Genomic DNA, 114,861 nt, shown 5'->3' on the forward strand with positions numbered 1-114,861 from the left:
TGACGGTCGTACGGCAGGACATGGACGCCCGCCCCGGTGGACTTGAGTTTCTGGGCGGCCTTGTCGAGGTCGAGTCCTGAGTGCGGCACCTGCTCGGTGAGCACGACGACCGTGCCCGCGATCACATGTCGGGGCAGCTCCTGCATCCACTGGAGCACGGAGTACGTGCTGGTGACGCCTTCCAGTGTGGCGGGGGTGGTCAGGACGCGGGCCTGGGCGGCGGAGAGTGCGACCCGGGCGACCTCGGCGGGCAGCGTCTCGCAGTCGACCACGGTCACACCGAAGTAGCGGCGCAGAGCGACCATGGCCCGCTCGTACGCCCTGGTGTCCAGCATCGCGCCGATCTGGCCCTGACTGCCGGGCAGCAGCCAGGCGTTGCCGGGGAGCTGGACGAGATAGCCGGTGATGTCGAGCAGCGACATCTGCGGCTCGACGATGCCCGCGACATCGCCGGTGGTCCAGCGCAGCGTCTCGGCGCCGAGCCGCAGCGGCAGCGAGCCGAGCGCCGGGTCGGCCTCGACGAGTAGGACCGGGTCCTGCCGGTAGTGCGCGTACGCGGTGCCGAGCAGCGCGGCAACGGTCGACTTGCCGGCACCGCCCCGGATGGAGGTGACGGCGATCTGCCGGCCGGTCGTCACGGGCTGCTGGAGCACCTCGGCGGTGCGGGTGGTCTCGGCGACCTCGCGCGCGGCCGACGACGAAACGATACGGCGCAGGGCGCGTGCGGCGCGCGAGGCGAAGGGCTCGCCGTGCCGCGGCCCCCGTCCCACTCCGGCCAGGTCCTGGGCGACCACGGGCCGGGAGTCGGGGGTGCGGCGGTGGGGGGTGCCCGGGCCCGGGGCGTATGCAGCCGCAGCCGGGGTCTGGGCCTGGGCCTGCCGCACTTGGCCCTGGGAGCCGGTCTGTTGCGGCCGGTCGCCCTGACCCTGGTGGACTGCCTGCTGTTCGTGCTGCCGCTGGTGGTCGGCCTGCTGGGGCACACCGTGCCCAGGGGCGGCATCCGACGCCTGAGCGCTCTGCGCGGGGAGGCCCGGGCCCGGCGCGGGGGCGCCGTACGCCTGTCCGCCGGGGCCCTGAGCGCCCTGCTGCGCGCCGCCTCTCAGGTCACGCAGCACATCGCCCTGCCAGTTGTCTCCGTTCGGCATGTCCGCCCTTCTTTTCCGCCCTGCTTGCCCCGCCCGGAGCGCCTGCGCGTTGACTCAGAACTTGTTGAGCAGCTGTCCGTACACGCCGAACATCCCGATGGCGAGCGGGAAGAGCCCCACCATGCCGATGGATTCGACCAGATCGGCCGTGCGCCGCAGCCGGACCTGCACATGCTCGGGCGGCTGCACCGCCAGAACGACCAGCGGCAGCACCGCGGCGGCGCACAGCAGGGCGAGCGGCCCGGCGCCCCCGGCATGCTGCATCCACAGCATCACGAGGCGTACGACGAGGCACGCCGCGGCGGCAATGAGCGCCACGACCTCGGCGACCAACGGGAAGGCCCGCGCCCTCGACAGGAGCACCACGGCGACGAGTGACGGCAGCGCCACGGTCCATACGGTCGGCTTCTCGGCCAGGGTGAGCAGCCAGCCGGCGGAGGCCGCAGAGACCGCGGTGACCATCGTCGCGAGGGCGAGACCACGGTGCGTGGCCGCGAGCGCGTTGCCCACCTGGTGACGGCTGACGGAGACGCCGCCCGAACGGCGGTCGTCGAGTGCGGTGAGCCCCGACGCCATCAGGGCGAGCCGAGGCAGCAGGCCGAGCAGCACGACGGAAAAGACGGCCATGACGGCGCCGAGCCGGGCCGGATCGCTCTGGAGGGCGGCAACGGCCTCCCACACGACGGTGATCGCGGCGGTGGCCACGGCGCCGATGAGCCCGCCGCGGCCGAGCGGCGAGAAGTAGCCGAGCAGCACCAGCGTCAGGATCAGCGCGCCCGCGACGGCGGCGAGCCGCACGGTCCCCGACCAGTCGTACGCGTCGGCGGCGGTCCACGCGGTGAGGATGCCCAGCCCGCCGGAGGCGAACAAGAGGGCGGTCGCCAGGCCCCGGTTGCCCTGCCCGATCTTGGCGACGAGCGCACCGGCCGTCAGGAGGACGAGCGTGACGGCCACGAGGGCACTGGCCAGAGCGTCGAGCGCGAACTCACGACGGGCGAGCAGCGCGGCGATCAACGCGAAGGCGACGGTCGCCACGCCCGCGCTGGCCCGGCGCGCGGCGGGACGCCAGCGCCAGGCCTGCAGATCGAGATCGTCGGCCACCTGGTCGGTGACGTCGTGCACCACGGGGGCGGGCGGCGCGGAGTGGGTCCTGACGAGGCGGAGTATGGCGCCGTCGGCTATCTCGGCCGACGCAAGCGTGCTGTCGTGCGGCAGCGCGGAACCGTCGGACGTGATCAACTGCCGTGTCAGCGGGCGCGATGCGGCGCGGTCGTCCAGCAACTGCAGGATCTCCGGCAGCAGTTGCCCGATCGGAGTGTCGGAGGGCAGGACGATGTCGGCCCGGCGTCGCTCGCCGACCAGGGTCACCCGGCTCAGTTGCGCCCGGGAAGTCGTTGCTGTGCTCACCACTTACGGGAACCTATCATCGCGACGTTGAGAACTTCCGGGCCAAAATTGGACTTGCCTGCGCTGCCGGCTTAGCCCCTTCCCTTACGGGACTCTTCCTGCTTCGGGGAACTTTTCGCACATCTCCCGGAGTCGATGTGGACTCTCCCGGAGTTGATGTGAACTCACCTGGACCGGCGGGTTTCTACGGTTTCACCGACTTCGCCGGTTGCTCGTACTGCTGCTCCTGGCGCTGCTGCTGTTTCTGCTGCTCGGCCTTCTGCTTCGCCAGCGTGTGCTGGAGGAAGGACCACCCGACGCACCCCGCGCACAAGACGGCCGCGATGGCGATCCCGGCGAACACCTTCCCGAGCCGCTCGTCCGCCGTGCGCCGCGCCCGCTGCGCGCCGAACAGCAGCGCGTCCCTCATCCTGCGCCGGCGTACCGCCACCGACTCCAGCAGCTGGCTGTCGTAATCCCGTGCCATTCGTCGTCCGTCGCCTCAGTCATGGTCAGTGGAACCGCCGGTGATCGGCCGTCACACGTCGGCCGTCGGTCCGAGGGCTCCCGCGTCAGTCTCCGCGCAGTCGGCCCGTCGAGCACCAACAGCCGCTCCGGGACGACATTGTCTGCGAGATCTGCCGCTTTGACGAGACGGCTCCGGGCACGGCGAGATTACGCCGTGCGTACGGCTGCTGGTTCCATGCCCGCGCGCTTGGTCATGGCAGGTACGCCGTCCTTCGTCCGCTGCGGACACGCAGGCCAGGTCGGTCGGCAAACCGCGGTCAACGTGGCTTCGACCATGCGCAAGCTGTGGGCTCGGTGTGCTCCGCAGCCGGCCCCGCGGTTGCCGACTGGGCCCCGCCAGTCCCGGTCAACTCGCCACCGTCACCGTGGTTGCCACGGTGACCGCCACCATCGCCGCCTGCATGTTACGGATCGCGGTCCGGACGCTCTCGCCCGCCCATTGGCCGTCCGCGATCTCCTCCATCCGCGGCGAGACCTCCTTGCGCGACCGGTCGGGAAAGGCGAGGCGGTGCAACTTCGCGGCATGGATCAAGGCGATCAGGCCGGCCGAGCGCTCATCCGGGACGGCATTGTGCAGGACCAGTGCGGCAAGCCGGGCGCGTAGCTCGCGCTCGGTCGTCCCGTCCGCCTCGGGAAAGCGGCGCACCGGGAACACGCCCAGCACCTTGCGCTGTTCCTCGCCCACCAGGCCGCGTTCGCGCAGGCTGTCGATCGTGGCGCTCACAGCCTTGCCGTGGTCCCTCGTCAGCCAGTCCGTGACCTTGGGCGGCCTGCTCTTCTTGGATGCCCAGGCATCGATCAGCTTGAGCCGGTCGTCCAGCAGTCCGATGCCGGTGGGCGTCGTGTCAGTCACTGTCACCCGCCCGCGGTCCACCGAGACGCGACCGGCCATGACGAGTTCGAGCACGATCCCACCCGCGACGGCCCAACCGGCAGACTGCCGCTCTTTCGCCATTCCGGACTCGTCGTCCAGCGAGAGCAACATGATTTCCTCGCCCAGCGTGACCGTCATGCGCCTGTTCCCCCTTCACTCTTACCCGTGATCATTCGGACGTCTGAAACGTGCCGAGAGTTCCCGAGTTGAGCCGAAGAGCGTCGCTGCGATGCACGGGCACCCTCCGCGCGCCCCAACCAGACCACTGGCGCATCCGTAGCGCGAGCGGCATCTGTGCGAGGCGTACGAGGTGGTCGGGGACGACCAGTGGGCCGACAACACCGACTTCCTCGCGCAGGGCCTGGGGCCTTCGGTAAGCGGTGGAATGCGGTTGATTTGCCCGGTGCTCAAGCTCTTGTCGCAGCCCCCGTGACCTGGTTTTGTACCGCAGACGATCTCGAACAGGACAGCCGACGGGCTGCGCGTTCCGCTGTGGGTACGAGGGCGACGATGGGAGCCGTGGCGCCAGTGACAGGGCAGAGAGTACGAGGCACTCTGCCTCAGGGACTTGGTGACGCGATACGTGACACGGCCGAGGAGATCGCCGCGCTGCTGCGCGGCGTTGCCGACACGGGTGTTCCGGTGCCCGGGTGGGAGTGGGGCGTCGGGGCTGCGGCAGCGCATCCGGCGCAGGCCAATGAGCTGATGGCCGACATCGCGGCAGGGCATGAGCGCAGCCACGGGGACGGCACCCCGCAGAGCCTGGCCGCTGCCAACGAGCGCGCGCTCGCCGAGTTCGACGAGCGCGAGGCCGATCCGCTGGCCGGGATGATCGTGACGCAGGCCGTGTGGCGTCCATAGCTGCCACTGCAACGCCATCCGGTGCTGAGCCGGACCCTCTCTCCCTCCGGTGCGCGGCACGTCTTACGCCGCAACGACCGCCTGCGTGCGGTCGCGCGGCCCGAGCTTGCTGAGCACACGGCTGACATGAGTCCTGACCGTCTCCTCACTGACGCACAGCCGAGCGGCGCGGAAGGCGTGGTGGGCGGCTTGCGGCGCAGGCGGGCGAACTCGCCGATGAGGCGGCGGGTGACGGTGCGTGCGAGCAGCGCCTCGCCGGCGGATGGTCGCCGACGAGCAGTACGACACGTCAATGGCGGATTTGACCGAAGCGTCGTCACGGTGCTGGTCCGACGAGATATCGGACCAGCACCAGCACGCTCCCTGAGGGGTCTGCACTCCCCGTCACCACTCCGTGACGGAGCGGGGTGCCTGGCCTTACGACGCGGCGCCGCCGGCTCCTCAGGCGCGGCGCGGTGATCCCGTAGAGGTCCAGGGTGATGTGGCACATCCATCGCCCAGTGACATCGGCCACATGGACTTTTGGCACTTAGGTCGCCGAATAGTAGTTGGCACCTTGGCGACATAGTGACATTTGTCCGTCTTGGTGCAGACATGCCCGGCGCAAGGTTTGGCACCATTCGGCCCGCTCAGCCCTTTCGCCCGTTCATCGAGCGAGCAAGGACTTCTGACGGGGCAACAGAATTTTCCGGAACTCCAGAAGCCGGACCAGCACGCCTGTGCGCCCGTTTCAAGAGCCCTCCGTTACTACGAAGCTAGGTAGTAGTGGCGCTCATTGCCCTTCCCTGACTCCGCTTCTAAGAATGGCGGCCGCAAGGCGTCTCCGCAGCTCAGGCGCAGGATCTGCGCTGAGTCGGCGATACCGGAGGCGCTCCGCGATTTATCGAGCGAGGTCACATGAGGAAGCATCGCAGGAAGACGTACTACCGGCAGATAACCATCGCTGCCGTCGCCGTGGGAGCCGTGGCTGTGCCCTCTGCCGCCATGGCGTGCCTGGACACTCCGGAGAACGCGGGGCGTCAGTCCCACGGCCACTGGAAGAGTGCGAACTCCGAGCAGCGATGGACAGGTGGCCACTGGGGCCAGAAGCGGGCTGCGGGAGCGTCGCAGACGCCCGCTGCGTCTCCAACAGCCCCGAAAACCGCTACGCCCCCAAGCGCACCGAAGACCACCGCGTCTCCAAGCGCACCGAAAACCACTACGCCTCCAAGCGCACCGAAGACCACCGCCCCGGCATCCGGGGCTGCGGCCAGCGTGTTGAAGCTCGTCAACAGCGAGCGCAGCAAGGCCGGATGCTCTCCGCTGACCTTGAATGCGAAGCTGACAAAGGCCGCTCAGGACCACAGTAAGGACATGGCATCCCATCGGAACATGTCCCACACGGGCTCCGACGGATCGTCTCCGGGCGACCGGATCACGCGTGCCGGTTACAGCTGGAGCACCTACGGCGAGAACGTCGCCTACGGCTACGCCACACCCGAGAGCGTCATGGCCGGCTGGATGGGCAGCCCTGGCCACAAGCGCAACATCCTCAACTGTGCGTTCAAGGAGATCGGCATCGGCCTCGCGCAGCCCGGCAATTACTGGACGCAGGACTTCGGAACGGCCCGATAGAGGCACAAGGATCCGCCCACCACTTGCCCCGGCTCACTTCTGCGGGGATGGCGCGCATCCTCCACCGGATGAAAGGCCCCGACCGTCGCCAGTCGGGGCCTTCGTCATCGATGCGTCACAAAAGCGGCGTATGAATGCGAACTGGCCCCTTCGCCTCGCCGGCGCAGACCTCACGACGGCCGGAGGGAGCGGCCCCGGGGAGTCCCCTCAGAAGCCCAAGGGAGTGTCCGGAGCCATATGGTTGGCGATCGAGATCAAGACCGCGGTGCTGGAATTGTCGTCGGCGTTGTTGCCGGTGCCCTGTGTCGCGACCGTCGCGATCGCGATCTTCTTGGAAGGCAGATAGGCGACCGTTGCCTGATAGCCGGCGAATGACGGATTCTGCAGGAGCCAGGTCTTCTGTACGAACACCCCAAGGGCGACGGAGACCGTCGGCGACACCTTGGAGACGGGTGTGATCTGTTCCTTGTACGACTCGGGCGTCAGCAACTTCCCTTCGCCCAACGCCGTCACGGACTTCCCCAGATCCTCCAGTGTTCCCGTCATGATTGCTCCCGGTGCCAGCGTCCATGACGGATTCCAGTAGGTGGAGTCCTCGAATACGCCCCGTTCATTGTCGAAGGCATGGAGCACCGGGGCGGTGATCTCGGCTGTGGACGGGTTTTCGGTCTGGGTCAGGCCGAGGGGCTTCAAGATTTCATTCCGCATCACTTCCGCAAGGGGCTTCTTCTCCACCTTCGAGATGATGTCACCCAGGATCACCCAATTGGCGTGCGAATAGACAAAACCCGTTCCCGGGGGTTTCACGAGGGGCTTGGAGACGGAGATTTTCACCCGTTCTTCCGCCGACCATTGACGGAACGGATTCTTGTAGAGTTCGGCCAAGAACTCAGGATCCCGGACATAGTCCGAGTATCCGGAGGTGGTAGAGGCCAGCATCTTCAGAGTGATCTCGTCCGCGTGCGGAAGGTCGGGGCACCACCGAGAAATCTTGTCGTCGAGCTTGACCTTGCCCTCGTCGACGAGCTTGAGCAATTCGGTCGTCAAATAGGGAATCGCCACCGATCCGATCCGGAAATGCATGTCCGTCGAAACAGGGACGCCCGTCATCGACTCTCCTGAAGCCACGGTCGAAATTCTTTTGCCGTCGACCCATACCCCTGCCATAGCTGCATTGAGTTTGTACTTCTTCAGGGAGTCTTCGACCTGCTTCTTGGTGAAGTCGGCGGTGTCGGCCGGAATGCACGTGCCGCCTTGGGGGATCTGGCCGGACGGACATGACTTCACCGCGCTCTCGGCCTCCGTGAAGGCGCAGCCCGCCAGCGAAGCGCCCAAGAGCAGTTGCAGGCACATGAGGGTGGCCGTCTTGGGTCTACGCACGGTGGAGCCTCCATGCAGGTCGAAGACCGCGATCCCCTATATCGCAATTACGGGCTTTGTCCGCATGCTAACCGGCGACGTCAGACACCGCGCTTCAGACTGCGAGCGGCCCGAGCCCGCGTCCCCGTTGGGGGCGGCCAGGTCCGCAGCCGCGGCGACCGTTGTTCCGGCGGTCGGCCAGGAGTTCCACGGAGGCATCAAGTCCGGCCTTTTCCTGGCCGGTTATGTCGTCGCCGGGGACACGGAGGACGACGTGGCCGCCAATATGGACAAGGTGGCAGCCCGGTTCTCCGGGCAGGCCGGACGGCGTCCCACCGAGCCCATGGGCGGCACACAGTGAGCACACAGAACCCGCTCGTCCCGATCAGCCCGCTCTGCGGTCCGCTGGTCGGCACCGACTGGCTCGCGCCCCGGCTGGGCACGCCGGGGCTGGTGGTCCTCGACGCCTCCGTGGGCGCGCACCGCGGCGCGGCGCATGGGGTATCCCCTGCCCGAAGAGCTTGGGTAAGGATCCCGGGCGCACGGCCCTTCGACATCGACGGGGCACTGTCCGACCATTCCAGCCCGCTGCCCCACACCATGCCCGGAGCCGACCAGTTCACGAAGGAAATGCGCTCCCTCGGCGTCGACGACGCCGACACCGTCGTCGTCTACGACGCCGCGGGCATCTACTCCAGCGCCCGGGCGTGGTGGATGCTGCGGGCGATGGGCTTCGACCGTGCCGCGGTGCTCGACGGTGGCCTGCCCGTCTGGGCCGCGGCCGGGCAGCCGCTTGAGGGCGGCGATCTCGTGCCCGCGTGGCCGCGCGGTGACTTCACCGCACGGCCACGCGCGGGGCTGGTCGTCGGGCGCGGCGAGGTGGTGGCGGCCCTGGCCGACCCGGCCTCGGCCGTCTTCGACGCCCGCTCCCGGGAACGGTTCTCAGGCGCGGCCCCCGAACCCCGCCCGGGGCTGCGCGGCGGCCACATGCCCAACGCGTTGAACCTGCCCTTGGGGGAGATCCAGCACGAGGGCCGGATGCGCCCCGCGCCGGAGCTGCGCGCCGCCTTCTCCGACCTCTCCGGGGGCCGGGAGAAGATGCTCTTCAGCTGCGGGTCGGGCGTCACCGCCTGCATCCTGGCCCTGGGCGCCGAACTGGCCGGGTATCGCGAGCTGTCCGTGTACGACGGATCGTGGAGCGAATGGGGTCTGCCCTCGGACCTGCCCGTCGTGACCGGCGAAGCGGAGAGCGGGGGCCCTGTGCCGTGACGGCATCCCTCTCTGTACGTCGGTGCTGTTCGCCCTGATCACGGTGGCGCCCACCAGATCACCATGAAGCCCGTGCCACCAGGTTCAGGCCGCAGCCGCGAGCGCTGAGGGCCACATGAGTGCAACCACTGCGCCGTCCTGCGGAGCACCAGGCGAGCCTGTTTGGCCGGAGCCGCCCACGTCTATGGATCCTGTTGCTTGATTTCGGTCAATGGCCTTGCTGTCCGATGAGTCGTGGCCCGGGAGTCGTCCGAATCGGGCAGTCGGCGGTGGCACAAGGCCTGCGGCAGTGCCGATTGAGGCAAGGGAGTGATCAGCGCGATGTTGGTAGAGGTGGTGCAGACGGCGGAACTGTTCACCAAAAGGCGCCGAGGACCGGCGGGAGTTGCCGCCAGGCAATAGCCGGCCGCGGAGCCACGGCCTGAAACAGAAACATCCCATGGCCTCTCCGGCACCGGTCGCTCGACTCTGCCTACCCCGACAACAACGAATGATCACTCATCAAGCGCCTTCCGAAGGAGCCCCGAACCGATGCCCAGACGTTCTAGACGGCGTGTTGCCATGGCCATCGCCACCGCGAGCCTGATCGCAGCTGTTCCGCTGGTGGTCGCCGAGCCGGCGTTCGCACAGTACCCGCCGGCCCCAAGTATTCAGATCGACGACGTCACCGTGCCCCCCGGTGACGACATCAACCACACCGCGACCGGCTTCCAGCCTGGCGAAGACGTTCTCGCGCGCCTGTTCCCGGTGGGTGGCGCCGGCGCCGCCGGAGCCGCGGCTGCCCCCCTCACACAGTCCCGTGCCGTGGCCAGCCCCAAGCCCACAGCCACAGCCACAGCCACAGCGACGTACTGCCCCTCACCCGCACCGAGCAACGGGGGTCCCCGGCCCATCGTGGAGCTCGACATGTTCGAGGCCGACGCCTCCGGCAATGTGTCGGGCAGGGTCATCATCCCCGAGGGTGTCCTACCGGGCGCCTACGACTTCCAGCTCGTCGGCCAGGCGTCGGCAATGACTCTGTCCGCCCGGGTGACCGTGCCCCTTGGCGACGGTGACGGCGACGGTGACGGCGACTGCGACCACGGCCGCCCCGGTGACGGCGACGGTGACGACGACCACGGCCGCCCCGGCGACGGTGACGGTGACGGTGACGACGACCACGGCCGCCCCGGCGACGGTGACGACGACGGTGACCACGGCCGCCCCGGCGACGGTGACGGCGACGACGACCACGGCCGCCCCGGCAACGGCAACGGCAACGACGACCACGGCCGCCCCGGCAGCGGCAACGGATCCGGTCACGGCAACGGCTCCTCGGGGCTCGCGGACACCGGTTCCTCGGATGCCACGGTGGCGCTGCTCAGTGCGGCAGGTGGTCTGGTGCTTCTCGGTGGCGGATCGCTGTTGATCGCCAGGCGTCGGCGTACTGACGCTGACCGCGGCTGAGAGGCCAAGGATGGTGTGGTTCCGCCACAAACTCCCGGACAGTGCAGTTCTGTCCTCCTTCACCGGCCTGGTGCGACGGAATCACCGTCGCGCCAGGCCGCTGATGTGGGCGGCGGCATGCCTTCTCCTGGTCGGTTCGGGCTGGGTGCTTGTCACGGGTCTGTACGCCCGCGGCGAGTTGCTCGCGGCCCGGAGCGACCTGGAGACGCTGCGGAACGCGATGACAGCGCCCGCCGCGCAGAACGCGACGGTGAAAGGGGCCACGGACCGCAGGGCCCGCACCGAAGCAGCAGTCCGGTCCGCCGCGGCGCACGCGGCCCGGGCGCATCGGCTCACCACCGGCCCCGCGTGGTCCGTGGCCGCGTATCTGCCCGCCCTAGGAGGCCCGTTCGAGACCGTCCGGGGTACCGCCAAGGCAGTGGACGGTCTGACCGGCGAGGTTCTGCCCGCTGTCGTACGCACCGCCGGCAGCCTCGCCGACGCGGGCGCCGACGGCGGGCATCTGAACCTCTCCGAACTGCGCAGGGCCGCCCCGGCTCTGGGGCAGGCCTCGCACCGGATGGCCGCCAGCCGTACGGAGGTGCGCAGGCTGCCCCGCCGCACCTGGCTGCCCGCCGTGGACCGGGTGCGCGGTCAACTTCTCGGCGGGCTGGACCGGATGGCGCCCGCCGTGGAGGACGCTGCCACCGGCGCCCGGCTCCTGCCGCCGATGCTGGGGGCGGACGGTCCGCGGCGTTACCTCCTGGTGTTCCAGAACCCCGCAGAGTCGCGTGGAACCGGTGGGATGCCCGGTGCCCATGCCGTACTGACGGCCGACCGGGGGGCGCTGGAGCTGACGCATTTCGGAAGCGACGCCGAGATGGTGGGCGCTCGCCCCGAGGTGGACCTCGGTTCCGAATTCGCCGCCATGTACGGACGTGGCGACGCGGTGAACACCTGGGCCAACTCCAACATGAGCCCGCACTTCCCCTACGCCGCGCGGATCTGGTCGGCCACCTGGCTCTACCAGAGCGGCGAGCGAGTCGACGGCGTACTCGCACTGGATCCGGCCGCGCTGGCCCGGCTGCTCGCAGCCTCCGGCCCGGCGCTCACAGCCGACGGAACGGTCGTCACCGCGGACAACGTGGTGGATCTCAGCGAACGAACCAACTACGTGACGCACACGGACCAAGTCAAGCGCAAGGCTTATCTGCTGGACGTGGCCCGAGCCGCCGCCGGGCGGTTGCTGACCGCCGCCGAGGATCCCCAGCGGCGGCCCTCGCTGCTCCTCGGCCTGTACGAGTTGCTGGGCAACGGGCAGGTGACCGCCTGGAGCGCCCACGCGAAGGAGCAGCAGGAGCTGGAATCACGCCCGGTCGGCGGCTCCTTGCCGCGGCGTCCGGAGCCCTACGCCGGGCTGGTGGTCAACAACGCCGCCGGCACCAAGCTCGACTACTACCTCGATCGCACCCTGGACTGGTACCCCGGCCGCTGCACCGCCGACGGCCGCGAGGTCACCGTCAAGGCGGTCTTCTCCAACGGTGCACCGTCCGCAGGACTTCCCGCCTACGTCACCGATCGTCTCGACAAGCCGCCCTATCCGACGCGTCAGGGGGACAACCGCCTGCTGGTCTCCTACTTCGCGACCGGCGGGGCCCATCTGGTCAAGGCTGCCCTCGACGGGCGGCCCGCCCGCCTGACACCGGGTGCAGAGCGCGGCCATCCTGTGTACACGTTCGACGTCGAAGTGCCCGCGGGCAGCAGCCGGACGTTGACGCTGCATCTGCTGGAGCCCCCGGCCGACCACGGACCCGTCGTCTTCCACCAGCGACTGCCACGCCCGCTGCGGGCCAGGGTGCACCCGTCCCCGGGCGGCTGCCCCGGAGCCTGAGCGAGGGCTCTGCCGGTCAGCCCAGCACTGCGGCCGCGATCCGTTCCACGGCTTCGGTGATACGGGCGGCGCATGCCCTTGCCTCTTGCTCGGACGCACCGTACGGATCGGCCAGGTCGTCGTCCCACGATCCCCCTCCGCCCACTCCTCTCCGTGCGGCGGCCCCTTTGGTCAGGGCCTCGGCCCGCTCTGCCGGGTCGGTCAGACCCGCCGCGTCGTCCTCATGCAGCAGCCGTGCGAACTCCCGCAGTGTGAAGGCGCGTCCGAGCCCATGCACCGGGCAGAGCCGTACCGCGGCCTCACGGTGCTCTGTCGCGGCACCCAGAACCAGTGCCGCGCCGCTCACGAGGCCTGCGGTGAGCCTTCGAGCGGCCGCTCCGGTGGGTTCCCCGCCCATCTCGGTGAGCAGGGAGGCGGCGACCGGGTCCATCGGTGTGCCGTTCACCGCGACGGTCCCCGCGCTCGACACCCGGAACTTGCCTGCAGCCGTCGCCAGTCGGAAGGTCAGCAGGCGTTCCGCCAGTGGCGAGCGATGCACGTTTCCGGTGCAGACGACGAGCACGCGGAACGGTTCACGCACGGTTGAGCAGCGGATCACGCCATCACCCACGACGACGGAGCACCGCGAACATGGTGTGTCCGTACTCGCCCCGGGAAGGGAAGCGGCCTTCGGCGGCCAAACGCGCATGACGGCGTTCCGGCATGCGCACCCGGGCAGTGGCGCGGCCCGCCAACTGCGCCACCCATGCACCGGTCACGGGGCGCAGCGCCGTCCGGACGGATCGCTGACGTGCTGCCCTGACCTGAGACAGGGAAGGCGGCTGGTACTCGACCAGGACAAGGTCCATGCCGAGGGCCTCGGCCACGGCGCTGAACTGCCGAGGGCCCCACCTGGAGAGGTGGTGCGGTGGGCAGTCGTTCGGTTCCAGACCCTGGCGGAACCGCTCACGGTTGGGTACGGAGAGGAGGATCTCACCGCCCGGCACCACGATCGCCGCCAGCGCGGTGAGAAAGCCCCGTACGTCCGCCACATGTTCGAGAACCTGGAAAGCGCAGACGACGTCCGCCCGGCCCGGACGGACCTGCGCGTCGGCGCGGACATCGTCCTCACTCACCTTGATGCCGGCCGTACGCAGCAGGTCCGCGGCGTGAGGGTTCTTCTCGAGCGCCTCGACGGAACTGCACCGTGGGAGTACGGAGCGGAGGAAGGCTCCCTCGCCGGAGCCCACTTCGACCACCCGCGCCCCGTTCGCGATCCTTCGCGCGGCTCGATCGAACTCCCAGCGCCACTTCTCGTACCTGATCAAGCCGGTGAAGAGCTGGGAGTAGAAGCCGGAATCGCCTTCAAGCGCGGGGTCGAACCATTCAAGCGCGCAACGACCGCAACGGCGGAGAGCGACCGGTCCGTTCCCGTACTGCGCCATGACATCGTCGGAAAACGACGTGGCCCACTGCTCCGCGTATGCCCGCCATACATCGGAGAGGTGGATGTGAGAAAGCGTATCCGCAGAGGTCGAACCGCAGAGCGGGCAGGGATTCGGGGAAGAATCCAGCACCGGGCAATCCTTTCGGGAGCGTGTCTACGTACGGCGTTCACGAAATCGACGTGCCGCGCCCTGCCGGAGGCCGTACACGAATGCCAGAGGAACAACCAGACCTATGACGCACACAGCCAGCCACTTGCTCCCGATCGTGGGAGTGAGGTGCGGGCTGTGTACAACGGCCACGGCGGCGATGCCGGCGAGCCACACTTGGATTCGCATCATGGCCCTGGCCGGAGAGAGTGGGAAATAGAGCACGACGAGAATGATCAGCATGCATTCAAGCAGGGAACGCTGCCGGTAAAAGGCTCCGCCGAAGGTCGCGATATATGCGGCGGCGTAGGCGGACATCCCCAGGACGGCGGCACGGCCGACCCCCGAGGTGTCCGCCCATGCCCTGCGCAACGCGGTGGGAGCAAGGAAAAGGGAGGCGATCCAGATGATGGTGCCCAGATAGAGCCAACGTTCCGGGACAGCGGTCTCAGGCCCGAACTCCCAGGGGAACGGCCCGAGCAGCAAGGTCACCAGGTACTGAGGATGATTCAGCAGGTTCTCCGAGCCGTATCCCCCGGTGAAGCCGAGACGGGTCCCGCCCACGACCTCCAGACTGTCCACAAGACCGAAGAGCGTCATCAGGCGAGGAAGAATGAAGAGGGCGGCGGCCCCTACGACGATCAGGGAACCCGCCAGGTACTCGCGGCGGAATCTCACCCGGGCCAGCAGAGCAACCCCGAGAAAGAGCGCTGCCGCAGGTCTCAGGTACAGACATGCGTGGATGCTCAGCAGCGTGCCGACACAGGCAATCGAGAAGCGGGCACGCGTCTGTACGAGCAAGGACCACAGGACGAGGCTGGTGATCAGCCCGTCCTTCAGGCCCCAGGCATCCCACAGCAAGAGGGACGGACTCGCGCCCACCATCAGTCCGACGGCGGCGGCGCGCTTACGCCCCCGCCCGGACGTGAGAGCCAGTCCGTACGCGGCGACCGCGCCGGTGGCCGCGAAAAGAGCCAGAACCGTCTTGGCGGCCAGCCACCCACCACCGGTCAGAAATCTGCACAGCGCCATGATCGCCGGATAGCCCCACACCGCAGAACCGACCAGTCCTGAGAGACTGCGCGTATCCAGGGGGCTCCCGTTGCGCCAGGCCACGGCAATCATGTCGCTGGCCGATTTATAGCCTTGGGCATCCGGAAAGAGCGCGTCACCGTTGGTCTGCGAGTGAACGACCAGGACAACACCGACGTGGAGAACCGCCGCTGCCGCGAATACCGCGAGAGCGCCCCAGAACGAACTGCGCCGCGGGCTCTCAGACTTGGAGGGATGAGTGCCGGTGCCGGCTGGTGTCCTGAGCACGGTCGATGCGCGCATGGTCAACCGGCCTCTTTCGATCTGTGCGCTTTGCGCATACCGGCCCTGTGGACTGCGGCCCACTCTTGACTTGTAAGCACGGCCCGAGTACGAAAGCCCCGGTAATGCGAGTCGACCATGGGCCATGAGATTACAGGAGTGAGAAGTTCCTGGGCCCGGCTGACGTTCTGTGTCGCGATATGAGATAACGCTCGATGAACTCGAACGGCGAGAAGTGCGACCGAAGGCCTGTGAAATCTCCGGCTTTGTCGCGCAGTTGACAGCGCTCGCCCTCTATTCAGAATTCCAGGGCCCGGCGGCACGGAGGCAGCGCTGGAAGGCCGGGCACCGGGCCTGCGCCGGTGAACTCGCGGACATGCCGGTATGAGCCGTCTCCCCGGTGCGACATTGAGCGGGGGTCAATGCGCTGCTGCTGGGGAGAGGCGCGTCCAGGGGCCGCTGTCGATGGGACGCAAGGCTGATGCCCTGTCCGGCATTCTACTTCGTTCCACGGACGACATAGAGCCCGCGAATGCGTTCGATCTCGAATTCGCTCAGCCGAAGGTCCCTGCACCAGCGCTCGAGTCGGCGCCGCGGCTGGGGCCGCTCGAATTGAGGCGAGAGCCAGTCGAAGGTGTCCAGGATCGACCAGGTCCGCAAGGTTTCGGTGTCGGTCAACCCGAGGTGGCGGTGATTAGCCACGGGAACCAGTCGGGTCAGATAGTCGCCCACCCGTGGGACTGTGCTGAGGCGCATGGAAACTGGCAGTAGTCGCGGCGTGATGGATTGGACAACGCTATAGAGCTTACATGGAGGAATTCGTTTGGTGACGGGCCGCAGCAGTTGCCGTAGATGCGGATAGGCGACGATCGCCGCGTACACGTCGATGCAGAACTTTCCACCGGGACGCAGGTAACGGAGGATCGTCTTAAAAGTCCGCTCGACGTCAGGCGTGTGCTGGATGACCCCGAGGCAGACGAGGTAGTCGAACGACTCATCCACCAGAGGGAGCTCGTAAATGCTGGCCTGAAGCAGCCGCAGGTTGGCGAATCGGCCATTGGAAGTGGCGTTGGCCTCCACCGCGTTGGAGATGTCGAAAGAGGTTACGGCAGCCCCGGTCTCGCAGAGCACCTCGGTGAAGCGTCCGGCGCCGCTTCCGCACTCAAGAACTTCGCGGCCCTGAAGTTCATCAGCGGTCCAGCCGCTCTCCCGCAGTAGACGATCTCTGGACACGGGGAGCCCCACATACGAGTCAAGCTGGGTAAGCCGATGCACATTCCATTGATACCCGAACGATTTCCCGTAGTTGTCCTCGGGAACGAACCGCGGGATCCCGTCACGCACCGGATAGGTCCGTCCACACCGTTCGCAGGTCAGTGTGGTCTCTCCGTGAAGCCGCGCACGGCAGTTCGGACACTGAAGCGTTTCGAACCAGCAACCGTCCCGGTTCTTCTCCGCGAGGCCGTCGGCCAGTCTCCTGTGCATGCAGGACAAGCTAACTGATCGTTCGCTTTGGGCGGGCAAGGACTCGCGTGTCGTGTTTCTTGCCGCATATTATGCGACGAGTTAGGCATGCAGCCGACTCATGAGATCCGCCAATAGGCATTTTCAGCGGTGCTTCTCCAGGATGAGCACGGCGGCTGTGGCTGACGCGAGCCAGTTTGGCCCGCAGGACCAACCCGCCATCCAGGCCTGACCGCCATGCCGACGGTGCCCTTCAGAAGAGGTCACCGGTTCAGAGCACACCGCGATGTTTCCCGAAAGCAGGGGCGGGCGTTGCGCAGGCAGGCAGGGCTAAATGCCCGCATATGTGTGGTATGTATCTCGGGGCTTTGCGGTCAGCCCGCGAGGCAGTGCACCGGCGAGTGGGAGCCGGCGATGTCGGCGGACGGTCATCCGACGGTGCAACACATGGGGAGCGTTTATGTGCGGTGTAGCTGGAATCGTGTCCACCAGCCCTCCCGATCCCGAACAGGTGCGCGTGATGTGCCGCCGCATCACCCATCGCGGGCCCGACGGAGAGGGCTACCACAGCGACGCCCACGCGGCGCTGGGGATGCGGCGACTCGCCGTCATCGATGTGGCCGGCGGAGGCCAGCCCGTCTACAACGAGGACCGCACCGTCGCGGCAGTCTTCAACGGAGAGATCTACAACTTCGTGGAGCTGCGCGAGCAACTGGTCGCGCGCGGGCACCGATTCGCCACCGACGGCGACACCGAGGTACTCGTCCACCTGTACGAGGAACACGGCGAGGACCTGGTCGCGCACTTGCGGGGCATGTTCGCCTTCGCGATCTGGGACATGGCACGGCGTCGGCTGCTGCTCGCACGGGACCGGGTGGGCAAGAAGCCGCTGTACTACCGGCAGTCCGGGGCCTCACTGGCGTTCGCGTCGGAGCTGAAGGCTCTGATGGCCGACCCGGCGGTGTCCCGTGAGGTGGACCCGGTTGCTCTGCATCACTACCTGACCTACCAATACGTGCCGGCCCCATGGTCGATCTACCGCGGAGTCAGCAAGCTGCCTCCCGGCCACCTGCTGGTCTGGCAGGACGGGGAGGTGAGCCTGCGGCGCTACTGGAGGCTGGATTTCACGCCTCGACCGGTGGGCTGCGAGCGGGAGGCGGCAGAGCAGGCAAGGGAGTTGCTGCTGGATGCAACGCGGGTCCGGATGGTCAGCGAGCGTCCGCTGGGGGCATTTCTGTCCGGCGGCATCGACTCCTCCGCGGTAGTGGCCGCCATGGCCCGGCTCAGCGATCGGCCGGTGAAGACGTTCTGCATCGGATTCGACGACCAGCGCTACGACGAGCGGCCCTACGCGGCGGCCGTGGCCCGCCGCTATGGAACCGACCACCATGACTTCGTGGTGGCCGGTTCGTCCGCGCTGGACGTTCTGCCCACGGTGACCCGGCACTTCGACGAACCGTTCGCCGACTCCTCGGCCCTCCCCTCCTTCTTCGTGGCCGAACTGAGCCGTCGGCACGTGACGGTGGTACTCAACGGCGACGGTGGGGACGAATGCTTCGGGGGCTACCGGCGTTATGCGTACATGAAGAGTGCGGGGCGGATCCGGACCCCGTACCGGCTGAACGGCGTGCTGAACCGACTCGGTTCGGCACTGGCTGAGGGCAATACCCCGCTCGGGCTGCGCAGGTTCGGACGGGGATTGCAACTACTGGCCGAAACACCGCAGCACCGCTACGCCAGCCTGATGTCCTACTTCACCCGGGAGGGCAAGCATGCTCTGTACACCGGGGCGATGCACGAGCAGGTGGCCCACGTCGACAGCTATGAGCTGATCACGGAGGTGTTTGACACCTCCCGTGCCGACGAGGACGTCAACCGGTTGATGGACGTCGACGTCAACACCTATTTGCCGGGCGACCTGCTCGTGAAGGTGGACATCACCACGATGGCGCACTCACTCGAGGCCCGCTCTCCGTTCCTGGACCACCATCTGCTGGAGTGGGCGGCTGGACTGCCCGGCCGGTGGAAGGTCGACGGACAGGTGACCAAGGCACTGCTGAAGAGCGCGATGACTCCGTGGCTGCCATCCGAGGTGCTCAACCGGCCCAAGGCCGGCTTCGCGGTGCCACTGGCGGACTGGCTGCGCTGCGAGTTGCGGCCTCTGGCCTACGATCTGCTGACTGACCACACCGCCCGCGCTCGCGGCCTGTTCCGGCCCGAGGTCGTGCGACGCCTGCTGCAGGACCATGTCGAGGGGCGCGATCGCTCCAGTCGGCTGTGGGCACTGCTGCAGTTCGAGCTCTGGCACCGCACATGCGCCGAGCAGGGGTGGGGGGACACCGCTACCGCCGCCGCCCAACCCGCCCAGGGGTCCTGTGGCTGACACCGCGCGGCAAGTGCTCGGCATGCTGGGCAGCCGGGCCGCGTGCGTGGTGCTGTCCGTGGTCACCAGCGCTGTCATCGCCCGGTCGCTGGAGCCGGAGGGCCGCGGGATCTACTACATGGCGGTCACGGTCGCCACGACCGCCACCATGCTGGGACACCTGTCCGGGGAGCAGGCGCAGAGCGCGTTGTGGACGGACGCCGAGCGCCGGGAGGCGCTCGTCGGCAACAGTGTGCCGCTCGCCCTCGTGCTCGGAACTCTCAGCGGTCTGGCCGCAACCGCCCTGGTGGCCGTGATCGGCCCCGAAACTCTGGACCTGCCGGGGCAGTACCTGGTGATGGTCGCCTGCCTGAGTGTTCCGCTCGGCATCGCGTCGAACTACACCGGCAACATCGCGCTGTTGCGGGGGCGAGTGCGTGTGGCGAACTGGTCGATGCTGGCCGGTGCGCTCGCCCAGTGCGCCGCTGTGGCCGCACTGTCGGCAAGCGAGCGGTTGAGCGTCGTGGCGGCGCTGATCGTCTGGGTCGCCGCCGGGAGTGTCCCGCTGCTGGTGTTCACCGCCGTGGGGGCGGCCTCGGGGCGCCGCCGGGACCTGAAGCTGGCACGCACCACGGTGGCGACTGGCGCTCGTTACCACCTTGGTCCCGCCTCGGTTTTCCTTCTGCTGAACGCCGACATCTACATGCTCAGTGCGTTCGCCGGCGCGCGGGAGGTGGGCATCTACTCGCTGGCGGTCGGCCTGGCCGGGTACAGCCGCATGCTGGCGGATGTCGTCTCCCAGGTGATGCTCAAACGCCAGTTCAACGCAAGCGACACCGAATCCGCCGACGTCACCGTACGGATCACCCGTTACACGATCCTCCTGGCACTTGCCTCGGCGCTGGCCCTTACGCTGGCCGCCCCGGTGCTGGTTTCCGCCGTGTACGGCGCGGCGTACACCGATGCGGTGCCGCTCGTGATGCTGCTCGCTCCCGGCGTGATGGCTCTGGGGGCGAGCCGACTGCCGAGCGCCTACTTGCTGCGGTTGCGTCGCGCACGGCTGGTCGTCCTGCCGTCAGTGATCGCCCTGGCCGTCAACATCGCACTGAACGTGCTGCTGATTCCCGTGTGGGGCGCTGCCGGTTGTGCGCTTGCCTCCTCGCTGGCCTACGTACTGCTGGCCGCCTTTCAGACACGACTGTTCGCCAGGATGACGGGTATCCAGGCCCGGAGGCTTGTCCCCTCCGCCGCAGATCTGCTCGCGCTGCTCACCTCCGCGCGTCACTGCGTTCCCGGCAAGCGCGCCGCGGCGTCTCCGACGCCGGATAGCCGCCACCTGTCAGCCGGACCGCCACCGCTGTGACCATTCACCCGGACGACCGCGCGTCGCGGTTGATATCGGCACAAAAGGTGCTGAGAGCCTGGACAGCAAGAAGAGGCACGCTGTGCCGTGCCTGAACTGCTGGCTGGACGGAGCTGACATCAGTGACTGGATGCCACGACAGCATGGCCGTACCGATCCCCGGGAATGCCACCCGCGATGTCAAGCTGTCCCGAGTGAGTCTGATGATTGGTCAACTGGGGCTGGGCGGTGCCGAGAAGCAGGTGGTGATGCTGGCGCGTGGCCTGGCGGCTCGAGGCATCGAGACCACGTTGCTCCTGCTGTACGAAGGAGGACCACGTGAGGCAGAGCTGTCCGGTTCCGGGGTGACGCCGGTCAGCCTGGGATACCGGGGAATCAACCGGCCATGGGTCCATCCTGTAGCCGCAGCCAAGGACGGCGCAGTCGGAGTGAGGGCGTTCACTCAGCTCGTGACGCATCTGCGCCGCACCCGGCCGCAGGTCTTCCATGCCTTTTTGTTCGACTGCTACATCGCGGCGCCTCCCGCGGCCCGCCTGGCACGTGTTCCGGTGTGCGTGGCCGGGCGGCGCAGCCTGGGCACGTTCAAGGAGGGACGCCGGGGGCTGCTGGCCGTGGAGCGGGCCGCGACTGGCATGACCGACTTCATTGTGGCCAATGCACATGCCGTCGCCGAGCAGGCCCGGCGCCAGGAAGGGCTGCCGCAGGACAAGATCGCCGTCATTCACAACGGAATGGAGGAGCAGGATTTCCGGACGGCCGCTCCCGCCGACCTGTCCACGGATCTGCCGGTGGTGCTGTGCGTGGCCAACCTGCGGACCTACAAGGGCCACCAGTACCTGCTCGACGCCGTCGCCCGGATGAAGCAGCGGGGGCAGCGCTGCACCCTCGTGCTGATCGGGGAGGGTCCCCAGCGACACCCTCTGCAGCAACAGGCCGAGCGGTTGGGCATCGACGTACGCTTTCTGGGCCATCGCACTGATGTGCCCTCTTATCTCGCTCGGGCGGACGTCGTCGTGCTGCCCTCCCTGGAGGAGGGCCTGAGCAACGCGGTCATGGAGGCCATGGCGGTTGGCCGGCCCGTGGTTGCCACCGCGGTGGGCGGAACGCCGGAGTTGCTGCGCGACCGAGGTGTGCTGGTACCCCCAGCGGACACCGAAGCTCTGGCGCAGGGCCTGCAATGGATGCTTACCGACCACGCCGCCGCCGCACGACTGGGGAAGACCGCCCGGGAGTGGGCACTTGAGCACTTGAGTGCGGACACAATGGTGGAGCGGCACATCAGCCTGTACGGGAAACTGCTGGAGCGCAGATCCGTCAGGTGAGCGCGGGAAACAGCCGGGCCGGAGCACCACTGCGGCGGTACACCCGGCGAGGCCGGCCGCCGCCCGTCTGCTGACGTCGGCGGCGCCGGCCAGGCCCGGCAGCACGGATCGAGCGCGGGCACCTCAGCCCGTAACGCTGGTCCCCAGCGCCGCCGCGCTCCGAGCCGCGGGTGACCTCTGTGCGGTGTCCTGATCGGCGATCGAGGCGAAGACGTACTCGTTGCAGCCCAGGCCCCCTCCGCAGGTCTTGAGATGGCGCAGTTCCAGCCCATGGCGCCGGCCCACGCGGAACACCTCTTCCGGAGCGGCGACTTCGAAGGGATAACCTCCGACCCAGTCGATGAGGTCGTACCGGGCGGACATACCGCGAGCACGTCGAGCCTGGCCGCCGACGGGAGGTCGCCCCGTCATGGCCGACTTCAGCAGGGTGACCGCTCGTCGGGGAGCGTTCAGGTACATCCCACTCCCGGCGACCAGCAATCGCCGCGTCACTGGGCCGGAGGAGTTGTAGGTGCGCTTGACATGCCTCCACGCGCGGCTGCTCAGGCCCTGATCGTTGTAGATCGACACATACAACAGCCCTCCGGGGGCGACCAGTCGGCAGACGGTGTCCAACGCTTCCCACAGGGCGCCTGTGTGGTGCAGCACTCCCCAGGAGTAGACGATGTCGAACTGTCCGAGGCGGGAGATCAGGGAGGAATCCAGCACCGAACCGTGCTCCACCCGCCAGTCGCTGTCGGGCGCGTACCGTTCACGCAGCTGCCTGGTCGTCTCCACCGCGTCGGGGTCGAAGTCGAAGGAGTGGACCTTCGCACCGAGTTGGAGTGCGGCCAGCGAGAACAGGCCGCTGCCGCAGCCGATGTCCAAGAACGTGCGCCCGGCGAGATCGCCGGTTCCCAAGGCCGCCACGAGGGACTCGCGAGCCGCAGCGATACGGTCCTCGTCGACCAGCCTGCTGAACCTCTGCCAGTTGCGGCCGAAGGCGAAGCGCTTGCCTTGCTCTACCTCGCTGGAGCAGTCGATCACCTCATGGTCTCCTTCCTCCTGGGAGCGCATGTACCGCGGTTTCCGGCGAACGTGCGTACTGACGCGGTATATCAGACGCCGGCCGGGAAGAGCGTCGACGCTGCGGTGGTGGAGGAAAGAATCGACCGAATACCGGGCTCTCGGCGATCCTTCCACGGCCCTCGAAATATTTCCGAGAGGGTTGTCCAAAGCAGCGGACACATACTTCGCGCCCTTGACGGATACCAGAGTGTGTTCGGCTTAATATCTGGCACATGTCGACCGCCACGTACCGAACCACTGGTTTCGGCATCCCACGCCTGCGCGTGATGAGAGTCATCACGCGAATGAATATCGGCGGTCCGGCAGTCCAGGTATCCGCTCTCCTGCGAGGGCTGGATCCCGAGCGATTCGACCATCACCTGATCTCCGGATTTGTGGGTTCGGGTGAGGCGGACTATCTGGATCAGCGGGCACCCGACCTGCCGGTCCATCGGCTCGAAGGGCTGGGACGGGCTGTGCGGCCCACGGATGATGTGCGCTGCCTGTTCGAACTGGCGGCAGCCATGCGCCGATTCCGGCCCCATATCGTCCACACGCACACAGCGAAAGCGGGCGCACTGGGGCGGGCGGCTGCCGTGCTGGCGCGGGTCCCCTCACGGGTGCACACTTTTCACGGCCATCTCCTGCATGGCTATTTCTCCCCGGCGAAGACTCGCGTCGTGGTGCAGACCGAACGCAGGCTTGCAGCCCTCTCCGATCGGTTGGTTGCCGTGGGCAGCCGAGTGCGGGACGACCTCGTCGCCGCCGGCATCGGAAAGGCGGGCCAATACACGGTCGTGCCGCCCGGCACCACGCTTGCAATCGCACCGGAGCCCGCCGCCGCCCGGCGACAGCTCGGACTCCCGCAGGGCTGTCCCGTGGTTGCCTATGTGGGACGAATTACCGGAATCAAACGCCCCGACCGCTTTCTCGCCGTGGCCCGCGAAGTGCGCCGTACCGTGCCCGCGGCGCATTTCGTGGTGTGTGGATCGGGCGACTTCCAACCGGATCCGGAGGCGGTCACCGATCTCGGCGACTCGCTCCACCTGCTGGGCTGGCGCGCAGACGTGGAGACCGTTTACGCGGCGGCCGACCTGGTGTTGCTGACCTCGGACAACGAAGGCATGCCCGTCAGTCTGATCGAGGCCGGCCTGGCGGGGCTGCCGGCGGTGGCCACGGACGTCGGCAGCGTCGCGGAGGTCGTACAAGACGGAACGACGGGGCTCCTGGCAGGCCTGTCGTCCGGTGAACTCGCTCGCCACACGGTGACTCTTCTGCGCGACGGGGAACTGCGCCAGGAGATGGGTGCACGAGCACGTACGTTCACCACCCAGCGCTTCGGCGAGGAACGTCTGGTGGCCGACACGCAGGCTCTCTACACCTCCATCGCCGTCGCCCGCGGATGGTGGACCGCATCCCGTTCGAAAGGTGAGCACTCTTGAACGTCCTTGTTACCGGAGGCGCCGGCTTCATCGGCGCCAACCTTTGCCAAGAGCTTGCGTCGCGTCCGAATGTGGGCAAGGTCATCGCTCTCGACGACCTGAGCACAGGTTCCGCAGCCAACCTGGCGGGAGTCGACGCGGAGCTGATCGAGGGCAGCATTCTCGACCCCGACCTCCTCGAAAGCGTCGTCGCCAGAGTGGACGCTGTCGTCCACCTCGCAGCCCGCCCGTCTGTGCCGCGCTCTCTGGCCGACCCGGTCGCCAGTCATAACGTCAACGCGACCGGGACGGTGTACGTCCTCGAGGCATGCCGACGCAGAAGCGTCTCGGTGGTGGCCGCCTCGTCCTCCTCGGTCTACGGTGCCGTTCCCGTACTGCCGAAACACGAGGACCTGCCGACTCAGCCCCTGAGCCCCTACGCCGCGAGCAAGCTCGCCACCGAGTCCTACGTCCTTGCCTACGGCGCCTCGTTCGACCTGCGGGTTCTGGCGTTCCGGTTCTTCAACGTCTACGGGCCGTTGCAGTCAGCCGGCCATGCCTACGCCGCCGTGATCCCGGCCTTCATCGACGCCCTGCTGCGCGGCACGCCCATGAGGATTTTCGGCGACGGACTGCAGACGCGGGACTTCACCTATGTCGGAACCGTCGTCAGGGTGCTGGCCGATGCGGTCCTGCGCAAGGTCACGTACCCCGGTCCGGTGAACCTGGCCTTTGGTACGCGGGTGCCTCTCATCGACCTCGCCCAGCAGCTCGCGGAAGTCGTGGGGGCTCCGGCCGACATCCGGCACGAGGCGGCGAGGGCGGGAGACGTCCGCCACTCCCAGGCCGAGGACGGTCTGCTGCGCGGGCTCTTCCCCGACGTGGCCCAAGTCCCGCTGGCGCGTGGACTGGCCGAGACGGTGCGCTGGTTCCGTACCCTGCCCGAGTATGCGGCGCTGCCACCTGCCGAGCCGCTCTCGGTGGAAGTCGGCTGACGACAGAGCTGAGGGGAGCCACGGCGCGTCGCCGTGGCTCCCCTCAGCTCTGTCCGTCCCCGCTTACGGCGTACACAGGGACTCTCAGCAGCAGGCCCCAGGCCACGACGGTCACCGTGACAACCGTGATCAGCACGGCGTTCTGCGGGACGACCTTGAACATGACGAGCACTGCTGTCAGGCACGTCATGGCCGCGAAGCCTCCGATGACAACGGCCACCTGGCGGACAGTCAGTCCGAGGCGCCGCAGTCGGTGGGCGATGTGATCCCTGCCGCCCTGCAGCACAGGTCTGCCCTCCCTGCGTCGCGCGACCATGACCAGGACGGTGTCCGCCGTGACGACCAAGGTGATGAGGAACAGACTGGTGTACCCGGAAAGGGCGGCGTTGTCCCTGTGCAGAACCACAGTGGCGGACGACACCAGAAAGCCCACGAAAAGTGAGCCCGCGTCACCGAGAAAGATCCGCGCCGGATGCCAGTTGTGGAAAAGGAAGCCTGCGCAGGCCCCGGCCAGGGCAGCCATGACCGAGGCGGTGCCGACCAGACCGACGGAGAGAGCGGCGCAGCAGAGGAATCCCGCGGTGACCGCGGTCACGGTGGATACCACCCCGTCCATGTTGTCCAGCAAGTTGAACGCGTTGGTGGTGAAGAGGATCCACGCGACCGCGAGTACCACGTCGAGCCATGTACCGAAGAGCACGGGATGGCCGCACCACAGAACCACCACCAGGGCTGCCGCCGCCTCGATACAGAGACGGACACGGATGCTGAGCGGACGCAGGTCGTCGGTGAGGCCAAGCACGGCGATGAGCGCAGCGCATGCGAGTACGACGCCAACCGTGGCGTCGTACTCCGTCGCGGCGAATGTCGCCACACTCGCGGAGCCCAGGGTGGCAATCGCGACCGCGATGCCGCCCAGATAAGGCGTGGGGCGGACATGGACTCTGCGTGCGTTCGGCAGGTCGGTGTATCCGCGCCGCAGGGCCAGGCGCCGCAGTGGCTCGGTCAGCAGGGCAGCGACCAGGAGAGCCCCCAGCCCTGCGATCGCCGACATCAGCCACGGACTCAGACCGGACATGGACCCGCCAGCACGGTCTGACCGGTGGAATTGCCGGCTTCCCCGTTGGCCGGGCCGTCAGCGACAAGCTCGACCACCGGCTGCGTCACCTCACTTCGGGCATCGGCGACGGCGTCCGCCAGCACGTCGTCGAGGTTCCGCCTCGGCTGCCAGCCGGTGAAGGCCCTCAGTTTCGTGGTGTCGGGGACGCGACGCTCCATGTCTTCGAACCCCGGTCCGTAGGCCTCACCGTAGGAGAGACGGCGCACGGACGAAGTGCTCTCGGCGCACGCGATGATCCGCTCCGCCAGATCCAGAATGCTGATCTCCTCGTCGCTTCCGATGTTGAAGGTCTCACCTACGGCATCCGGAAGGTCGATCAGCGACAGGAGCGCTTCGACCACATCTGCGACATGGAGGAAACAGCGGCTCTGCTGCCCGGTGCCGTAGACGGTGAGGGGTTCTCCTCGGACTGACTGACGGGCGAATCTCGGGATGACCATGCCATAGGCGGGGCTCTGCCGAGGGCCGACGGTGTTGAAGAACCGCACGACGGTGGAACGCAGTCCGTACTCCCGGCGGTACAGCTCGGCGAGGATCTCGTCGACCGCCTTGGCAGTGCTGTAGGACCACCGTGGGACAGAGGGACTGCCCAGGACGCGGTCGGAGTTCTCGTTCAGCGGCCCGGAGGAGTTCTTGCCGTAGATCTCCGATGTGCTGGCGAGGATTACTCTGCGGCCATGGCGGTGAGCGGACCCGATGACCGTCTCTGTGCCTTTGGTGTTGATGGTGAAGGAATTCAGCGGTTGTTCGACGATGAGTTTCACGCCTACGGCCGCCGCCAGGTGCACTACACAATCACAGTCACTCACCAACTCGTCGACGAGCGCCGCATCCAGCACGGATCCGTGGACGAACTTGAAGTTATCCAGCCCGCGCGCACTTGCCAGGTTCTCCAGGCGCCCGGTGCTGAGGTCATCGAGTGCAACGACCGGCTCACCACGTGCCAGCAGTGCATCGACGAGATGGGAGCCGATGAAGCCAGCTCCTCCGGTGACCAGGTATTTCGGACGTTCCATCACGTCGTCACTCCATGTTTGCCGGTGGGGCGTTACCGGGGCATGTGGATCCGGCGACGCATGGCAACGATAGCCAGGGATAACACAAATAGAATGAATGGAATCCTGCAATTAGCCCATTCGTGCCCCCTTGACGACTGACATGGCTCCATTCGCCTGCTGAGTGTCACTCAAGAGATGGACGGGAAGCCGCGTCGAGCGAGTGTCAGGCATATTCCTCCGAAACATTCTGCTTGGCAAGCAGAGAGGAGTCACCGTGTCGGTGGCAACAAAGAAGGTGGTAGTGGTCGGCCAGGGGTACGTGGGCCTTCCACTCGCCGTTCGTGTGGCGGAAGCCGGCCACAACGTCGTGGGTCTCGATGTTGATGAGATGCGCGTCAAGCGTCTGGCCGCCGGCGAGTCGTTCGCCGAGGACGTGACATCCCTTCGCCTACTGGCAGCCCTCAACTCGGGCCGCTATTCCCTGAGCACCGATTTCGCCGATGCCTCGGGCTTCGATGTCTGCGTCATCACGGTGCCGACTCCCCTGAAGGACGGTGTCCCCGACCTGAGTTTCGTGGAGACCGCCGCACAGGCAGTCGCCCAGCAACTCCGGCCGAACGCCACGGTGATCCTTGAGTCCACCACGTATCCGTGCACGACCGAGCACGTGGTGTGCCCGATCCTGGAGGCGGGCAGCGGGCTCCGGGCGGGCAAGGACTTCTTCCTGGGATACAGCCCGGAACGAATTGACCCGGGCAACCCGACCTGGCGGCTGGAGAACACCCCCAAGGTGGTCTCCGGTTTGAACGACATCTCCCTGCGACATGTCGAGCAGTTCTACGACGACGTCGTGGACCGTACTGTCCCGGTGAGCTCACCGCGCACGGCCGAGCTGACCAAGCTCCTGGAGAACACGTTCCGCCATGTCAACATCGCCCTCGTCAACGAGCTTGCGATGTTCTGCAAACCACTCGGCATCGACATCTGGGAAGTGATCGATGCGGCGGCGACCAAGCCTTTCGGCTTCATGCGCTTTCTGCCCGGGCCCGGCGTCGGAGGGCACTGCCTGCCCATTGATCCTTCCTATCTCTCGTGGCAGGTCAAGCAGACGCTTCGGCACGACTTCCGCTTCGTGACACTGGCCAACGACATCAACAGCCACATGCCCGACCATGTGGTGCTGCGCGTTGCCAGAGGGCTCAACGGCCGCCGCAAGCCGGTCAATGGCAGCCAAATCCTGGTCCTCGGGCTCGCCTACAAGAAGAATACCGGCGACATCCGGGAGTCCCCTGCCGTTGCCGTGGCTCTCGGACTGAGGCAACTGGGCGCTCATGTCCTGGCAGTGGAACCGCATGTCGACGCTCTTCGGCTGCCCGAGGACATCCTGTGCGTCGAACTCACAGAGGAACAGGTCGCGGCAGCCGATGCCGTGGTCATTGCAACTGACCACGACATTTTCGATTACGCAATGGTGGAGAAGGTCGCCGACTACGTGTTCGACGCCTGCAATCGCTGCCGCGCGGAAACCGTTGAGCGCCTCTGAAGGGCCGCCCATGCACTCCGTTGGGGTACGAAAAGGTGAGCATGCATGCCATGTGCCCTGAATCCCTCAGCGCGGCCCTAGGGTGACCGTTCACTCACTCACTTGCTCCGATCGGGGATGACCTTGGATTTGCGCGACTACCTTCGAGTCCTTTCCCGCCGGTGGCGCGTCATCGCCATTGTGGCTTTGCTGGGGACGGCCGCAGGAATCCTGACAAGTGTCGTCGCCACTCCTGAGTACCGGGCAACGACCACGCTGTTCGCTTCCCTCCAGAGTGGTGCCGACACCTCACAGCTCATTCAGGGGAACTCATTCACCCAAGCGAGAGTCCAGTCCTATACCGACGTAGCGACCAGCCCGGCGGTGACCAAGCCGGTCGTGAAAGCCCTCCGGCTCGATATGACGCCGACCCAGCTGGCTGCGCGGATCTCGGCCGAGGCGCCGCTCAACACGGTGCTGGTCCGTCTGACCGTCACCGACACCCGTGCGGCACGAGCCGCCCGTATCAGCAATGCGGTCGCTACTCGCTTCGCCCAGGTGATCAGGGAGCTGGAGCGTCCGGAGAAGAGCAAATCCCCGTCCCCGGTACGACTCACCGTCACCCAGCCTGCCGCGGTGCCGCCCGCGCCTTCGTCCCCGAACACCGCCCTCAATGTCGCGCTCGGTCTGGCGGTGGGCCTGCTTCTCGGGCTGGGGCTGGGCGTCGCAGTTGAGACAGTGGACACGTCGATGCGCGACTCCAAAGCCCTCGCCGAGTGCCTGGAAGGGGCTGGGGGGCCAGCCGTACTGTCCAGCATCGTGCAGGATCCGCGAGCCGTACGGCAGCCGGTCTCCTTGCGCGACGACAGGCACGGCCTTCGTGCGGAGGGCTTCCGAAAGCTTCGTGTCAATCTGCAGTTCGCGGAAGTGGACCAGCGGCCGAAGGTGATCGCCGTCACCAGCCCGCTGCCCCGTGAGGGCAAGAGCAGCGTGTCGGTCAACCTGGCCGCCACACTGGCCGAAGAGGGGGCGAGGGTATGCCTGATCGACTGCGACCTGCGCCGCCCTTCGATCGCTCCCGCTCTGGGTCTGGTCAGGGACGCCGGGCTCACCACAGTGCTGGTGGGCCGGGCCGAACTGCATCAGGTACTGCAGTCGGCCGGGGCCTTCTCCGTGCTCACCAGTGGGATGATTCCTCCCAACCCGACCCAGCTTCTCGGAAGCACCTATTTCGGCGACTTGCTGCACACTCTTGCCGAGCAATTCGACCATGTCGTGGTGGACACCCCCCCGGTGCTCCCCTTTGCCGACACCGCGGCGATGGCACCCGCCATTGACGGCTACCTGCTCGTGGCGCGCGCCGGGCGGACAAGCCGGAGCCAGGTCGTCGACGCCCTGCGCATCCTCCAACGCGTCAATGTCCAAGTGTTGGGGGCCGTCCTGAATGGCGCTCCGGCACGAGGGGAGGGCGAAGCGTACGGCTATGCGTACAAGTACCGGCCGAAGCAGAGCGCGAAAGCCCGGCTTACCGCGCTCGTGTCGTCGCGCTCGGCTGCAGGGGTCCGCAGCCGAGGGCCGGCTGCCAAGGGGCACGGGGCGCCGGTGCCGGTGCCGGTGCCGGTCTCGGCCAAGACACGACCGTAGTCATGCGTATTGCGGTGGTGGCCCCTGTCGCGGTCGTGGCCCTGGCCGGTGGCATGCTCGTCCATTCCTGTGAGAGGGGTGGCGGAGCCGGGGACCACGGCCCGGGCACACATGCGCGGGCCGCGGCAGCGGCCGATGTCAAGGTCGAGCGGTTGGGGGTCGAAGTCGTCGAGATCCTGCCCCATGACCCGACGGCCTTCACCCAGGGCCTGGAGATGAACGGCGGCACGCTGTACGAGAGCACAGGCGTGGTCGGACGGTCCTCGGTTCGGGCGGGGCCGCTCGGCAAGTCGCCCGCGGTCCGCGCCGAGTTGCCCGCGCCGCTGTTCGGCGAGGGAATCACCGTCATGGGGCCGACCCTGTGGCAGCTCACCTGGCAGAACGGCATCGCGGTCGAGCGAGAGGCAAGGACGCTGGCCGAGTTGCGCAGGGTCCCTTACCAGGACGAAGGCTGGGGAGTGTGCCACCAGCGGCATCGCGACCGGCTGGTGACGAGCAACGGCTCCGCCCGGCTCACTTTCCGGGACCCCAGAACACTCGTGAAGACGGGGGATGTTGCCGTCACCGCCCATGGAAAGCCCGTGGCGCGGCTGAATGAGCTGGAATGCGTCGGTGACACCGTGTACGCCAACGTCTGGCCTGCCGACCGGATTGTGCGTATCGACGCCAACACCGGCACGGTAACCGGAGACATCGACGCCCCGGCCCTCCTCAGCGCAGCCGAGAAGCAGCATGCGTACGTCATGAACGGTATTGCGGCCGTTCCCGGGACCGATCAGTTCCTCCTCACCGGCAAGTCGTGGCCCAAGATGTTCCGGGTCACCTTCGTTCCCAAGTGATTCCACAGGCAGGCCGATGCGGTGCTGAGCGGGCGTCAGTTGTTGTCGGCCTGTCGACCGGAGCCTGACTCAGTAGCGGACGTCGAGCCGGCGACGACCGGGCCGGCGACGACCGGTTTCCGGAGCAGAAGCAGTGCCGCGTCGTCGTGGAGCCGGCCGCCCACGTGCGCCAGCAGCTCGTCGTGCAGCGCGGCGACGGTACGGGACGGCTCATCCGACAAGTGCCGCGCCACCCGCTCGGTGAGCGGATAGAACTCACGACTGTGGTTGCGGGCTTCGGTGACGCCGTCGGTGTAGAGAAGCAACTGGTCGCCGTCGGTGAAAGGCAGCACCTGGAGGCTCGGGGTCTCACCGGTGAGGGCGCTCATCCCGAGAGGCGGAGCCGGATGGGTCGGTTCGACAGCCATGACGTCGGACCCGCGAACCAGCAGCGGAGGGGCATGTCCGCAGTTGACCACCTCCATGCGCCCGGCCCCGGGGTACCCGGCGACCACGGCGGTGACGAAGTCGTCGGGACCGAGGTTGCGCGCCAGGCTCCGCTCGATCCTGCCGACGACATCCAGGAGGTCCGGCTCGTCATAGGCGGCCTCACGGAAGACACCGAGCACCAGAGCAGCGGTGCTCACCGCGGGCAGCCCCTTGCCGCGCACATCACCGACGATCAACCTGATCCCGTAAGGGGTGGGCACGAGCGCATAGAGGTCCCCGCCGATTCGGGCCTCCGCCGCTGCGGCGCTGTAGCGGACAGCCACCTGGAACTGGCCGACAGTGGCAGGCACGGGCTTGAGGAGGGCGTGCTGGGCAGCCTCGGCGACTGAGCGGACGGCTTCCAGTACCCGTTCACGACGCCCGCGCAGCGCGCTGGCCAGGCTGCTCGCGAGGGTGACGGCGACCAGTGCGGACAGCACAATTGCCTGCTCACGGCCCGGCGCACCGCCACGGCCGCCGAGTACAGCGCCCAGTGCCACGGCGATGAAGCCGATACGAAGGACCCCACACGGCCTGCTGGTGGCGGCGGCCAGTGTGGGCCCGACGGCGAGGAGCGGCAACCAAGTCGTCCCGGCTCCGCTGACGAGGGTGAGGAGCGCAACGGCAAAGACGAACAGTGTGGGCACAGCGGCGAGGAGGGTGGCGATGCATGGCTGGTCCAGCATCGCTGTCCCCGAGGCCGGGGCCGCCCCCAGGCGGCCGTCCGGCTGGGCCGGTGCCCCAGAGCCGGCCGCCCGCTTCGTAAAATTGCAGGTCGGTGGGCGTTCGCGCTGGTGGTCTCGGGCCTGGCTCATGTTCCCCTCTGCAACTCCCTGGTCCGTTCGCGACGCCGGAGCGCCCGTTTTGTCCAGGGAACAGGGGTCCGAGGTGGGCCACAAGGGCAGAATTTTCAGATAGTGAGTGAAAGGCCCCTGGTCACGCGGCTCGCTGTCGGGATCAGCCGCGACAGGACTTGATCGATTCGGGAGAGCCGGTCTGCCCGGACGGAGACACCGAGCGAGCCGAGCGTGTGTCCGCTGTATACGGGCACGGCGACGCAGACCGTACCGAGGGCGTACTCCTCCAGGTCCATGACGGCCGGGTCGGCGGGCGCCGAGTCCAGTCGCCGGAGCAGTTCGGAACGCTGGGTGATGGTGCGGGGCGTGAGCTCGGCGAGAGGGTGCCGGGAGAGGTAGTCCCCGCGGGAGTCGTCGTCCAACTCGCGCAGGACGCTCTTACCCAGCGCGGTGGCGTGCCCGGCGTCCTCGAACCCCACCCAGAGGTCAACCCGAGGTGCCCGAGGCCCGTCGACGATCTCGGCGACCCGGATCTCGCCCTCCTCGTAAAAGGTCAGGTAGGCGGCGGCCGACAATTCGTCCCGCAGAGCCATGAGCGTGGGACGGATACGGTTGAGCAGCGCCTGCCCGCGGCTTCCGGCGTACAGCGTGTCCAGCTTGTCCCCGATGACGAACCCGCCGTCGTCCAGCTTCCGCAGGTACCCGTCGTGGACCAGCGTCCTCAGCAGGTGATACGCGGTGGCAAGGGGCAGCCCCGCCTCGCGTGCCAGCTGCTTCGCCGGGGCGCCACCCTCGTGTGCCCCGGCGGCTTCCATCAAGCGGAAGGCTCGCTGCACGGAAGTGATGAGCGTAGGGCCATCCTGAGCAGCCACAACACAAGATTGCGCCCGGAGCAGCGCAATCGCAAGATCCCTCGGCCGGCATGGCCGACGTGACAGCGGCGGCCCGAGAAGAGTCGCGTGAGACTGTCCTCCGCGCCTCGGGCCCGCTCAATGCTTGCTTGTGGACGGCTCTCGGTCCGGATTCCCTGGTCGCCAGGAATCCGGTGCCTGTCTGCACGGCGTCGGCGCCCAGGGCGAGGGCGGCGGCCATACCTCGTGGGTCGGCGATACCGCCGACCGCGATGACGGGGACCGCCACCGCGTCGGCCACCTGCGGCACCAGCGAGAACGTCCCGACCAGGGACTCCCTCACGGGCCGCAGGAACGCGCCCCGGTGGCCCCCGGCGTCGCTTCCGGATGCCACGACGGCGTCGATTCCGGCTGGGACGCATGAGCACCGCACGCGAACGCCTCGACGCCACCGGCGCGCCGCGCGCGATGGTCGCGTGGGTGCCGGACGCCGGGCCGAGGTGGTCGCCCGACGCCAGACGTCCCTTCGCGATCTACTTCAGGCCGAGGTCGTTACAGGCGGTCTTGTACTTGGGGGTGCAGATCTCCTGGACGGTGTAGACGCCGTCCAGGATGACGGTGTCCTTGATGTTGTCCCTGGTCAGCGAGATGACCGGGACCAGTACCGAGGGGATGCGCTTGTTGGTCGGACTGTCGACGTCCGCCTGAGCCATGGAGTTGAGCGACATGCCCCTGGCGAGCAGGATGGCCATCTCGGCCGCGGCGTTGGCCTCCGGGGCGTACGGCTTGTAGACGCTCATGAACTGCTCACCGGCGACGATGCGCTGCACGGCGGCGAGCTCGGCGTCCTGGCCGGTGACCGGCGGCAGCGGGGAGACGCCGGCGGCCTTCAGGGCGGTGATGATGCCGCCCGCCATGCCGTCGTTGGCGGAGTAGACGCCGACGATCTTGTCCTTGCCGAGGGCCGAGATCGCCGCCTCCATGTTGGCGTTGGCGTTCTCCGGCTTCCACTCCTTTGTGTCGTACTCCTTGCCGACCTTCACCTGGCCATCGAGCTCGGCGTGCGCGCCCTTCTTGAACTGCGCGGCGTTCGGGTCGGTGATCGCGCCATTCATCATCACGATCTCGCCCGACTTGGCGTCGGAGCCCAGCGCCTGCAGCAGCGCTGTGCCCTGGACGTGGCCGACCTCTTCGTTGTCGAACGAGGTGTAGGCGTCGATCGGGCCCTCGGCGAGACGGTCGAAGGCGACGACCGGGATGTTCGCGTCCTTGGCCTTCCTGACCGAGTCGGCGATGGCCTTGGAGTCGACCGCGTCCACGATCAGGACGTCGACCTTGTCCTCGATCATGGTTTCCACCTGCTGCGTCTGCAGAGCTGCGTCCTGCTTCGCATTGGCGTAGAGGACCTTGCCCTTGCCGTTCGTCAGCTGTCTGATCTTCTCCTCGATGACCGGCTTGTCGAATTTCTCGTAGCGAGCAGCCTGGTTCTCCGGAAGGAGTAGACCGACAGTGATGTCGTCGCTCGTCTTCACTCCCGAGCCCTGGGCGCTGATACAGGCAGCGAGCGAGACGGTCATCGCAGAAGCAGCGACAGTAGCGGCGGTGCGACGCATATATGCGTTCATCGGTGGAAATCAACCTCCCTGACTGGCCACGTAGTTGCGGCCGAGGTGGCTGGAAGTCAACTCTGCCCCGACAAAAGCGTCAAGAAGTACAATATTAACGAGATGGCAACGGGTCTTGTTCGTTAGTCAAGCGAGGCCGGCGCCGACCGGCAGAGTGTTCCGGGAACTGCTAAGCGGCAATGGCGGGTTGTCGTCGCCCCCTCACCGGCCACACCGACGTACGGGCCGAGCCGGCACCAGCGCACTGGTGTCGCCGAGCGCCGACAGCTCGAGGTGCGGCCTTCAGGTGAGCGGCTCCAGCGGATGGCCGAAAGGGATGTCCTCGGCCCGGGGCCCGGTCTCGATCATCGGTGCCGCCCCGCGCGACGCCCCGATGCGACGGCCAGAACGGCCGCCAGGGCGGAGCCCGCCGCGAGCGCGAGGAAGAGGCCACTGGAGCCGCCGAGCCGGCCGGCCATTGCGGCCCCGGCCCAGGGGGCGAGGGCTGCCGCCACGGTGGCGGGAGCGGTGAGCAGCGCGGACAGGCGGCCGTAGTGGGCCGTTCCCCAGCGGTCGGCGACGGCGGTGGCGTGGAGGAGGGTGAGGTTGCCGCGTACGACTCCGGCGAGGACGGCGAGCAGGATCAGCAGCGGGATCGGGCCGGGGACGAGGGCCAGGGCCGCGGTGGTGGCGCCGCCTGCTGCGATCAGGACGGCGGTGCGGGCAGTGACTCCGGTATGACGGGAAAGCGTGGCGTAGAGCGTGCGGCCCAGGGTCTGACCAGCCCCTCCAAGTCCCAGCGCCCAGGCCGCCGTTGTCGGGTCGGCGCCGCGTTCGGTGAGCAGGGGGACCAGTCCGAAGACGACCGCGTGCATGGCGAAACCGGAGAAAGTGAAGGCGAGTGTGAGCAGGAGGAAGGGGCGGCTGCGGGCGATCGGCGTGCGGCTGGTCGTGGATGCGGCCGGTGGGGCGGGTGGCCAGGGGGCGCGCAGGGCCAGGGCGTGGGCCGGGACGGTGACGGCGGCGAGGATCGCGGCGAGCACGGCGTAGGTGGTTCGCCAGCCGAGGTGGTCGGCGAGCGTGGCGGTGAGGGGTGCGAAGAGCGTACTGGCGAGGCCGCCTGCGAGCGTGACGATCGTCAGGGCGCGGACGCGGTCGGGGCCCCACCACCGGGTGACGGCCGCGAAAGCCGGCTGGTAGAAGGTGGCGGCCATGGCGGCACCGGCCGCGAGCCAGGCGGCGGTGAACACGTAGAGGTTCGGCGCTACGGCAATCGCCAGTACGGAGGCGACCGCGAGCACGGATCCGGTGGTCATCACGGCGCGGGGGCCTCGGCGGTCGAGGATGCGGCCGACGGGTATTGCGGCGAGGGCAGAGATCAGAAGGGCGCCGGAGAAGGCCGCGGTCACGGCGCTCGTGGACCAGCCCGTGTCCGCGGTCAGGTGCGGGAGCAGGACGGGGAAGGCGTAGTAGACGATTCCCCAGCTGGTGATCTGGGTGGCGCACAGGGCGGGCAGTGCCGCGCGAGGCCGCGACCGGTCCCCTGTTCCGGTCGCGGCCTTGCTGATGCCGAGGCTGGGCACAGTGGTCAGCAGCCGCCGGACGGGACCGGAGCTCCGACGCCGATCTGGAGGGTGGACGGGGCGGCGCAGCAGCCGCCGCCTTCGCTGTCCCTCCTGGTGGCGTCGGACTCGTCGAACAGGCCAGCGCCGCCGCAGACTCCGGTCTCCGGAAGGGTCAACTCGACGCGTTCGGCTGCCTCTTGGTCTCCGGCGAGTGCTGCTGCGATGGAGCGAACCTGCTCGTAGCCGGTCATGGCGAGGAAGGTGGGGGCGCGGCCGTAGCTCTTCATGCCGACGAGATAGACGTCCTTCTCCGGGTGGGAGAGCTCGTTCACGCCGTGCGGGTAGACGGTGCCGCAGGAGTGGACGTTCGGGTCGATCAGCGGGGCGAGCTCGACCGGCGCCTGGAGGCGCTCGTCGAGGGCGAGGCGGAGCTCGGAGACGTACGACAGGTTGGGGCGGAAGCCGGTGAGGACGATGACCTCGTCGACGGGGTCGAGTCGGCGGCCGTCCTCGGACAGCAGCACCAGCCGGTCGCCGGTCTTCTCGACGGCGGACGTACGGAATCCGGTGACGGCGTCGGCGTATCCGTCGTCCACGGCTGCCTTGGCCGCGAGGCCCAGTGCCCCGCGGGCGGGGAGCTGGTCCGCCTCGCCGCCGCCGAAGGTGGAGCCGCTGATGCCGCGGCGCACGATCCACACCGCGTGGGTGCCCGGGCTCTCCTTCGCCAGGTCGGCCAGGTAGGCCAGAGCGGTGAAGGCGGAGGCGCCGGAGCCGATGACCGCGGTGCGCTTGCCCGCGTAACGGGCGCGTACGGCAGGGTCCTTGAGGTCCGGTACGCGGTAGGAGATACGGTCGGCGGCCGCGCGTTCGCCGAGGGCCGGGAGGCCGTCGCCTCCGATCGGGCCCGGGGTGGACCAGGTGCCGGAGGCGTCGATCACGGCGCGGGCGGCGAGGCGTTCCTCGGTCCCGTCGGCGTTCGTGACGTGCACGGTGAAGGGCTGCTCCTCACGGCCGGCATCCACGACCCGGTCGCGGCCGACGCGCGAGACGCCGGTGACGCCGGCGCCGAAGCGGACCTTGTCGCCCAGCACGTCGGCGAGCGGCTGGAGGTAGCGCTCGGCCCAGTCACCGCCGGACGGGTACGTCACCCCGTCGGGCGCGGTCCAGCCGGTCGGGGCCAGCAGCTTCTCGGCGGCCGGGTCGACGAGCTCGGCCCAGGTGGAGAAGAGACGTACGTGGCTCCACTCGCGTACGGCACTGCCGGCGGCCGGTCCCGCTTCCAGGACCAGCGGCTCGATGCCGCGCTCGACGAGGTGGGCGGCGGCGGCCAGGCCTACCGGGCCGGCTCCGATCACCACGGTGGGCAGGGTGGCGATGGGCACATCGGCAATCGGCACGGTCACGATGACTCCCCTTTGTTTCGACATCTGTCGATGGCTTATGCCCTCAGCATCCCATCTGTTTCGATGGGCGTCAACATAGACATTTGTCGAAACAGTGCCGTTTGACGCGTCGCGCTCACCCCGAATACGACGGCACGACGGCTGATGTTCGTACGGATGTCGCCCATGGACGCAGCGCATCGCCGAGCATGTTCCCGGGCGACAGGCGACTTAGGAGAACGAGAGTGCAGCGTCGACGCACGAAGGGACGCATCCCACTCGCCGCGGCGGCCGCGCTGACGAGCATGCTGCTGGCCGCCTGCGACACGGATGTCTCCCCCGCCATTGACACCTCGTCCTCCGACCCGGCCGCGGCCCAAATCGAGTGCGCCTCGCAGGGTCAGCTACCCGGCTCGGGGTCAACAGCCCAGCAGAACGCCATGACGTACTGGATCGAGCAGTACCAACGCGCATGCACAGGAGTGCAGATCAAGTACAACCCCCTGGGCTCGGGCGCCGGCGTGGCCCAGTTCCTCCGGGGGGCGACCAGCTTCGGCGGCTCGGACGGCGCGCTGAAGCCCGAAGAGGTCCAGTGGTCGAAGGACGTCTGCGCGGGCGGCAGGGCCATTGACCTTCCGATGGTCGGCGGCCCCATCGCGATCGGCTACAACCTTCAGGACGTGGACGATCTGGTGCTCGACGCCCCGACCCTGGCGAAGATCTTCGACGCGCGGATCACCTCCTGGGACCACCCCGACATCCGGCGGCTGAACCCGGATGTCAAGCTGCCGCCTATCCCCGTCCGCCCTGTGCACCGGTCGGACGACTCCGGCACCACCCAGAATCTCAATGCCTACCTGGCCGGCGCCGCAGGTGGTTCCTGGCCCCACCCGGTGAAGAAGTCCTGGCAGGGCAAGGGCGGTGAATCCGCGAGCGGATCCAGCGGAGTTGTGTCGCAGGTGCAGTCGCTCGACGGCTCGATCGGCTACTTCGAGCTGTCCTTCGCCGCTGCCGGCAAGATCAGTACGGTCAAGATCGACACGGGAGCCTCCCGGCCCGTCGCCCCAACGCCGAAGACCGCCTCCGCCGGCATGGCCGAAGCCAAAATCGCCGGCACGGGCAAGGACCTGACCTTGAAGTTCGACTACGGAACCTCCGCCGAAGGCGCGTATCCGATCGTCCAGGTCACCTACGAGATCGTGTGCGACACAGGAAACCAGGCCGAAACCCTTCCCGCCCTGAAATCCTTCCTGGCTTATACCGCCGGTGAAGAAGGGCAGAAGGCTCTCCCCGAAATCCACTACGCCCCGCTGCCGGACTCGGTCGCCGCCCAGGTGCGTGAGGTCATTCAGACGCTGTCCTGATCGCCGACTGCCCAGCAGGCCGAGTGGTAGAGATATGCCCTGAATAGGGCTATATTCCCTCTCTTCCTGGGCAGGGATCGGACCATGCCCATGCTTGTCGGAACCTCGGGATGGCAGTACAAGGACTGGCGCGGCGTTCTCTATCCGCCCAGGCAACCGCAGCGGCTGTGGCTGGAGGAGTACGCCCGGCACTTCGCCACCGTGGAGAACAACAACGCCTTCTACCGGCTTCCCACCACGGAGATCTTCGCTTCCTGGCGGGAGCGGACGCCGGAGGGGTTCGTCATGGCGGTGAAAGCCAGCCGCTATCTGACCCATATGAAGCGGCTGCGCGCCCCCGAGGAGCCGGTGCGCCGGCTGATGGATCGCGCCGAGGGCCTGGGCGACCGGCTGGGGCCCGTCCTGCTGCAACTGCCTGCCCACTTCCGGGAGGACATCGAGGCTCTGGACGCCTGCCTGAGGTGCTTTCCCGGCACGGTTCGGGTGGCCGTCGAATTCCGCCACACGTCGTGGTGGGAGGCGGAGCGGGAACTCCGTGCGCTGCTGGAACGGCACGGCAGCGCCCTGTGCTGGGCGGATCGGGGGTCCCGCCCGGTGACGCCACTGTGGCGCACCGCGTCATGGGGGTACGTGCGATTCCACGGCGGCATCTCCGACCCACCACCGCGCTACGGCCGCCAAGCGCTGAAGTCCTGGGCCCGACGCATCGCCGACGCATGGCCGGACGAGAACGATGTGTTTGTGTACTTCAACAACGACCTGGGCGGTGCGGCCCTGCTGGACGCTGCGAAGTTCGCCCGGGCAGCGGCCGCGTTGGGCCGGACGGCGAGCCGTACGCCTCCGTCCCTGGCGACGCGATCCACGTCCTGAGCGGGCCACAGCGAGGCGCCCTGCCGGGATGCAGTCGTGCTGGGGCAGGGCGACGATGGATGTACGGCCACACGATGGATGTACGGCCACACAGCGCTGCGAATCCCTCGCACATCGCGCGGTGCAGGCACACAGACATGAGGTGGAACGCTCATGAGGGTATTGCTGACGGTCCAACTCGACACCGAGAAAGCAAACAAGGCGATCAAGGACCAGAGCCTGGGCACGACCATGAAGTCGGCCATCGAGCGGCTGAAGCCGGAGGCCGCCTACTTCGGGGCGGAGAACGGAGAACGCACCGGATTCTTTGTCTTCGACCTTCAGGAGCCTTCTCAGATCGCGGCAATCGCCGAGCCCTTCTTCCAGGAACTCGGCGCGAAGGTCACCTTCACACCGGTGATGAACTTCGACGACGTCCAGGCCGGTCTCCAGGCATACGGCTCCGGCTGACCACGGCCCTCTTCGGCACGTACGTGAAAGGCGGAGACCGATGACGAAATACCTCTTCAGGGCCAAGTTGACGGTCGACGGACTGAAGGGCTTGCTCAAAGAAGGCGGCACTGCGCGCCGTGAGGTCGTCGAACGCATGGTCCAGAGCCTGGGGGGCCGGCTCGAATCAATGCACTGGGCATTCGGCGACGAGGACGTCTATGTCACGGTGGACCTGCCGAGCAATGCCCACGCCGCGGCCATGGGTCTGATCACGTCGGCCGCCGGTGGCGTTCGCACGAGCACGGTCGTGCTGCTGACGCCCGAGGAAATCGACGAAGCGGTCCGCCAGAAGGTGGACTACCGCGCACCCGGCGCCTGACGCGCCACCCCCGTTGAGGGTCTTGCGGCCCTGCGTGTCGTGCTCGTACGACACGCAGGGCCGCCTGCTGCTGCCTGCCGTTGCGGCGGGGCCCCGTCAGATGTGAGCCCGCGGCAATACCCCAAGACCCCTGATTCTTCGTCATGCCCTGGGCTGACACCGCCTCCTCCGCCAGCCGTACTCACGCATGCCTCCGGGATGATCCCGGCGCCGGAAGGCAACGCACCACGCGTCCCTGTCCTCTTCGGGCTCGGTAGCACCGAGCCTGAGGAAGGGACGCAACTTGAGTACGAGCCATGCGAGACACGCGGCACTGGCCATCACCGTCATCGGGGCCGTACTGGCGCCCGTGTCACCGGCGTTCGCCGCCGAGCCGCCCCGGGTCGACCTCCGGGCGGACGTCAACCGGGACGGGCGGGTGGACGTCGACGGTACGACGGACACCAGCGGTGAGGACGGCTGGTCCCCCGCGAGGGGAGCGGTCTTCCTCCCCAATATCGACGACGACACCAAGCGGTGCGCGGTCAAAGGCCCGGGCGGCAAGCCGCTCCCGGATGCCAAGCTTGCCGCGTGCAACGACGCGGCTGACACCACGGTGAACGGCTCCGCCGACACAGCCGACCTGGCCCGGGTGCGTTCCGTGCCGATGGCGAACCTGCCCGCCACGGCTACGGGCGCCCTGAAGGTCGTGGCCGGCGCCAAGAACACGCGGATCTTCGTCAAACGCTCCACCGGCTGGACCTGGGTAACGGCCAAGACCCGCCTGTCCGCCGCCGAGCTCCGCGCAGGTGTGGAATTCGGGGTCGAGAGCACCGACGTGATACGCGACAACGCCCGCTGGGGCGGTCGCTCCGTGATCCGTCTGACCGTGGCCTCCGGCGGGAAGAGCACCTCCGACGAGGTCACCCTGCGGGTCGCCCCGCTGCTGACGCATCATCACCTGCAGAACGCGCAGCAGCTGCTGGTCACCAAGGTGCCTGGGAAGGACGAATACGCGCGTCGGCAGCAGGCGTTCGTCAAGGGCCTCGCGGCGGAGGTCAAGTCGGCCGGGATCGACAAGCCGTTGGCGACCTTCGACAAGTACGGGGACGTCTGGGCGCAGGACTTCGTCGAGCCCGGCTACGTGAGCATGACCGGCCCCGGTGGGCGCCGGCAGGTGATACGCGTGATGCTGCGGTCCGCGCAGGCGGACCGCCCGGCCGGCCGGGAGCTGTTCGAGAAGCTGCGCGGCAACGGCGTGGGCGTGGTGCAGGTGTCCGGGGTCCGCGACTCGGAGGAGTGGACCCTCAACTCGATGGGGAATCTGGAGACCATCCCTCCGTACGACCACGGCGGCCGGTCCTTCCCCGCCGGGCGCATCATCATGGGCGAGCGCAAGGACAACGGCTCGAAGCCCGCGCAGGTGATGCGGACGCTGCTGAAGTCCCAGGGCTTCCAGGACCCGCTGCTCCTGGACACCTCATGGCTGCATGTGGGGCACGTGGACGAGTTCGTCCAGTTCCTCCCCGCGGACACGCCGCGCGGCTGGAAGATTTCCATTGCCGATCCCGAAGCGGGGCTGCGGCTGCTGCGCGAGGCGCAGCAGGCCGGCCACGGCAGGACGCGGATGTTCTCCGTGCCGGGGAGCAAGGACTTGCCCGCCCCCAAGGAGACCATCGACCAGGCGCTCGCCTCCAAGTGGCTGGTGGCCGACAACACCATGGCCGCGAAGCGGATCGCGGCGAATCTGGAGGTGCTCAAGCGCGAGACGGGTGTGACGGACGCCGAGGTGGTACGGGTGCCCGCCCTGTACACGCGGGGTACGGGAGACGACGAGCGGGGCGACCGCATGCCGCGGCTGTCGCGGATGGGCGCCGGCAAGGTACCGGACGCGGTCCGCGAGTACGGGCAGCAGAAGGAGCTTTCGAGCCACGACGACCGCGCTGCGGCCGCGGAAGCCGTCATGACCAGCGCCTACGTTCCGGGTGCGGTCAACGGGATCCTGCTCGGCCGGGACCGCTACCTGGCCCCGCGGCAATGGGGTCCGGTCATCGGCGGCAAGGACATATTCACCTCCGCCGTGACCGATGCGTACACCGGGGCGGGCATGAAGGTGTCGTACATCGACGACTGGCACACGTATCACGTCGGCATGGGCGAGGTGCACTGCGGCACGAACACTCTGCGCGATGCCTCTGCCGCATGGTGGAAGCCGTAGCAAGCCGGTGGTTCGGAGCGGTGAACTCGAGTGCGCATGCCCGTCACGGCGGGCGTGCGCACCACCCGGCCGGTCGGAACCCGGCCGGTCGGAACCCGGTCGGTCGGAACCCGGTCGGTCGGAACCCGGTCGGTCGGAACCTGGCCGGTCGGAGCCCGGCCGGTCAGGGCTCGCGCGGTGGCAGGACGACCTCGGCCCACACCTGCTTGCCGCCGCTGAGCGGCACGGAGCCGTACGACGCCGACACCGCCTCGACCAGCAGGATCCCCCGGCCGCCGGTCGCCTCCCAGTCCATACTCGCGGGTTTGACGGGCGCGCGCGGCGATGTGTCGCTCACCGCCACCCGTAGCCGGTCCCCGGCCAGCATGAGGTCGAGGCGCACCGGGCCCTGGGTGTGCACGAGGGCATTGGTGACCAGCTCGGAGACGGTCAGCAGGACCGTGTCCGACTGCCCCATCACGCGCTCGTCCGTCGCGCGCCAGGAGCGCAGAGTACGGGAGGTGAAACGGCGCGCGTGCGCGACCGCGTCGGGCAGCCTCCACACCGTCCAGGCCACCCGGAGCGGCCGGACTCCCAGCCCGTCGTAGCGCATGAGCAGCAGCGCCACGTCGTCGTCGCGCCGGTTGACCCCGCCGAGCAGCTCATCGGCCATCCGCCCGGCGTCGGAGGGGTCGGCGGTGGAGAGCGCGTCGCACACACGGCGCATGCCGTCATCCAGGTGAAGGCTCGACGACTCGACCAGGCCGTCCGTCAGCAGGGCGAGAACCGCGCCGGGAGCCAGAGCGACCGCGGTCATCGGGAACTGGGCCTCCGCGAGCACGCCCAGCGGAGGCCCGCCCTCGACCTCGACCTCCCGGGTGACGCCTTCCGGGGCACGCAGCAACGGCGGCAGGTGCCCGGCCCGGACGCACCAGGCATTGCCCTCCTCCATGTCGATGGCGACATAGCAGCAGGTGGCGAAGAGGTCGGTCTCCATGCCGACGAGCAGGTGATTGGCGCGGGAGACGACCACGTCGGGCGGGTGGCCCTCCACGGCGTAGGCCCTGATCGCCGTACGCATCTGGCCCATGATCGTCGCGGCGACGGCGTTGTGCCCCTGTACGTCCCCGACGACCAGCGCCACATGGTTCTCGGACAGCGGGATCACGTCGTACCAGTCGCCACCCACCTCGAGTCCCACTGTCGCGGGCAGATAGCGGGCGACAGCCACCGCGCCGGGCAGTCGCGGAAGCTTGCGCGGCAGCAGGCTGCGCTGAAGCGTCGTCGCGAGCTCGTGCTCGGCGTCGAACGCACGGGCGCGTACCAGTGCCTGCCCCACCAGGCCCGCGGTCGCGGTGAGCATGGACCGTTCCTCGGGGCCGAACGCGTGCGGCTCGTCCCATCCGACCAGGCACCCGCCGACCACCCGGCCTTCGGCCGGGATCGGCAGGACGGCGAGGCCGCCGGGGCCGATGCCGAGGAGCCCCGGTTCGAGGTCGGAGCCCGCCGTCCACAGGCTCGCGCGGCCCTCGCGCAGTGCGGCCTCCAGCGTGGGCAGGGCGTAGGCGGGCGCATCGGGCCACTCGGACCGCCATTCGGACCGCCATAGCTCAGGCCAGGCGTCGGGTTCCGGCGGGTCGAGGACCGTGACCACCAGCCGGTCCCCCTCGAGTTCGGCGAGAGCCACCCGATCGGCTCCCAGCGGGTCGCGCAGGGCGGCGACCACGGCCCTGCTGACGTCCCGGACGGTCATCGCACCGGCCAGAGCGACGGACAGTTGCTGCACCCGGGAGACCTCGTCCGCGCTGGGCCGCAGATGCGAGGCGTCGGCGACCACGCCGAGCACCCGCTCCGGCCTGCCGGCGCCGTCCGCCAGCACGCGGCACCGCAGGCGCAGCCAGCGCAGCTCGCCGGTGGGGCGGCGGACACGGAATTCGAGGTCCCGGCCGCCGGATGTCATATGGCCCGGCTCGACGATGGACATGAGCGCGGGCAGGTCGTCAGGAACGGTGTGCGCCAGCAGGGTCTCGACACGTCCGTCGAATTCGCCCCTGGGGATGTCGACGAGGTCGAGGACCCGGTCGTCCGCTTCGATCTGCCCGCTGCTGAGGACCAGGGTGAAGGAACCGACACGGAGGCGCTCCAGGGCAGGGCCCAGTACCGGCCGGGCGCCCGTACGGCCGATGGCGTGACTGTTCGGTTCGCCGGTCGCTTCGAGCCATGCGGCGACCTGGTCGGCGTAGAGCTCCAGAAAGTTGCGCCGTTCGGCGTCGAAGCCATTGCTGACGTCGTCCACGACGACCAGGCAGCCCAGCGGAGTGCCGTTCGCTCCGAGCGGCAGTGCGCCCAGCGAGATGTCGGCGGGCAGCGTCTGCTCAGGGGCCTCGCCGGGGTCCTCGCGGTACGCGGCGAGTCCTTCCCCGTTCAACCACAGGGCGCGGCCGGTGCGGAAGGCTTCCACGACGGGTGCATGACCCGACAGGGGATAGAGGGACGACAGCCCGTACATGGCACCGGAGTCTCCGACCCATTCCACCAGTCGCAGACTGTCGTCCCTCTTGCCCAGCACATAGACAGCGGCCAGCACCGCCCCGCCGAATACCCGGATCTTCTCTCTCACGGCTCGCAGCGCCCCCGTAGCCGGGAGTGGGCACGGTCTGCCCGGGAGTGGGCACGGTCTGCTCGGATCACCGGGTGCAACCGTGGCTGGATAACGCCACGCCTCATCATCCCTCGCCTCCGACCAGTCTTCGCCGGCCGAGTCGCCCTCCGAGGTGGCCCACCCACCTCGTCATGCGTATGGGACCAGTCGTATCCAGCGTAGGGAAGGCTGGGGCCGCGTGCTGGCTTCTACGGTGGTTCCGCTGATCTCGGCCGCCCGAGACGGGTGGAGACCGGGATCAACCGGTCCCGCCGGCAGGCCAGAACGCGACCGTGGCGGCGGTCGCCACGGCGACGTCCGCCAGACGCCGGTAGTCGATGGTGTCCGGAGTGTCGGTCGGCCGGTGGTAATTGCGGTTCCGGAAGTTCGCCGTGCTGGTGAGCATCAGGGCCGGAATCCCCGCGTTCCAGAAGGCCGCGTGGTCACTTCGGTCGAGATGGCTCACCGGCGGCACGGCGAGGCCGACGAGCGCCCCCAGCGGGCCGTCCGGTCGCGGGTCGCGCAGGGTGACGACGGGCAGCGGGGGCTCGGCGGCGCCCGCTGCCCGGCGCCACAGGGAGGCCGCCGCCGCCGTCGAGCGCCGGTGGACAAGGAGGGTGAAGTCGCCCCGTTGCCCGGCCGAGCGGACCGCGGCGGCCACACGCGGGAAGGCCATGCCGAACCCGGCGGGCAGCAGCTGGGTTCCGGGCTCGTTCGCGAAGAAGCCGACGGACTCGAGGCAGATCATGCCCGCGACCTGCCGGGTACAGCCCGGCCGCCGGGCGGCGAACCGGGAACCGATCATCCCCAGCTCCTCCATGTCGAAGAACATGAGGGTGACCGCGGGCGGTCGCGGCAGCCCGCCGAGGAGGCGGGCGATCTCCAGCAGCGCGGCGACGCCGGAGGCGTTGTCGTCGGCGCCGGGGCATCCGGCGACGGTGTCCAGGTGCGCTCCGACCACCACCGTCGGGCGGTCGTCGCCTCCCGGCAGCTCGGCCACGAGGTTCGCGCCGGTCAGCCGCCGGTGCATGCGGAGTGTGAGCGCGCGCGCCCGACGGCCGTGGCGGTCGGTGAGGCCCAGTCGCCACCGTACGTCGAAGGGCCGGCGCTCGGTCCGCCAGCCCGCGGCGGCCAGTTCACTCGTGACACGGGCCTCGGCACGCAGCATGGCTTCGGGGGCGCGGATGCGGCTGCGCGGGCGGTCGGCGAGGTACTCCACGTCATGGCGCAGGCGCAGGGGGTCGGCCCGCCGGGTCAGTTCACGTACAAGCGCGGGTACGTCGGGGGCGAGGTCCATGGCACGGGTTCACCGCCTTCGCCTTCGTCGGTGCAGAACAGCTCGGTGCACAGCAGCCGAATGCCGTCGAGGGCTCGGCCCACCGGGTGGCCGCCGCGCGGGCCGCGGCCACGGACCGCTGTGCCGGCGGACGGTCCCCCCAGTCTGCCGCCATGGCAGACATGGACGCGCCCGGCGCGCACCAGTGCAGTACCGGCGGCGTGCAGGTCGCCGTGACCACGGAGCTGCTGCGGGGCTGGATCACTTCCTCGTCCGCCTCGTCCGCCTTCTCCGCGCGGGCGTCCGCGGCGTAACAATGGTGGTGAAGGGCACGCCTGCCGTTGCCGAGAGGCGGGACATTCCGGTGCCGTACATAGCAGTGACTGCGTTGAGCCATGTCGGGCTGGTCCGCGAACACAACGAGGACAGCCTCGTCGTCGGGCCGTGGACGCTGTGCGGCACCGTGACCGAGAATCCGCAGACGCTGCTGTTCCCCATCGGCACACCACTCGTCGTCGCGGTCGCCGACGGACTCGGCGGGCAGCCCGCCGGCGAAGTGGCCAGTGCGCTGGTGGTCCGCCAACTCGCCTCGCTCGGCCCCTCGTTGGACGACGAGGAAGCCGTCAGTGACGCCTTGGACCTCTGCAATCACGCGGTGTACTCGGCCGCTCGCGACCATCCTGAGCTGGTCACCATGGGGACCACGGTCGCGGGTGCCGTCGTCCTGACGGAGTCGCTGCTGACGTTCAACGTCGGCGACAGCAAGGTGTTCGACGCGGCTCAGAACGGGCTTCGCCAGGTGAGCGTGGACGACAGCCCGCCCCTGCGGCCGGGACAGCGCACCACGTCAGCCGTCACACAGACGCTCGGCGGCAGCCACACGTTCAACGCGATCACGCCCCATGTGGCTGCCTCGGCGCTGTCCGTAGGCGATCGCTACTTGGTGTGCACCGACGGGCTGACCGACCCGGTGCCTGACGATGAGCTCGACGGGCTGCTGCGGGTGCACGACGACGGCAGGGCCGCCTTCGAGTTGTGGAAGGCGGCGATCGCGGCCGGAGGGCCGGACAACATCACGTTCGCGCTGGTACGCATCGGCGAATAGAGCCCTTACGTGTCGTCCCAGCAGGGACTCGGTCTACGGATCCGTCGTGGGGACGTGGCCCGTCCCGCCCAGCCCCGGCGCTCCCCACACCGGGAACCACCGAGCCAGGTCCGTCTCGATGCGCAGGTCGTCCGTGAGCAGCGCCTTCGCCTGGAGTTCCAGGGCGTTGTCGCGCTTCTCCGCCGCTCCGGGAAGCGGCGCGAAGGGGTAGAAGGTGCCGCGTTTGTAGAGATAGACCAGCGCCAGCGCGCGATCCCCGGTGGCCTCGCAGAAGGCGATCAGGGAGCAGAGCAGCTGCGGACCGAAACCGGCGTCCTCGAGGAGGGTGTTGACCGCGTGCAGGTCGTTGACCAGGGAGGCCGTGTCGCTGGCGGGTTGGCGGGCGAGGAGCCAGGTGTAGCCGTACGCGTCCTGGCTGAACTCGACCGGGATGCCGCCGCGGCCGGTGTCCGCGTCGAGCAACTCCCTTACGTCCTCCTGGAGTTGGGCGAAGGCCCCGCCCTCGACGCTGGCGAAGCACACCGAGCCGACACCGGTCGGGGTGAATCCGGCGCCCGCCTGGAGGGTGATCGCGGCGGCGGGCAGGCCGAAGAGCTGGTCGAGGTCGGGGCGTACCGGCTTGCTGCGGCCGAGGATGGTGTCGAGGAGTCCCACGAATGAACCTCAGTTCGTCGTCACGGGCGGCCGAGCTGCGCCGAGATCCTGCCCAGCTGGTCCAGTCGCTGCTCGAGCGTCGGGTGCGAGGAGAGCAGCCTGCTCAGGCTCTCCTTGGAGGAGAAGGCCGGCGCGAACCAGAAGGCGTTGAACGGCTCAGCCTTGCGCAGGTCCCGCGTCGGGATCGCCGCGATCTCGCCGGTCACCTTGGTGAGCGCGGAGGCGAGCGCGGAGGGGCGGCCGGTCAGCATCGCGGCGGCGCGGTCGGCGGAGAGCTCGCGGTAGCGGGAGAGCAGCCGGGTCAGCAGGAAGCTGAGCACGTACACGGCCGCGCTGACCACGGGAATGAGCAGCATGGCGATCGCGGCGTTGGGGTCGCGGCTGCTGTCCGGCCGGCCGAAGCCGCCCCAGACCGCGACACGGGTCATCACGCCCGCGAGGACGCCGAGGAACGACGCGATGGTCATCACGGCGACATCGCGGTGGGCGACGTGCGACAGCTCGTGCGCGAGCACGCCCTCCAGCTCCTCCGGCTCCAGGCGGCGCAGCAGGCCGGTGGTGGCGCAGACCAGGGCGGTGCTCTCATTACGGCCTACGGCGAAGGCGTTCGGCAGATCACTGTCGGCGATCGCGACGCGCGGCTTGGGCATGTCGGCGAGGGCGCAGATACGGTCGACGGCGCCGTGCAGCTCGGGCGCCTGCTCCGGGGTGACCTCGCGGGCGCCCATGCTGAAGGCCGCGATGCGGTCGCTGAACCAGAACTGAACGATGAACAGCCCGCCCGCGATCACCAGGATGATCGGCCACGAGCCGCGCAGAACGGCCAGCAGCACACCCACGAAGACCACGTAGACCAGCCCGATCAGGAACATCGTCGTCACCATGCGGGTGGTGAGTCCCCGATCCGGGGCGTAGCGGGACCGGGGCCCCCTCCCCACCGTCGTCCGACCGGCCATGTGATCACCCTCCAGACGGAGCCCTGCCGCCGTGTTTCTCCCTTCAGTGTGCCCCTTTCGCGGCTATATACGGGATAAAGGGGCCTTGGCTGCCTCGTCCGGCAGGGCGTGCGCGATGTCTTGACATGGACCTGGCGCGGCGCTGAGATGTGGTGGCTTTCGTTCGTCCCCGTTTGCTTGTGTGCCAATCACCCCCCTCGGAGCCGCACATGCATGCCGAACGACACACCCCCTTGAGCGCCCGTCTGGCCGCCTTCGCCACGACGCTCGGGCTCCTCACAGCCGGCGCGGCCGTCGCCGTCACCGGGCAGGTCGCCGCCGCTCCCCCCGCCGCCGCCACTCCTCCCGCCGCCACCGTCGACAATGGGCTCGCGCGTACGCCCCAGATGGGGTTCAACAACTGGAACTCCACCCACTGCCGGGCCGAGTTCAACGAGGCCATGGTCAAGGGCATCGCCGACGTCTTCGTGTCCCAGGGACTCAAGGACGCCGGGTACACCTACGTCAACATCGACGACTGCTGGGCCCTGCCGCAGCGCGACGCGAACGGGAACCTCGTCCCCGATCCGGTCCGCTTCCCCAATGGGATCAAGGCAGTTGCGGACTATGTGCACTCCAAAGGCCTCAAGTTCGGCATCTACTCCAGTGCCGGCACCAAGACCTGCGACGTACAAGGCTTTCCGGGCGGCCTCGGGCATGAGCAGCAGGATGCCGACCTGTGGGCGTCCTGGGGCGTGGACTACCTGAAGTACGACAACTGCAACAACACCGGCGCCGACGCCAAGCAGCGCTACACCGCCATGGCCGACGCGCTGAAGGCCACCGGGCGGCCGATTCTCTACAGCATCTGCGAATGGGGGGAGAACCAGCCCTGGAACTGGGCGGCGGACGTCGGCAACTCATGGCGTACGACCGGGGACATCAGCGATTCCTGGTCCAGCATGATCGGCATCGCGCACCAGAACCAGGGGCTCGCGCCGTACGCCAAGCCCGGGGCGTGGAACGACCCCGACATGCTCGAGGTCGGGAACGGCGGGATGACCGACACCGAGTACCGCACCCACTTCAGCCTCTGGGCGCAGATGGCCGCGCCGCTGCTGATCGGCAGTGATCTGCGCGGCGCCTCACCCGCGACCCTCGCGATCCTGAAGAACACCGACGTCATCGCGGTCGACCAGGACAGTCTGGGCAAGCAGGGCACGGTGGTGTCCAGCTCCGGCGGTCTTGTGGTGATGTCCAAGCCGCTGGCGGACGGCAGCCGTTCGGTGACGCTGACCAATGAGACGACCTCGGCGAAGACGATCTCGACGACGGTCCGGGCGATCGGGATCGGCGGCGCCTCCTCGTACGCGCTCAAGGACCTGTGGTCCAAGCAGACCGGCACCACCACGGGCACGATCAGCGCCTCGGTGCCCGCCCACGGGACCGTGATGTACCGGGTGACGCCGGGCGCTCCGGTCCCGCCGCCCGCCGGGATCCAGCAGGTCAGCGATCTGCCGTGGACGTCGGCGATCAACGGCTGGGGGCCGGTGGAACGCGACCGCAGCAACGGCGAGCAGACCGCGGGCGACGGCCGCACCCTCACCGTCAACGGCACCACCTACGCCAAGGGCCTCGGCACACACGCGGCAAGCGACATCACGTACCACCTGGGTGGCGACTGCCGGTCGTTCACCGTCGACGTCGGCGTGGACGACGAGTCGACGGCGGGAGGATCGGTCGTCTTCCGGGTCTATCGCGACGCCGCCCTGGTCGCCGACAGCGGCGTGCGCACGGCGAACGATCCGCCCAGGCGCCTGAGCGCCGACCTCACCGGCGGTACGAAACTGAGGCTGGTCGTCACCGACGGCGGCGACGGCATCAACTACGACCACGCCGACTGGGCGGACGCCAAGCTGGTCTGCGGCAGCGGCCCGGCGGCCGGCAGCCATGCGCTCAGCGACCTCGCATGGGCCTCGTCCGCGAACGGCTGGGGGCCGGTGGAGCGCGACCGCAGCAACGGCGAGAAGGCCGCGGGCGACGGCCGGACCCTGACCCTCAACGGCACCACCTACGCCAAGGGCCTCGGCACACACGCGGCGAGCGACATCACGTACTACCTCGGCGGCAGCTGCACCAAGCTCACCGCCACCGTCGGCATCGACGACGAGTCGGGCGGTACGAACGGGTCGGTGGTCTTCCAGATCTACCGGGACGCCACCAAGGTCGCCGACAGCGGCCGCCTCACCGGAGCCGACGCCACGAGGACGCTCACGGCGGATCTCGCCGGCGGCCTGGAGCTGAGACTGGTCGTCACCGACAGCGGCGACGGCGTCAACTACGACCACGCCGACTGGGCAGCGCCCATCCTGACCTGCGGCTGAGCCCCTGGGCAGCGGCGGACCGGGTCTGCCGCTGCCCATAACCGGTCCTGTCTGTTTCCGGTCAGATGTACCGGTCGCTTGTCACCGGTCGGGCGGTGGCAAACTGGCGACTGGTTGTCCGAAGGAGCCAGCTGTGCCGATGATCCGCAATCTCCGCCACGCCGTGCGCCGCGCCTACCGCAGGACCGTGGACCTGAGCCACCCGGCTCGCTCCCCGCTGGGCAGCACGGTGGTCAACTGCGTGGTCTACGAGGACGGCGTACGGCAGCCCGACACCGGCCCGGTCGACGAGGCGCTGCGGCGGGTCCGCAAGTCCGGCCGCGGCTTCGTCTGGATCGGGCTGCACGAGCCCTCCGAAACGGAGTTCGCCGGGGTTGCCGAGCTGTTCGGTCTGCATCCGCTGGCCGTCGAGGACGCGGTGGTCGCCCATCAGCGGCCCAAGGTGGAGCGGTACGACGAGACCCTGTTCGCCGTCTTCAAGACCTGCGGCTACGTCGAGCACGAGGAGCTCACCGCCACCAGCGAGGTGGTGGACACCGGCGAGCTCATGATCTTCACGGGGCCCGACTTCGTGATCACCGTCCGGCACGGCAGGCACGGCTCGCTCGGCCCGCTCCGGGAGGCCCTGGAGGACACCCCCGAGCAGCTGGCCAAGGGCCCCGCCGCCGTATTGCACGCCATCGCCGACCATGTGGTCGACGACTACCTCGCCGTGGCGGACGCCGTGCAGAACGACATCGACGCCGTCGAGAGCACCGTCTTCACCGAGCACGCGGGCCGCGGCGACGCGGGCCGCATCTACCAGCTCAAGCGCGAACTGCTGGAGCTCAAGCGCGCGGTGGCGCCGCTGGGCCGGCCGTTGCAGGCCCTCGCCACCCAGCCGATGCCGCCGGTCGGCCCGGACATACAGCCGTACTTCCGTGACGTCGCCGACCATCTGGCCCGCGTCACCGAGCAGATCACGTCGTTCGACGCCCTGCTCGACTCGATCCTCCAGGCCCACCTCGCGCAGGTGACGGTCGCCCAGAACGAGGACATGCGCAAGATCACCGCATGGGCGGCGATCATCGCCGTGCCGACCATGGTCTGCGGTGTGTACGGCATGAACTTCGACCACATGCCGGAGCTGCGCTGGACCTACGGATACCCCCTCGTTCTCGGTGTCATGGTCATCGCCTGCTTCGTCGTCCACCGCAGCTTCCGCCGCAACGGCTGGCTCTGACGCTCCGTTCGAACGGCTCTGACGCGCCGTTCGCCCCGGCCGGAGGTGCGGGCGAGGATGTGTTGGGTACTGGCTCCTCGTTGTCCGACCCCGTTTGTCCGGCGGACCGAGAACGTGGCGGTCCTGGCCGCCTCCCTCCGGCAGGTGATCGCCGAGTCTCGGCCGGCTGGTTCGACATGTGTCAACATAGACGTATGTCGAATGTTAAGGCGTTGCCGCTGCTGGAGCCGGATGTCGACCTGGATGTCGAGCCGTGCTGCCCGCCGCTGACCGAGCGCCCCCTCACGGCGGAGGAAGCGGTCCGCACCGCCGCCATGTTCAAGGCGCTCGGCGACCCGGTGCGCCTGAGGCTGTTCTCGGCGGTGGCCTCCCACGAGGGCGGTGAGGCCTGCGTATGCGACATCTCCGACGTCGGCGTCTCGCAGCCGACCGTCTCCCACCATCTGAAAAAGCTCAGGGAGGCGGGCCTGCTCACCTCCGAGCGGCGTGGCACCTGGGTGTACTACCGGGTCGAGCCCTCCGTGCTTGCCGCGATGGGAAAGATACTGGGGCAGTACGCCGACTGACCGGCCCCGATGCAGCCCAGTCACTCATGCTCCAGCAGTGCTGGAAGGTCGGCGAACGAGTCGAGCACGTGGTCCGGTGTGCCGTCGGCCGCCCGGTGCGTCTCGGGCAGGTACTTGCCCGTCCTGACCAGTACGCCGGTGATTCCGCTGCGCTGCGCCGCCAGCACGTCGGATTCGATGTCGTCGCCGACCATCAGCGCTTCGGACGCGGTGGCACCCAGGTACGCCAGGGCGGTGGCGAAGAACGAAGCGGCGGGTTTGCCGGTGACCTCCGCCTCGACGCGGGCGGCTCGCTCCAGCCCCAGGAGGAAGGCCCCGGTGTCGAGGTCGAGCCCGTCCGCGGTACGCCAGTAGAGGTTGCGGTGCATGGCGATCAGCGCGGCGCCGCGCTGCACATGACGGAAGGCGGCATTGAGGGCCGCGTAACTGAACTCGCCGCCCGCGCCGCCGAAGACGACCACATCCGGGGGCGCATCCTCCTCCCCGTCGACGAGTGTCACGCCCTCGAGATCGTCACGGACGTCGCCGCTGCTGAGCAGCAGACAGCGGGCCCCCGGGTAGTGCTCCCGCAGGTACGCGGCGGTGACGGCGGGTGCGGTGAGGATGTCGTCTACGCCGACGGGAAAGCCCTCCCCTGCCAGCTTCGCGGCGATCGACGCGCGGGTCCGTGAGGTGGTGTTGGTGACGAGCGCCAGCGGAAGGCCGGCGGCGCGCAGCCGTCCCATGGCCTCGACGGTGCCGGGCAGCGGCTTCCAGGACACCGTGAGCACGCCGTCGATGTCGATCAGGACCGCTCCGATTCGTTCCATGCGACCGACCGTATCGCCGGCTCGACTCCCGCTTGCGAAACAGCCACATATGGGGTTATTACGAAAGGGATGGGAGTGAACCGCTGTGCTGTTCACCGATCGCATGGATGCGGGACGCCGACTTGCCGAAGCGCTACGGCACGTACGGGGGGAGAATCCCGTCGTCCTGGGCCTGCCGCGAGGCGGAGTCCCGGTCGCCTCCCAGGTGGCGCAGGCACTCGGCGCACCACTCGATGTGATCGTGGTCCGCAAGCTCGGGGTTCCGTACCACCGCGAGCTGGGGTACGGCGCGATCGGCGAGGGCGGGGTACGGGTCATCAGCGACGACATCGTCCGCCGCAGCGGAGTCGGCCGGGACGAACTCGAAACGGTCGAGCACGCCGAGGAGGCGGAGCTCGCACGGCAGGCGAAGCGGTTCCGCGCGGACCGGCCGCGGTCGGCCATCGGCGGCCGCACGGTGATCGTCGTGGACGACGGGATCGCCACCGGCGCGACGGCCGCGGCGGCGTGCGAGGTGGTACGGGCGCAGGGCGCCGCCCGCGTGGTGCTGGCCGTGCCGGTGGCGCCTCCGGACGCGGTCGCCTGGCTGCGCACCGAGGCGGACGAAGTGGTGTGCCTGTCCACGCCGAGGGCGTTCAGGGCAGTCGGCGAGTGGTACCAGGACTTCTCCCAGACCCCCGACGAGGAGGTCGTCGCCCTGCTCGCGCAGGCGGCCGCGCGGGGTGACGAGGACCGGGCCGGGGATGAGACCGAGGTCGCGGTGGACGCCGGCGGGGTCCGGCTGGCCGGGGACCTCACCCTGCCTCGGGGCACCGAGGAGATCGTGATGTTCGCCCACGGATCCGGCAGCAGCAGGCACAGCCCGCGCAACCGGCTGGTGGCGGCCGCCCTGAACCGGGCGGGCCTGGGCACCCTGCTCTTCGACCTGCTCACCCCGGCCGAGGAAGCCGACCGGGCGAACGTCTTCGACATCGAAACCCTGGCCGGGCGGCTGGCGGACGCCACCCGCTGGCTGCGGGAGCGCGAGTCGGCCCGGATCGGCTACTTCGGGGCGAGCACCGGAGCCGCGGCTGCACTGCGGGCCGCCGCGTCATTCGGCGCCTCCGCTTCTTCAGGTGCCGATGGCGACACCGACGCGGACATCGCCGCCGTGGTCTCCCGCGGCGGCCGTCCCGACCTCGCCGGGCCGCACCTCGCCGACGTACGCGCGCCCACGCTGCTGATCGTGGGCGGCCGCGACACGATGGTGCTCGACCTCAACCGCCAGGCCCAGGCGGAGTTGCGTTGCGAGAACCGGCTCGAGGTCGTCCCGGGCGCCACGCATCTCTTCGAGGAACCCGGCGCCCTTGACGAGGTCGCGGACCTGGCCCGGGACTGGTTCACCAGCCACTTGGCGGCGAGTCATCCCATGCGGTGACGCTGACGTCATCCCCACTGAATCCCCACTGGCAGTCGGGCAGGCGTCCCCTCACGCCAGGGCGATGAACATGCCCAGCGTCAGCACGGCGATGCCGCAGCCGTACAGCGCCAGCCTCACGGAGTGGGCCTCCGCGGACGGGTCGGTGCTGCCGACGGCGCGACAGAGGCCGAAGACAGACTTCAGCAGCAGGGCGAGCGCGGCCGCGGAGAAGGCGGCGATCAAGGAAACCGTCACGCCGCGACAATCTCACGGGCCGTCAGGTGTCGCATTTCGGCCTACTCCGTCCCGGCGGCGCCCGTCACCCCCGGGACGGAAGTCCCGCACCCGACACCCCGGTCGTCGACAGCCCCGGGCCTGAGGCCGGCCAGCGCCTCCGTCAGCCACTTCGTCCAGAACGTCTCCAGCTCGATCCCGCTCCGCAGCACCAGATGCCGCAGCCTGTCCTGCTCCGTCGACTGCCGCTCCGGCGGGAAGTCGCGCGCCTCGATCGCCTCGTACTGCGCCAACTGCCGTTGGTGCAGGGCAAGATGACGGCCGAGCTCTGCCTCCAGGCCCGCGCTGCCGACCACCCCTGCGGCGCGCAGCCGCAGCAGCAGCGGGTCGCGGACCGGCTTCGGGTCCTCGGAGCGCCCGACCCACGCGGTCAGTTCCTCACGGCCCGCGGGCAGGACTTCGTACTCCTTCTTCTGCCCGCGGGTCGGCTGCGCGGACGGCAGCGCGCGGATCTGACCCGCCTGCTCCAGCTTCCCCAGCTCGCGGTAGATCTGCTGATGCGTGGCCGACCAGAAGTAGCCGATCGACTTGTCGAAACGGCGGGTCAGCTCCAGCCCCGACGAGGGCTTTTCGAGCAGAGCCGTGAGGATCGCGTGCGGGAGGGACATGGCCCGCATCCTAGGCAGGAGGCGTCAGAGCGTCGCCGCGAGGCGCGTGCCCTGGTCGATCGCCCGCTTGGCGTCCAGTTCAGCCGCCACATCCGCCCCGCCGATCAGGTGCACCGGCCGGCCCGCGGCACTCAGCTCCTCGTACAGTCCGCGCTGCGGCTCCTGCCCGGTGCACAGCACGACCGTGTCGACGGGCAGGACCCGCCTCGTCCCGTCGACACTCACGTGCAGGCCCTCGTCGTCGATCCGCTCGTACGTCGCCCCGGCCGTCATCGCCACCCCGCGGTGCTTGAGCTCCGTACGGTGGATCCACCCCGTCGTCTTGCCGAGACCCGCGCCGACCTTGCTCGTCCTGCGCTGGAGAAGGTGGACGGTACGCGGCGGCTTCGGGCGCTCGGGGGCAGTCAGGCCGCCCGGGGCGCTGTAGTCCGTGTCGACGCCCCACTGCCGGAAGTACGTCCCCGCGTCCAGGCTCGCGCCCTCGCCGCCGTCCGTCAGGAACTCCGCGACGTCGAAGCCGATGCCGCCCGCACCGATCACCGCGACGCGCTCGCCGACGGGCGCGCCGTCGCGCAGGACGTCGAGGTAGCTGACGACGCTCGGGTGGTCGACGCCCGGGATCTCGGGGGTCCGTGGCGTGACGCCGGTGGCGACGACGATCTCGTCGTACGCGGCCGACGAGAGGTCATCGGCGGTGACGCGGGCGCCAAGACGCACCTCGACGCCGTGCAGTTCGAGCTGCGTACGGAAGTAGCGCAGCGTCTCGTTGAACTCCTCCTTGCCCGGGATCCGCTTGGCGATGTTCAGCTGCCCGCCGATCTCGTCCGCCGCGTCGAAGAGCGTGACCTCGTGTCCGCGCTCGGCGGCCGAGACCGCGCAGGCGAGCCCGGCAGGTCCCGCGCCGACCACCGCGACGCGCTTGCGCAGCCGGGTCGGCGAGAGGACCAGCTCGGTCTCGTGGCAGGCCCGCGGGTTGACCAGGCAGGAGGTGATCTTCCCGCTGAAGGTGTGGTCCAGGCAGGCCTGGTTGCAGCCGATACAGGTGTTGATGGTCTCCGCGCGGTCCGCCTTCGCCTTGGCGACGAAGTCCGGGTCGGCGAGGAAGGGGCGGGCCAGCGACACCATGTCCGCACGCCCCTCGGCGAGCAACTGCTCGGCGATCTCGGGGGTGTTGATGCGGTTGCTGGTCACCAGGGGCACCGACACGGACCCCATCAGCTTCTTCGTCACCCAGGTGTACGCGCCGCGCGGCACCGACGTCGCGATGGTCGGGATACGGGCCTCGTGCCAGCCGATCCCGGTGTTGATGATCGTCGCTCCGGCCGCCTCGATCTCCTTGGCGAGCGTGATCACCTCCTCCAGCGAGGAGCCGCCGGGCACCAGGTCCAGCATGGACAGCCGGTAGATCAGGATGAAGTCCGGGCCGAGCCGCTCACGCGTGCGGCGGACGATCTCCAGCGGGAGCCGTATCCGGTTCTCGTACGAGCCGCCCCAGCGGTCGGTGCGGTGATTGGTGGCGCTCGCGATGAACTCGTTGATGAAGTAGCCCTCGGAGCCCATGATCTCGACGCCGTCGTAGCCCGCGGACTTCGCCAGCTGCGCTGCCCGTACGAAGTCGTCGATGGTCTCCTCGACCTCGGCGTCGGTCAGGGCGTGCGGTACGAACGGGCTGATGGGGGCCTGGATGGCGCTCGGCGCCACGAGGTCCGCGTGGTACGCGTACCGGCCGAAGTGCAGGATCTGCATCGCGATCCTGCCGCCCTCGGCGTGCACGGCGGCGGTGACGGTCCGGTGGCTTTCCGCCTCGGCCTCGGTGGTGAGCTTGGCGCCGCCCTCGTACGGACGGCCCCGGTCGTTGGGGGCGATGCCGCCCGTGACGATGAGGCCGACGCCGCCCCGGGCACGCGCGGCGTAGAAGGCAGCCATCCGCTCGAAACCGCGCTCCGCCTCTTCGAGGCCGACGTGCATGGAGCCCATGAGCACCCGGTTGGACAGGGTGGTGAACCCGAGATCGAGCGGGCTCAGCAGATGCGGGTACGGGGTCGGGCTCATCAGGGCGCCTCCTTGCGCAGGGGTCGACAGTCCAGTTGTAGCCGCCCCACAGCGATTATGCAACAAGGTGCAAAACCAATTCTCCAGCCTCTGCCGCCCACCTGTCCGACGAATGTGCTAATCAGTCGTACGGGTGATATTGGCCCTTCGCCCAGGTCACGCACCCTTAGCGTGTTCATGTGGCGGGATGGCAGCAGTTCAGCGCACTGGGGGTCGCGGCGATTCTCGGCTCGCAAGGGATCGGGGTCGGGGTCGGGGCAGCGGCGTGCATGACCGTGTCCGTATCGGTGGTGTCCGTGTCGGTTCATTTCGGGGACTGCCTGCCGACTCCGGCACCGGCCCCGACACCGACTCCGCCGCCCACGCAGCCCGAGCCGCCGACTCCGGCGCCGGCTCCCACACCGCCGCCGCCCACACCCCCGGCTCCCACACCCCCGGCTCCCACGCCGTCGGCTCCCAGTCCTCCCACGCCGGCCGTGCCACCCGCCGAACGGCCCCCGCCCCCGCGGGACGCCCCGGAGCCCCCGCCCGAGAAGGCCCCCGAGCAGGCTCCGAAGACGGCTCCCGCACCCGCCGCCCGTACGAAACCCGAGCGGCGGCAGGTCGTCGCCGTACGCAACTACCGCCGCGCGACCGGGAAGCCGGAGGACTCCGGAACTCCCCTCGTGGTCCTGCTGCTGGTCACCACCACTCCGGCCGTTCTCGCCGCGGCGCTGCTGCGGCCCCGTTCACGGTCCGCCGGCGGGCGCGGCCGCGCCTGATCCACACCCTCGCCGCTCTCCCCGCACCCCACTCGGAGAACCTCATGTCGGAATGGCTGGTCCTGGCTGCCGCGATGGCCGCCGCCTGTGCCGTCGTCCTTGTCATCACCCTGCTCAGGCAGTACCGGCTGAACAAGGCCGGGGCCGCGGAGGACGACGACGCCCCCGAGACCCCCGACGTCCTCGAATACATGACGATGATGGTCGGCGTCGTATACGCGATCGTGCTCGGTCTGGCCATCGCGGGCGTCTGGGAGGCGCGCAGCGCCGCGCAGGACGACGTACGCCGCGAGGCACAGGCGCTGCACGAGGTCACCCAGCGAGCCACGGTCTACCCGGCCGGCGTCCAGGCGCAGCTCCGCGCGGACATCGACCGTTACGTCTCCCACGTCGTCCACCAGGAGTGGCCGAGGATGGTCGACCACAACGAGCTGTCCGGGCGGGGAGCGGAACTGCTCGGCGTCGTACGCGCGGACATCGCACGGCGGGCGCCGGTCAACGAACTCGAGACGCAGGCGTACCAGCCCATGCTCGACCAGGTCGCCGTCGCCGACGACGCGCGCAACGCGCGGGCGCAGAATGCCGGAGAGACGCTGCCGGGGGTCGTGTGGTTCGGCCTGATCACCGGGGCACTGGTGACAGTCGGCCTGATCTTCACGCTGCAGATCGGCCGCACTCCCAGGGAGCTGTTGCTGGCCGGTCTGTTCAGCGCCCTGATCGCCTTTCTGCTCTTCCTCGTGTGGGACTTCGACGCGCCATTCGGGCGGTCGGGCACGGAGTCGGCGGACGCCTTCCGCCAACTGTTCGCGAGCGCCGCGGGACCGGGCTGAGGCCTACTTCTGCGCGTGCTCGCCGACATAGAAGAGCAGCCACACAAAACCGGCGAAGAGGTGGGTGGCGAAGACATACACGAAGACGCGCAGCATCACACCGCGCTCCTTCCAGCTCTCACTCTCGCTCACGACAGGCCTCCAGCCGGTCCGTACATACATCCGTGGTCGGTCCCCCGCACCAGGGTACGAGGACCCGGAATAGGGGGGCCGGGTTTCCGGCGCCGGCGCTCGGCGAGGCCGTCGAGGCCGTCGAGGCGGTGACCGAGGCGGACGGCCTTATCGCGGGCACACCGGTCTTCACGGCCCCGTACAGCGGGCTGTTCAAGTCGTTCTTCGACCTGATCGAGCCCGACGCGCTCACCGGGAAGCCGGTGCTGATCGCGGCGACGGGTGGCACCGCCCGGCACTCGCTGGTGCTGGAGCACGCGCTGCGTCCGCTCTTCGCGTATCTGCGGGCGCCGGTCGCGCCGACGGCGGTGTACGCGGCGTCGGAGGACTGGGGCGGTACCGGTGACGCGCTCACCGACACACTGCCGACCCGGATCGAGCGCGCGGGCGGTGAGCCGGCCGGACTGATGGCCGACGGGTCCGTCAGGGCCCGCGGCCTGGTGTCCGCGGCCCGTACCACGTAGAGCACAGGTCGATCACAGTCCTGTGCCGGATGTTCTTTGTCAGTGCCGCCTCCTATGGTTCTCGGCATGACCCCTGCACTCATCGGGCGTGACCACCCCGCAGGCGTCCTCCGGGCGGAGATCGGCCGGGCGACGGAGAGCCACGGGGGCCTGATGCTGGTCACGGGCGAGGCCGGCATCGGCAAGACCTCGCTCGTCACCGACGCCGCCGACGAGGCGCGGCGGCGCGGTGCGCTGGTGCTCAGCGGGTCCTGCTGGGACTCGGAGAGCGCGCCCGGGTACTGGCCCTGGGTCCAGGTGGTGCGCGGGCTGCGGCGCGGGGTGGACGACGACGAATGGGCCGACGCCGAGAAAGCCGCGGGCGGGCGGCTCGCGGTGCTGCTCGGCGAGGCCCCGAGCGAAGGGGACGGCGGCGAGAGCTTCCCGCTGTACGACGCGGTGACGACGGCCCTGGTCACCGTCTCGCAGAAACGGCCCCTCGTGGTCGTACTGGACGATCTGCACTGGGCGGACCCGGCCTCCCTCAAGCTCCTCGAATTCGCCGCGCAGCACGCCTGGTTCGAGCGGCTGCTGCTGATCGGGACGTACCGCGACGTCGAGGTGGAGGCCGCCGACCACCCCCTCCAGCAGCTCATCCTGCCGCTGGCCGCGCGGGCCACGACGACCCTGACCCTGACCGGGCTGCAGCGCGACGAGGTGGGCGCGCTCATGGCGCTGACCGCGGGAGTCGAGCCGGAGCCCGACCTTGTCGACGAGGTGCACCGGCGGACCGGCGGCAACCCCTTCTTCGTCGAGCAGACCGCCCGCATCTGGCACAGCGGCAGCCCCGTCACCACGGTCGCGCCGGGGGTACGAGAGGCGGTGCGACGGCGGCTCGCGCTGTTGCCGGAGCCGGTGGGCGGGCTGCTGGTCACGGCGGCCGTGCTGGGCCGGGAGTTCCACCGCCAGGTGCTCGCGGCGGCCGCGTCGGCTCCGGTGCCGCATGTGGACCGGCTCCTCGAGCGGGCGGTCGCGGCGCGGCTGGTGACGGCGCGGACGGGCGGCCGGTTCGCCTTCGTCCACGATCTCGTACGGGAGACGCTGTACGAGGCGCTGGAGGAGGCGCAGGCGCGGACTCGGCACGCCGATGCCGTGCGGGCCCTGGACGGCTCACCGGCGCTCAGCGAGAAGAGCTTCCCCGCCGATCTGGCGCGGCACGCGTATCTGGCGGGCGAGGAGCTGGAGCGCGACCGCCGGGTGGAGCTGTTGCTTGCCGCCGCCAGGGACGCGGTCGGCAGGCTGGCCGGCGAGGAGGCCGTCGGCCACTACCGGCGGGCGCTGGAGGCCGCGGGCGACGATGCCCGCCGGGCCGCGCTGATCGCCCTGGACCTGGGCGTCGAGCTCCGCCACAGCGGCGAGGACGAGGAGGCGTGGCGGACCTTCGACCGGGCGGTGGCCCTCGCCCGCGATGTGCGCGAGCCCGAGCTCCTCGCCCGCGTCGCGATCACCCTCCAGCAGAACGGGCATGCGCCGGGCAACCGGACCCGGACGGCGGGTCTGCTGCGGGAGGCGCACCGGGCCCTGATCGGCGGCAGCGGCGAGGATCCGGCGGGGCTGTCCCCGGAGCGGATCGCGCAGGAACTGGCCGTGCGCACCACGGCGTTGGCGCGGCGCGGCGAGGACGACGAGGCGCTCTCGTTCTCCCTGTGGGCGCGGCACGACGCGATCTGGGGCCTTGGGACCTCGGAGGAACGGCTCACGCTGACCGACGAGATGGCCACGGTCGCCCGACGCACGCACGACCGCGACATGGAGCTGCACGCCACCGCGATGCGCTGGGTCACCCTGCTGGAGCGGGGAGACCCGCGCTACCTCGACCAGCTGCGCACCTTCGTGGCCCGCGCCGAGCGGACGGCGCTGCGCCGCTTCGAGCTGGGGATGGCTGTCGACCAGTCCCTGGTCGCGGCGCTGACCGGGCGGTTCACCCAGGCGCGTGACCATATGTCGAAGGTGGCGGAGCTGGGACCCGAGCTCGCCCCGTTCTCCTTCCTGGTGTCGCACATGCAGTGGGCGCTCTTCCTGGCCCAGGGGAGGCTCGACGAGGCGGAGACGGTGGTCGCCGGGCTGGCGGAAGCGGGCCATCCCTATCCCCGGCTCCTTGAGGGCATCACGGCCGCCGAGCGCGGCAACAGCGGCCTCGCGCTGCGCCTGTCGGACGAGCTCGCGGCCGAACCGGAGCCGATTCCACGGGCGTTCGCACCGCTGTGGATGCGGCTGCGGGCCCAGGTGGCGGCGGCGTCGGGTGACGCGGTACGGATCGAGGAGGCGGCGTCCGCCTTCACGCCGTATGCCGGGCAGTGGGTCGTCTCGCTGTACGGCTGCGACATCAGCGGCCCTGTCGACCTCTGGCTGGGCATGCTGGCGGCGGCCCGCGGCCACCGGGCGGAGGCCGTCGCCGCGCTGACGTCGGCGTATGAATCGGCGGACCGGCTGCAGGCAAGGCCGTGGTCGGTGCGGGCGAGGTCGGCGCTGGTGGAGGTGCTGGGGGAGCACGCCGAGAGGGAGGGGCAGGGGGAACTGCTTGCGCGGACGCGGCGGGACGCGGTGGGGCTGGGGCTGACGCACTTCCTGGACGGGGTGGAGGCCGGTCTCCCCGGCGCACCCGCTCGCCCCGGCACCGAAGACCCCCGTACAGCCGACGCCCCCGGCAGTGGAAACCCTCGTACAGCCGACGCCGTCGGCATTCGGGTCCCTGGCGCGGGCACCGGGCGTCAAGCCGCCCGCCCGGGCGGAAGCGGCCCCTCCGCCCAACCCCTCACCCCCCGCGGTGAGTTCCGCCGGGACGGAGCAGTGTGGGCCCTCGCCTTCGCAGGGCGGGCCGTCCATGTGCCCGATGCCAAGGGGCTGCGGGATCTGCACACCCTGCTCAGGCACCCCGGCGACGATCTGCCCGCCGTGGTTCTGCTCGATCCCGCGGGCGGTGAAGCCGTCGTCGCCGCGGCCCGGTTCGGTGCGGATCCGGTGCTCGACGAGGAGGCCAAGGCCCGCTACCGGCGGCGGCTCGAGCGGCTGGACGTGGAGATTGACCGCGCGGGCGAGCTGGGCGACGACCGGCGGGCCGCGGAGTTCGACCGCGAACGCTCCGCGCTGCTCGACGAGTTGCGCACCGCCGCCGGGCTCGGCGGGCGCACCCGTCGGCTGGGGGACGAGGCCGAACGGGCCCGTAAGACCGTCACCGCCCGGATCCGCGACACCCTGCGCAAGCTGGACGCCCTCCACCCCGAACTGGCCGCGCATCTGCGGGAGTCCGTCGGCACGGGCTCGTCCTGCTCCTACCGCCCGCCGCGCGGCGTCGAGTGGCGGCTCTGACGCAGTGCGCCGGCACCAGGCCTCACCGACGCCGGGGCTCCCCCGGGGGGAGAAGACCGAGGCAGACGGCGAGGAGCGCCCCCGGACCAGCCGGGGACGCCCCTGATCGCTCAGCCACGCGCACCGCTCACTTGCGGTTGTAGAGCCGCATCGTCACCGCGCCGAAGACGACCACCAGCAGCCCGGCCCACCCCAGCGACCAGGCGATGTCGGCCGTCGGCCATTCGCCCTCCATCAACTCCCTCACCGCGGTGGCGACATGGGTCACCGGGCTGTTGTTGACGAAAGCCTGCAGCCAGCCCGGCATGGTCTTCGGGTCGACGAAGACATTGCTCAGGAAGGTCAGCGGGAAGATCACCATCATGCTGACGCCCATCACCGACTTCTCGCTGCGCAGCAGCAGGCCGAACATCGTCCAGACCCAGGAGAAGGAGAAGGAGAAGACCAACAGCAGCGCGACTGCGAGGACCACGCCCAGCACTCCGCCGTGCGGGCGGTAGCCGATGATCAGGCCGACGCCCAGCATCACCACGGAGGCGATGACGTAGCGGATCACATCGCCGAGCAGATAGCCGACCATCGGCGCCGGCCGCCAGATCGGCAGCGTACGGAACCGGTCGAAGACGCCCTTGGTGATGTCCGTGTTGACCGCGACGCCCGTGTACATCGTGATCATCACGACGCTCATGGTGAGGATGCCGGGAAGCAGGAACTGGATGTATTCCGAGGTCGAGCCTGCCAGCGCCCCTCCGAAGAGGTACGTGTACATCAGCACCATCATGATCGGGAACGCCGTCACATCGAAGAGCTGCTCCGGCACATGCTTGATCTTGAGCATGGCCCGCCAGCCGAAGGTGAAGGACGCGGAGAACGCGCTGGGCCGCGGCGGGCGGTCCTTGCTCACCAGCAGCGCTGCGAGATCCTCCGCCTTGGGCGCTTCGAGGTCGAGATCGTCGACGTCCTTGGTGGACTTGGTGGTGGTCGTGGTGCTCATGCCGCAGTCCCCTTCTTGTCGGTCAGGGCGAGGAAGACCTCGTCCAGGCTGGGCTGTCCCAGCGCGAAGTTGTCCACCGTGATCCCGGAGCGGGCCAGCTCGGCCAGCGCCCGCGCGGCCTGCTCGGCCGCGCCCTGCTCGGTGCCATGGCCGTTGACCCGGGCGGTGAGCGCGAGCGGATCGGCGTCCAGCTGCACCTCGACGCCGAGTACGGCTCCGAGCACCCGCTCGGCCTCCGGCCGCTGGCCGGGGTCGCGCAGCCGCAGATGGACGGCGCCGGAACCGACCGAGGCCTTCAGATCGCCCTTGGTCCCCTCCGCGATCACCTTGCCGTGGTCGATCACGGCGATACGGGACGCGAGTTGGTCGGCCTCGTCCAGATACTGCGTGGTCAGCAGCACCGTCGTGCCCTGCGCGACGACCGCGCGCACGATGTCCCAGACCTGGCTGCGGCTGCGCGGGTCGAGGCCGGTGGTCGGCTCGTCCAGGAAGAGCAGATCCGGGGTGTTGAGGATGGACGCGGCGATGTCGATACGCCGCCGCATGCCGCCCGAGTAGTTCTTCACCTGCTTGTCGGCCGCCTCGGACAGCCCGAAGGCGTCCAGCAGCTGCACGGCACGCTCCCGCGCGGCCTGCTTGGAGTGGCCGAGGAGTCGGCCGAGCAGCACCAGGTTCTCGGCGCCGGTGAGGTCCTCGTCCACCGAGGCGTACTGACCGGTGAGGCTGACCCTGCTGCGGACGGCGTCGGCGTCCTTCTGCACGTCCTTGCCGAAGACCCTGGCCTGGCCGCCGTCCGGCCGCAGCAGGGTGGCGAGCATCCGTACCGTGGTCGTCTTTCCGGCGCCGTTCGGGCCGAGGACGCCGTAGACCGTGCCCGCGGGCACGGTGAGGTCGACGCCGTCGACGGCCCGGTTCTCACCGAAGACTTTCACCAGGCCCGTGGTCTCGATTGCCAGATCTGTACTCATCGTCAGTTCCTTCTGATCCTTCTGGGAGCTCTGCCGGACGGTGTAGGGAGTTGACTCGGGTCGTCGGGTGGAAGTCATCGGCGGGACCTGGAGTTCCCAAGGCTCCAGGGCCAACAGCCCTAGGAGACGTACGGGCGGGCGGCGCGGGCCTCCCGCAGAGCCAGGCCCCACCAGCCGAGCTGATCGAGCATCAGCCCCGCCGCACGGTCCCGGCCTTCGGGCGCCTCGTCGAGGAGGTTGATGCTCACGCCATTGCGCAGGGTCACGGTGTGCAGCTCGGTGAAGACCGAGCGCAGCTGCTCGACGGCGTACAGCCCGCCGGAGCCGTGGCCGTAGCTGACGAAGGCGACCGGTTTGGTCTGCCACTCGTCGTAGGCGTAGTCGATGGCCTGCTTGAGGGAGGCGGGGAAGGAGCGGTTGTACTCGGGGGTGACGACCACGAAGGCGTCTGCGCGGCCGACCTCCGTGACGAACTCCCGCATCTGCTCGGTGGCCCGGTCCGGATAGCGGGCGGGGAAGTCGAAGTCGACGAGGTCGACGACCGCGAGCTCCATCTCGTCCCGCTCGGCGGCCAGCTCGGTGAACCAGCGGCCGACCTTCTCGCCGACGCGCCCCTCGCGCGTACTGCCGATGATGACCGTGACACGCAGTAGCGGTATGTCCTGGTCCCGCACGGGCGCCTCCTTTCGCCGGTCGACGGCCCTCCACCAGAGGGCGCGAGACGACGGCGCGCGGCCGCCAGATCTGATCTGGCGGCCGCGCGAGGAGGAGTCCGGCAGCCCTATTCCCTGGTGTGGAAGACGTAGAACGCAGATACGAGCATCGCCCCGGCGAGGACCAGCCCCATCACTGACGACTTGAGCACGCTCGCCCCGGTCTGGCTGAACAGATAGCCCATGGCCCCGCCGAACAGCGTTGCGTACGCGGCGGCCCGGACCTCGTGGGACAGTGACTGCTGGATCCGGCCCAGCCCGTAGGCGAGAGCCGCGACGATGATGCCGCAGACGACGCCGAAGAGGACGTCACCCCAGTTGACGTCCCGGCCGGTGCGGCGGAGGAACCCCGCGTAGAAGCCGTAGGCCACGCCAAGGGTGACGGGCAGCGCCCAGGCGAGAGAACCGTGGTGCCGTACGCGTACAGCTGCGTGTGCGGCCATGGCGGAGAGCTCCTTCCCTCGTCCCCCGTCTTTCAGGGCACACCCGCACCCGCCGACCGGCAACTCGGAACACCGCCCTTTCAGGGCACGCCCGGTCGGCGGAGCACCGGTCGCGTCCGGCCTGCGGCCCGCGTTCCCTTGAGGAGTGCGGAGCTTTCTCTCAGCGGTGTCGGCGGTGCTGATCGTCCTCGTGGCCATCCTGACGCCGCTGAGCGCGCTTGCGGTCTGGGCCGACCGGGAGATCGGCGACACGGACGGCTACGTCGCCGCGATGGCGCCGCTCGCGTCGGACCCCGCGGTGCAGAACGCGGTCGCCGTACGGGTCACCGACGAGGTCATGCAGAAGATCGACGTCGGTCCTTTCGATATCGGTCCTTTCGACCTCCGTCCTTTCCAGGAGGGCGTACGGAGTCTGCTCTACGAGGCCGTGATCTCCTTCTCCGGCACCGACTCCTACAAGACCGCGTGGAACACCGTCAACGAAGCCGCCCACACAGCGGTTGAGCAGGCGCTGACCAGCGACAGCGGCAATTCGGTCAGCATCGATCTGGCACCCGTGATCGAGCAGGTGAAGCAGCAGCTCAGCGCGGACGGGCTGCGGTTCGCGGACCAGATCCCGGTCGGGCGGACCCGGATCACGATCCTGGATTCCGACAAGCTCGGCGTCGCACGCCAGATCTTCGACGGCCTGCAGATCGCGGGAGTGTGGCTGCCGATCGCGACCCTGCTGCTGGCGGCGGCCGCGGTGCTCCTGGCCGTCCGCAGAGGCCGCGCCCTCGTCGGCCTCGGCATCGCGCTCGTGGTGGGCGGTGTGCTGCTCCGCATCGGAGTCACACTCGGCCACGGCCTCGCCCTCGACGACCTCCCTGCGGACGTGGACCGCCCGGCGGCGAGCGCGGTCTACGGCGCCCTGACGGCGACGCTGCGCACGACGGCCTGGTGGGTGCTGGGGGCGGGCCTCGCCCTGGCGGCGGCCGCCTGGCCGGCGCAGCGACGGGGGCGGCCCGAGCGAGGGAGTTCCTCCCCCGCGCCCCGCCCCGATGTCACCGCAAAGGACGGACCCTTTCTTCGCTGAACTGGGCGAACTCGTGCGCGTCGTGCGACGAGAAGATCCGGATCAGCCTCGGGTCCGCCCGGCGCAGTTCCCGCAGTCGTTCCAGCTGCGTCAGCCGCTCGCCGTGGTTGTCCGCCACCAGGCGCTGGTGGAGCGCGACCGGGCGGGGGCAGCGGGGGCGGCGCAGGTCCATCTCGCCGTGGAAGAAGTACGCGTCGCCCGCGTGCAGCAGCCAGCGGTCCGGCTGTTGGACCGCCACCGCGCAGTGACCGCGGGTGTGGCCCGGCAGGGGGACCAGCAGGATGTCGGGGGAGCGCAGGACCCGGGCAGCGGCGAAGCCGTGCCAGTCGGAGTCCGCCGTGTCATGGACGATCCAGCGCGGGCCGTGGGCCCACTGCGCCGTGACATAACGGCTCGCGTCGAGACGGGTGTCGCGGCGCATCGCCGCGCGGTACTCGTCCGCCATCACATGGACCCGCGCGTCCGGGAAGTCGGCCAGACCGCCCGCGTGGTCCAGGTCGAGGTGGGTGAGCACGATGTCCTGGACGTCGTAGGGGTCATAACCCAGCGCCCGGATCTGATGGACCGCCGTACGGGACAGATCCAGCGTCGGCCGCGCGGTCCGCCGGAAGAACGCCCCGAGCCGCCGCGGGTCGCGGACGTCCGCGGTGCCCAGACCTGTGTCGACGAGGACGAGGCCGCTGCCCGTGACCACCAGCAGGCAGTGGGCGACCAGCGGGGCGCCGCCAACCGGGTGCATCGGGGCGCAGTCGAGATGATGAACGGTGGGCACAGACATGCCTGACTCCGCTTACGCGGGGAGGGGAAGGGGGAGGGACGGCGCGAAGCCGGGCCGGGCGAGGATGGTCGGGGTGTCGAAGTAGACGCGTTCGCCGACCAGTTGCAGGTAAAACCCGACGTGCCGGTTCTCGCTCGCGATGTGCCCGAGAACGAGAGCCTCGCGCGCTTCCTTCGTCATCGTCCGGGCCCTCCAGGCCAGTAAGTCCCATACTTACGCCGTAAGTAGGCGAAGTACGGGACCGAGGGAAGCACCTACGCTGTAAGCCGTCAAGGAGTACGACAGGTGTCCGCGAAACCCACCCAGGAGCACCCCGATGTCTGACGGAAGATCCCGTCAACACCCCACGGAGCGCGGCACATCGGCCCACAGGCCGTCCTCCTGCGAGCCGTCGCCCAGCGGGCCGTCGCCGAGCGAGCCGGCATCCCGCGAACCGCTGTCCCGCGAGCGGATCATCGAGGCCGCACTCGGGATCATCGACGACGAGGGCGTGGACGCGCTCTCCATGCGCCACCTCGCCGCCACCCTCGGCGTACAGGCGATGTCGCTCTACAACCATGTGGCCGGCAAGGCAGACGTCCTCGACGGGATCACTGAGTTCATCACCACGGACATGCAGCTGCCCAGGCGCACCGAGGGCGGCTGGGAGGACGGCATCCGCTCGGTCGCGTACGGATTCCGGCAGGCTTCGCTGCGTCACCCACGCGCCTGCGAACTGGTCCTCACCCGCCAGCTCTCCTCCCCCGGCGCGCTCCCGGTCATCAACTGCTCCCTCACCGTCCTGCTCGACCATGGCTTCGACGAGGCCGCCGCCGTGCATGCCCTGCGGCTGCTCATCGCCTTCCAGGTCGGCTCCCTGCTACGGGAGTTCCACTCGCCCTGCTTCAAGGGTGAGGAGGAGTCGGCGGTACGGGAGCGCAAAGCGCATCTCGAGCGCTCGGGGCTCCCGGCGGTGGCGAAGCTCGCGCCGATGCTCGCGGTGATCGACCACGACGCGGAGTTCACCTTCGGCGTGGAGCTGCTGATCGACGCGCTCCGCACATACGCTCCGCAGACGCAACAGACTGGCCGAGACTGACGTCCTCATCACCGACGGACATTCAGACGGACATCCAGCGACAACCAGCGACATCCCGCGGCTCGGAGGCCGGTATGGACAGCGCCATCTCGACGGCGGCCCCGGCCGCCGCGCAGGACGCCCCCTTCCGCCCCTCCGGCGGCCGCCGCGCCGCCGCCTGGCTGGCCGGCCTGCTGCTCATCACGCCCAGCGTGGTCGCGGCCTGCCGGGCTGCGGACACCGACGGCATCACGCCCGTGCCCCAGCTGCTCGCGTTCCTGCCCTGGCTGCTGCTGCCCGCCGGGGCCGCCCTGCTGCTGGCCCTGCTCGCGCGGTGGCGCACCGGCATGGTCTGGGCCCTCGCCGTGCTCGCCGTCACCGGGTGGTTCGTCAAGCCGTACGACACCGGGCTCACCGACGATCCGCCCGGCCCGGTCGTCGCCCGCCTCGAAGTGCTCACATCGAACGTCGAGTTCGGCAACGCCACCAAGGGGCTGCTCGCCACCATCCGCCGCGAGCAGCCCGACCTGGTCTTCGTCCAGGAATGCGACCACACCTGCTCGGACGCGCTCGCGGCGGAGATCTCCCGCAGCGACTACCCGTACCGCAATGTCGTCGAGGGCTACTCGGCCTCCGGCTCGGCCATCCTCAGCAAACACCCGCTGCGCCCGGCCCCGGGGATCGACGCCACGCTGGCGATGCCGGGCTCGGTCGTCATGGTCGGCGACCGCCCGGTGAATCTGCAGCTCGCGCACCCCCTGCCGCCCATCCCCAGTGGGGTGGACGACTGGCAGCGGGAACTCGGCCTGGTGCGTGCGTACGCCGCCGGAACCAAGGGGCGGCCGACAGTCATCGCCGGAGACTTCAACGCCACCCAGGACCACTCCGTCTTCCGCCGGCTGCTCGACGCGGGCGATCTGCGCGACAGCGCCACCCTCGCGGGCTCGGCCCGCACCCCGTCCTGGCCTGCGACGGTCCGCCGGCCGCTGGGCGCCCAGATCGACCACGTACTGATCAGCGAGGACTTCTCGGTGCGCCGCTCACGCTTCCTGGATCTGGCGGACACCGACCACCGGTCGCTGCTGGTCGAACTGGAACTGCACGACGTGCGATGACCGCCCGCCCGGGTAAGAGTGGGGTCGAGGTGGCCAGAGCAGGGGGGCCGTCCATCAGGAGGCATTCCGGATGCGCGCTGTCGCGGTCAAGGCGTTCAGGGCCGAGCCCGAGCTGATCGAGGTCCCCAAACCGGAGCCCGGCGAGGGCGAGGTGCTGGTGAAGGTCGAGTACGCGGCGCTCAACCCGTTCGACTGGCGAGTCGCCGACGGACTGCTCGAAGGCCGGGTCCCGCATGTGTTTCCGCTGGTCATGGGCTCGGACTTCGCGGGCAGGGTGGATGTGGTCGGCCCCGGAGAGAACCGCTTCCGGGTGGGCGACCCGGTCTTCGGCCAGGCGGGCCGGCCGCCGGTCGGCACCGGCACTTACGCCGAGTACGTGACGATGCCGCAGGACGCGGCGATCGCGTTCGTGCCCGACGGCCTCCCGCTGAAGACGGCGGCCCTGCTGCCCACGGCCGGGATGAGCGCCGCGCAGCTCCTGGACGCGGCGGGCGTACACGCCGGGCAGTCGCTGCTGGTCATCGGCGCGGCGGGCGGTGTCGGCAGCTATCTGACCCAACTGGCGGCCGACCGTGGCTGCCACGTCCTGGGGGCGGTGCGCGGCGACGAAGAGCACCGGATGTCGGCGCTCGGGGCGGCGGTCACCCTCGACACCACGATGTGCGATCTGCCCTCCGCGGTACGGGACGCCTGCCCGGACGGGGTCGACGCCCTGGTCGACCTGGTCTCGCCCGACTCCGGCTCCTTCACCGCGAACGCCACCCTGGTGCGGCCCGGCGGCCGCGCCCTCACCACCCGCTCCGTGATGGACCCGGCGCGGCTCCCCGCCGGCGTCGAGGGCGTCGACTTCCATCTCAAGGCCTCGTCCGCCCTGCTGGACACCCTGGCGGCGGCGGCCGCGGACGGCTCCCTCAATGCCCCGGTGGACGCCTCATACCCGCTGGAGAAGGCGCCGGACGCGCTCGCGCGGAACCGGGCGGGCGGGGCACGCGGCAAGACGGTCTTCGTACTCTGAATTGGTACGCCGCGTTCGTACGCCGCGTTCGTACGCCGCATTCGTACGCCGCATTCGTACGCCGCGTTCGTACTCCGAGAGCAGGTGTCATGGACAACGATCAGATACTCGGCAGCATCAACGATCTCGTCGCCGAGGAACGCGCCCTGCGGGAGCGGTCTACCGAGCAGCACGGCCTCGACTCCGACGAACTCTCGCGGCTGCGCGCCCTCGAGGTCCAGCTCGACCAGTGCTGGGACCTGCTGCGCCGGAGGCGCGCCAAGGCGGAGTTCGGAGAGGACCCGGACACGGCGAGGGTGCAGCCCGCCGACGAAGTGGAGGGCTACCTCGGCTGACCGTCCCGCCCTGCCGCACCGCAGGGGAGTTGCGCCGGAGGGCCACTTCGAGGTCTTTTGATGACCATGGGCGACGACACGGGCGGGGCTTCCTCCGGATCAGGGACACGAGCGGGACGGCTGTCCCCGCCCGAGTGGCTGCTCAAGGGCCTGCGCCCGCAGACCGCGCCTGTCCCCTGGGCGGCCTGCGCCCGCGCCGCCGTCGCTCTGGCCGCACCGCTCGCGGTCGGGCTCGCCGCCGGGCAGCCCCAGTACGGGGCGCTCGTGTCGATGGGCGCGCTGTCGGGCGTCATCGGCGACACCGCCGACGCGTACCGCATGCGGATCTTCAATATCGCGGTCCCACAGCTCTTCGGCGCGGTCGGCGTCACGCTCGGCACGCTCGTGTACGGGGAGGGCTGGCTCGCGGTCGCCGCGCTGACCCTCGTCGCGCTGGTCTCCGGGATGATCTCGTCGATCGGTGCGGTCGCCTCCGTGGGCGGGCTGCTGCTCCTGCTCAACGCGGTGGTGGGCGCGGGGCTGCCGATGCCTGGGCCGTGGTGGAAGGCGCCGCTGCTGCTCACGCTCGGCGGGCTGTTCGTTCTCGTACTGACGCTGCTGGCCTGGCCGTTGCGCGGCCGGATGCCGGAGCGGACCGCGGTCGCCGAGACGTATCGCAGTGTCGCCGATCTGCTGGGGGCAGCGGGCACGACGGCGTACGACGAGAAGCGCCAAGCCGTCACGGAGTCCCTCAACACCTCCTACGACCTGATCCTCGCCCGGCGGGCCCGCGACCACGGGCGGCGCAGCCCGCTCGTACGGCTGCTCTCGCAGCTCAACGTGCTCATCCCGCTCGTCGAGGCGGCCGCGGCTGCGCATCTGCACGGGCGGGCCTCGCGACGGCCCGAAATCGCCGCGGCCGTACGGGACTTGGCGGACGCGGTCGACCGGGGCGGCCGCGGTGATGCGCCCGACCTGGTGCTGCCGGAGCCGGAGGGTCCCGCCGACCGCGCCGTGGAGAGCGCGCTGCGGTATGCCGCCGTCGTCGTGTACAAGGCCGACCCCGACCCCTACAACGTCGACGACCGGCTCGGCCGGCCCGCGGCCCTCCGCGTACGCGCCCGGCGCGCGGCCCGCAGCGTGCTGCTCTCCGAGCCCTCCTGGCGCTACGGTCTGCGGCTCGCGCTGTGCATCGGCCTCGCACAGGCACTGGTGTCGCTGGTGCCGGTGTCGCGCTCGTACTGGGTCGCGCTCACCGTCACCTTCGTCCTCAAGCCGGACTTCGGCTCGGTCTTCTCCCGCGCGGTGCTGCGGGCACTGGGCACGGTGGCGGGGCTGGTCGTCGCGGCGGCTGTGCTCGCGCAGGTGCCGCGCGGCTGGTGGGACGTGCCGGTGATGATGCTCCTCGCGGCGCTCATCCCCGCGTTCTCCGCGAAGGGGTACGCCTTTCAGACGGCGGCGATCACCCCGGTGATCCTGCTGCTCTCCGACGTCCTCAACCACGAGGGCTTCGACCTGGTCCTGCCACGCCTGGTGGACAGCCTCATCGGCTGCGCGATCGCGCTGGTCGCGGGCTATCTGCTCTGGCCGGAAAGCTGGCACACCCGGATCGGCGACCGGCTGGCGACGGCAGTGGAAGACGCGGCGCGCTACGTGGCGTGCGCGTTCGGCGCGGAGGCGGAGGACCAGGGGGAGCGGGTGCGCAGGCGGCGCCGGATCTACCGCGACCTGTCGTCGGTCCGGTCGGAGTTCCAGCGGGCCCTGACCGAACCGCCGCCGACGGGGGCGCGGGCGGCGGCGTGGTGGCCACTGGTCGTCGCCGTGGAACGCATCGTGGACGCGACGACGGCGGCGAGGGTCCGCGTCAACCACGGGGCGGAGCCGCCGACGCTTGCAGAGGTGGCGGCGGTCGAGCAACAGCTGCACGAGCTGGCGGAGGGGCTGAGGGCGAGCGAGGTGCTGGTGGAGGTACGGGCGGAGCTGGAGGGGGACGAGCAGGGGGTACTGGGGGCGCTGCGCCAGGAGGTGAAGGCGGCGCGGGCGATCGCGTCACCGGGACGACCGGGGTGACCGGGCCGGTCGGGATCACCCGGCGATCGGAGTGACCGGGCCGGTCGGGATCACCCGGCGATCGGAGTGACCGGGCCGGTCGGGATCACCCGGCGATCGGAGTGACCGGGCCGGTCGCGGCGCCGGGGAGGCCGAACCCACCGGGCGTAGCGGGAGGCACGGCCGTCACGGCGGGCGTGGCCGATCACAGCGCTGCCAGCACCTCGCGGGCCGCCCGCTCGCCCGAGCGCACAGCCCCTTCCATCAGCCCGTGCATCAGCGTCGCCGTCTCCGTGTTCGCCCAGTGGATCCGGCCCACCGGTCGGCGCAGTGCCGGTCCGTAGCTGGTCAGCGCCCCGGGCGGGAAGTGACCCACCATCCCGCCCAGCGACCATGGCTCGGCGGACCAGTCGGTTTCCAGGTAACCGGTGGGGGACTGAGCCCGCGGGCCGAACCGCTCGGCGAGCGCCTTCAGCCACACGTCCCGCCGCTCCTTGGGCTCCAGGCGTCCCATCTCCAGGGCGCCGGGACCGAACGCGAAGGTGCTGAGTACCCCCGGCCGTCCCGAACGCGGCGTCTGGTCGATGGTGACCGAGACGGGCGACTGGGGCGCCAGCGTCTGTCCCGACAGGCGCTGCTCCCGCCAGAACGGCTCCGGGTAGACCGTGTGCACCCGGATGACCGCCCCGGGCACCACCCGTTGCAGGAGGTGGTGGTGGTCGGCGGGCAGCGGCGGATCGAAGGCGATCCGGCCGGCCAGCAGGGGTGGCGTCGCCACGATCACCCGCCCCGCCCGCACGGTGAGCGCGTCGCAGCGGACCTCCACGTCCGTCCCGTTGTGCGTGATCTGCCGGACCGGGCAGGACAGATGAACCGCATCCCCCAGGCGCTCGGCCATCCGGCGGGCCAGCTCCGGCGCCCCGCCGTCCACCAGGTGGGTCTCGGTCCGCCGGCTGTCGGTGTAGTAGGTGAAGCCGCCGCCGCCCCGGGCAAGGACCAGTGCCCCCAGCAGCGAGACTTCCGCCGGGTCGGCACAGAACACCAGGTTCATCGACGCCCTGGCCAGGGTGCGGGCCGTGTCCGAGGGCACGTTGAGCGGATTGGAGAGCCACTCCCCGAGCGTGCGGGCGTCCAGTGCCCGGGCGCCATGTGCCTGCCAAGGGGCGTCGGCCGGAAGCCGCCGCGCCATCCGGTCCAGGCGCATGAACGCCACGCCGAGGGAGGCGACCGCCGCCGGTCCGATCTTGGGGATCAGCCCCCGGTAGCGGTGATTGACGCCGTCCAGGCGCAGGATCTGATCACCCTGCTCGTACTGCGGGTACACCTCCAGGCCGACCTCCCGGCAGAGGTCGAACATCCGCTCCTGGCCCTTGCCCAGCCAGGAGCCGCCCGCCGAGATCACCGGTCCCTCGGGCAGCTCGCGGTTCCACACCCGCCCGCCGACCCGGTCCCGGGCCTCGAGCACCACCACCTCGCGGCCGGTCTGCGCCACCTGCCGCGCGGCGGCCAGACCCGCGAAACCCGCACCCACCACGCACACGTCCGCATCCCGGCGTTCCATGGCTCACCTCCGGGGTGCAGCGTTCCCGCCCGCGGCCCGTCGCGCCCGGCGGGTCACCCACCCGAGGAGGATCAGAACCCGTCCGAGGGAGCCACCGGCCCCGGATGGCCCCACTCGCCCGGCCGGAGCGCACCGGCCCCATCAGGCCCCCCTCAGGTCCCGTCAGGTCCCATCAGGCCCCATCAGGCCTCATCAGGCCTCATCAGGCCTCATCAGGTCCCATCGGGTCCCATCGGGTCCCGTCAGGTTCCCGCGCTGGAGGCGCTCCAGCTCTCGCCTGTCCCTCTTCGTCGGGCGGCCCGCCCCCCGTTCCCGGACCGCCACCGGGGCCGTGAACTCCCTCGGCGGAGGTGGCGGGCTGTTGTCCACGTAGCACTGGGTCGCCACCGGTGGGCCGACCCGTTTACGGACAATCTTCGAGACGACCACAAGGCGTTCACGGCCCGCGTGGAACAGCCGCACCTGATCCCCCGCCCGCAGCGTGTGCGCCGGCTTGACCCGTTCGCCGTTCACGCGGACATGTCCCGCGCGGCAGGCCGACGCCGCCTGCGAGCGGGTCTTTGTGAGCCGGACCGACCAGATCCATGCGTCGACCCGTACGGTCCCCTCGTCCGAAACCTCTGCAGCCATACACCGACTCTACGATTCGACCGCCTCCGAGGCGCAAGGACGCAAGGATCGCCACCCACGGCGCCCCCACCCCACCGCCGACGTTCATCCGACTACGATGCGCACGTTCTCCCTTTACGGAGGCCTTCACTCCGCAGCGGGTGTTCGTTTCTGAGATGTCGGCATATGCCGTGCGGCACAAGGGCATTCAGCACCAGGGCGTTCGGAGAATCCCATGCGCAACAGCTCCGGCAGAGGGCTACAGCCCAATGTCCTCGGCACGTTCGACACCATCGTGATGGCAATCGCGGGCAGCGCTCCCGCCTATTCCATCGCGGCCACCACTGCCGTACTCGTCGCGTCCGTCGGCCTCGCCGGACCCGCCGCGCTGCTCTACTGCGCCATACCCATGCTCGGCATCGTGCTGGCCTACAGCAGACTCGGCCGGATCGATGTCAACGCGGGCGCCGGCTACTCCTGGGTGGGCCGCACTCTCCATCCCTTCCTCGGCTTTCTGTCCGGCTGGGCGCTGGTGGTCTCCGCGACGATCTTCATGGTGGCCGGTTCGCTGCCGGCCGGTGCGATGACGCTCGGGCTCTTCGACCCCGCGCTCGCCGAGAACACCTTCCTCGCGACGGCCGTCGGCGCCGCCTGGTTCCTGGCGATGCTGCTCGTCGTACTCGGCGGGGCGCGGCTGACCGTACGGGCACAACTCCTCATGTCCGGCGTCGAGCTGCTGATCCTGCTGTTCTTCATCCTCGCCGCGCTGCTGCACAACGGAGCCGCCGCCGCATTCGACTGGTCCTGGTTCGGCTTCTCGCACTTCGACGGACCGGCAGGATTCGCCTCCGGTGCGCTGGTCGCAGCCTTCTACTACTGGGGCTGGGACGTCACCAGCAACCTCAGCGAGGAGACCCGCGACAGCCGCCGCACCGCCGGACTCGCCGCGCTCGTCGGCGTAGGCGTCGTCTTCCTCCTCTTCGAGGCCTTCACGGTCGCGGTGAACGTGCTCCTGACCGCCGACGACATCAAGGCCGGCAGCGCCAATGTCCTCGGCGTGCTCGGCGAGGCGATCTGGCCCGGCGTCGGCGGGAAACTGCTGGTCGTGGCGGTGCTGCTGTCCACCGTCGCCACCTTGGAGACCACACTCATCCAGGTGACGCGGTCGCTGTTCGCGATGGGCCGGGACCGTACGATGCCCGCCGCGCTCGGCACCGTGCACCGCCGGTGGAACACCCCATGGGTCGCGGTCGCCGTCGTCGGTGCGGTGGCGCTCGCGATGTTCGTCGCCTCCACCGCGCTCGGCTCGGTCGGCGAAGTGCTGTCTGCCGCGGTCGCCGCCATCGGCCTGCAGATCGCGTTCTACTACGGGCTCGCCGGCATCGCCGCAGTCGTCGCGTACCGCAAAATGCTGCTGACATCCGTACGCGACTTCGTCCTCGGCGGCGTGTGGCCGCTGCTCGGGGCGGTGTTCATGCTCTGGATCCTCTTCGAAGCGCTGAGTGAGCTGAGCGGGGCCTCGATCGCGATCGGCATCGGCGGTCTTGCCGCCGGTCTGGTGCCGATGATCCTGTACTGGCGGCGGGGGAGTTCGTACTACCGTCCCGCCCGGCTGGACGCGACCCGCGCCGTCGCCGCCGAGGAGCAGTACGCCAACTCCGCTTCGCGGAATCCGGATTACGCCGACAAGTCGCTGGCCACGGACTTCTGAGGGAAGTGCCGCAGATGGCCGCTGCTCGCCGCCGTTTCGTACCCGACTTCGATCCCGCCCTCGGAGACCGGCCGCTCGCCGACGCCGTCCACGACATCGTCATCGGCCGCTGGCAGGGCGTACGGGATCTACTGCGCGCCACCGGCGACGACTGGCCGCTGCGCACCCACCGGCTGCGGCTGCTCGCGCACACGGCGGCGGGCTCGTCGGCGGTGGAGACCTGGCGGGCGGCGGAGCCCGACAACCCGGACGCGGCGGTGCTGCGGGCGGCGACGGAGGTCGTACGGGTCTTCCACCAGGCGATCGAGGCGGGCCGCGGGGTCGGGCTCGACGAGGCGCGGCTCGATGTGGCGGTGATGGCCTGTCTGAGCGCGGCCGACGCGCGGCCGGCCGATCCGATGCCGTGGGTGTCGCTGCTGACGGTGGCGCGGCTGTACGAGACGGGGATTCCGCGGCGCGAACTGCGCTCCTGGTTCGACGAATTGCGCCGCCGCGACCCGTTCAACATCGAGGGCCATGTGCAGCTGCTGCGCTACTACTCGGCGCGCTGGCACGGCACGCACGGCAGGATGTACGACTTCGCCCGCGACGCGGCAGGCGCGGCGCCGCCCGGGTCGCCGCTGCCGGTGCTGGTGCAGATCGCGCGGGTGGAGGAGTACCGCTATGCCACAGAGGGTGTGCTGGACCGGGCGCCGGTACGGGACTTCGGGCGGCACTGGCACCACGAACTGGCGGTGACCGAGGTGCGGCGCACCTGGGAGCGCTGGATCGGCGGCCGGCCACAGGGCCCAGCCGCCCCGGAGGAAGTCGGTGAGCTCAACTATCTGGCGCACGCTGCCTGTTACGCGGGGCTGAGCGAGGAGGCCCGGCTGCTGTTCGAGCTGCTGGGGACGCGGGCGGCGCGGGTGCCGTGGTCGTACACGGGCGACGCGACGGAGGAATTCACGAGGTGGCGCGCACACGTGCGCGCCACCTCGTAAAGCTACGACCTGTACGACTTACACGCCTTACACGCCGATGTCGCGGCCGTTGTTGCGCCAGACGGAGACGACCGACGGACGGACGATCTTGCCCGGTCCGTCCGGCCACGCGCTCGCGGGCTTCTCGACGGACGCGCCGTCGATCTCACCCGGGTGCTGGACCGCGACGAGAACGCGGCGGTCCTGGATGATCGGGCCGCAGGTCTCGGCGCCGGCCGGGACGGTCAGGAACTGCTTGAGCTCACCGCGCCGCTCGCCGTGGGTCGCGACACCGAACAGACCGTCGTGGGAGCCGAGCTGGTTGCCGTCCGTGGAGATCCACAGGTTGCCGTACGGGTCGAAGGCGACGTTGTCCGGGCAGGAGATCGGGCTGACCTTCTCCTTCGGGAAGCCCGCGAAGTACGTCGACGGGTCGTTAGGGTCGCCCGCGACCAGGAAGAGCCGCCAGGCGAAGCCGTCGCCTGCCGGGTCGTCCCAGTTCTCTGCGAGCTCCAGGATCTGGCCGTGCTTGTTGAGGTTGCGCGGGTTGGCCTCGTCCGCACCGGCCTTGCCGGGCTTGCCGCGGTCGGTGTTGTTGGTCAGCGCGACGTAGACGCGGCCGGTGCGCGGGGACGGCTCGACGTCCTCGGGGCGGTCCATCTTGGTGGCGCCCACCTTGTCACCGGCGAGGCGGGTGAAGATGTACACCTCTTCGGCGGACATGCCGGGGACGAACGACTTGTCGCCGCTGGCGAGCGGAATCCAGACGCCGCTGCCGTCGAACTCGCCGTCGTTCGGGAGCTTGCCACTGCCGTCGATCTCGGTCGCCGGGCTGTCGCCGGTGAGCTTGGCGACGTAGAGCGTGCCCTCGTCGAGAAGCGTGCGGTTGTGCTCGCGGGCAGAGCGGCTGTTGCCCTTCTTCATCTGCTTCGACGAGACGAACTTGTAGAAGTAGTCGAAGCGCTCGTCGTCGCCCATGTAGACGACGGGGCGGCCGTCGTCGGTCAGGCGGGGCTGGGCGGCCTCGTGCTTGAAGCGGCCGAGCGCCGTGCGCTTGCGCGGCGTGAAGTCCGGGTCGTACGGGTCGAGCTCGACGACCCAGCCGTGGCGGTGGACCTCGTTGGGCTCCTGCTTCAGGTCGAAGCGCTTGTCGAAACGCTCCCACTTGCGCTCGGTCGCGCCGGTGCCGATGCCGTAGCGCTTGTCGGTGGCGCTGGAGCCATTGGCGAAGTACTGGTTGAAGTTCTCCTCGCCGTGGAGCGTGGTGCCCCAGGGGGTGGTGCCGCCGGCGCAGTTGTTGAGCGTGCCGAGGACCTTGGTGCCGGTCGGGTCGACGCTCGTACGCAGCAGGGCGCTGCCCGCGGCCGGGCCGGTGACCTTGAACTCGCTGGTCGCGGTGAGGCGGCGGTTGAGCGGGTGGCGGCCCACCGGAGTGAGCTTGCCGCTGCGGTGCTCCTCCTGGACCACGACGACGGACAGGCCGTGCGCGGCCCAGGCGATCTCGACCTGCTCGCGGGTCGGGTTGGCCGCGTCGTAGCCACGGAACATCAGGACTTCGTCCGTGTACTCGTGGTTGGCGACGAGGATCTGCCGCCCGTGCTCGCCGCGGAGGGGGAGCAGGGAGAGGAAGTCGTTGTTGTAACCGAACTGGCCCGCCTGCGCCTTGGCGGTCTGATTGTCGGCGTCGAAGGCGGGGGCGCCGCGGAGGATCGGGTCGCCCCACCGGATGACGACGTTCTGGGAGTAGCCGTCGGGGACGGTGACCTTGTCGTCCTTGTTGGGCGCGACGGCGGCGAAGCGGAGCCCGCGGGCTCCGTCGGTCTTGTCGGGCGTGTTTCCGTAACCGTCCGTGGTCGCGGGCGCGGCGACGGCCTGGTCGCCGCCCTGGCCGATGACGGCGGCGGTGCCGGCGGCAGCGGCGACGGTGACGACGGCGGCGGTGCGCATCATCGATCGTCTCGAGAGCGCGCCGGCTATGACGTCGCCGACGTATTCGTTGTCGCTGGTGTTGGGCACTTCGTGGAAGCAGGCGTCGCCGCAGCGGTAACGGCAGGTGAGAGCGGAACGACCGCCCGGGTGGGGGGTCGAGTTCAACAGCGGCAGCAATTTGCGCACTTCGTCCTCCTACGGCGCAGCCTGCGCCGACATGGTGTCGGAATATGTTCCGCCGCGACGTTAGGGGCGTACGTGTGCAATGCGGCAGCCGTGGAGTGAACGGGGGATGAATCCGGCACGGCTGAGGCGGGGTTGACAACGAGGGCCTGCCCCTGCCGGGGTCACGGCCCGGTGGCCGGTAACCTTACGTGTCCGCCCTGGCCAGGACACCCTATGGACGCCCGGCCCAAGTGTGGACATTCACGCACTCACTCATGCGAAAGGCCTGGCCCATGGGCATTCGGAGCTTGCTGCGCAAGGTGTTTGGACGCGACCAATCGGAGCTCAACGAGTCGGCGGCAGCCTCCGTCCCGCCCCAGACCGAACGCTCGGAGCCGCCCACAGCGACGGTCCCGGCCCCGTCCCCGGCGGAACGGGCGGCGGCGGACCTGGTCTCGGCGGCTTTCGACAACCCGGCCCCGAGGGGCGAGGGCGCGTCGGTTCCGGCACAGGCGTCGCCGGACAGGGTGCCGCCGAGCCCGACGGAGGCGGAGGCCGCTGCGGCTTCCGCCGAGCCGGTTGTTGAGCCGGTTGTTGAGCCGGCGCCCACCGAGCCTGTGGCCCCCGCTGAGGCGGAGGTCGCCCAGACGGAGGTCGCCCAGGCGGAGGAAACCGAGCCCGAGCCCGCGGCGGAGGCGGAGGCGGCTTCGAAGGCCACGGCCGAGGAGACCGAGCCCACCGCCACGGCGGAGCCGGAAGAGGAGACTGCGGCCCCCACCGCGGCGGAGGCCGATTCGGCCGCCGAGACCAGCACCGCGTCCGAGCCGGAGGCTGTTCCGGCGGAGCCGGTGAACAAGGCCGACGAGCCGGAGCCCACCGAGCCCGTGGCCGCCGCTGAGGCGGAGGACGCCCAGGCGGAGGCCGCGGAGACCAGCACCGCGCCCGAGCCGGAGGCCGACGCACCCGCCCCCGCACCTGCTGAGGCGGAGACCGAGGCCCCTGCCGCTGCCGCTGCCGCTGCCGTAGCGGACTCCGAAGCCGAGGAGAGCATCCCGGCTCCCGCCGCCGAGGCGGAGCCCGAGGCAGACGCACCCGACACCACGACCCAGCCGAAGGCCGACGCACCCGTCGCCGAGCCGGAAGCCGACACCACACCCCAGCCGAAGGCCGACGCACCCGTCGCCGAGCCGGAGGCCGACGCGCCCGAGCCCGTCGCCGCCGCCGTCGTCGAGGTCGAGCCGAAGGCCGACGCAGACGCCGTCGCCGACATCCCGCCCCACCTCGCCCCCCACTACGCCGCCGCCGGCGCCGCCCTCAAGCAGCGCGGGCTCACCGGGACCCGCGCGCGTGTCTATCTCGTGCTCGACCGGTCCGGGTCCATGCGGGCCTACTACAAGGACGGCAGCGCCCAGCAGCTCGGCGAGCAGGCCCTCGCGCTCGCCGCGCATCTGGACGACGACGCCACCGTCAACGTCGTCTTCTTCTCCACCGAGATCGACGGCACCGGCGAGCTCACCCTCCCCGCCCACCAGGGACGGATCGACGAGCTCCACAACTCCTTCGCCCGCATGGGGCGTACGAACTACCACCTCGCCGTCGAAGAGGTCCTCGCCCTGCACGCCAAGGCCGACGCCGACGCTCCCGCGTTCGTGATCTTCCAGACCGACGGTGCGCCCGAGTCCAAGACCGCCGCCACCGCCGCGCTCGCCGCGGCCGCCGACAAGTCGGCACGAGTCTTCTGGCAGTTCGTGGCGTTCGGCGAGCACGACGCGAAGGCCTTCGACTACCTCCGCAAGCTCACCGCCGACAACGCCACGGGCAACACCGGCTTCTTCCACGCCGGCCCCGCCCCCCGCGAGCTCACCGACGCCGAGCTGTACGAAGGGCTGCTCGCCCGCTGGCAGAGCTAAGCCACCGACAGCGTCACGGTGACGGCCAGTCCGCCCTCAGGGCCGGGCTCGGCCGTCACCGTGCCGCCGTGGGCGTCGGCGATCGAGCGGACGATCGACATGCCCAGCCCCGCGCCGGGACCCATCCGGTCCCGCCCCTCCCCCCGCCGGAACGGCTCGAACAGCGCCGGCACATCCTCTGCCGCCACGACCGGCCCGGTGTTCCGCACCGTCAGGACCCCGCCCGCACAAGCCACGTCCACCGTCCCGTCCGGCACGTTGTACGCCACCGCGTTCGCGACCAGGTTCCCCACCAGCTGGGCCAGCAGCAGCCGGTTCCCGCGCACCACCCCTGCCCCGCCGGAGCCGGACCCGACCGCCGCCTTCACCTCGTAGCGCGCCGCCTCCTCCGCCACGACCTCCCCCAGGTCGACATCCTCCCGCTCGGCAAGTCCCCGCTCGCTGCGCGCCAGCACCAGCAGCCCCTCGATGAGCCGCTCGCTGCGCCGGTTGTTGTCGAGCAACACCGTTTTCGTACGGGCCAGTTCCTCCGCCGAAGCCGACTCGTCGAGCCCCACCTGGATCGCCGTACGCTGCGTCGCCAGCGGCGTACGCAGTTCGTGCGACGCGTTCGCGATGAACCGCCGCTGGCTGTCAAACGCCTTCTCCAGCCGCGCCAGCAGCGCGTCCAGCGTGTCTCCGAGCTCCTTCAGCTCGTCGTCGGGCCCGCTCGCCCCGATCCTCTCGTGCAGCGTCCGCTCCGACAGCCGCCGCGCCTTCGCCGTCATCGCGTGCACCGGCCGCAGCACCCGCCCCGCCGTCCACCACCCCACCGCGACCGCGCACAGCGCCGTCCCCAGCAGGGCGAACGCCGACCAGATCAGCATCTGCTGCCCCGCCGCGTCCCGGACGCTGTCGGTCAGCTGGTCGACCGTGACCCCGCGCACGTCCGTCACCGGCAGCGCGGGAACGGCGCGCCGCCTTATCGAAGCGACCTCGTCCTCCGTACCGGCGCGGGAGAGCAGATTGACGATCCCCAGCAGCACACCGCCGAGCACCAGAAAGACCCCGCCGTAGACGAGCGCGATCCGCGTCCGGATCGTCGACCCGGGCCCCAGGTAAGGACGGCTCACAGCACATACCCCACACCCTGCACCGTACGGATCAGCGGCGGCTCCCCCAGCTTGCCCCGCAGCTTGCTCATGCAGACCCTCACCGCGCCCGTGAACGGATCCGCGTGCGCGTCCCAGGCCCGCTCCAGCAGCTCCTCCGCCGAGACCGTCGCCCCGTCCGCCTCCAGCAGGATCTGCAGTACGGAGAACTCCTTCGGCGACAGATCCAGATCCCGCCCGTCCCGCTCGGCCGTCCGCCGCACCGTGTCGAGCCGCACCCCGTGCCGCTCCAGCAGCGGCGGCACCGTCCGGGCGCTGCGCCGACGCAGCGCCCGCACCCGGGAGACCAGCTCGGGGAACTCGAAGGGCTTGCCCAGATAGTCGTCCGCACCCAGGTCGAGGCCCTCCACCCGGTCCTCCATGGACGCGGAAGCGGTCAGCATCAGGATCCGCGTGCGGGACTCGGACGCGACCAGCTTGCGCGCCACGTCGTCGCCGTGGACCCGCGGCAGATCGCGGTCGAGTACGACGACGTCGTAGTCGTGCAGCCCCAGATACGCGAGCGCGGCGTCCCCGCTGTACACGGTGTCGACGGCGAATCCGGCCCGCCGCAGCCCGGTCGCGACCAGCTCGGCCAGGACTTCCTCGTCCTCGGCGACCAGTACCCGCATATTGCCGTCCCCCCTGCTCCCGCTCCCCACGCACCCGCCGCGCCCCCTCCCCACCCAGGATGCGCCTTTCTACGGGACGAGATGTTTCGCAGACCTCTCCACCCCCTTTAACCGGGTGAGTGGACCTTCCGCGGGCCGTTAGGATTTCGACCATGGCGGCCACTGGATCCGAGAAGCAGGGGGCGAAGGCGTACTACGTCTCGACCCCCATTTACTACGTCAACGACGCTCCTCACCTGGGCCACGCCTACACGACCGTCGCAGGCGACGTGCTCACACGCTGGCACCGTCAGCGTGGCGAGAAGGTGTGGTACCTCACCGGCACGGACGAGCACGGTCAGAAGATCATGCGCACTGCCGAGGCGAACGGCGTCAGCCCGCAGGAGTGGTGCGACAAGCTCGTCGAGGAGGCCTGGAAGCCCCTCTGGGAGCACCTGAACATCGCGAACGACGACTTCATCCGTACGACCGAGAAGCGGCACACCGACCGTGTGCAGGAGTTCGTGCAGGACCTGTACGACAAGGGCGAGATCTACAAGGGCGGGTACGAAGGCCCGTACTGCGTGGGCTGCGAGGAGTACAAAATCCCCGCCGATCTGCTCGACGGCGAGGGCGAGTACGCCGGGCAGAAGCTCTGCCCGATCCACAAGAAGCCGGTGGAGATCCTCAAGGAGGAGAACTACTTCTTCAAGCTCAGCGAGTACGGCCCGAAGCTGCTGGAGTTCTACGAGGCCAACCCCGGCTTCATCCAGCCCGAGTCCGCCCGCAACGAGGTCGTGAACTTCACCAAGCAGGGCCTGCAGGACCTCTCGATCTCGCGCTCGACGTTCGACTGGGGCGTCCCGGTGCCGTGGGACCCCAAGCACGTCATCTACGTCTGGATCGACGCGCTGCTCAACTACGCGACGGCGGTCGGCTACAACGAGAACCCGGCGAAGTTCGAAGAGACCTTCCCGGCCGATGTGCACCTGGTCGGCAAGGACATCCTGCGCTTCCACGCGATCATCTGGCCCGCGATGCTGATGGCGAACGGCCTGCCGGTGCCCGGTCGCGTCGCCGCGAACGGCTGGCTGATGGTCGGCGGCGAGAAGATGTCGAAGTCGAACCTGACGGGCATCAAGCCTCAGGACCTGACCTCGCACTTCGGCGTGGACGCGTACCGGTGGTACTTCCTGCGCGCGATCGCGTTCGGCCAGGACGGGTCGTTCTCCTGGGAGGACTTCACCGCCCGGTACACCAGCGAGCTCGCCAACGACTACGGCAACCTCGCGTCCCGTGTCGCGGCGATGGTCGGCAAGTACTTCGGCGGCGCGCTGCCGGAGGCGACGGCGTCCGGTGAGGCGGAGAAGGCGGTCCAGGCGGGACTCGCGAAGGCGGTTGCCGAGGCCGACCGGAAGATCGGCGAGGAGCTGGACTTCCAGGGCGGCATCCTGGCGGTCTTCGACTTCGTCAAGCAGGTCAACGGCTACATCACTGAGCAGGAGCCGTGGAAGGTCGCCAAGGACGAGTCCGAGGAGGGCCAGGCCCGTCTCGCGACGATCCTGTACACGGCGGCCGAGTCGCTGCGGGCGGTCGCGGTGCTGCTGAACCCGGTCATGCCTGAGACCTCGCAGGCCCTGTGGGACTCGCTCGGCGCGGAGGCGTCGCTGGGTGCCCTCGGTGACCAGCGGGTCCAGGACGCGGGCGAGTGGGGCAAGCTCCCGGCGGGCGTGACGGTGACGAAGGGCGCGGTGCTGTTCCCGCGCCTGGAGGAGAAGCCCGCGTAGTCAGGCGTACGAAAGGGGCCCCGGACCTGGTCCGGGGCCCCTTTCACGTATGTCAGCGTCCCAGCGCCGCCGCGTCGCCCATCACCACCACCGGCCGCTTCGCCGGGTCCAGCCAACGCAGCAGCTGCTTCATCCTGGCGAGCGGCAGTGAGACGCAGCCCTGCGTGGGGCCCCCGTGATCGACGTGGATCCAGATACCGCCGCCCTTCTCCGCGCCGAGCGGCCGGGTCCAGTCCAGCGGGCTGTTCCCTGGCTCGCGGTTGTAGTTGATGGCCACGACATGGTCGAAGGACCCCTCGAGAGACTCCCCCTCGAAACCGGTGCCGGGCGCGTCGAAGACGGGTCCCTCGTCGTACGGGAGCTTCGTGCCGGGGTCGGGCAGCCTGCCGCCCGCGTCCGTGAGGCCGAAGACCCCGATCGGCGAGCGATTGTCGGCCGTGCGGTGGTCGTCGGTCCAGCCGAGCAGAGCGTTGTGCGCCGGCCACGGGCCGGAAACGGGCTTCCAGCCCCGGACGGGATCCCGCTCGTAGAGCATGGTGACGGACTGATTGGAGTTGGGGTGGTTACCGACCACCACGACCGCCTGCCGGTTGACCTCGGTGATCTTGGCGCGGGTCCGTGGTCCGAGGGAGGGGATCTCCTGCGGCAGGACGGTCTGCGCCTGGGCGCCGAGCTGCCCGGCGGAGCCCGACTTGGCAGCCTCGCTCGCGGGCCTCTTCGCAGCAGCGGGCGCAGTATTGCCGGTATCGCCCGCGCAGCCAGTGAGCAGCAGACCAGCGACGGCCAGGGCGACCGCCTGGAACGGTCCTGTGCGGAGGGACATGTGCGGGCCTTTCAGTTCGACAGCTTGATGTGCTTCTTCGAGGTCGGGGTCGGGCTGGGCGTCCTCGGTCGCCTCGTCATTGAATCGGACATATACGATCATCTGTCGCGTTTCGGTCACAACGCGTGAGGCGTCGCCGGAGACACAGAGGCTGACGTAGATCACTGGGTCCGGAGCGGCCGGGACTCCTCCGATCAGCGGGACCGGCCGGCTGCTTCGCCGCGAAGCCCCGGGACACCGTCGGCCGGTTCTGCGGGTCGGCCGGCATTGCCAGCGCCTGCCGGCCCGCGCGCAGCCGAAGCGTGAGGCCCGCGTCGCCGGTCAGGAGCCACGCCACCCGCGGCACGCAAGAAGAGCCCCGGAACCGTTCGGTTCCGGGGCCCTACGACGAAGGGGGTTCGTGTCAACCGGTGCCCTCGTGCGTCTCGTCGGGGTCGACGCCGAGTGCCCCGGACGCTTGGGAGCGGGCCTGGCAGGGGCGTGGGTGCGGCCTGTGAGTTCCTGTGAACGCCGAGGGGGCCCGGGACCTTCCGGTCCGGGGCCCCCTCGGCGTACGTATTACTTCGCGGGCTTGTCCTTGTCCGCGACCGGCTTGCGAAGCGCGATGTTCAGCTCGCGCAGCCGCACCTCGTCCAGCTCGGTCGGCGCGCCCATCATCAGGTCCTGCGCGTTGCCGTTGAGCGGGAAGGCGATCGTCTCGCGGATGTTCGGCTCGTCGGCCAGCAGCATCACGATGCGGTCGACGCCCGGCGCGATGCCGCCGTGCGGCGGGGCGCCGTACTGGAAGGCGCGGAGCATGCCGGAGAACTCGTGCTCGACGGTCTCCTTCGAGTAGCCCGCGATCTCGAACGCCTTGAACATGATCTCGGGCTCGTGGTTCCGGATCGCGCCGGAGGACAGCTCGACGCCGTTGCAGACGATGTCGTACTGCCAGCCCAGAATGTCCAGCGGGTCCTGGGTCTCAAGGGCCTCGAGGCCGCCCTGGGGCATCGAGAACGGGTTGTGCGAGAAGTCGATCTTGCCGGTCTCCTCGTCCTTCTCGTACATCGGGAAGTCGACGATCCAGCAGAACCGGAACACGCCCTCCTCGAAGTGGCCGGCGCGCTTGGCGGCCTCGACGCGGACCGCGCCCATGATCTTGGAGACCTCTTCGAAGTCGCCGGCGCCGAAGAAGACCGCGTGGCCGGGCGCGAGGGAGAGCCGCTCGGTGAGGACCTTGACGTTCTCCTCGGTGAGGAACTTGGCGATCGGGCCGGTCAGCGAACCGTCCTCGGCCACGCGCACCCAGGCCAGGCCCTTCGCGCCGTGCTCGACGGCGAAGTCGCCGAGGCCGTCGAAGAACTTCCGCGACTGGGAAGCCGTGTCCGGCACCGGCAGCGCGCGCACGTGCTTTCCGGCGAAGGCCTTGAACTCCGAGCCCTCGAAGACGTCCGTGATGTCGACGAGCTCCAGCTGGGCGCGCAGGTCCGGCTTGTCGTTGCCGTACCTGAGCATCGCCTCACGGAACGGGATCCGCGGGAACGGCGAGGTGACGTGCCGGCCGCGGCCGAACTCCTCGAAGAGCTCGGTCATCAGCTTCTCGATCGGCTGGAAGACGTCCTCCTGCTCGACGAAGCTCATCTCGACGTCGAGCTGGTAGAACTCGCCCGGCGAGCGGTCGGCGCGGGCGTCCTCGTCGCGGAAGCAGGGCGCGATCTGGAAGTAGCGGTCGAAGCCGGAGATCATCAGCAGCTGCTTGAACTGCTGCGGGGCCTGCGGCAGCGCATAGAACTTGCCGGGGTTCAGCCGGGAGGGGACCACGAAGTCGCGCGCGCCCTCGGGGGAGGTCGCGGTAAGGATCGGGGTCGCCATCTCGTTGAAGCCGAGCGCGGTCATCTTGTGCCGGATGGCGGAGATGACGGCCGTACGCAGCATGATGTTGCGGTGCATGCGCTCGCGGCGCAGGTCGAGGAAGCGGTACTCCAGGCGGCGCTCCTCGTTCACGCCGTCGTCCGCGTTGATGGTGAAGGGCAGCGGCGCGGCCGCGCCGAGCACCTCGACCTCGGAGACCTCAACCTCGATCTCGCCGGTGGGCAGATCGGTGTTCACGTTCTCGGCGCCGCGCGAGACGACCTTGCCGTCGACGCGGACGACCGACTCCTTGCTGACCTTGTCGAGAGTCTCGTAGGCAGCGGTGCCGGGGCGGGCGACGAGCTGCGTGATGCCGTGGTGGTCGCGCAGATCGATGAAGAGGATGCCGCCCAGGTCTCGCCGATTGTGCAGCCAGCCGCTCAGCCGGACGTCGGCTCCGACGTCAGAGGCGCGGAGCTCGCCGCAGGTGTGGGACCTGTACCGATGCATCGTCGTTCATCCAGTCTTAGCGAATTTGGGAGGGGTGGGCCCGTCAAGGGTACCGGCCTGCCTCCGGACACCTCATTGACATACGCATGCCAGGACCCCGCCAGGTCGTCGCCATGAAGATCCGAATAAAGTGAGGCAATGCGCACCGAGGACCTCCTGGCCGCGATCGCGACCGGCCTGTGGCGGTGGGACAACGCATCCGGGACGGTGACCCTCGACGCCGAGGCCGCCCGGCTGCTCGGGATGCCGGGCGAACCGGGCGCCTTCTCCGAGTCCGCCGTGCGCTCCCGTTTCCACCCCGTCGACTGGAACGAGATCAACGGCATCGTCAATCTCGCGGTCGCCGAGGGGACCCTGGCCGAGGCCAGACTGCGGATCGTCGACGAGGCGGGCCATGTGCTCCGTACCGTACGCAGCCGCTCCAAGCCCTTCATCCGCGGCGGCGACTTCGAACTGGTCGGCATGGTCCAGGAGGTCGCAGAGCCGCAGCCGGGCACGACCGCCGCACAGAGTCCGATCACCGGCGACTGGCGGCGCTCGCGCGAGGCGTTCCTGCTGGACGCGGGCCGGGCGCTGGCCGAGGCCCGCTCCACCGCGGAGGTGCTGCGGGTCGCCGCTTCCTTGTCCATGCCGGGCTTCTCGCCGGACGGCCTGGCCGTCTTCGGGGTGGCCGGCGATCGGCTCACGATCGTCGGGCACCACGGGCACCGGCCGGGAGACGACCACCCGTTCACCGACATGCCGCTGGACGCGGACTATCCGGCCGCCGAGGTGGTGCGCACCGGCCGGGCCTCCTATCTGCCGACGCCACAGGAGTACCGCCGCCGCTACCCCACCAGCTGGCCGCTGGCGCAGAGCTTCGGCCGGCAGTCGTGGGCCTTTCTGCCGCTGATCGTCGCCGGGCGCACGATGGGCGCCTGGATGGCCGCGTTCAAGCACCCGGTCGCCTTCACGCCCGACGAACGGTCCGTGCTGACGACGGTCGCCAGGATGCTGGCGCAGGCGCTCGCCCGCGCCGAGGTCGCCGACTCCGAGCGGGAGCTGTCGCTCGGCCTGCAGCGCTCGATGATGCCGGTGCTCGGGCCCGAGGTCCCGGGGATGTCGGTGGCCGCGCGGTACGTCCCGACGGGCGGCGGGCTCCAGGTCGGCGGCGACTGGTACGACGTCATTCCGATGCCGACCGGACGCGTCGCCCTCGTCATCGGCGACGTCCAGGGCCACGATGTGCGCGCCGCCGGACTCATGGGCCAGCTGCGGATCGCCCTGCGCGCATATGCCTCCGAGGGACACCGGCCCGACGCGGTGCTCTCCCGCGCCTCCCGCTTTCTGCACGGGCTGCATGATTATTCCGGGGCGGACACGTACGAGGAGGGCGACCACTCCAGCCCGCGCTTCGCGACCTGCCTCTATCTGGAGGTCGACCCGCCCACCGGCCGCATCGAGATCGCACGGGCCGGCCACCCGGAACCGGTGGTGCGGACCTCCGACGGCACGGTGCTGGTGCGCCCCACCGACGGCGGGCTGCCGCTGGGCATCGACCCGGACACGGACTATCCGACGACGCGGCTGGTGCTGGAGCCCGGCGAGACGCTGATGCTCTGCACGGACGGTCTCCTTGAGACCGGCGGGCACGATCTGGACACGGGGTGGGCCCGGCTGCGTACGGTCCTCGAGGACCACGCGGACCAGTCGCTGGAAGAGCTCGCCGACGCGCTCGTCCAGGCGGTGCACGGCCCTGCGTCGCACTCCACCACCGGGCCGCTCGCCGACCGGCGCGAGGACGACATCGCGGTCCTGTTGATCTCCCGGGACGGCACACCGACTCTTCACGCCCCGCGGCGCACGGCGATGAACGTGGCCCAGGCGGAGCCCGAGCGGATCGCGGCCGCCCGGCAGCAGTTGCGGGAGCTGCTGCACGACTGGACGGACGCGGAGCAGATCGACTCCGCGGTGCTGATGGTCTCCGAGATGGTCACCAATGTGCTGGTCCACACGGACGGGCACGCGCTGCTGGTGGCGGAAGTGGCCCGCGGGGATGCGGCACGGCGGCTGCGCGTGGAGGTCGCGGACACCAGCGACGAGCTGCCGCACAGACGGCGGCCCGGCGAGATGGCGTCGTCGGGGCGTGGCCTGCTGCTGATGGAGGTGCTCGCGGACGCGTGGGGGGTGGATCCGCGGGGCGAGGGCAAGTCGATCTGGTTCGAGCTCTACGAGCCGACGGCCCCGGAGACGGACCCGGACCCGGACCCGGACCCGGACCCGGCTGCGTAACGCGTCCTGAGCTCGCTGATCACGCCGAAGGCGGCGGCGGTGAGCGGTACGGAGAGGAGCATCCCGAGAATGCCGGCGACGGACGCCCCCGCGGTGATCGCCAGCATCACGACCGCCGGGTGCATCTGCACCGTACGGCTCTGGATCATGGGCTGGAGCACATGCCCCTCCAGCACCTGCACGGCCAGGACCACGCCCAGCACCCATAGCGCGATCACGAACCCGCGGTCCGCGAGCGCTACGAGCACGGCGACGGCGCCGGAGAGGAAGGCCCCGAGATAGGGGATGTACGCCGCGACGAAGACGAGCGCCCCGAGCCCGACCGCCCCGGGGACGCGCAGGACCAGCAGGCCGACGGTGATGCAGATCGCGTCGATGAGCGCGATGAACGTCGTCCCGCGCATGAACCCTTCGACGGACTTGAAGGCGCGGCGCCCCATGGCCTCGACGACGTCCCCGCTCGTACGGGGCACGAGGGACCGCAGAGCGCCCGCGGCCCTGTGCGAGTCCCGCAGAAAGAAAAAGCTGAGCAGCAGCGCCAGCACGGCGGTGGCGATCAGCTCGCCCACCACACTCAGCCCACTGATCACCCCGGACGCGGCGGTCCCGCCGAACTTCCCCAGCAGTTCCTTCGAGTTGGAGGCGATGTCGTCGAGCGAGGTCCCGGCGGCCCCGAAGTACTGGGCGAGATCCTTGGCGGCCCGCCGCAGCGAGGAGATGATCTGGTCGCCGGTATCGATCAGCGCGTTGACGATGATGTACATGGCCCCGCCGACGACGGCGACGACGGCGGCACAGGTCAGCGCGGCGGCGAGCGAGCGATTCATCCTCATCTTGACGAGCCACCGGTTCAGGGGCCCGAGAAGGGCGGTCCCGAGCAGCGCGAGCAGCACGGGCGTGACGGCGGTCTTGAACGTCACGACCAGCCACACGCCGACCGCGGCCACCCCGGCCGCCAGCAGCGCGACCACGCACCAGGCGGCAAGGCGCCTCACGGGCTCGGGAAGAAGGGTCTGCACACGCCCACCCGACCACAGCTCCCGCCACCCCGTCCCGCCCACCACGCCGGGCTCGCCCGCGTCGGGGCCAGGCGGGTGACACCCGGGCCTGGCGAGGCGAGGGCTAAGGTGACATAAGGAACACACGGATTCTCTCGGAGCGGTCATGCGTGAACGCCGCACCCCCCCGTCCGACAGTGCCTCCGACAGCGCCCAGGAACTCCTGACCAACCTGGGGCGTCTTGTCGACCACGCCCTGGACCGGATCAAGTACCAGCGGGCCCGGGTGGAGCTGGCCATGGCCCTACAGCGCCACATGCTCCCGCCCGCGCTGCCGAAGCTGCCCGGCCTGCGGATCGCGGCCCGGTACACGCCCTCACAGGACGGCCTGGACGTCGGCGGCGACTGGTATGACGCCTTCCCGATGACGGACCGGTCGGTCGGGATCGCCATCGGGGACGTGGAGGGCCACGACGTGGAAGCCATCGCTTTCATGGGGCAGGTCCGCACCAGCCTGCGGGCCCTCGCCGGCCCCACCACAGACCCTGGTGAGGTGCTGAGCCAGGCCAATGACCTGCTGCTTTCGATGGGCTGCAACCGCTTCGCGACCTGCTGCTTTCTGCGTTTCGACCCGATCAGCGGCGATCTTGCCTTCTCCCGCGCCGGCCACGTCCCGATGGTCTGGGCGAGCGCCGACGGACGCTCCGGCATCGCCCTCGACCGTGGTGGCCCACCCCTGGGCGTCGTGTCCGGCGAGCGGTATCCGGTCACCCGCCTCCGGCTGCGGGCGGCGGGATCCCTCGTCCTGCTCACCGACGGAGTCGTGGAAGGACCGGAGTACCCGATAGAGGAGGGGCTCGCAGAGGTGGCCCGGCTGGTTTCCGCCGGATTCGGCGACGACCCCGACGACCTGGCCGCCGAAGTGGTCAAAGTGGCCGATCTGACTGGTCACAGTGACGATGCCGCCGTCATGGTCGTCCGCTATGGCGGATTCCCGGCGGCCGCGTAGCCGCCGACGCCGCCGTGCTGCCGGACGGCGCAGCTGGAACGGCGCTTGTCCGTGCCGATACATACGCTAGGCCGGTGACCGGCGTGGTGCGCAACGAGGAGATCCGGCGTCACGGCTCTGCCGCCCTCCGGATCCTCGCTGTCGCCGCCGTCTACTACGGATCGGCACAGTTGGGGCTCCTCCAGCAACTGGTGCGCGGCCAGGTCACGCCGCTGTGGCCACCGACCGGCGTGGCAGTGGCCGGCCTGCTCATCCTCGGTCTGCGGATCTGGCCAGGAATCGCGCTCGGCGCCTTCCTGGTCAACGTGTCCATCGGGCCGTCGCTCCCCGCCGTACTGAGCATCACCGCAGGGAACACGCTCGCCCCGGTCTGCGCCTACCTGCTGCTGCGACGTGCGGGGTTCCACAACCAACTGGACCGGCTGCGGGACGTGCTGGCACTGATCTTCCTCGGCGCCCTGGGCGCGATGCTGATCAGCTCAACCGTGGGCAGCGGTGTGCTGGTGCTCGCCGGTGCGCTGCAGCCGAGCGACTTCTGGCCGACGTGGTCGGTGTGGTGGACGGGGGACGCGATGGGCGTGCTCGTGGTCGTACCGTTTCTGCTGGTCATCCGTACGGCCCGGTGGCCGCGTGCCCCCCTTGGCCATTGGGCCGAAGCGGTGGCGCTCCTGCTGGGCACCCTGTCTGCCACGTATCTGGCGACGGGCACCAGCAGCTCTTCCCTGCTCTTCCTCATCTTCCCGTTCTTGATCTGGGCCGCGCTGCGCTTCCAGCTGGCCGGCGCCGCGCCATGCGCGCTGGCCGTCTCGACGCTGGCGATTCTTGCCGCCGCCCGCCGAACCGGCCCGTTCGCCCATCAGGACCTTTTCGTGAACATGGTCACGCTCCAGGCGTTCAACGGCGTCGCGGCGCTGACGGCGCTGCTGCTCTCGGCGGTCATCATCGAGCGGAACCGAACCCACGAAGAGATCAGGCGGGTCTTCGCACAGCTCTCCGAGATGGTGGCCCAGATGGAGCCACGCCCGGGCACATACCAATGGCCGCCGCCCGATGACGACGAAGGACGGGACCGCGACCGCTGATTCGCCGGGGCGGGGCGCGTCCCCGATGCGACGCACCCCGTCAGCCCTTCGTACTCACGTACTCACGCACTCACATGCCGTGCACAGCGGGGATCGTGCCAAGGCGTCCCGCCTGGAAGTCCTCCACCGCCTGCTGCAGCTCCGCACGGGTGTTCATCACGAACGGCCCGTAGTGCGCCATCGGCTCCCGGATCGGACGCCCGCCCAGCAGCACGACCTCGAGGTCCGGGCTGTTCGAGTCCTGGGACTCGTCCGCGCGGACCGTCAGCGATCCGCCCGTCCCGAACACCGCCGTCTGGCCCATCCGGACCGGCCGCCGGTCCGTGCCGACCGCGCCGCGGCCCGCCAGGACGTACGCGAGGCCGTTGAAGTCCTCCCGCCACGGCAGCGTGATCTCCGCACCCGGCCGCAGCGTCGCGTGGACCATCGTGATCGGCGTGTGTGTGATGCCCGGGCCCTCGTGCCCGTCCAGCTCACCCGCGATGACCCGCAGCAGCGCCCCGCCGTCCGGCGAGGTCAGCAGCTGGACCTGGCCGCCGCGGATGTCCTGGTACCTGGGCTCCATCATCTTGTCGCTCGCCGGGAGGTTCACCCACAGCTGGAGCCCGTGGAAGAGCCCGCCGGACGTGACCAGCGACTCCGGCGGCGCCTCGATGTGGAGCAGGCCCGAGCCCGCTGTCATCCACTGGGTGTCGCCGTTCTGGATGGTCCCGCCGCCGCCGTTGCTGTCCTGGTGCACAAACGTTCCGTCAACCAGATACGTGACGGTCTCGAAGCCGCGGTGCGGATGCCAGGGCGTTCCCTTCGGCTCACCCGGCGCGTACTCCACCTCGCCCATCTGATCCATCATGATGAACGGGTCGAGGTACTGGTAATCGATCCCGGCGAACGCACGTCGCACCGGGAAGCCCTCTCCCTCGAACCCGGCCGGAGCCGTGGTCACGGCGAGCACGGGGCGCGGCACAGCCCCGGCCGGCGCGGCTACGCGCGCCAGGGTGAGCGGGTTCTCGACAGTCACTGCAGGCATGACGGGACCTCCTTGTGCGACCAGTTTAGTTGAAGACTGAACTTCTTGCCACTGGAACGCGAGACGCCCGGGAGGAATTCCCCCCGGGCGCCCCTACACGCACCGCAAAACCGTCGGCCCGTCTAGCCGTACATACGCCTCATCGCGAAGTCGACCATCTGCTCCACGGCCTTCGCGTCGAAGACCATCCGGTGATCGCCCTCCATGTCGAGGACGAAGCCGTACCCGGTCGGCAGCAGGTCGATCACCTCGGCCCCGGTGATCACGAAGTACTTGGACTCCTTGCCCGCGTACCTACGCAGCTCCTTGAGCGTGGTGAACATCGGGATGACCGGCTGCTGGGTGTTGTGCAGCGCCAGGAAGCCGGGGTTGTCGCCGCGCGGACAGTAGACCTTCGAGGTCGCGAAGACCTGCTGGAAGTCCTCGGCCGACAGCGACCCGGTGGTGAAGGCCCGCACCGCGTCGGCAAGCGAAGGCGGCGACGGCTCGGGGTACAGCGGCTGCTCGCCGTAGGAAGGCTGCTGCGGCACGTACTGCTGCTGCTGAGCGCCCGGGGTCTGGTCGTAGCCGTACATGCCCGCAAGAGTACTGAGTCACAGATGCCCCTTGGGGGTTGCATCTTATTACCGACGGGTAGCATCATCGGAGCTACTTACTGGTACGTGGACAGAAATCCGCCTCCCGATCCTTACGGAGCCGTCGCCATGGGGCACTACAAGTCGAATCTCCGCGACATCGAGTTCAACCTCTTCGAGGTCCTCGGGCGCGACAAGCTGTACGGCACCGGCCCGTTCGCGGAGATGGACGTCGACACCGCCAAGAGCATCCTCGACGAGGTCGCCCGCCTCGCCGAGAACGAGCTCGCCGAATCCTTCGCGGACGCCGACCGCAACCCCCCGGTCTTCGACCCTGAGACCAACACCGCGCCCGTCCCGGCGTCCTTCAAGAAGAGCTACCAGGCCTTCATGGACTCCGAGTACTGGCGTCTCGGCCTGCCCGAGGAGATCGGCGGCACGACCTCGCCCCGCTCCCTGATCTGGTCGTACGCGGAACTGCTGCTCGGCTCGAACCCGGCCATCTGGATGTACTCCTCCGGCCCGGCCTTCGCCGGCATCCTCTTCGAGGAGGGCAACGAGGCGCAGAAGAAGGTCGCCGAGATAGCCGTTGAGAAGCGCTGGGGCTCCACCATGGTGCTCACCGAGCCGGACGCCGGCTCGGACGTCGGCGCCGGCCGCACCAAGGCCGTCCAGCAGGACGACGGCTCCTGGCACATCGAGGGCGTGAAGCGCTTCATCACCTCCGGTGAGCACGACATGGAGGAGAACATCCTTCACTACGTGCTGGCCCGCCCCGAGGGCCACGGCCCGGGCACCAAGGGTCTGTCCCTCTTCCTCGTGCCGAAGTTCCACTTCGACTGGGAGACCGGCGAGCTGGGCGAGCGCAACGGCGTGTACGCCACGAACGTCGAGCACAAGATGGGCCTCAAGGCCTCCAACACCTGCGAGATGACCTTCGGCGACCAGCACCCCGCCAAGGGCTGGCTGATCGGCGACAAGCACGACGGCATCCGCCAGATGTTCATGATCATCGAGTTCGCCCGGATGATGGTCGGCACGAAGGCGATCGCGACCCTCTCCACCGGTTACCTGAACGCGCTGGAGTACGCCAAGGAGCGCGTCCAGGGCCAGGACCTGGTGAACTTCGCCGACAAGACCGCGCCCAAGGTCACCATCACCCACCACCCCGACGTGCGCCGCGCGCTGATGACGCAGAAGGCCTACGCCGAGGGCATGCGCGCCCTGGTGCTCTACACCGCGTCCGTCCAGGACGAGATCGCCGTCAAGGAGGCCGCGGGCGAGGACACCAAGTCCCTTGTCGCGCTGAACGACCTGCTGCTGCCGATCGTGAAGGGCTACGGCTCGGAGAGGTCCTACGAGCAGCTCGCCCAGTCGCTGCAGACCTTCGGCGGCTCCGGCTATCTGCAGGAGTACCCGGTCGAGCAGTACATCCGGGACGCCAAGATCGACACCCTCTACGAGGGCACCACGGCCATCCAGGGCCAGGACTACTTCTTCCGGAAGATCGTCCGCGACCAGGGCCAGGCGCTGAACACCCTCTCCGAGGAGATCAAGAAGTTCCTGGCGGTCGGCACCGGCGGCGAGGAGCTGGCCCCGGCCCGCGACGCGCTCGCCAAGGCCGCGGTCGACCTGGAGGCGATCGTCGGCACGATGACGAACGACCTCATCGCCACCGGCGAGGACGTCAAGAACATCTACAAGGTGGGCCTCAACACCACCCGCCTGCTGATGGCTTCGGGCGATGTGGTCGTCGGCTACCTGCTGCTGCGCGGCGCGGCCGTCGCGGCGGAGAAGCTCGAGACGGCCTCCGCCAAGGATGTGCCGTTCTACCAGGGCAAGATCGCGGCCGCGAAGTTCTTCGCCGCCAACATCCTGCCGGGCGTCTCGGCCGAGCGCGCGCTCGCCGAGACGGTGGACAGCTCGCTGATGGACCTGGACGAGGCGGCCTTCTAGTCGCCCCTGACCATCTGTGATGCGGCCCGCCCCCTCCCCGGGGGCGGGCCGCATCCATCTGTATGCCCACGGCGCACGCCCCTCGTTAAGGTGACTCCATGAGCAGCAGCGCACCCGCCCACCCGTCGCCCGCCACCACCCCTCCAGCGAGCGCTACGCGCACATCTTCGCCTTTCGATCGCGGACACACCGACGACCTGATGTCCTTCCTTGCGGCCGGGCCCTCTCCGTACCACGCCGTGGCCGCCGCCGCCGAGCGGCTGGAGAAAGCCGGCTTCCGGCAGGTGCTGGAGACCGATGCCTGGGAGGGGACGGCCGGCGGCAAGTATGTGCTGCGCGGCGGGGCGATCATCGCCTGGTACGTGCCCGAGGGCGCCGGCGCCCACACCCCCTTCCGGATTGTCGGCGCGCACACCGACTCGCCCAATCTGCGGGTCAAGCCGATGCCGGACACCGGTTCCTACGGCTGGCGGCAGATCGCCGTCGAGGTGTACGGCGGGACGCTGCTCAACACCTGGCTCGACCGTGATCTGGGGCTGGCCGGGCGGCTCAGCCTGCGGGACGGTTCGCACCGGCTGGTGAATGTGGACCGGGCGCTGCTGCGCGTGCCGCAGCTCGCGATCCACCTCGACCGGCAGGCCAACGACGGTCTGAAGCTCGACCGACAGAAGCACATGCAGCCGATCTGGGGGCTGGGCGATGTCGCGGAGGGCGATCTGATCCGCTTCCTGGAGCAGGAGGCAGCGATCGCGGAGGGCGAGGTCACCGGCTGGGACCTGATGGTGCACTCCATCGAGCCGCCCACCTATCTGGGCCGGGAAAGCGAGCTGGTGGCCGGGCCGCGGATGGACAATCTGCTGTCCGTGCACGCCGGGACGGCGGCGCTCGCGGCCGTGGCCGGCCGGGATCTGCCGTACATCCCGGTGCTCGCCGCCTTCGACCACGAGGAGAACGGCTCGCAGTCGGACACCGGCGCGGACGGCCCGCTGCTCGGCTCGGTGCTGGAGCGTTCGGTGTTCGCGCGCGGCGGCAGCTACGAGGACCGGGCGCGCGCGTTCGCCGGGACGGTCTGTCTGTCCTCCGACACCGGGCACGCCGTGCACCCCAACTACGGGGAGCGGCACGACCCGACGCACCACCCGCGAGTGAACGGCGGCCCGATCCTCAAGGTCAATGTGAACCAGCGGTACGCCACCGACGGCAGCGGACGCGCGGTGTTCGCCGCGGCCTGCGAGAAGGCTGGGGTGCCGTGGCAGACGTTCGTGTCGAACAACGCGATGCCGTGCGGCACGACCATCGGCCCGATCACCGCCGCCCGGCACGGCATCCAGACCGTCGACATCGGCGTCGCGATCCTTTCGATGCACAGCGCGCGTGAACTGTGCGGCGCGGACGACCCGTATCTGCTGGCGAACGCGCTGACCGCGTTCCTGGAGAGCTGAAGTCCCTTCACCGGGCGGCCTGTTGCGAAACATCCGCGAAAGCAGGCGCACGGCACGCTGATGACCATGGTTCTGCTCGGTCATCAGACGGTCGGCGCGCACCGCCCGGGCCCGTCGCGCCGCACTCTGTCCCTCGCGCTCGCCTCGGCGGCAGCGGTCCTGCTCACGGGGTGCTGGTTCGTCGTCCGGCAGTACAACGAGCGGCCGCCCTGGGCGGATGACGTCACATACGAGGCGGGCTTCATCCAGGGCAACCGTGTCCGGCAGTACGACCCGACCGGCCAGGAGGTCAGGAAGCTCCTGGCCGGCGGGTGCGAAGAGCTGCCGTCGGCCGGACTCGGCGGGCGGAAGGCGTCGTACAACCCGGGCCTGTGGGTGGACGGCTGCCTGGCCGGCGCGGCGGGGCGGCAGCCCGAGCGGCAGGGGCTGCTGCACTGACCGCCGCTGCTACTCCTGATCCATCCCGGCCAGTACGAGCGGCAGCCGCGAGGCCCCGTCCGCACTCACGCGCACCGGAACCCCCCAGTCCTGCTGGTGGACATGACAGGCCGGGTACTCTCCCCCGGTCTCCGACCGGGAGGTGCCCCCATCCGGGTCGTCGCAGGACGCCGCCATCGCCGAGACATGCAGCACGCCCTCGGCGACCGCCGGGTCGATCTCCAGCTCGCGCGAGAGGTCGGTCCCCGCACCATCCCCGCTGGTCAAGAGCTCGGGCGGGGTCGAGGAGACGAGCAGCCGGGTGGAGGGGCCGTACCGCGTGTCCAGCTTCTGGCCGGCCGGAGCCTGGAAGACCACGTCCAGCTGAAGCTTCCCCGCGGCGACTTCGGTGGCGGCGCGCTGTGTCCGGTGGGCGACGGACTCGACCCGTACCGCCTCCTCCGGCAGCCGCAGCCGGGTCAGCCGGTGCCTGGCCGACTCGACGACCACGATGTCGTCGCCGACGAGGACGGCGCCGGAGGGTTCGCGCAGATCGGTGGCCAGCGTGGTGACCTGGCCGGCGGCCGGATCGTAACGGCGCAGTGCGTGGTTGTACGTGTCGCTGATGGCCACCGATCCGTCGGGCAGCGCGGTGACGCCCAACGGGTGCTGGAGCAGGGCCTGTCCGGCCTCCCCGTCGCGGTGCCCGAAGTCGAAGAGTCCGGTGCCGACGGCCGTGTGCACGACCAGATCACGGTCGATCCAGCGCACCGCGGAGGTTTCGGAGTCGGCGATCCACAGCCGGTCCTCGGTGGCCGCGAGTCCGGACGGCTGGGCGAACCACGCCTCGGCCGCGGGACCGTCGACCAGCCCTTCGTTGGTGGTCCCGGCCGCGACCTCGACTGTCCCCGTCGCCGGGTCGTACGTCCACAGCTGGTGGACGCCCGCCATCGCGATCCACAGCCGCTCGCCCCACCAGGCGACGTCCCACGGCGAGGAGAGGGACACGTCGAGGGCCGGACCGCTGGTCGGCGATCCCTGCCACCACTGCTTGCCGGTGCCGGCGAGCGTTTCGATGGCGCCGCTCCCGGGGTCGTACGCACGGATGGAGTGGTTCACGGTGTCGGCGACCGCGATCCTGCCGTCGGGCAGCGGGGCGAGTCCCTGCGGCTCGTTGAACTCGCCGTCGCCGATACGCCGTACGACGCTCTCGCCGTCCGGCGCCAGCTCGACGAGCTGGTTCCGGGTGGAGTCGGAGACCAGGAAGTTCCCGGACGGAAGCAGCACGGCCTTGCCGGGGAAGCGCAGATCGGTGGCGACGGGCTCGGGCGCGACATAGGGGCCGTCGCCGCGTCGCAGCGTGCCCTTGGCGGCGTGCTCTGCCTCCAGCTCCTCGACGAGCTTCTCGATGGCGTGCGCATGCCCCTCGCCCGCGTGCTGGGCGACTACGTATCCCTCGGGGTCGATGACGACGAGGGTGGGCCAGGCCCGTACGGCGTACTGCTTCCAGGTGGCGAGCTCGGGGTCGTCCAGTACGGGGTGGTGCACCTGGTAGCGCTCGACGGCGTCGACGACGGCCTGGTGCTCGGCCTCGTGCACGAACTTCGGCGAGTGGACCCCGATGATCACCACGGTGTCGCGGTGCTTCTCCTCGAGCTCGCGCAGCTCGTCCAGGACATGCAGACAGTTCACACAGCAAAATGTCCAGAAGTCGAGGATGACGATGCGTCCTCGCAGGTCAGCGAGGGTGTACTGGTGGTCGCCTGTATTGAGCCAGCCGCCCTTGCCGATCAGCTCGGGGGCCCGAACGCGTGCACGTGATGCCATACCCCCATCCAACCGCACCGATACGGGTACGCATTCCGCCATGAAGTATCTGGTGCGCGACAAAGTCTTCGCGATCGGCGACGACTACTGGATCGAGGACGAGCACGGGCGGCACGCCTTCCTCGTCGACGGAAAGGCGCTGCGGCTGCGCGACACCCTGGAGCTCAAGGATCCGGACGGGCTCGTCCTCGTCACGCTGCGCAAGAAGATGTTCAGCCTGCGGGACGCGATGACCATCGAGCGGGGCGACGCGCCGCTCGCCACGATCCGCAAGAAGCGGCTCTCGCTGGTGCGCAATCACTACCGCGTGACGCTCGTCGAGGGTACGGAACTCGATGTCAGCGGCCGGGTCCTGGACCGGGAGTTCGGGGTCGAGTACGACGGCGAGCTGCTGGCGCACATCTCCCGGCAGTGGTTCCGGGTGCGGGAGACGTACGCCGTGAATGTCGTACGGGAGGACGCGGACGCGGCGCTCATGATCGCGGTCGCGGTCTGTGTGATCCGGATGGCGGAGAAGGAGCGCGACGGCGACTAGCTCCTGCCTCCACGGGGCTGAATTTCAGCCCGTCCGGCGCTTGAGGACACGGCCGAAGGCCGTACCGGGGGTCTGGGGGCTTGCCCCCCACGCGGCGGAGCCGCAAATCGATGCAGCGGGAAGGGCGGGGTGAGGCGGGGTGGGGGAACAACCACCGGAGGCTAGGCCCTCCGTGGCGCGTCCACCCCCAGCACCCGGTCCTTCAGCACCGGGAACTGCTCCCGCGTCGTCGCCACCTTCGCCGGGTCGAGCTCCACGGTCAGGACCTCTTCGTCCGGGCCCGCCTCGGCGAGCACCTCGCCCCAGGGATCGACCACGATGCTGTGGCCGGCCTGCTCGACCCCGGCGTGGGTGCCTGCGGTGCCGCAGGCCAGGAGGTATGCCTGGTTCTCCACGGCGCGGGCGCGGGCCAGCAGTGTCCAGTGTTCCCGGCGGCGGGCGGGCCAGCCGGCCGGGACGACGAACGCCTGCGCGCCCGCGTCCACCAGGCCGCGGAACAGCTCGGGGAAGCGCAGGTCGTAGCAGGTGGCGAGGCCGAGGGTGAGTCCGTCCCCGGTCCCGGTGCCAGTCCCGGTGCCAGTCCCGGGCAGCGGGACGGTGACGAGCACCTCGCCCGCGCCCATCATCACCGCTTCGCCCTTGTCGAAGCCGAAGCGGTGGATCTTCCGGTAGGTGCTGACCAGTTCACCGGCGGGGGAGAAGACGAGGGAGGTGTTGTAGAGGGTGCCGGGGCCCTCGGCGGAGCCGCTGTCGGATACGGCCTTCTCGACGATGGAGCCCGCGTGCAGCCAGACGCCCGCGTCGCTCGCGGCCTTCGCCATCACCTCGTACGTAGGTCCGGCCAGTGATTCTGCCTCTTCGGCGAAGGACTGGTAGGCAAAGGCTCCGACGGGCCACAGTTCTGGAAGAACCACCAGATCGGCGCCGTGCTGCTCCCGTACGAGCGCGGCGGCTCGCTGCCTTCGCGAATTGACTGATTCGTCCGGGTCTACTGCAATCTGGATGAGTGAGGCGCGCACACTACCACCGTCCTGGCATTCGAGCCTTCAACACGGGCCTACGATCGTCACACGAAAGCACTGCCGGGGTGCCGCCCGGCAGCGTAACTTAACTGCCGAGCCTCCCACGCAGCCCAGCAGTCAGCAGCAGCCCAGCCCGCGTACCGCAGAACCGCCGAGGGGTCCCGTGACCGTCCATCCCAGCCTCCAGACCTACGCCGACGCCTGGACCCACTCAATCGAATCGATAGCCGAGCTGGTGCAGCCGCTCGTCGAGGGCGAGTGGAACCGGCCATCGCCGTGCCCCGGCTGGTCCGTGCGTGACCTCGTCTCGCACGTCATCGGCATGGAGTGCGAGATGCTCGGCGATCCCCGGCCCATCCACACCCTGCCGCGCGATCTTTACCATGTGCAGAGCGAGTTCACCCGCTATATGGAGATGCAGGTCGACGTGCGCCGGCACCACACGGCGCCGGAGATGACCTCCGAGCTGGAGTACACGATCATCCGCCGGGCCCGTCAGCTGCGCAACGAGAACCGCGCCCCCGACACCATGGTCCGCGCCCCGCTCGGCGCCGAGCAGACCCTGGAACTGGCCATGCGTATGCGCGCGTTCGACACCTGGGCGCACGAGCAGGATCTGCGTATGGCGCTCGGCAAGCCCGGCAACCTCGACTCCCCCGGCGCGTACATCACCCGGGACTGTCTGCTCGAAGCCCTGCCGAAGGTGGTCGCCAAGGACGCGGGCGCACCCGCGAATTCGGCGGTCGTCCTCGATGTGCACGGCCCGGTGGAGTTCCTGCGCACGGTCCGGGTGGACGCGGACGGCCACGGCACGGTCGACGGCGCGCCCTCGCTCGGGCCCATCGTGACCCTCGCCATGGACTGGGAGACGTTCCTGCGGCTGGCGTGTGGCCGGGTGCGGGCGGCGGCGGTGCAGGACCGGGTGAAGGTGGACGGGGACGCCGATCTGGCGGCGGCGATCCTGCGGGAGTTCGCGGTCACGCCGTAGCGGTCACGCCGTGGGCGCGGCGGGGCGCCGGGCGCGCCGCCGTTCGACGGTGGCCGCTCGGACCGGGGCCGCTCACGCCGGTACGTGCACGGCCTCCACGCGGCTCGCCACCAGCCGTTCCCGCTCCCGCCGCACCGTGCGCGCCCGCAGCCGCAGGATCTGCACGATGCCCAGCGCCTCCAGCACGAACACCGACGAGAACGCGATCCGGTAGTTGTCCCCGGTCGCGTCCAGCAGCACCCCGACCGCCAGCAGTGTCGTCATCGAGGCCACAAAACCACCCATATTGACGATTCCCGACGCCGTCCCCTGCCGTTCCGGGGGATTGGCCGGGCGGGCGAAGTCGAAGCCGATCATCGACGCGGGACCGCACGCCCCGAGCACCGTGCACAGGGTGATCAGCAACCACATCGGAGCCTGGTCCCCGGGGTAGGCAATGATGGCCGCCCACAGAAGCGCGGTCGCCCCGACCGTGCCGAGGGCGAGCGGGGTCCGGGCCGCGTGGTGGCGGGCGATGACCTGCCCGTACACCAGCCCCACCACCATGTTGGAGAGCACCACCAGCGTCAGCAGCTCGCCCGCGGTCTCCCGGGACAGGCCTTGCGCCTCGACCAGGAAGGGCATCCCCCACAGCAGCAGGAACACCATGGCGGGGAACTGGGTGGTGAAGTGCACCCACAAACCGAGCCGGGTGCCTGGCTCCCGCCAGGACTGGACGATCTGCTTGCGTACGAAGGCTGATCCGGCGTGCTGGGCGGGCGGGGGCTCGTGGCCCTCGGGGTGGTCCTTCAAGAAGAGCGACAGCAGTACGAGGACGACCAGTCCGGCCGCCGCGCTGCCCGCGAAGGTGGCGGTCCAGCCGACGCCGTGCAGCAGCCGCGAGATGAAGATGGTCGAGACGAGATTGCCCGCCATCCCGAAGAGCGCGGCGACCTGCCCGATGAGCGGCCCGCGCCGGGCCGGGAACCAGCGCGAGCCGAGCCGCAGCACGCTGATGAAGGTCATCGCGTCGCCGCAGCCGAGCAGCGCGCGCGAGGCGAGGGCCGTGCCGTACGAGGGGGAGAGCGCGAAGCCCAGCTGTCCGACGCTGAACAGCACCACGCCGAGCGTCAGCACCTTCTTGGTGCCGAGCCTGTCGACCATCAGGCCGACGGGTATCTGCATCCCCGCGTACACCAGCAGCTGGAGTATGGAAAAGGTGGACAGGGCGGAGGCGTTGACGTCGAAGCGGTCGGCGGCGTCGAGGCCGGCGACCCCGAGCGACGTACGGAAGATGACGGCGACGAAGTAGACGGCGACGCCGATGCCCCAGACCGCGGCGGCGCGCCGTCCGCCGGGTGGGTCTCCCGGCAGGGCGACGGCGGCGCTCATCGGACCTCGCCCCGCGCCAGGTTGCTGAACCAGCCGACGTGCCGGTGTACGAGAGCGGCCGCCGCGTCCGGGTCCGAGGCACGCAGGGCTTCGAGGATCTCGCTGTGCTCGGCGACGTTCTTGGCGATCCGGTCGGGGTGGGAGTGCATCACGGCGACGCCCATCCTCAGCTGCCGGTCGCGGAGTTGGTCGTAGAGGCGGGAGAGGATCTCATTGCCGCCGCTGCGCACGATCTCGGCGTGGAAACAGCGGTCGGTGACGGCGACGGCCGCCAGGTCGCCCGCCTCACCCTGTCGCTTCTGCTGCTCGAGAAGCTCTTCGAGCCGGGCGAGGAGCTGCGGCGACGCCGGTACGGCCTTGCGGGCGGCGTGCTCCTCGACCAGCAGCCGGGTCTCCACCACATCGGCGATCTCCTGCGCGGAGACGGCGAGGACGAGCGCGCCCTTTTTCGGATAGAGCTTGATCAGCCCTTCGACCTCGAGCTTGAGGAGCGCCTCGCGGACGGGGGTGCGCGATACGCCGACGGCGTCGGCCAGTTCACCCTCGGTGAGAAGGGTGCCGCCCTCGTAGCGGCGGTCGAGGACGGCTTGCTTGATGTGGGCGTAGACGCGTTCGGCGGCAGGGGCGGCGACGGGCATGCGCACAGCTTAGATACAACACAGGTGCATCAGAAAGCCACGTCCACGATGCAGGACGGAACTGATGGGGCGTCGTGTACATCCATTCGGTCCGCTCAACGGTCTCGTATCCGGGCCCTGTTTCCATTCAGGTGCCATTTCGACCCTTTTCGATGCATTCGCGAACTCGGAGCGATTCTTGAGAACCAGCCTTCCGGGCGTACGCAAAGCCGCCGTGGTCGTCCTCACCACCGGCGCGCTGCTGACCGTCTCGCCTCTGGCCGCGCCCGCTCACGCCGTCCCCGTGCCGCCGATCGCGAGCAAGGGCGCCATCCTGCTCAACAACGCGACCGGCACCGCCGTCTACACCAAGACGCCGGACACCCGTCGGCAGATGGCCAGCACGACGAAGGTCATGACGGCCGCGGTGGTGGTGAACACCAAGGGCATAAACCTGAACCACGTGGTCACCATCAAGCAGACCTACCGCGACTACGTGGTCAAGCAGGGCGCCAGCACCGCGGACCTGAAGACCGGCGACAAGGTGACCGTCCGTCAGCTGCTGTACGGCACGATGCTGCCCTCCGGCTGCGACGCCGCGTACGCCCTCGCCGACCTCCTCGGCAAGGGGACCACCACGGCCGCACGCACGCAGTCGTTCATCGCCAAGATGAACCAGACGGCCACCTCCCTCGGCCTGAAGAACACCAAGTTCGACTCCTTCGACGGCATTTCGAAGGCCGGCAACAACTACACGACGCCGCGCGACCTCGCGAAGATCGCAAGCTACGCGATGAAGAACGCCAACTTCCGCGCCGTCGTCGCGGCGCCGAAGTACGTGACCTCCGCGACGACCAGCACGGGCGGCAAGCGCACGTACACCTGGTACAACACCAACCAGCTGCTCGGCTCCTACAAGGGCGCGATCGGCATCAAGACGGGCACCGGCACGGCCGCGGGCCCCTGCCTGGTCTTCGCCGCCACGCGCGGCGACAAGACCTTCGTCGGGGTCACCCTGAACGGCGCCGACCGCTACAAGGACGCCGCGAAGCTGCTCGACTTCGGATTCGGTTCGAGCACCGCGCAGACGATGCAGCTGCGGAGCCTGCCGCAGGGCGCCGAGCGCGACTGATCAGCCGCGCCGCAAGGGCCGCAGGCTTCATAACGACAGCCGCCCCGTTCCGCACTGCGGAACGGGGCGGCTGTGTCGTCAGGCCGGTCGCGGGCCGGTCAGGCCCAGGTGATCAGCCGCTTGGGCTGTTCCAGGATCGCCGCGACATCCGCGAGAACCTTGGAGCCGAGCTCGCCGTCGACCAGCCGGTGGTCGAAGGAGAGCGCGAGCGTGGTGACCTGGCGCGGCTTCACCTTGCCCTTGTGGACCCACGGCTGGAGCTTGATCGCACCGACCGCGAGGATCGCGGACTCGCCGGGGTTGAGGATCGGCGTACCGGTGTCGACGCCGAAGACGCCAACGTTGGTGATGGTCACCGTGCCGCCCTGCATCGCCGCCGGGGTCGTCTTGCCCTCACGGGCGGTGGCGACCAACTCGCCCAGCGCCGCGGCCAGTTCGGGCAGGGTCTTGTCCTGCGCGTCCTTGATGTTCGGGACGATCAGGCCGCGCGGGGTGGCGGCCGCGATGCCCAGGTTGACGTAGTGCTTCTGCACGATCTCCTGGTTGGCCTCGTCCCAGGCGGCGTTGACCTGCGGGTTGCGCTTGATCGCGACCAGCAGCGCCTTGGCGATGAGCAGCAGCGGATTGACCCGCAGCCCCGCCATGTCCTTGTCGGCCTTGAGCTCGTCGACGAGCTTCATCGTCCGCGTCACGTCGAGCGTGATGAACTCCGTGACGTGGGGCGCGGTGAAGGCGCTGCCGACCATCGCCGCCGCGGTGGCCTTCCGTACGCCCTTGATGGGGATACGGGTCTCGCGCGCACCCGCCGCGACTGGCGCCGGGGCCTCGGCCACGGGCTGCGCGACAGGGGCGGGCGCGGCCGCAGGTGCGGGCGCCGTCGTCGGAGCGGCCGCCGCGTGGACGTCCTCCCGAGTGATGACACCGTCGGGACCGGTCGGGGTGACCGTCGCCAGGTCGATGCCCAGGTCCTTGGCGAGCTTGCGGACCGGCGGCTTGGCAAGCGGGCGGGCCGCGGTGGCCGTGGCCGTGCCGCTGTGGCCGTTCATCTCGGCCTGGACCGCGGCTGCCGCGGCGGCCTGCTCCGGCACCGCCGCCGTCCCCTTGCGGGCGCGGCGCTTGGTGGAGGTCTCGGCGACGCCGTAGCCGACGAGGACGGGCTGGCGGCCCTTCGGCTCGGCCTCCTCGACGGCGGGAGCGACGGGCGCGGCCGACGTCTGGGCCACGGGCGCGGACGGCGCGTCACCGCTCCCGGGCGCCACATCGATCGTGATGATCGACGTGCCGACGTCGACGGTCGTGCCCTCCTCGAAGCGCAGCTCGTGCACCACTCCGTCGTACGGAATCGGCAGCTCGACGGCCGCCTTCGCCGTCTCGACCTCGCACACGACCTGGCCGTCCGTCACCACGTCTCCGGGCTGGACGTACCACTTGAGGATCTCGGCCTCGGTCAGTCCCTCGCCCACATCGGGCATCTTGAACTCACGGAAGCGAGTGGAAGTGTCTGTCATGGTCACGGCACTCCTCAGTACGCGAGCGAGCGGTCGACGGCGTCCAGCACCCGGTCAAGCCCCGGAAGGTACTCCTCCTCGAGCCTGGCCGGCGGGTACGGCGCGTGGAAGCCGCCGACCCTCAGCACCGGGGCCTCCAGTTGATAGAAGCACCGCTCGGTGATCCGGGCGGCGATCTCCGCGCCGGAACCGTAGAAGACCGGGGCCTCGTGCACCACGACCAACCGGCCTGTCTTCTCCACCGACGTCTGGATGGTGTCGAAGTCGATCGGGGACATCGAGCGCAGGTCGATGACCTCCACCGACTTGCCCTCCTCTGCGGCCGCGGCCGCCGCCTCGACGCAGACCTTCACCATCGGACCGTACGCCACGAGCGTGATGTCCGAGCCGGCCTGTGCGATACGCGCTTTGTGCAGCGGGCCCGGGATGGCCTCGGTGTCGACCTCGCCCTTGTCCCAGTACCGCCGCTTGGGCTCGAAGAAGATGACCGGGTCGTCGCTCTGGATCGCCTGCTGGAGCATCCAGTACGCGTCGGAGGAGTTGGACGGAGAGACCACCTTGAGGCCCGCGACATGCGCGAAGAGCGCCTCGGGGGACTCGCTGTGGTGCTCGACCGCGCCGATGCCGCCGCCGTACGGAATGCGGATGACGACCGGCATCTTGATCTTGCCGAGCGCGCGGGCGTGCATCTTCGCGAGCTGCGTGACGATCTGGTCGTACGCGGGGAAGACGAAGCCGTCGAACTGGATCTCCACGACCGGCCGGTAGCCGCGCAGCGCGAGACCGATCGCCGTGCCGACGATGCCGGACTCGGCGAGCGGGGTGTCGATGACCCGGTCCTCGCCGAAGTCCTTCTGCAGTCCGTCCGTGACCCGGAAGACGCCGCCGAGCTTGCCGACGTCCTCACCCATGATCAGGATCTTGGGGTCGGTCTCGAGCGCCTTGCGCAGCGACTCGTTGAGCGCCTTCGCGATGGGGAGCTTCTGTACAGCCATGGTTAGTTGCCCTCCTCGGCGAAGGACGCCTGGTACGCGATGAACTGGGCGCGCTCCTCGTCGACGAGCGCGTGCCCGTCGGCGTAGACATTCTCGAAGATCGCCAGGTGTTCGGGGTCGGGCATGGCCCGTACGGCCTCACGCACCCGCTTGCCTAGCGTCTCGCTCTCCTCGTCCAGGGACGTGAAGAACGCCTCGTCGGCGAGGCCGGCCTTCTCCAGGTACGTACGGAGCCGCAGGATCGGGTCCTTGGCCTCCCAGGCCTGACGCTCCTCGTCGGCCCGGTACTTGGTCGGGTCGTCCGAGGTGGTGTGCGCGCCCATCCGGTACGTGAACGCCTCGATCAGCGTCGGGCCCTCGCCGCGGCGGGCCCGCTCCAGCGCGGAGCGGGTCACTGCCAGGCAGGCGAGGACGTCATTGCCGTCGACGCGGACGCCGGGGAAGCCGAAGCCCTGGGCGCGCTGGTAGAGCGGCACCCGGGTCTGCCTCTCGGTCGGCTCGGAGATCGCCCACTGGTTGTTCTGGCAGAAGAAGACGACCGGGGCGTTGTAGACCGCGGAGAAGGTGAACGATTCGGCGACATCACCCTGGCTGGAAGCGCCGTCGCCGAAGTACGCGATCACGGCGGAGTCGGCACCGTCCTTGGCCACGCCCATCGCGTAGCCGGTGGCGTGCAGCGTCTGCGAGCCGATGACGATCGTGTACAGGTGGAAGTTGTTGGTGTTCGGGTCCCAGCCGCCGTGGTTCACACCGCGGAACATGCCGAGCAGATTGGTCGGGTCGACCCCGCGGCACCAGGCAACGCCGTGCTCGCGGTAGGTCGGGAAGACATAGTCGTCGTCGCGTAGCGCGCGACCCGAGCCGATCTGTGCGGCCTCCTGGCCCAGCAGCGACGCCCACAGTCCGAGTTCGCCCTGCCGCTGAAGAGCGGTGGCCTCGGCGTCGAAGCGGCGGGTCAGGACCATGTCCCGGTACAGCCCGCGCAGCTCGTCGGGGGTCAGGTCGATCTCGTACTCCGGGTGCTCGACGCGCTCTCCCTCAGGCGTCAGCAGCTGTACGAGCTGGGGCTCGGAACTCTGTGGCTTGTTCGCGGCGCTGACGCGCTTGCTGCTGCGTCGCGGTTTGCGCGCGGCAGTGCTCTCCACGGTCACGTGCGTGCTCCTCCGTCGGTCCGGCCCCCGGGTTCGCCGGTTGGCCAGTGCGGCTCGCCTGTTTCCCGTACCCGTGCACGGGGTGGGGTGCCGCTCGGCCGGAATCAGGCGTGACAGGTGTCCCGGCGAGCGCCCTGCCAATGGCACGTTACCCAGTGGGAAGCATTACTGCGAAACCCCATTTGACCTGCGATTTTGCTTGGATTTCCAAGTAAATCGAGAAATTCGGGAACAACCACTGGTCACAGCCTTGCAGGCCGCCGGAACACGGGCACGTTATCCCGGGCACCCCGGACACGGGAAGAGTAGATGTGCGAGACGCTTTCGTGCGCGAAGAGGGAAAAATCATTCTATTTCTCTATGCACACTCTGGCATTATCTGCAAGAGCTGCTACTCGGCCACGCTGCGTGATCTAGCATCTGGCGAGTGCCGCGCTCATCTGTAACTGCCCCACCCGTCGATGCGCTGCTGCGCCGCTACGCCGACCCGGGCGAACCCGTCTCCTGCGAGCCTGTCACCCAGGGGCTCCTCAACCGCGGCTACCGGCTCGCCACCACCCGTGGCGCGTACTTCCTCAAGCACCATCTCGACGGCGACCACGAGGCCATCGCCCGCCAGCACCGGGCCACCCAGCGGCTCCAGACGCTCGGCGTGCCGGTCGCGCCACCCGTCGAGGACGCGAACGGCGACACGGTCGCGGTCATCGGCGGGCGGTGTTACGCCCTGCACCCCTGGATCGACGGACGGCACCGCGACGGGGCACAGCTGACCACACTCCAGTCGCGGCGGCTCGGCTCACTCCTCGGCCTCGTACACACCTGTCTGGAGCAGGTCATGGCGGTGGACGCCACGGCGTGCCGGGAGTACGAGAGCGCCGACCCCGAGGAGACCTTCACGCTCATCGACGAACTGCTGGGGCTGGCGCGCAGTGCGAGGCCCCGGGACGCCTTCGACGGCCTCGCCGAGCACCGGCTGCTCGAACGGCGCGCGCTGCTGGAGCGCCATGCCGACCGCAGACCGCCGCCGGCCTCCGCGGGCGGCTGGGTGCACGGCGACTTCCACCCGCTGAATCTGCTCTACCGGGGCGCGGAACCGGCCGCGATCGTCGACTGGGACCGGCTGGGTGTGCACCCGCGCGCGGAGGAGGCGGTACGGGCAGCGGCGATCTTCTTCGTCCAGCCGGCCGGGGAGCTGGAGCTGACGAAGGTACGGGCGTACGCACAGGCCTACCGGCGAGCGGCGGGCGCGGACGCGGCGGAGCTGGCGGCGGCGGTGCACCGGGTGTGGTGGGAGCGGCTCAACGACTTCTGGATCCTGCGCTGGCGCTACCAGCTGCACGACCGGAGGGCCGACCCGCAGTTTCCTGCGGCGTCGGCCCTGGCGGTGTGGTGGACGAGGGAGTACGAGGCGGTGTGCGAGGCCTTCGCGGGGTGAGACCGTCGCGGGGTGAGACCGTCGCGGGGCCCGTCAGCCCCCGTTGCTTCCCGGGTCGCCCGGGTTGCCCGTCGACTGCGTCGGGTCGTCGGTCGGCTCCGTGGGATCGGCCGTGGTGGGGTCGTCCGTCGGGTCGCCGGTCGGCTCCGTCGGCTCGGCCGTGGTCGGGTCGTCCGTCGGCGTCTGCGGATCGCTCGGCGTGAACGAGGGAGGGTCGGACGGCGTCCAGGACGGCTGCTCATCGTCGCCCGTGGGGCCCGGCTCCTCGCTCTGCTCCGTCTCCTCGTCGGTCGGTGTCGGCGAGGTGTCCGGCGTGGACGGCGTCTGGGAGATTGTGGTGTTGTCCTTCGGGCTCTTGCCGGTGTTGCCCGCCTTGTCCAGCGCGAAGGCGACGCCCGCCGCGATGGCGATCACCGCGAGCACGGCGAACAGCCACATCTTTCCGCGGCCGCCGCCCTTGCCGTTCCGGCCGTCCCGGTTACCGCCGTCGTATCCGCCGTCGTTCGGGTTCATCGGCGGCAGGATCGGGCTCTGCGAGGTCTCGCCGTGCACGGGGTGGTGCATCGCGGTCGGCCCGGTCGTCCCCATCGCCGGGGTGAATCCGCCGTCGTGCGTCTCGACGGGACCCGTGCCCCAGGTGCCGGTGTGGCTGCCCTGCTGCTGCAGCATCTGCAGCCCGTACTGCACCAGACCGCGCATCTCC

General features: G+C 69.5%; 98 protein-coding genes and 3 pseudogenes (2 of these 101 running past the window's edge). 49 read left to right on the forward strand and 52 right to left on the reverse strand.

The window, feature by feature from the left end; translation table 11 throughout:
* The 4 genes from ACH492_RS25965 to ACH492_RS25980 form a co-directional block, all read right to left on the reverse strand.
* Positions 1-1,145: the 5' portion of a MinD/ParA family protein gene (locus tag ACH492_RS25965; RefSeq protein ID WP_398990088.1), read on the reverse strand. 109 nt of this gene lie to the left of the window's left edge; 1,145 of the gene's 1,254 nt are visible here — the first part of the coding sequence; its start codon is at positions 1,143-1,145; its stop codon lies off the left edge, out of view.
* Positions 1,146-1,199: 54 nt separating this feature from the next.
* A complete protein-coding gene (gene eccD, locus ACH492_RS25970; RefSeq protein ID WP_398990089.1) occupies positions 1,200-2,555 on the reverse strand; it encodes a type VII secretion integral membrane protein EccD in 1,356 nt (451 codons plus the stop codon).
* A gap of 181 nt (positions 2,556-2,736) precedes the next feature.
* Positions 2,737-3,018 (reverse strand): hypothetical protein, encoded by a 282-nt coding sequence (locus ACH492_RS25975; RefSeq protein WP_398990090.1) that lies wholly within the window; start codon positions 3,016-3,018, stop codon positions 2,737-2,739.
* Positions 3,019-3,405: 387 nt separating this feature from the next.
* A complete protein-coding gene (locus ACH492_RS25980) occupies positions 3,406-4,071 on the reverse strand; it encodes a GPP34 family phosphoprotein (protein ID WP_398990091.1) in 666 nt (221 codons plus the stop codon).
* 390 nt (positions 4,072-4,461) lie between these two features.
* Between ACH492_RS25980 and ACH492_RS25985 the strand changes: the two genes are divergently transcribed.
* Positions 4,462-4,794 carry a hypothetical protein gene (locus ACH492_RS25985; RefSeq protein ID WP_398990092.1) on the forward strand — a complete coding sequence of 111 codons (333 nt, stop codon included), beginning with the start codon at positions 4,462-4,464 and terminating at the stop codon, positions 4,792-4,794.
* A gap of 63 nt (positions 4,795-4,857) precedes the next feature.
* On the opposite strand, the pseudogene ACH492_RS25990 reads toward ACH492_RS25985, so the two are convergent.
* Positions 4,858-5,072: pseudogene (locus ACH492_RS25990) on the reverse strand (LuxR C-terminal-related transcriptional regulator); the annotation flags it as partial.
* 619 nt (positions 5,073-5,691) lie between these two features.
* Between ACH492_RS25990 and ACH492_RS25995 the strand changes: the two are divergent.
* Entirely contained in the window at positions 5,692-6,408 is a 717-nt protein-coding gene (locus tag ACH492_RS25995) for a CAP domain-containing protein (protein ID WP_398990093.1), read from the forward strand.
* Between the two features lie 207 nt (positions 6,409-6,615).
* Here ACH492_RS25995 and ACH492_RS26000 read toward each other — a convergent pair whose 3' ends face one another.
* A complete protein-coding gene (locus tag ACH492_RS26000; RefSeq protein ID WP_398990094.1) occupies positions 6,616-7,788 on the reverse strand; it encodes a serine hydrolase domain-containing protein in 1,173 nt (390 codons plus the stop codon).
* A gap of 64 nt (positions 7,789-7,852) precedes the next feature.
* On the opposite strand from ACH492_RS26000, the gene ACH492_RS26005 reads away from it, so the two are divergent.
* The 4 genes from ACH492_RS26005 to ACH492_RS26020 all read left to right on the forward strand — a co-directional run bounded on the left by ACH492_RS26005 (position 7,853) and on the right by ACH492_RS26020 (position 12,352).
* Positions 7,853-8,128 (forward strand): hypothetical protein, encoded by a 276-nt coding sequence (locus ACH492_RS26005; RefSeq protein ID WP_398990095.1) that lies wholly within the window; start codon positions 7,853-7,855, stop codon positions 8,126-8,128.
* The gene (locus tag ACH492_RS26010; RefSeq protein WP_398990096.1) at positions 8,125-9,036 is read left to right on the forward strand and encodes a sulfurtransferase; all 912 of its coding nucleotides are present in this window, start codon (positions 8,125-8,127) and stop codon (positions 9,034-9,036) included. The genes ACH492_RS26005 and ACH492_RS26010 overlap by 4 nt, the downstream gene beginning before the upstream one ends.
* Before the next feature lie 531 nt (positions 9,037-9,567).
* Entirely contained in the window at positions 9,568-10,482 is a 915-nt protein-coding gene (locus ACH492_RS26015) for an LPXTG cell wall anchor domain-containing protein (RefSeq protein ID WP_398990097.1), read from the forward strand.
* A gap of 10 nt (positions 10,483-10,492) precedes the next feature.
* Complete coding sequence (locus tag ACH492_RS26020; RefSeq protein ID WP_398990098.1) at positions 10,493-12,352, forward strand: DUF4012 domain-containing protein; 1,860 nt, start codon at positions 10,493-10,495, stop codon at positions 12,350-12,352.
* 16 nt (positions 12,353-12,368) lie between these two features.
* On the opposite strand, the gene ACH492_RS26025 is transcribed toward ACH492_RS26020, so the two are convergent.
* The 4 genes from ACH492_RS26025 to ACH492_RS26040 all read right to left on the reverse strand — a co-directional run bounded on the left by ACH492_RS26025 (position 12,369) and on the right by ACH492_RS26040 (position 16,725).
* The gene (locus ACH492_RS26025) at positions 12,369-12,932 is read right to left on the reverse strand and encodes a low molecular weight phosphatase family protein (protein ID WP_398990099.1); all 564 of its coding nucleotides are present in this window, start codon (positions 12,930-12,932) and stop codon (positions 12,369-12,371) included.
* A 22-nt stretch (positions 12,933-12,954) separates the two neighbouring features.
* Positions 12,955-13,776 carry a class I SAM-dependent methyltransferase gene (locus ACH492_RS26030; protein WP_398990100.1) on the reverse strand — a complete coding sequence of 274 codons (822 nt, stop codon included), beginning with the start codon at positions 13,774-13,776 and terminating at the stop codon, positions 12,955-12,957.
* A 156-nt stretch (positions 13,777-13,932) separates the two neighbouring features.
* A complete protein-coding gene (locus ACH492_RS26035) occupies positions 13,933-15,387 on the reverse strand; it encodes a hypothetical protein (protein ID WP_398990101.1) in 1,455 nt (484 codons plus the stop codon).
* A gap of 351 nt (positions 15,388-15,738) precedes the next feature.
* Positions 15,739-16,725, reverse strand: coding sequence for a methyltransferase domain-containing protein (locus ACH492_RS26040; protein WP_398990102.1), 987 nt, complete (start codon positions 16,723-16,725; stop codon positions 15,739-15,741).
* Positions 16,726-17,164: 439 nt separating this feature from the next.
* On the opposite strand from ACH492_RS26040, the gene asnB reads away from it, so the two are divergent.
* From asnB to ACH492_RS26055, 3 genes are all read left to right on the forward strand, one after another.
* On the forward strand, positions 17,165-19,087 hold the full coding sequence (gene asnB / locus ACH492_RS26045) for an asparagine synthase (glutamine-hydrolyzing) (RefSeq protein ID WP_398990103.1): 1,923 nt from the start codon (positions 17,165-17,167) through the stop codon (positions 19,085-19,087).
* Complete coding sequence (locus ACH492_RS26050; protein WP_398990104.1) at positions 19,080-20,429, forward strand: lipopolysaccharide biosynthesis protein; 1,350 nt, start codon at positions 19,080-19,082, stop codon at positions 20,427-20,429. Before asnB ends, ACH492_RS26050 begins: the two co-directional genes overlap by 8 nt.
* Positions 20,430-20,632: 203 nt before the next feature.
* On the forward strand, positions 20,633-21,751 hold the full coding sequence (locus ACH492_RS26055; protein WP_398990294.1) for a glycosyltransferase: 1,119 nt from the start codon (positions 20,633-20,635) through the stop codon (positions 21,749-21,751).
* Positions 21,752-21,874: 123 nt separating this feature from the next.
* Here ACH492_RS26055 and ACH492_RS26060 read toward each other — a convergent pair whose 3' ends face one another.
* Entirely contained in the window at positions 21,875-22,807 is a 933-nt protein-coding gene (locus ACH492_RS26060) for a class I SAM-dependent methyltransferase (RefSeq protein ID WP_398990105.1), read from the reverse strand.
* A 224-nt stretch (positions 22,808-23,031) separates the two neighbouring features.
* On the opposite strand from ACH492_RS26060, the gene ACH492_RS26065 reads away from it, so the two are divergent.
* Positions 23,032-24,240 carry a glycosyltransferase gene (locus ACH492_RS26065; RefSeq protein WP_398990106.1) on the forward strand — a complete coding sequence of 403 codons (1,209 nt, stop codon included), beginning with the start codon at positions 23,032-23,034 and terminating at the stop codon, positions 24,238-24,240.
* Positions 24,237-25,214 carry an NAD-dependent epimerase/dehydratase family protein gene (locus tag ACH492_RS26070; RefSeq protein WP_398990107.1) on the forward strand — a complete coding sequence of 326 codons (978 nt, stop codon included), beginning with the start codon at positions 24,237-24,239 and terminating at the stop codon, positions 25,212-25,214. The genes ACH492_RS26065 and ACH492_RS26070 overlap by 4 nt, the downstream gene beginning before the upstream one ends.
* A 43-nt stretch (positions 25,215-25,257) precedes the next feature.
* On the opposite strand, the gene ACH492_RS26075 is transcribed toward ACH492_RS26070, so the two are convergent.
* Together ACH492_RS26075 and ACH492_RS26080 are read right to left on the reverse strand one after the other, a co-directional pair.
* Complete coding sequence (locus ACH492_RS26075) at positions 25,258-26,292, reverse strand: MraY family glycosyltransferase (RefSeq protein WP_398990108.1); 1,035 nt, start codon at positions 26,290-26,292, stop codon at positions 25,258-25,260.
* Positions 26,280-27,461 (reverse strand): NAD-dependent epimerase/dehydratase family protein, encoded by a 1,182-nt coding sequence (locus ACH492_RS26080; protein ID WP_398990109.1) that lies wholly within the window; start codon positions 27,459-27,461, stop codon positions 26,280-26,282. The genes ACH492_RS26075 and ACH492_RS26080 overlap by 13 nt, the downstream gene beginning before the upstream one ends.
* A gap of 145 nt (positions 27,462-27,606) precedes the next feature.
* Between ACH492_RS26080 and ACH492_RS26085 the strand changes: the two genes are divergently transcribed.
* The 3 genes from ACH492_RS26085 (at position 27,607) to ACH492_RS26095 (ending at position 31,337) form a co-directional block, all read left to right on the forward strand.
* Positions 27,607-28,875 (forward strand): nucleotide sugar dehydrogenase, encoded by a 1,269-nt coding sequence (locus ACH492_RS26085; protein ID WP_398990110.1) that lies wholly within the window; start codon positions 27,607-27,609, stop codon positions 28,873-28,875.
* Between the two features lie 123 nt (positions 28,876-28,998).
* Positions 28,999-30,498, forward strand: coding sequence for a polysaccharide biosynthesis tyrosine autokinase (locus tag ACH492_RS26090; RefSeq protein ID WP_398990111.1), 1,500 nt, complete (start codon positions 28,999-29,001; stop codon positions 30,496-30,498).
* Positions 30,499-30,500: 2 nt separating this feature from the next.
* The gene (locus ACH492_RS26095) at positions 30,501-31,337 is read left to right on the forward strand and encodes a glutaminyl-peptide cyclotransferase (protein ID WP_398990112.1); all 837 of its coding nucleotides are present in this window, start codon (positions 30,501-30,503) and stop codon (positions 31,335-31,337) included.
* Positions 31,338-31,372: 35 nt separating this feature from the next.
* On the opposite strand, the gene ACH492_RS26100 is transcribed toward ACH492_RS26095, so the two are convergent.
* From ACH492_RS26100 to ACH492_RS26125, 6 genes and pseudogenes are all read right to left on the reverse strand, one after another.
* Entirely contained in the window at positions 31,373-32,491 is a 1,119-nt protein-coding gene (locus tag ACH492_RS26100; RefSeq protein WP_398990113.1) for a PP2C family protein-serine/threonine phosphatase, read from the reverse strand.
* A gap of 224 nt (positions 32,492-32,715) precedes the next feature.
* Entirely contained in the window at positions 32,716-33,474 is a 759-nt protein-coding gene (locus ACH492_RS26105) for an IclR family transcriptional regulator (RefSeq protein WP_398990114.1), read from the reverse strand.
* A gap of 68 nt (positions 33,475-33,542) precedes the next feature.
* Positions 33,543-33,865, reverse strand: a pseudogene (locus ACH492_RS26110) (nitronate monooxygenase); the annotation flags it as partial.
* A gap of 121 nt (positions 33,866-33,986) precedes the next feature.
* A complete protein-coding gene (locus ACH492_RS26115) occupies positions 33,987-35,078 on the reverse strand; it encodes a sugar ABC transporter substrate-binding protein (RefSeq protein WP_398990115.1) in 1,092 nt (363 codons plus the stop codon).
* A gap of 344 nt (positions 35,079-35,422) precedes the next feature.
* On the reverse strand, positions 35,423-36,649 hold the full coding sequence (locus ACH492_RS26120) for an MFS transporter (RefSeq protein WP_398990295.1): 1,227 nt from the start codon (positions 36,647-36,649) through the stop codon (positions 35,423-35,425).
* Positions 36,646-38,025: an NAD(P)-binding domain-containing protein gene (locus ACH492_RS26125; protein ID WP_398990116.1), complete on the reverse strand. Its 1,380-nt coding sequence runs from the start codon at positions 38,023-38,025 to the stop codon at positions 36,646-36,648. The genes ACH492_RS26120 and ACH492_RS26125 overlap by 4 nt, the downstream gene beginning before the upstream one ends.
* Positions 38,026-38,249: 224 nt before the next feature.
* On the opposite strand from ACH492_RS26125, the gene pstS reads away from it, so the two are divergent.
* The 5 genes from pstS to ACH492_RS26150 all read left to right on the forward strand — a co-directional run bounded on the left by pstS (position 38,250) and on the right by ACH492_RS26150 (position 43,246).
* Complete coding sequence (gene pstS, locus ACH492_RS26130) at positions 38,250-39,368, forward strand: phosphate ABC transporter substrate-binding protein PstS (protein ID WP_398990117.1); 1,119 nt, start codon at positions 38,250-38,252, stop codon at positions 39,366-39,368.
* A gap of 84 nt (positions 39,369-39,452) precedes the next feature.
* Positions 39,453-40,238, forward strand: a complete 786-nt coding sequence (locus ACH492_RS26135; RefSeq protein WP_398990118.1) for a DUF72 domain-containing protein — start codon at positions 39,453-39,455, stop codon at positions 40,236-40,238.
* A 153-nt stretch (positions 40,239-40,391) separates the two neighbouring features.
* A complete protein-coding gene (locus ACH492_RS26140) occupies positions 40,392-40,688 on the forward strand; it encodes a DUF3303 family protein (RefSeq protein WP_398990119.1) in 297 nt (98 codons plus the stop codon).
* 40 nt (positions 40,689-40,728) lie between these two features.
* On the forward strand, positions 40,729-41,049 hold the full coding sequence (locus ACH492_RS26145) for a GYD domain-containing protein (RefSeq protein ID WP_398990120.1): 321 nt from the start codon (positions 40,729-40,731) through the stop codon (positions 41,047-41,049).
* A gap of 283 nt (positions 41,050-41,332) precedes the next feature.
* Positions 41,333-43,246, forward strand: a complete 1,914-nt coding sequence (locus ACH492_RS26150; RefSeq protein ID WP_398990121.1) for a protein-arginine deiminase domain-containing protein — start codon at positions 41,333-41,335, stop codon at positions 43,244-43,246.
* A gap of 163 nt (positions 43,247-43,409) precedes the next feature.
* Here the strand turns inward: ACH492_RS26150 and ACH492_RS26155 are convergent, their stop codons facing one another.
* Complete coding sequence (locus tag ACH492_RS26155; RefSeq protein ID WP_398990122.1) at positions 43,410-45,845, reverse strand: SpoIIE family protein phosphatase; 2,436 nt, start codon at positions 45,843-45,845, stop codon at positions 43,410-43,412.
* A 280-nt stretch (positions 45,846-46,125) separates the two neighbouring features.
* Positions 46,126-47,163 (reverse strand): M28 family peptidase, encoded by a 1,038-nt coding sequence (locus ACH492_RS26160; protein WP_398990123.1) that lies wholly within the window; start codon positions 47,161-47,163, stop codon positions 46,126-46,128.
* Between the two features lie 152 nt (positions 47,164-47,315).
* Between ACH492_RS26160 and ACH492_RS26165 the strand changes: the two genes are divergently transcribed.
* Together ACH492_RS26165 and ACH492_RS26170 are read left to right on the forward strand one after the other, a co-directional pair.
* On the forward strand, positions 47,316-47,456 hold the full coding sequence (locus ACH492_RS26165) for a hypothetical protein (RefSeq protein ID WP_398990124.1): 141 nt from the start codon (positions 47,316-47,318) through the stop codon (positions 47,454-47,456).
* Between the two features lie 50 nt (positions 47,457-47,506).
* A complete protein-coding gene (locus ACH492_RS26170; protein ID WP_398990125.1) occupies positions 47,507-48,247 on the forward strand; it encodes a PP2C family protein-serine/threonine phosphatase in 741 nt (246 codons plus the stop codon).
* Between the two features lie 33 nt (positions 48,248-48,280).
* On the opposite strand, the gene ACH492_RS26175 is transcribed toward ACH492_RS26170, so the two are convergent.
* Together ACH492_RS26175 and htpX are read right to left on the reverse strand one after the other, a co-directional pair.
* The gene (locus tag ACH492_RS26175) at positions 48,281-48,901 is read right to left on the reverse strand and encodes a hypothetical protein (RefSeq protein ID WP_398990126.1); all 621 of its coding nucleotides are present in this window, start codon (positions 48,899-48,901) and stop codon (positions 48,281-48,283) included.
* Between the two features lie 20 nt (positions 48,902-48,921).
* The gene (htpX, locus tag ACH492_RS26180; RefSeq protein ID WP_398990127.1) at positions 48,922-49,857 is read right to left on the reverse strand and encodes a zinc metalloprotease HtpX; all 936 of its coding nucleotides are present in this window, start codon (positions 49,855-49,857) and stop codon (positions 48,922-48,924) included.
* Positions 49,858-50,066: 209 nt separating this feature from the next.
* Between htpX and ACH492_RS26185 the strand changes: the two genes are divergently transcribed.
* The 3 genes from ACH492_RS26185 to ACH492_RS26195 all read left to right on the forward strand — a co-directional run bounded on the left by ACH492_RS26185 (position 50,067) and on the right by ACH492_RS26195 (position 54,008).
* On the forward strand, positions 50,067-52,220 hold the full coding sequence (locus ACH492_RS26185; protein ID WP_398990128.1) for an NPCBM/NEW2 domain-containing protein: 2,154 nt from the start codon (positions 50,067-50,069) through the stop codon (positions 52,218-52,220).
* 139 nt (positions 52,221-52,359) lie between these two features.
* Entirely contained in the window at positions 52,360-53,442 is a 1,083-nt protein-coding gene (locus tag ACH492_RS26190; protein ID WP_398990129.1) for a magnesium and cobalt transport protein CorA, read from the forward strand.
* Between the two features lie 194 nt (positions 53,443-53,636).
* Positions 53,637-54,008 carry an ArsR/SmtB family transcription factor gene (locus ACH492_RS26195; RefSeq protein ID WP_398990130.1) on the forward strand — a complete coding sequence of 124 codons (372 nt, stop codon included), beginning with the start codon at positions 53,637-53,639 and terminating at the stop codon, positions 54,006-54,008.
* 20 nt (positions 54,009-54,028) lie between these two features.
* Here ACH492_RS26195 and ACH492_RS26200 read toward each other — a convergent pair whose 3' ends face one another.
* Positions 54,029-54,817 (reverse strand): HAD-IIA family hydrolase, encoded by a 789-nt coding sequence (locus tag ACH492_RS26200; protein WP_398990131.1) that lies wholly within the window; start codon positions 54,815-54,817, stop codon positions 54,029-54,031.
* A gap of 85 nt (positions 54,818-54,902) precedes the next feature.
* Between ACH492_RS26200 and ACH492_RS26205 the strand changes: the two genes are divergently transcribed.
* Positions 54,903-56,234 carry a phosphoribosyltransferase family protein gene (locus ACH492_RS26205; RefSeq protein ID WP_398990132.1) on the forward strand — a complete coding sequence of 444 codons (1,332 nt, stop codon included), beginning with the start codon at positions 54,903-54,905 and terminating at the stop codon, positions 56,232-56,234.
* Positions 56,235-56,285: 51 nt separating this feature from the next.
* On the opposite strand, the gene ACH492_RS26210 is transcribed toward ACH492_RS26205, so the two are convergent.
* From ACH492_RS26210 to ACH492_RS26220, 3 genes are read right to left on the reverse strand one after another with little or no spacing between them, the layout of a single operon-like run.
* Entirely contained in the window at positions 56,286-56,471 is a 186-nt protein-coding gene (locus ACH492_RS26210; RefSeq protein ID WP_398990133.1) for a hypothetical protein, read from the reverse strand.
* Between the two features lie 41 nt (positions 56,472-56,512).
* A complete protein-coding gene (locus ACH492_RS26215) occupies positions 56,513-57,118 on the reverse strand; it encodes a PadR family transcriptional regulator (RefSeq protein WP_398990135.1) in 606 nt (201 codons plus the stop codon).
* Positions 57,119-57,142: 24 nt separating this feature from the next.
* Positions 57,143-59,170, reverse strand: coding sequence for an FAD-dependent oxidoreductase (locus ACH492_RS26220; RefSeq protein WP_398990136.1), 2,028 nt, complete (start codon positions 59,168-59,170; stop codon positions 57,143-57,145).
* A gap of 476 nt (positions 59,171-59,646) precedes the next feature.
* On the opposite strand from ACH492_RS26220, the gene ACH492_RS26225 reads away from it, so the two are divergent.
* Both ACH492_RS26225 and ACH492_RS26230 read left to right on the forward strand, forming a co-directional pair.
* Positions 59,647-59,931, forward strand: coding sequence for a hypothetical protein (locus ACH492_RS26225; protein WP_398990137.1), 285 nt, complete (start codon positions 59,647-59,649; stop codon positions 59,929-59,931).
* A gap of 44 nt (positions 59,932-59,975) precedes the next feature.
* Positions 59,976-60,761, forward strand: a complete 786-nt coding sequence (locus ACH492_RS26230; protein ID WP_398990138.1) for a hypothetical protein — start codon at positions 59,976-59,978, stop codon at positions 60,759-60,761.
* A gap of 3 nt (positions 60,762-60,764) precedes the next feature.
* Here the strand turns inward: ACH492_RS26230 and ACH492_RS26235 are convergent, their stop codons facing one another.
* Positions 60,765-60,893, reverse strand: coding sequence for a DUF6126 family protein (locus tag ACH492_RS26235; RefSeq protein ID WP_307662210.1), 129 nt, complete (start codon positions 60,891-60,893; stop codon positions 60,765-60,767).
* A 77-nt stretch (positions 60,894-60,970) separates the two neighbouring features.
* Between ACH492_RS26235 and ACH492_RS26240 the strand changes: the two are divergent.
* Both ACH492_RS26240 and ACH492_RS26245 read left to right on the forward strand, forming a co-directional pair.
* Positions 60,971-61,396: pseudogene (locus ACH492_RS26240) on the forward strand (CE1759 family FMN reductase); the annotation flags it as partial.
* A gap of 66 nt (positions 61,397-61,462) precedes the next feature.
* Complete coding sequence (locus tag ACH492_RS26245) at positions 61,463-64,744, forward strand: ATP-binding protein (protein WP_398990139.1); 3,282 nt, start codon at positions 61,463-61,465, stop codon at positions 64,742-64,744.
* A gap of 127 nt (positions 64,745-64,871) precedes the next feature.
* Here ACH492_RS26245 and ACH492_RS26250 read toward each other — a convergent pair whose 3' ends face one another.
* The 4 genes from ACH492_RS26250 to ACH492_RS26265 all read right to left on the reverse strand — a co-directional run bounded on the left by ACH492_RS26250 (position 64,872) and on the right by ACH492_RS26265 (position 67,862).
* Positions 64,872-65,738, reverse strand: coding sequence for an ABC transporter permease (locus ACH492_RS26250; protein ID WP_398990140.1), 867 nt, complete (start codon positions 65,736-65,738; stop codon positions 64,872-64,874).
* Positions 65,735-66,706 carry an ATP-binding cassette domain-containing protein gene (locus tag ACH492_RS26255; RefSeq protein ID WP_398990141.1) on the reverse strand — a complete coding sequence of 324 codons (972 nt, stop codon included), beginning with the start codon at positions 66,704-66,706 and terminating at the stop codon, positions 65,735-65,737. The genes ACH492_RS26250 and ACH492_RS26255 overlap by 4 nt, the downstream gene beginning before the upstream one ends.
* Before the next feature lie 119 nt (positions 66,707-66,825).
* Positions 66,826-67,380: an NADPH-dependent FMN reductase gene (locus tag ACH492_RS26260; RefSeq protein WP_398990142.1), complete on the reverse strand. Its 555-nt coding sequence runs from the start codon at positions 67,378-67,380 to the stop codon at positions 66,826-66,828.
* A gap of 107 nt (positions 67,381-67,487) precedes the next feature.
* Positions 67,488-67,862, reverse strand: a complete 375-nt coding sequence (locus ACH492_RS26265; RefSeq protein ID WP_398990143.1) for a hypothetical protein — start codon at positions 67,860-67,862, stop codon at positions 67,488-67,490.
* 145 nt (positions 67,863-68,007) lie between these two features.
* On the opposite strand from ACH492_RS26265, the gene ACH492_RS26270 reads away from it, so the two are divergent.
* Positions 68,008-68,937, forward strand: coding sequence for a hypothetical protein (locus ACH492_RS26270; RefSeq protein WP_398990144.1), 930 nt, complete (start codon positions 68,008-68,010; stop codon positions 68,935-68,937).
* Here ACH492_RS26270 and ACH492_RS26275 read toward each other — a convergent pair.
* Together ACH492_RS26275 and ACH492_RS26280 are read right to left on the reverse strand one after the other, a co-directional pair.
* On the reverse strand, positions 68,906-69,715 hold the full coding sequence (locus ACH492_RS26275; protein WP_398990145.1) for an MBL fold metallo-hydrolase: 810 nt from the start codon (positions 69,713-69,715) through the stop codon (positions 68,906-68,908). The genes ACH492_RS26270 and ACH492_RS26275 overlap by 32 nt on opposite strands.
* Before the next feature lie 12 nt (positions 69,716-69,727).
* Positions 69,728-69,895 carry a hypothetical protein gene (locus ACH492_RS26280; protein WP_398990146.1) on the reverse strand — a complete coding sequence of 56 codons (168 nt, stop codon included), beginning with the start codon at positions 69,893-69,895 and terminating at the stop codon, positions 69,728-69,730.
* Positions 69,896-70,031: 136 nt separating this feature from the next.
* Here ACH492_RS26280 and ACH492_RS26285 point away from each other — a divergent pair, with 136 nt between their 5' ends.
* The 5 genes from ACH492_RS26285 to ACH492_RS26305 all read left to right on the forward strand — a co-directional run bounded on the left by ACH492_RS26285 (position 70,032) and on the right by ACH492_RS26305 (position 75,286).
* The gene (locus ACH492_RS26285) at positions 70,032-70,793 is read left to right on the forward strand and encodes a TetR/AcrR family transcriptional regulator C-terminal domain-containing protein (RefSeq protein ID WP_398990147.1); all 762 of its coding nucleotides are present in this window, start codon (positions 70,032-70,034) and stop codon (positions 70,791-70,793) included.
* A 74-nt stretch (positions 70,794-70,867) separates the two neighbouring features.
* Complete coding sequence (locus tag ACH492_RS26290) at positions 70,868-71,887, forward strand: endonuclease/exonuclease/phosphatase family protein (RefSeq protein WP_398990148.1); 1,020 nt, start codon at positions 70,868-70,870, stop codon at positions 71,885-71,887.
* 70 nt (positions 71,888-71,957) lie between these two features.
* Positions 71,958-72,902 carry an NADP-dependent oxidoreductase gene (locus ACH492_RS26295; protein WP_398990149.1) on the forward strand — a complete coding sequence of 315 codons (945 nt, stop codon included), beginning with the start codon at positions 71,958-71,960 and terminating at the stop codon, positions 72,900-72,902.
* 89 nt (positions 72,903-72,991) lie between these two features.
* A complete protein-coding gene (locus tag ACH492_RS26300) occupies positions 72,992-73,237 on the forward strand; it encodes a DUF2630 family protein (protein WP_398990150.1) in 246 nt (81 codons plus the stop codon).
* Between the two features lie 66 nt (positions 73,238-73,303).
* Entirely contained in the window at positions 73,304-75,286 is a 1,983-nt protein-coding gene (locus ACH492_RS26305; protein ID WP_398990296.1) for an FUSC family protein, read from the forward strand.
* Between the two features lie 184 nt (positions 75,287-75,470).
* On the opposite strand, the gene ACH492_RS26310 is transcribed toward ACH492_RS26305, so the two are convergent.
* Together ACH492_RS26310 and ACH492_RS26315 are read right to left on the reverse strand one after the other, a co-directional pair.
* Positions 75,471-76,826, reverse strand: a complete 1,356-nt coding sequence (locus tag ACH492_RS26310; protein ID WP_398990151.1) for a flavin monoamine oxidase family protein — start codon at positions 76,824-76,826, stop codon at positions 75,471-75,473.
* 192 nt (positions 76,827-77,018) lie between these two features.
* Positions 77,019-77,456, reverse strand: a complete 438-nt coding sequence (locus ACH492_RS26315) for an RNA-binding S4 domain-containing protein (RefSeq protein ID WP_398990152.1) — start codon at positions 77,454-77,456, stop codon at positions 77,019-77,021.
* Between the two features lie 214 nt (positions 77,457-77,670).
* On the opposite strand from ACH492_RS26315, the gene ACH492_RS26320 reads away from it, so the two are divergent.
* Positions 77,671-79,146, forward strand: coding sequence for an APC family permease (locus ACH492_RS26320; RefSeq protein ID WP_398990153.1), 1,476 nt, complete (start codon positions 77,671-77,673; stop codon positions 79,144-79,146).
* Positions 79,147-79,160: 14 nt separating this feature from the next.
* Positions 79,161-80,126 carry a hypothetical protein gene (locus tag ACH492_RS26325; protein ID WP_398990154.1) on the forward strand — a complete coding sequence of 322 codons (966 nt, stop codon included), beginning with the start codon at positions 79,161-79,163 and terminating at the stop codon, positions 80,124-80,126.
* Positions 80,127-80,153: 27 nt separating this feature from the next.
* On the opposite strand, the gene ACH492_RS26330 is transcribed toward ACH492_RS26325, so the two are convergent.
* A complete protein-coding gene (locus tag ACH492_RS26330) occupies positions 80,154-82,220 on the reverse strand; it encodes a PhoX family protein (protein WP_398990155.1) in 2,067 nt (688 codons plus the stop codon).
* 272 nt (positions 82,221-82,492) lie between these two features.
* Between ACH492_RS26330 and ACH492_RS26335 the strand changes: the two genes are divergently transcribed.
* The gene (locus tag ACH492_RS26335; protein ID WP_398990156.1) at positions 82,493-84,109 is read left to right on the forward strand and encodes a VWA domain-containing protein; all 1,617 of its coding nucleotides are present in this window, start codon (positions 82,493-82,495) and stop codon (positions 84,107-84,109) included.
* Here ACH492_RS26335 and ACH492_RS26340 read toward each other — a convergent pair.
* Both ACH492_RS26340 and ACH492_RS26345 read right to left on the reverse strand, forming a co-directional pair.
* Positions 84,106-85,221, reverse strand: a complete 1,116-nt coding sequence (locus ACH492_RS26340) for a sensor histidine kinase (protein WP_398990157.1) — start codon at positions 85,219-85,221, stop codon at positions 84,106-84,108. The genes ACH492_RS26335 and ACH492_RS26340 overlap by 4 nt on opposite strands.
* Positions 85,218-85,871: a response regulator transcription factor gene (locus ACH492_RS26345; protein ID WP_398990158.1), complete on the reverse strand. Its 654-nt coding sequence runs from the start codon at positions 85,869-85,871 to the stop codon at positions 85,218-85,220. The genes ACH492_RS26340 and ACH492_RS26345 overlap by 4 nt, the downstream gene beginning before the upstream one ends.
* Positions 85,872-86,023: 152 nt before the next feature.
* Here ACH492_RS26345 and metG point away from each other — a divergent pair, with 152 nt between their 5' ends.
* A complete protein-coding gene (gene metG, locus ACH492_RS26350) occupies positions 86,024-87,637 on the forward strand; it encodes a methionine--tRNA ligase (protein ID WP_398990159.1) in 1,614 nt (537 codons plus the stop codon).
* Positions 87,638-87,689: 52 nt separating this feature from the next.
* Here the strand turns inward: metG and ACH492_RS26355 are convergent, their stop codons facing one another.
* Positions 87,690-88,460 (reverse strand): L,D-transpeptidase family protein, encoded by a 771-nt coding sequence (locus tag ACH492_RS26355; RefSeq protein ID WP_398990297.1) that lies wholly within the window; start codon positions 88,458-88,460, stop codon positions 87,690-87,692.
* A gap of 558 nt (positions 88,461-89,018) precedes the next feature.
* Positions 89,019-90,800 (reverse strand): aspartate--tRNA ligase, encoded by a 1,782-nt coding sequence (gene aspS, locus ACH492_RS26360; RefSeq protein ID WP_398990160.1) that lies wholly within the window; start codon positions 90,798-90,800, stop codon positions 89,019-89,021.
* Positions 90,801-90,938: 138 nt separating this feature from the next.
* Between aspS and ACH492_RS26365 the strand changes: the two genes are divergently transcribed.
* On the forward strand, positions 90,939-93,071 hold the full coding sequence (locus tag ACH492_RS26365; protein ID WP_398990161.1) for a SpoIIE family protein phosphatase: 2,133 nt from the start codon (positions 90,939-90,941) through the stop codon (positions 93,069-93,071).
* Here the strand turns inward: ACH492_RS26365 and ACH492_RS26370 are convergent.
* Entirely contained in the window at positions 93,008-94,090 is a 1,083-nt protein-coding gene (locus ACH492_RS26370; RefSeq protein WP_398990162.1) for an AI-2E family transporter, read from the reverse strand. The genes ACH492_RS26365 and ACH492_RS26370 overlap by 64 nt on opposite strands.
* 145 nt (positions 94,091-94,235) lie before the next feature.
* Between ACH492_RS26370 and ACH492_RS26375 the strand changes: the two genes are divergently transcribed.
* Positions 94,236-95,078 (forward strand): PP2C family protein-serine/threonine phosphatase, encoded by an 843-nt coding sequence (locus tag ACH492_RS26375; protein WP_398990163.1) that lies wholly within the window; start codon positions 94,236-94,238, stop codon positions 95,076-95,078.
* 83 nt (positions 95,079-95,161) lie between these two features.
* Positions 95,162-96,160 carry an MASE1 domain-containing protein gene (locus tag ACH492_RS26380; protein ID WP_398990298.1) on the forward strand — a complete coding sequence of 333 codons (999 nt, stop codon included), beginning with the start codon at positions 95,162-95,164 and terminating at the stop codon, positions 96,158-96,160.
* Between the two features lie 70 nt (positions 96,161-96,230).
* On the opposite strand, the gene ACH492_RS26385 is transcribed toward ACH492_RS26380, so the two are convergent.
* The gene (locus ACH492_RS26385) at positions 96,231-97,187 is read right to left on the reverse strand and encodes a pirin family protein (protein ID WP_398990165.1); all 957 of its coding nucleotides are present in this window, start codon (positions 97,185-97,187) and stop codon (positions 96,231-96,233) included.
* A 122-nt stretch (positions 97,188-97,309) separates the two neighbouring features.
* Positions 97,310-97,762 carry an SseB family protein gene (locus tag ACH492_RS26390; protein WP_307662241.1) on the reverse strand — a complete coding sequence of 151 codons (453 nt, stop codon included), beginning with the start codon at positions 97,760-97,762 and terminating at the stop codon, positions 97,310-97,312.
* A gap of 129 nt (positions 97,763-97,891) precedes the next feature.
* Between ACH492_RS26390 and ACH492_RS26395 the strand changes: the two genes are divergently transcribed.
* The 3 genes from ACH492_RS26395 (at position 97,892) to ACH492_RS26405 (ending at position 101,598) form a co-directional block, all read left to right on the forward strand.
* Positions 97,892-99,718: an acyl-CoA dehydrogenase gene (locus ACH492_RS26395; RefSeq protein WP_398990166.1), complete on the forward strand. Its 1,827-nt coding sequence runs from the start codon at positions 97,892-97,894 to the stop codon at positions 99,716-99,718.
* Between the two features lie 98 nt (positions 99,719-99,816).
* Positions 99,817-101,160: a M18 family aminopeptidase gene (locus ACH492_RS26400; protein ID WP_398990167.1), complete on the forward strand. Its 1,344-nt coding sequence runs from the start codon at positions 99,817-99,819 to the stop codon at positions 101,158-101,160.
* 60 nt (positions 101,161-101,220) lie between these two features.
* On the forward strand, positions 101,221-101,598 hold the full coding sequence (locus ACH492_RS26405) for a hypothetical protein (RefSeq protein ID WP_398990168.1): 378 nt from the start codon (positions 101,221-101,223) through the stop codon (positions 101,596-101,598).
* Between the two features lie 9 nt (positions 101,599-101,607).
* Here ACH492_RS26405 and ACH492_RS26410 read toward each other — a convergent pair whose 3' ends face one another.
* Complete coding sequence (locus tag ACH492_RS26410; protein WP_398990169.1) at positions 101,608-103,404, reverse strand: NHL domain-containing thioredoxin family protein; 1,797 nt, start codon at positions 103,402-103,404, stop codon at positions 101,608-101,610.
* Between the two features lie 40 nt (positions 103,405-103,444).
* Between ACH492_RS26410 and ACH492_RS26415 the strand changes: the two genes are divergently transcribed.
* Entirely contained in the window at positions 103,445-103,939 is a 495-nt protein-coding gene (locus ACH492_RS26415; protein ID WP_398990170.1) for an LURP-one-related/scramblase family protein, read from the forward strand.
* 161 nt (positions 103,940-104,100) lie between these two features.
* Here the strand turns inward: ACH492_RS26415 and ACH492_RS26420 are convergent, their stop codons facing one another.
* Positions 104,101-104,958, reverse strand: a complete 858-nt coding sequence (locus ACH492_RS26420) for a carbon-nitrogen family hydrolase (protein WP_398990171.1) — start codon at positions 104,956-104,958, stop codon at positions 104,101-104,103.
* Between the two features lie 166 nt (positions 104,959-105,124).
* On the opposite strand from ACH492_RS26420, the gene ACH492_RS26425 reads away from it, so the two are divergent.
* The gene (locus ACH492_RS26425; RefSeq protein WP_398990172.1) at positions 105,125-105,949 is read left to right on the forward strand and encodes a maleylpyruvate isomerase family mycothiol-dependent enzyme; all 825 of its coding nucleotides are present in this window, start codon (positions 105,125-105,127) and stop codon (positions 105,947-105,949) included.
* A 72-nt stretch (positions 105,950-106,021) separates the two neighbouring features.
* On the opposite strand, the gene ACH492_RS26430 is transcribed toward ACH492_RS26425, so the two are convergent.
* On the reverse strand, positions 106,022-107,320 hold the full coding sequence (locus ACH492_RS26430) for a nitrate/nitrite transporter (protein WP_398990173.1): 1,299 nt from the start codon (positions 107,318-107,320) through the stop codon (positions 106,022-106,024).
* Entirely contained in the window at positions 107,317-107,958 is a 642-nt protein-coding gene (locus tag ACH492_RS26435; RefSeq protein WP_398990174.1) for a GntR family transcriptional regulator, read from the reverse strand. The genes ACH492_RS26430 and ACH492_RS26435 overlap by 4 nt, the downstream gene beginning before the upstream one ends.
* 178 nt (positions 107,959-108,136) lie before the next feature.
* On the opposite strand from ACH492_RS26435, the gene ACH492_RS26440 reads away from it, so the two are divergent.
* Entirely contained in the window at positions 108,137-109,069 is a 933-nt protein-coding gene (locus ACH492_RS26440) for a D-alanyl-D-alanine carboxypeptidase family protein (RefSeq protein WP_398990175.1), read from the forward strand.
* Positions 109,070-109,167: 98 nt separating this feature from the next.
* Here ACH492_RS26440 and ACH492_RS26445 read toward each other — a convergent pair whose 3' ends face one another.
* From ACH492_RS26445 to pdhA, 3 genes are read right to left on the reverse strand one after another with little or no spacing between them, the layout of a single operon-like run.
* Positions 109,168-110,577: a dihydrolipoamide acetyltransferase family protein gene (locus tag ACH492_RS26445; RefSeq protein WP_398990176.1), complete on the reverse strand. Its 1,410-nt coding sequence runs from the start codon at positions 110,575-110,577 to the stop codon at positions 109,168-109,170.
* Positions 110,578-110,591: 14 nt separating this feature from the next.
* Positions 110,592-111,572: an alpha-ketoacid dehydrogenase subunit beta gene (locus ACH492_RS26450; protein ID WP_398990177.1), complete on the reverse strand. Its 981-nt coding sequence runs from the start codon at positions 111,570-111,572 to the stop codon at positions 110,592-110,594.
* A gap of 2 nt (positions 111,573-111,574) precedes the next feature.
* Positions 111,575-112,723 carry a pyruvate dehydrogenase (acetyl-transferring) E1 component subunit alpha gene (gene pdhA / locus ACH492_RS26455; protein WP_398990178.1) on the reverse strand — a complete coding sequence of 383 codons (1,149 nt, stop codon included), beginning with the start codon at positions 112,721-112,723 and terminating at the stop codon, positions 111,575-111,577.
* Between the two features lie 427 nt (positions 112,724-113,150).
* On the opposite strand from pdhA, the gene ACH492_RS26460 reads away from it, so the two are divergent.
* Entirely contained in the window at positions 113,151-114,158 is a 1,008-nt protein-coding gene (locus ACH492_RS26460) for a phosphotransferase (RefSeq protein WP_398990179.1), read from the forward strand.
* Between the two features lie 33 nt (positions 114,159-114,191).
* Here the strand turns inward: ACH492_RS26460 and ACH492_RS26465 are convergent, their stop codons facing one another.
* Positions 114,192-114,861, reverse strand: partial view of a protein kinase gene (locus tag ACH492_RS26465; RefSeq protein WP_398990180.1) — the 3' end only. Its footprint extends 857 nt past the window's final position; only the last 670 of its 1,527 coding nucleotides appear in the window; its start codon lies off the right edge, out of view; the stop codon is at positions 114,192-114,194.

This window comes from Streptomyces sp. NPDC019443, from assembly GCF_044389785.1.
Taxonomy (GTDB): Bacteria; Actinomycetota; Actinomycetes; order Streptomycetales; family Streptomycetaceae; genus Streptomyces.

Bases quoted from the DNA above. Each gene is read 5' to 3' on its own strand.
- ACH492_RS25975 (WP_398990090.1), bottom strand. From the start codon at position 3,018: ATGGCACGGGATTACGACAGCCAGCTGCTGGAGTCGGTGGCGGTACGC.
- ACH492_RS25980 (WP_398990091.1), bottom strand. From the start codon at position 4,071: ATGACGGTCACGCTGGGCGAGGAAATCATGTTGCTCTCGCTGGACGAC.
- ACH492_RS25995 (WP_398990093.1), top strand. From the start codon at position 5,692: ATGAGGAAGCATCGCAGGAAGACGTACTACCGGCAGATAACCATCGCT.
- ACH492_RS26005 (WP_398990095.1), top strand. From the start codon at position 7,853: ATGCTAACCGGCGACGTCAGACACCGCGCTTCAGACTGCGAGCGGCCC.
- ACH492_RS26015 (WP_398990097.1), top strand. From the start codon at position 9,568: ATGCCCAGACGTTCTAGACGGCGTGTTGCCATGGCCATCGCCACCGCG.
- ACH492_RS26020 (WP_398990098.1), top strand. From the start codon at position 10,493: ATGGTGTGGTTCCGCCACAAACTCCCGGACAGTGCAGTTCTGTCCTCC.
- ACH492_RS26030 (WP_398990100.1), bottom strand. From the start codon at position 13,776: ATGGCGCAGTACGGGAACGGACCGGTCGCTCTCCGCCGTTGCGGTCGT.
- ACH492_RS26035 (WP_398990101.1), bottom strand. From the start codon at position 15,387: ATGGCCCATGGTCGACTCGCATTACCGGGGCTTTCGTACTCGGGCCGT.
- ACH492_RS26040 (WP_398990102.1), bottom strand. From the start codon at position 16,725: ATGCACAGGAGACTGGCCGACGGCCTCGCGGAGAAGAACCGGGACGGT.
- asnB (WP_398990103.1), top strand. From the start codon at position 17,165: ATGTGCGGTGTAGCTGGAATCGTGTCCACCAGCCCTCCCGATCCCGAA.
- ACH492_RS26055 (WP_398990294.1), top strand. From the start codon at position 20,633: ATGATTGGTCAACTGGGGCTGGGCGGTGCCGAGAAGCAGGTGGTGATG.
- ACH492_RS26060 (WP_398990105.1), bottom strand. From the start codon at position 22,807: ATGCGCTCCCAGGAGGAAGGAGACCATGAGGTGATCGACTGCTCCAGC.
- ACH492_RS26065 (WP_398990106.1), top strand. From the start codon at position 23,032: ATGTCGACCGCCACGTACCGAACCACTGGTTTCGGCATCCCACGCCTG.
- ACH492_RS26075 (WP_398990108.1), bottom strand. From the start codon at position 26,292: ATGTCCGGTCTGAGTCCGTGGCTGATGTCGGCGATCGCAGGGCTGGGG.
- ACH492_RS26095 (WP_398990112.1), top strand. From the start codon at position 30,501: ATGCGTATTGCGGTGGTGGCCCCTGTCGCGGTCGTGGCCCTGGCCGGT.
- ACH492_RS26100 (WP_398990113.1), bottom strand. From the start codon at position 32,491: ATGCTGGACCAGCCATGCATCGCCACCCTCCTCGCCGCTGTGCCCACA.
- ACH492_RS26115 (WP_398990115.1), bottom strand. From the start codon at position 35,078: ATGAACGCATATATGCGTCGCACCGCCGCTACTGTCGCTGCTTCTGCG.
- ACH492_RS26135 (WP_398990118.1), top strand. From the start codon at position 39,453: ATGCCCATGCTTGTCGGAACCTCGGGATGGCAGTACAAGGACTGGCGC.
- ACH492_RS26140 (WP_398990119.1), top strand. From the start codon at position 40,392: ATGAGGGTATTGCTGACGGTCCAACTCGACACCGAGAAAGCAAACAAG.
- ACH492_RS26145 (WP_398990120.1), top strand. From the start codon at position 40,729: ATGACGAAATACCTCTTCAGGGCCAAGTTGACGGTCGACGGACTGAAG.
- ACH492_RS26160 (WP_398990123.1), bottom strand. From the start codon at position 47,163: ATGGACCTCGCCCCCGACGTACCCGCGCTTGTACGTGAACTGACCCGG.
- ACH492_RS26165 (WP_398990124.1), top strand. From the start codon at position 47,316: ATGGCAGACATGGACGCGCCCGGCGCGCACCAGTGCAGTACCGGCGGC.
- htpX (WP_398990127.1), bottom strand. From the start codon at position 49,857: ATGGCCGGTCGGACGACGGTGGGGAGGGGGCCCCGGTCCCGCTACGCC.
- ACH492_RS26185 (WP_398990128.1), top strand. From the start codon at position 50,067: ATGCATGCCGAACGACACACCCCCTTGAGCGCCCGTCTGGCCGCCTTC.
- ACH492_RS26190 (WP_398990129.1), top strand. From the start codon at position 52,360: ATGATCCGCAATCTCCGCCACGCCGTGCGCCGCGCCTACCGCAGGACC.
- ACH492_RS26195 (WP_398990130.1), top strand. From the start codon at position 53,637: ATGTCGAATGTTAAGGCGTTGCCGCTGCTGGAGCCGGATGTCGACCTG.
- ACH492_RS26200 (WP_398990131.1), bottom strand. From the start codon at position 54,817: ATGGAACGAATCGGAGCGGTCCTGATCGACATCGACGGCGTGCTCACG.
- ACH492_RS26215 (WP_398990135.1), bottom strand. From the start codon at position 57,118: ATGTCCCTCCCGCACGCGATCCTCACGGCTCTGCTCGAAAAGCCCTCG.
- ACH492_RS26220 (WP_398990136.1), bottom strand. From the start codon at position 59,170: ATGAGCCCGACCCCGTACCCGCATCTGCTGAGCCCGCTCGATCTCGGG.
- ACH492_RS26230 (WP_398990138.1), top strand. From the start codon at position 59,976: ATGTCGGAATGGCTGGTCCTGGCTGCCGCGATGGCCGCCGCCTGTGCC.
- ACH492_RS26245 (WP_398990139.1), top strand. From the start codon at position 61,463: ATGACCCCTGCACTCATCGGGCGTGACCACCCCGCAGGCGTCCTCCGG.
- ACH492_RS26250 (WP_398990140.1), bottom strand. From the start codon at position 65,738: ATGAGCACCACGACCACCACCAAGTCCACCAAGGACGTCGACGATCTC.
- ACH492_RS26255 (WP_398990141.1), bottom strand. From the start codon at position 66,706: ATGAGTACAGATCTGGCAATCGAGACCACGGGCCTGGTGAAAGTCTTC.
- ACH492_RS26265 (WP_398990143.1), bottom strand. From the start codon at position 67,862: ATGGCCGCACACGCAGCTGTACGCGTACGGCACCACGGTTCTCTCGCC.
- ACH492_RS26275 (WP_398990145.1), bottom strand. From the start codon at position 69,715: ATGTCTGTGCCCACCGTTCATCATCTCGACTGCGCCCCGATGCACCCG.
- ACH492_RS26280 (WP_398990146.1), bottom strand. From the start codon at position 69,895: ATGACGAAGGAAGCGCGCGAGGCTCTCGTTCTCGGGCACATCGCGAGC.
- ACH492_RS26285 (WP_398990147.1), top strand. From the start codon at position 70,032: ATGTCTGACGGAAGATCCCGTCAACACCCCACGGAGCGCGGCACATCG.
- ACH492_RS26290 (WP_398990148.1), top strand. From the start codon at position 70,868: ATGGACAGCGCCATCTCGACGGCGGCCCCGGCCGCCGCGCAGGACGCC.
- ACH492_RS26295 (WP_398990149.1), top strand. From the start codon at position 71,958: ATGCGCGCTGTCGCGGTCAAGGCGTTCAGGGCCGAGCCCGAGCTGATC.
- ACH492_RS26300 (WP_398990150.1), top strand. From the start codon at position 72,992: ATGGACAACGATCAGATACTCGGCAGCATCAACGATCTCGTCGCCGAG.
- ACH492_RS26305 (WP_398990296.1), top strand. From the start codon at position 73,304: ATGGGCGACGACACGGGCGGGGCTTCCTCCGGATCAGGGACACGAGCG.
- ACH492_RS26310 (WP_398990151.1), bottom strand. From the start codon at position 76,826: ATGGAACGCCGGGATGCGGACGTGTGCGTGGTGGGTGCGGGTTTCGCG.
- ACH492_RS26315 (WP_398990152.1), bottom strand. From the start codon at position 77,456: ATGGCTGCAGAGGTTTCGGACGAGGGGACCGTACGGGTCGACGCATGG.
- ACH492_RS26320 (WP_398990153.1), top strand. From the start codon at position 77,671: ATGCGCAACAGCTCCGGCAGAGGGCTACAGCCCAATGTCCTCGGCACG.
- ACH492_RS26325 (WP_398990154.1), top strand. From the start codon at position 79,161: ATGGCCGCTGCTCGCCGCCGTTTCGTACCCGACTTCGATCCCGCCCTC.
- ACH492_RS26335 (WP_398990156.1), top strand. From the start codon at position 82,493: ATGGGCATTCGGAGCTTGCTGCGCAAGGTGTTTGGACGCGACCAATCG.
- ACH492_RS26345 (WP_398990158.1), bottom strand. From the start codon at position 85,871: ATGCGGGTACTGGTCGCCGAGGACGAGGAAGTCCTGGCCGAGCTGGTC.
- metG (WP_398990159.1), top strand. From the start codon at position 86,024: ATGGCGGCCACTGGATCCGAGAAGCAGGGGGCGAAGGCGTACTACGTC.
- ACH492_RS26355 (WP_398990297.1), bottom strand. From the start codon at position 88,460: ATGTCCCTCCGCACAGGACCGTTCCAGGCGGTCGCCCTGGCCGTCGCT.
- aspS (WP_398990160.1), bottom strand. From the start codon at position 90,800: ATGCATCGGTACAGGTCCCACACCTGCGGCGAGCTCCGCGCCTCTGAC.
- ACH492_RS26365 (WP_398990161.1), top strand. From the start codon at position 90,939: ATGCGCACCGAGGACCTCCTGGCCGCGATCGCGACCGGCCTGTGGCGG.
- ACH492_RS26375 (WP_398990163.1), top strand. From the start codon at position 94,236: ATGCGTGAACGCCGCACCCCCCCGTCCGACAGTGCCTCCGACAGCGCC.
- ACH492_RS26385 (WP_398990165.1), bottom strand. From the start codon at position 97,187: ATGCCTGCAGTGACTGTCGAGAACCCGCTCACCCTGGCGCGCGTAGCC.
- ACH492_RS26390 (WP_307662241.1), bottom strand. From the start codon at position 97,762: ATGTACGGCTACGACCAGACCCCGGGCGCTCAGCAGCAGCAGTACGTG.
- ACH492_RS26395 (WP_398990166.1), top strand. From the start codon at position 97,892: ATGGGGCACTACAAGTCGAATCTCCGCGACATCGAGTTCAACCTCTTC.
- ACH492_RS26400 (WP_398990167.1), top strand. From the start codon at position 99,817: ATGAGCAGCAGCGCACCCGCCCACCCGTCGCCCGCCACCACCCCTCCA.
- ACH492_RS26405 (WP_398990168.1), top strand. From the start codon at position 101,221: ATGACCATGGTTCTGCTCGGTCATCAGACGGTCGGCGCGCACCGCCCG.
- ACH492_RS26410 (WP_398990169.1), bottom strand. From the start codon at position 103,404: ATGGCATCACGTGCACGCGTTCGGGCCCCCGAGCTGATCGGCAAGGGC.
- ACH492_RS26415 (WP_398990170.1), top strand. From the start codon at position 103,445: ATGAAGTATCTGGTGCGCGACAAAGTCTTCGCGATCGGCGACGACTAC.
- ACH492_RS26430 (WP_398990173.1), bottom strand. From the start codon at position 107,320: ATGAGCGCCGCCGTCGCCCTGCCGGGAGACCCACCCGGCGGACGGCGC.
- ACH492_RS26435 (WP_398990174.1), bottom strand. From the start codon at position 107,958: ATGCCCGTCGCCGCCCCTGCCGCCGAACGCGTCTACGCCCACATCAAG.
- ACH492_RS26445 (WP_398990176.1), bottom strand. From the start codon at position 110,577: ATGACAGACACTTCCACTCGCTTCCGTGAGTTCAAGATGCCCGATGTG.
- ACH492_RS26450 (WP_398990177.1), bottom strand. From the start codon at position 111,572: ATGGCTGTACAGAAGCTCCCCATCGCGAAGGCGCTCAACGAGTCGCTG.